This window comes from Flavobacterium sp. GL_143 (genome assembly GCF_057834355.1).
Genome location: NZ_CM174401.1, coordinates 5,190,435 through 5,305,777, shown reverse-complemented (window position 1 = coordinate 5,305,777; position 115,343 = coordinate 5,190,435). Strand labels below are relative to the sequence as shown.

The following is a 115,343-nucleotide window of genomic DNA, read 5'->3' as shown; positions in this document are numbered from 1 at the left end:
TATTGAGCATTAAAGAATTTAGGATCAGTTTTACTGATTTTTTCATACTCCTTAATTGCTTCGTCATACTTTTTTGCATCGTGAAGAGAGATTCCTTTTTTAAGTATGGAATCATTATTATAAACGAATGCGTAATTTGTTTGAGAATAAGTTTTAGCAAATGAAACTAAAATAATTGCGAGTAAAATTTTTTTCATTGATTAGGTTTAATTTTGTCAAATATAAAAATTTTATTAACGTTTGTAAGAAATTAAGTGTTTTAATTTGAGTTTTTTTACTTGTATTAATTTGTTGTTTTTGAAGCTAAACAAAACTGATTTTTAGCTTTTATCGCAATAATTAGTAACTAAAAAAACAAACCCGATAAGTTATAAAACTTGTCGGGTTTGTTTGTTCCTTTTTATAAAATTATATTGCCACAATTCATAGAACCTTTGTTTCTTTGAACCTTTAGACGCACTGCTGTGCATCTCTACAGGAAAACCTTCGAAACTCTGAATCTACTCAATATCCTTAATAAACTCATCATACTCTAGATAAAACATTTCCAGTGCATTCATTTTCTCGTAATAGAAATCAAAAATAGCATCCCAATAATTGCGATTGCTAAAACCAACTCCAAGTTTTTCAACCCAAATTCGGCTAATAGTTTTTCCGCTTTCCAGTGTGTATTCTTTTTCGAAAATTAGATCTTTAATAAATTCTTCTTCCAGAATATTTTTTAAGGCTTCTAGTTTTTCATAGTAAGCATTTCGTTTTTCATCACTGCGATGTTCGATATCTATTAAGACTTGTGCTTTTTTATTATCGACATAAAATTTAAATGAAAAATCTTTTATTTTGGTATCATAAAGCACCCATTTTCGAGGATATTTTTCTGCGAAAGAAACCCAGAATTCTCGTTTTAATTTTTGTGATTCTTCTTTACTATACATTTTTATTGGCTTAAGATCTAGAAAATTTGTGAGACACCATTTTCTAAAGTATATTTATATATTATTTGAGACTACAAAAATAGACTTTGATTATGGATTTTCAAGACTTTTTACATTTTGTTCCCAATTTTGCCCATGCAAAACTTCCAGCTATTGATGCTCACTTAAAAATGGCACCTTTGGAAAGAGTAGAGTCCTTGATAAATCAGGATATGAATACTAAGAACCCAAGAATTGCTGCAGTTATGATGTTGTTTTATCCCAAAAACGGAAAAACACATTTGGTATTAATTGTTCGTAATGCCTATAATGGAGTTCACTCGTCGCAAATAGCTTTTCCTGGTGGGAAATATGAACTCGAAGATGAAAATTATGAACAAACAGCTTTAAGAGAAACTCATGAAGAAGTAGGAGTTTCACCTGAAAAAATTAAGGTATTAAAGGCTTTTACACCTATGTATATTCCGCCTAGTAATTTTATGGTACATCCTTTTCTTGGAGTTTGTAATGAGGAAATTCATTTTTATCCAGATTCTAGAGAGGTTGCTGATATTATTGAGTTGCCACTTTCAGTTTTTTTAGATGATGAAATAGTTATTGATACCATTTTATCAACTTCGTATGCGGCTAATATTTCGGTTCCGGCTTTTAAGATAGAAAAGCATATTGTTTGGGGAGCTACTGCTATGATATTAAGTGAATTGAAAGATTTTTTAAAAGAGAATTTTGTAACCAAATAGTTTTAGCACGGTATTTAAAAGCTCACACCTTAGATAAAAGTAATAGAAAGTATTATTTTTTTTAAGATACAATTATTTAACATAAAGGGACGTTTATTTTAAATAATTGACAGTATTAATGCTGATATTAAATAAGTTGCAATTTGCATTCATAGACTAGTTTCTACTTGGGACGACAAAAATAAATTTCGTAAGTTTGTCCTTCTAATTTTTCAAAATAACACATAAATTTATGGGATTGTTTAAAAGAAATCCTTTTGGTCATATATTATTCATTAAAAAATGGTTAATTCGAGTTTTTGGAGCAGTTACGCACAGACGCTATCGTGGTTTTAATGAATTACAAATTGATGGCTCAGAAATTATAAGAAGCTTACCCGATACAAATGTTCTTTTTATATCCAATCATCAGACATATTTTGCCGATGTTGTGGCTATGTTTCATGTTTTTAACGCAAGTTTAAGTGGGAGAGAGGATAATATAAAAAATGTAGGCTATCTATGGCAACCTAAAATGAATATTTATTACGTTGCTGCCAAAGAAACAATGAGAGCAGGGTTGCTGCCAAGAATTTTATCTTATGTAGGAGCAATAACAGTAGAGCGTACTTGGCGTGCTAAAGGCGTAGATGTTACCGAAAAAAGAGAAGTAAACCCAAATGATACTGAAAATATTAAAATGGCACTTAATGATGGTTGGGTAATTACGTTTCCGCAAGGAACAACCAAGTCATTTAAGCCAGTTCGTAAAGGTACAGCACATATTATTAAAGAACACCGACCAATAGTAGTTCCGATTGTGATAGATGGTTTCCGTCGTTCTTTTGACAAAAAAGGATTACGATTGAAAAAGAAAGGAATTCTGCAATCATTTATTATCAAAGAGCCACTTGTTATTGACTATGATAATGAAACTATAGAAGAAATTGTTGAAAAAGTAGAGTTTGCTATCGAACAACATCCTTCATTTTTAAAAGTTATTCCATCTGAAGAGCTAAAAGTTCAGGAAGAACTAAATCAAATGCGTAGATGGGATTATTAGTTTTCCAGATAAATGATTTTCATAAAAAAGGGAGATGTAAAATATTTTACATCTCCCTTTTTAGTTTTTATTGTATCCCTATTAATCTCTAAGCTTTATCTCTCTGAACCTTTGCCTCTTTGAACCTTTCTTTACCTATAAATCAATCTTTTTAAGTTCTTTATAATTAGAGTACAATCTTCGTAGTAACGTACCATATATAAGTCTGTAAAAACACCAGAAGAGCCCTAGGAATCCAAGAGTCACTAATAGTAAAATCCCTATTACCATTAACATTACCGTTGCATTGGTAGCAATCTTTTCTTTAAGATAATTCATTTCTGGGCTTGAAAAAGCAATAAAGAAACTTATAACAGAACTTAAAACAGCCATTGCCAAGTTGTACCAAACGTAGTATTGAACCGTTTTTCGGGTTTTTAAAATACTACTCATTAGTAATTTTGTAGATTTTGTTGTAGAAATTGTTGTGTAGTTTTTATAGAAAAAATACACAAAAATTAATACTACTACATAATTAAAGTAAGTTATTACTTCAAGATATAGTATGTATTCAGGATGATTGATTTGTTTTAAAAAATCATCAATGCTAAATACAAAATTTGATATTGTCCAAAATAATATTTCTAGAAGACTTATAACTAAAATCCATTTCACAATCGAAGACGATTTTTTATGAATCATGTTATAAATTTCAACTTCAGATACTTGATGAAAAGTGTCTGCCGTTTTGTTCCAATCTTTTTTTAGTAAATCCAGTTCTTTCATAATTTTTTTAAGGATTTAATATTTTTTTAAGTTTCCCTTTAATTCTATTCATTTTCACTCGTGCATTCACTTCACTAATACCCAACGTTTCGGCAATTTCCTGATAATCTTTATCTTCAAGATACATAAAAACCAATGCCTTTTCGATATCGTTTAGTTGGTAAACGGCTTTGTACATTAACTTAATTTGTTCTTCTTCCTCACAGTTGTAATCAACTTCTTTTATAAAATGTTGGTGATTTTCAAACTCTACAGTTGCTATCGAGCGTTTCGTTTTTCGATATAAAGTAATAGCGGTATTTAACGCGACACGATAGGTCCAGGTAGAGAATTTGCTGTCGCCCCTAAATTTTGGATATGCTTTCCATAGCTGAATCGTAATTTCCTGAAACAAATCTTTGTGAGCATCTTGGTTGGCAGTATATAATCTACAAATCTTGTGGATTATATTCTGGTTTGCCTGCAATTGCACAACAAATGAATGTTCTAAATTATCGCTCATAAATATATTAGTGTTAGGAACACTGATTTTGTTACAAAGTACATCTTTTTATTTTATATTTTTTTGATATTAATACTTCATAATAGAATTATTGCTGCACAGTTTATATCATGAGAAGAATATTTCCATAATAAGATTATTACTAGCTTATAAATTCAAGGTTCTTATTTTTATTTTAACAAAAGAAAAAGAATGTAAGGCAAAATTAACAATTTATGTCTTCGTATATCTTTATAAATTGTAAGAATAGTTATAATTTCGCGTTTCAGAAACTTAGTAATTCAATAATCTAAAATGAACACTCAGTCTGTATCAAATATAAAAGCATCATTATATTGGTGTAAATTAAAAACTTTGAAAAATATTTAGCGAAACAACTAATAGTTTCTTTTTGACTGTCAAGTACATTTGATTATCTGAATATAAACATAAAATATGCTGTATTAGTAAGCAACGTAATTTGAATCTTAATTTTATAATAAATGCTAACTAGAATATCTAATACTCATCCTGAGCTGGGTGATATTATTGCTAATTACAAAGAATTTTGGTCAGAAATAAATTTGCCATCTAAGCGAACCGTTTTAAAAGAAGGAGATGTTTCTAATACGCTATACTTTGTAGTAAAAGGAAGTATGCGACTTTCTAATAACAATAACGGTAATGAAATAACGATACAGTTTTTCTTTGAAAATGATTTTGTTGCTTCCTTTGAGAGTTTTTTAAAAGATACTCCCAGTTTTTTTAGCTTAGATACTATAGAAAATACGACAGTTTTGGTAATTAGAAAGGAACATTGGAAAATTATCATGGATGAAAACCCTTCGTTAAAAGAATTATTTTTTGATTTTACTTCGGATAGATTTATTAATTATATACATCATTTTTTATCTTATATAAAAGAGAAACCCGAAGAACGATATCAAAATTTGTTAAAAAACAAATCACATATATTGCAACGTGTCCCTTTGCAATATATCGCTTCCTATTTAGGAATTACTACGGTATCTTTAAGCCGGATTCGAGCGAGGAAAAGTAAAAAATAAGGTTTCCAATGTAATTGAGATATTTTAAGGGTGGGTTTTTTGTACATTTTTAATTAACAATTGTTAATTTTTAAAAAACAAATTTGACTGAAATTTGTTTAAAACTAACCCCCCAAAAAAAATGAACAAAAAAATTATTCTATTTAATTTCCAACCTATCCTTGTCGGGAAATTAATTGACCAAAGGAAACTTAATGAATACACTAAATTTCTTTACCATCATTTTCAAAACCAATCTGTTTTATCGCTTGCTGGAGAAGACGAGGTATCAACCAGCTTTGAGTTTGTCTCCGATCAAGTTGATAAGTATTCTATTTCTCCCGAAAACATTAGTCAAAGGCAGATTTTAATTTTTGAAGAAGTAGCCCAGTTTATTGAAAACGAAATGGATGATGTTTCGTATTTAGATTATCAATACCCTAATAGTCTTACGAACGAGTCTGGCGATTTGTGTATCCCTAAAATAGGGAACCGTATGCAATGGTTTAAAGAAAAAATGAGTTATGTTTTTGACGAATTTTATTCTAAAACAGTAACTGCTCCAGAAAATCTCGTGCATGTTACATGTTCTGGTTATGCCTCACCTAGTGTAGCTCAAGAAGCCGTTATAAAAAGAGAATGGGAAACAGCCCAAGTAACACATTCTTATCAAATGGGATGTTATGGAGCTTTTCCGGCGATTCGTACCGCAAGCAGTTTAATCAGCGCTAGTCCTGGTAACGGAAGGGTTGATGTTATTCATACAGAACTATTGTCTGCCCATCTTAATTTAACTGAATTTTCTATCTCTAATACTATGATTTGCTCTCTTTTTGCAGATGGATTTATTGGATATTCTTTACTCGAAGAAGAGGCTTTCATGAGTGATGATAGTATAGAGGAGAAAAAAGGATTGCGTGTTTTGGCTTCGCATGAAGTTATTATACCCGATTCTTTAGAAGATATGTCATGGGATTTAGGAGAGTTTAATTTTATAATGACACTCTCTAAGCGAGTTCCTGTTTTTATTCGTAAAAATATCAAATCATTTTTGTCAGTACTTTGTGAAAAAGCAGGTATAAATCTTGAAGAAGAAAAATACAATATGCATTTTGCAATTCATCCCGGTGGTCCTAAAATAATTGATTATGTAGTTGACGAAATAGGAGTTTTTAAAGAACAAGCCCGCTGGTCTTACGAAATATTACGTCGCCAAGGTAATATGTCATCAGCAACAGTACCTCATATTTTTAATGAAATTATAAATGATCCAACAATAAAACAAGGGACAAAAATTGTAGCAATGGCATTTGGGCCAGGACTTACAGCAACAGCTTTGTTAGTCGAAAAATTATAATTTAAATATCATATGGAAGAAGTATATGATGTAATAATAGCAGGATGTGGCCCCACAGGAGCCACATTTGCTAATTATTTTGGCAAGCAAAATTTAAAGGTTTTACTCTTTGATAGGGGAGCGGATATTATCGAATATCCTAGAGCTGTACACATTGATGAAGACGTAATTAGAATTTTTCAGGAATTAGGACTTTATGAAGGAATGAAAAAAGATGCGATAAAGCCTTTTGTAAATTATTCATTAGTTTCAAAAAAAGATAAGCTACTTTTTCAGTTTCAACCCAATTCAAGTATTTCCGAAGACATTCCTGATTGTAGTTGGATTTTGCAGCCTGAAATCGAGAAACATTTGCGAAACGGGTTTTTGCAGTATCCAAATGTCGAATTTTTAAAAGAAACAACTTGGAGTGATTTAGATAAAAAAGTAGATACAGTTTCTTTGGTATTAACCAATAATAGAAAGGAATCTATAAATGTAAAAGGTAAATTTCTTATTGCCTGCGACGGAGGTAGAAGTGCCATTCGAAAAAAGATGAATATAGCTGTTCATGATTTTGGATTTAAAAAAGAATGGTTTGTTGTTGATACAAATTATATAGGAAAAAAGATTTTCTCCGAAGATCATAAACAATATTGTGATCCAAACCAACCTATGACCTATGTAAATGGGGTTAAAGATCATTTTAGGTGGGAATTTATGATTTCTAAAAAACATGCTAAATTTTCAGATGAAATGCTGGCAGATACGATGATTCCAAGATTGGCATCTCATTTTCCTATTCATGATTTTGAAATTATTAGAAAGAAAAAATATGTATTCCATACTTTAGTAGCTAAGGAATGGCGTTCAGACACTGTTTTTCTTGCAGGAGATGCAGCACATCAAATGCCGCCTTTTTTAGGACAAGGTATGTGTTCTGGTATAAAAGATGCTAAAAATTTATCTTGGAAGATTGTTAGCGCTTGTACTAATTTTAATGTAGCAACAAATGAATTATTAGATTCTTATTATAAGGAAAGAGCACCACAGGTAGAAAAAATAATAAAAGTGGCTTCTGTTTTAGGTGGATTTATTCAGTATTCTAATCCTATTTTGGCATCTTTTAGGAATGGATTCTTACGATTGCTGAATGTTTTGCCCAGCAAACCTATTGATGCACTTATAGAAAAATATCTTTATGGTTTAGAGGTCAAAAATTTTTCAAAATTAAAGCATCCTTTGGTAGGCAAACGAATCCCTCAACCCCTTGTTATTTTAAAAAATCAAAGAAAAGTATATTTTGATGAATTATGTGGTTTTCATTGGGTTGTGCTATTTCGTTCAGATTGTAAAATAATCCCTTTTAACCCTTCAGGTTTTTTAAAATACATTTCGCTCGTAGAAGATTTTTCGGATTCCTCGATCGAGATTAAATCTGTTTTTTTTAATAAATGGATGATTAAAAATAAAGTAGATTTTGTTGTAATCAGACCTGATAAATTCATTTTCGATATCGGAAAAGTTAAGGATTATGATGAGATTATCAGAAACATTGATTCTTATATTAATAAAATTAGTTCAAATTAAATAAAAAGCTATGAATTATTTAATCATCTTTAATCACCCATTTAAAGGAAGTTATTGTAATGCTTTACTCGATGCGGTACAAGAAGGCCTTAAAACTGCACAACATTCTATGGATTTAATTCATCTGGATAATGAGCAATTTAATCCAGTAATGACAGCCGAAGATTTAAAATCGTTTAGAGATAAAAAACCTAGCGACAGGCAAGTTATAGCTTATCAGCAACGACTGGAAAAAGCGGATTATCTCATTTTTATATTCCCTATCTGGTGGGAATTGATGCCAGCTTTAATGAAAGGTTTTATCGATAAAGTAATTTTTCCTGGGCTGGCTTATGATTATGCAAATGACAAGAATACAAGAATGAAGCCTTTATTAAATAATATAAAAGGGGTTACAGTAATTACAACAATGAATACGCCAAGATATATTTATCGTTGGATTTTTGGCAATGCAATTCAAAAAGCATTTATGAGAGGCATATTTTGGAAATTAGGCTATAAAAATAGAAAATGGATCAGTTATAATAGAGTAAAAATGGTGAGCCAAAGCAAACGTGAAAATTGGTTGGATGAGTTAGAAAAAAAGTTCTCCAAGTTATAGTTCTTTTCCTTTATAGTAATTAACCATTAAATCAACAAACTTGCTGTAGCTTTCCATGCCGTCTTTTTGCTGATTTATTTTTAAGAAATTATCATAGAAAATATGGAAACCAGTTTCGATAAAAGTCTCATATTGTTTCCAGAAATCCTGACTTTCTTTATAGTTTTTTATAATTCCGGGATGAACGGTTTTTACTAACTGTTTAGATAATTTTTCATCTTTTGCTTGAATAATCCCTAAGCAATAACGCAACGCCAAGCTATAACCCGAATATTGAATATAGATATTGTCATTTTTTATCGATGCCAGAAAGCCTATAAAATTACATTCATTTTCGCTGGCATATCCCATCTGGTGCGCCATTTCGTGATTTGTAGTCATTGGAAAACTATACATGGGACCAAGACTATTTACTTGAGCCTCATTAGTAAATGGGTTTAAATAACCACCAAAACCCATATAAGTGAGCGGTAAACTAAATAATGATTTCTTGACGCTTAAATGCGAATAGGTAAAATAAGGATGTTCGGCAGCAAGATTATTATATCCGTTTAAGTTCATGTTAAAAACCTGTTCTTGCGAATAAGGAAACACAACTTTAAGGCTATCATTCTTGGTTATTTGTAATTGAATGGTGTTGGTTTTCGTAATTAGTTTTTTGGTAAAAGTCAATAAATCGGCATCAGTATAATCCTTTTGAATTCCCATTTTTTCAAATAAAGGCTCTCGGTAATAATTAAACGCCCATAGAAAATGAAATAAAAAATAAAATACCGACAGATAACTTAAAACAGTCAGGAGATTATCTTTCCATAATAATTTCCATGATTTTCGTTTTATCCAAAGCCATCTTAAAAACAATACAATCAAGATAAAATAAATACAATCTCCTATCGAAAAAGGAATTCCGCCAAGTGTAATTCTAGAAAAGGAAGCAATTTTTAAATACAATCCGTTACTATAATTTTTTTCGATGAACTCTGGAAAGAATGGAATAATCTTTAAGATGATGATTTGTAGGAGTAAAAAAAGAGGAAGGATATATTTTCGTTTCACAGTGTAAATTTTGGATACGTAAATATAAATACAATATCAATTAGTATCGAAAAAGAATTTAAACTTTGTAACTTTGAAGTTGGAAAATGTTAAACTTCAAACAAAACATAAATGAGTCAAGAAATAAGAAATTTAGAACCAAAAGCACTTTGGAATAAGTTTGCCGATTTGAATGCTGTACCTCGTCCGTCTAAAAAAGAAGAGCGTGTTATTGAGTTCATGAAAAACTTCGGTACTAGTTTAGGATTAGAAACTTTTGAGGATGAAATTCGCAATGTAATTATCCGTAAACCAGCCACTCCAGGAATGGAAAACCGTAAAGCAATTGTTTTACAAGGACACTTGGATATGGTACATCAAAAAAATGCCGATACGGTTTTTGATTTTGATACACAAGGAATTGATATGTATGTTGATGGGGATTTGGTTCGTGCTCGAGGAACTACACTTGGTGCAGATAATGGACTTGGAGTTGCAACAATAATGGCAATTTTAGAAAGTAAAGACATTCCGCATCCTGCAATCGAAGCATTGTTTACAATCGATGAAGAAACAGGAATGACTGGTGCATTAAATTTAAAAGGAGGAATTCTTCAAGGTCAGATTTTATTAAATTTAGATACTGAAGAAGATGACGAAATTGATATTGGTTGTGCAGGAGGAATTGATGTAACAGCTACAAGAACCTATAGCGAAGAAGAAGTTCCAGAAGGTTCTGTTGGGCATATTATTACTGTAAAAGGTTTAAATGGTGGTCATTCAGGAATGGATATCAATAAAGGTTTAGGGAATGCAAATAAAATAATGAACCGTTTATTATTTGATGCTTTCGAAAACTTCGGATTACAAGTTGTTGAAATCAATGGAGGAAGCTTACGTAATGCAATTCCGAGAGAAAGTGTTGCAAAAGTGATTATTTCAGAAATGTTTGATGAAGCTTACATTTTTGATATGCAAGAAATCATCAACGATATTAAAACTGAATATAAAACAACTGAACCAAACCTTACAATAGAAATCGTAAAATGCGATTTACCTAAAAAAGTTATGGATTTAGGTGTTCAGGAAGGAATTATTCGTGCTATTTATGCAGCTCACAATGGAGTTTACAGAATGAGTGCTGATATGGACGATTTAGTAGAAACATCTAATAATATTGCTCGTGTAATTGTAAAAGACGGGGAGATTTCTATAGGATGTTTAACACGTTCTTCTGTTGAAACTTCTAAATTTGATTTAGCAAATTCATTGCGTTCTGCTTTTGAACTAGTAGGGTGCGAAGTAGAGCTTTCAGGAAGTTATCCTGGTTGGACTCCAAATGTAAACTCTGAGATATTAGATGTTTTAGTTGGAATTTACGAGAAACAGAATAATGAGAAACCAAAAGTTGTAGCTTGTCACGCTGGTTTAGAGTGTGGGATTCTAGGAACAAATTATCCAGATATGGATATGATTTCTTTCGGTCCAACAATTCATGGAGCACATTCGCCAGACGAAAGAGCAAGTATTTCATCTGCTCAAAAATATTGGAAATTTGTATTAGAAATTCTATCAAATATTCCTGTTAAGTAATAAAGTTCACAGTCGCAGTTTTCGGTTTTCAGTTAAAAAAACTGTATACTAAAAACTGCGACTGATTCCTAAAAATTAGTCTCTTTTAGGACTATTTTTCTTTTCTCTCTTTTCCTCTTTTTTTTCTTTTGCAGTTTTAAGAGGTTCTTTTTTTGCTGTTTTTTTAGCGTCTTGACTCTTTGCCATGATATTTAAGTTTAGTTAATTTCTTTTTATATATAAGTAAATATAGTGACTATTTTTCAGATGTTTATACTTGTAAAGAGTAAAACCTTTTTTGTTAAAATAATTTCAGGTACTATTTCTTATTTAGATACCTGTTTATACACTTCTATCGAATCTTTTGCTAGTCGAATTTTGAGCCAGGATTTTAATTTCTTATCCATTTCATGATCTAATTCTTTCTTGCTTTGGTATAAAACTATTGGAATTATTTTAGTAGTTTGTCCATCTTTATAAGAGTAATTTCCAATGGCTAATGCCGATATATAAGGGAATAATGCTTTTGATTCGTTTGTAATTTGCTCATTATTAAATTGGTATTCGGATAGTTGTTCTCGTAAACTATTAATGAGAATATCTTTTTTATCTACTAAATCCTTACTAGAGTTTATCCTTTTAAGAACATCATTACTTAGATTAAAAGTATCTTGCTGAATTATCAGTTGCGTATTAAGTAGGTTGTATTCGACCAATTTTTTATTCAAATCAACAATTTCCTGATGATTGAATTTTTTAGATAAAAAGGCAAGTTTTATTTTCTTAGGTTTCGAATTATATTCTATTTTCTCATATATTATTGGGTAATCATGGTCGGTGAATTCCTTTTGTATGAAAGTTTCGGTTCTTTGAGTGTAACTTTTTTCAACAAAAAGCTGATAAGCAAAATAAATACTAGGCAAAATCATAAGCATTATAAGAATTGAAATTCCGTATTTTACTTGTCTTTCGCGTTTTAAATCCAGTTGTTCTGCAACAGGATATTCTAGAAATTTTACAATCACAAAAGTGGCAATACAAATAAACACACAGTTTATAGTGTATAAGTACATAGCACCAAAAAAATAGCTAATGTTTCCTAATGCCAAGCCATATCCAGCAGTACATAAAGGAGGCATTAATGCTGTGGCAATAGCTACACCAGGAATAGGATTTCCTTTTTCGACTCTGGTTACTGCAATTACACCAACTAATCCCCCAAAAAAGGCAATTAGGATATCATATATGTTTGGTGATGTTCGTGCTAAAAGCTCAGATTGAGCTTCTTTAAAGGGACTTACATAAAAATAGATAGTCGATATAGCTAAGCTTACAAATGTAGCGATAAGAAGGTTCTTAATGGATTTTTTGACCAATTCGAAGTCGTACATGCCTAAACCAAAACCAGCTCCAACAATCGGCCCCATTAAAGGCGATATTAGCATGGCACCTATAATTACAGCAGTAGAATTTACGTTCAGACCAACAGATGCAATAAGTATCGCACATGCTAATATCCATAAATTGGAACCTCTAAAAGAAATGGCACCAGTAATATTTTCGATTACCTTCTTTTTGTCTTCTTCTCCTTTGTGAAGGTCTATAAAATCCAAGACTTTGTTTATTCTTCGTTTCATTGTAATAGAGGTTTTATTTACAGTTAAAGTACGGATTTTATCTTGAAATAGCTATGATGCATAATGCTGACGCAAAAAAAATCCTCAACTACTTTTGGTAGAGAGGATTTGCTTTTTATTATTTAAAGTAATTTTAATTACGTTTAAGTATTTTATATTGCTCGTAGCAACCGCTTATGGCATCCATTATTTGTAAGTCATTTGCCGATTGTATAAAAGAATCAGAGTAGTTGCAACGTTTTAAAATCTCAGGAATTTCATCTTTGCTTACTCCAAGAAGTACAGCTACGGTTTCTCTGTCAAATTTAGATTCTAATAAGTTACGCACTGTATCGTCTTTTTTCATTTCCTTGAGTTTCTTGAGCTCCTTGGGGTTTTTTCCGAAAAAATTATAAAGTACATCTGTCGGATTAAAGATGGATCCTAATACTTTACCAAAGGCATTTGGCGAATATTCTCCAGCTTCATATCCTTGGGTTAAACCTGAAATACTATATCGATAATTTTCTTTTGCAGGAATCAGTTTAGAGTCAACTTCCAGATAACCAGTTAGGTTAAAAGGGCGTATAATTACCTCTTCAAGGGCAATTGCTTTTTCAGTAAGCTGAATTTTTGTGACTTTGTTTTTTATCCAGTCATTCGTAACACGAATCCTTAAGGACTGGAATCCTAAAATAGAGAAGTGTAAGGTATCATTTGGCTGTACATCAATTTCAAAATATCCTTTAGCATCAGATGTAGCACCTCTTACCTTATTAAGGTTAATGATGTTTACGCTAGATAGAGGAAGTTTTGTGTTGTCGTTAACAATGTAACCAGATACTCGTTGAGAATGCTCAATGTCTTGAGAAAACGCGGTCGTGGAAAGTACTAAAAATAAGAAAACTACAAAATATTTCATAAACTGATTTAAAACTTTAAAAGTAGTAAATCAGGATTAAATATTTTGTAGTCTTCAAGTATAATTATAAGAAAATTAACAAAGAGTATTAATCTCTTCTTGGTCTTCTTGGTCTTGATGAATCACCAAAGCTTTCAGAACGTCTTGGAGCTCTATCAGAACCACCTTCGCTTCTTGGAGCCGAGCTTCTGAAACCACCTTCTCTTGGAGCTGAGTTTCTGTCGCTTCTAAAACCACCTTCTCTTGGAGCAGAATTTCTGTCGCTTCTAAATCCGCCACCAGAACCTTCTCTTCTTGGAGCAGAACTTCTTCCGCCTCCAAAACCACCACCAGAACTTCTTCCGTTATGGTCACGTCTTCCACCACCGTCATTTTTAGAAATTTCAACATTAATACGACGTCCTTCTAATTGTACGTTGTTTAATACTTCCATAACTTTGTCAGTGTGCTCAGGATCTGTGTTAAAGAAAGAGAAACCTTCTTTTACATCTACCTTGAAAACGTCATCACGACCTAAGTCTAATGTTTCTTTCAAGTAATCTTTTAATGACATCCAATCAAAATTATCTCTTGATCCAATGTTTACGAAATATCTTGTTGCACCACCATTGTTATTAGGTCTTGCAGCACCATCTCTATCATCACGTCTTTCAGAACCAGATGATTGATTAGAGATATCTCTGTTCTTTTTGTAATAAGCAATAAAACGGTTAAATTCAACAGAAACCATTTTCTTGATTAATTCTTCTTTAGATAATCCTTCTAAAACATTGTTAATAGCAGGAAGATAGTTGTCAATTTCGTGATCAACCTCAGTATCTTTAATCTTGTTTGCTAAGTGCAATAATTGGATTTCGCAAATTTCGATTCCAGAAGGAATAGTTTTTTCTTCAAACTTTTGTTTGATAATTCTTTCGATAGAAGAGATCTTACGTAATTCACTTTTAGTAACAATTACGATAGAAGTTCCTAATTTTCCAGCTCTACCAGTACGTCCAGAACGGTGATTGTAAGTTTCGATTTCGTCAGGTAATTGGTAGTTTACAACGTGAGTAATACTATCAACATCAATACCACGTGCAGCAACGTCAGTAGCTACAAGCATCTGAATTTGTCTTCCACGGAAAGATTTCATTACGCCATCACGTTGCGCCTGAGATAAATCTCCGTGCAATGCAGCAGCGCTGTATCCATCTTCGATTAATTTTTCGGCAACAGCCTGAGTGTCTCTTTTAGTACGACAGAAAACTACAGAGAAAATGTCTGGATTAGCATCAGCTAAACGTTTCAAAGCCTCGTAACGATCACGTGCATTTACTAAGTAAAATTCGTGAGATACAGTTGAAGAACCTGAGTTTTTAGCTCCAACAGTAATTTCTAATGGCTCGTGCATGAATTGTTTTGCAATTCTAGCAACTTCTTGTGGCATAGTTGCAGAGAACAACCATGTGCTTTTTTCGTCTGGAGATGTTGATAAGATGTTTACGATATCTTCGTAGAATCCCATGTTCAACATTTCGTCAGCCTCATCAAGAACACAATAGTTGATTTGAGAAATGTTTACCAATCCTCTGTTAATCATATCTTGCATTCTACCTGGAGTAGCCACAATAATTTGTGCTCCTCTTTTTATGTCTCTAGCTTGTTCTGTTATACTTGCACCACCGTAAACTGCTACTACATTAATACCTTTTTCGTATTTAGAGTAGTTTTTAATTTCGTTAGTAATCTGCAAACAAAGCTCGCGGGTTGGAGATAAAATTAATGCTTGTGTATTTCTGTTGTTGGCATCAATTTTTTGAATTAGCGGAAAACCAAAAGCTGCCGTTTTCCCTGTCCCTGTCTGAGCCAACGCAACCATATCTGTGTCTTTTTCCAATAATAGGGGAATCGCTTTCTCCTGTACTTCAGTCGGATTTTCAAATCCTAGATCTAAAATCGCCTTCAGTAACGATTCACTCAATCCTAATTGTTCAAATTTATTCATATGTATTTTTAAAATAGGGTGCAAAATTACTGTTAATTATTCAGATAAACTAATGCTATTTTAAGAATTGTATATTTATTATGATTTGATTATCAAACGGTTATGTTTTTGATTAAGTATTTTATCATCGTTTTTTATGAAATTGCAGCAAAAAAACGTCTAGAAATTTAAAATTTGGGATGTAAAATGTTGCATTCTAAACAATTATTGAACGAGGTTCAGAAAATCAATAAGTTGTTGGGTTGCTTTTCCGCGATGACTAATTTTATTTTTAACAGTTAAAGGTAATTCAGCAAAAGTTTCTTCATAGCCTTCAGGTTGAAAAATCGGGTCATAGCCAAAGCCTTGATCTCCTTTTTTATCCTGAGTAATACTTCCATCAGCAATACCTGTAAATAGGTGTTGCTTTCCGTTTAAATTTAATGCAATTACAGTTTTAAAATGAGCTTTTCGGTTAGAAACATTATTAAGCCCGTTTAAAACTTTATTCATATTATCATCAGAGTTGCGTTGTTCTCCTGCATATCTGGCTGAATATACTCCAGGTTCTCCATTTAGTGCACTAATCTCAAGACCAGTATCATCGGCAAAACAATCGTAGCCATACTTTTGGGTAACGTAATCGGCTTTAAGAATAGCGTTACCTTCAATAGTATCAGCAGTTTCTGGAATGTCTTCGTGACAACCAATGTCTTCTAAGCTTAATATTTTTATACTACCGTCGAGTATACTTTGTATTTCCAGAATTTTATTTTTATTGTTCGAAGCAAAAACGAGATCCATTATATATAGGTGTGTAATTAAAAAGATGTTCATACAAAGTTACAAAGTTTTGATGGAATTTCGACTTTGTAGTTTTTATGAAGCTTCCGGAGTTTGGGGACACTGTATGTTATATTTTATATGGCAATCCAGCGGAAAGTAGAATATGTTCGTTGCAGACCTTTGTCAAAGTTCCTTACAGCCTTGGTTCAAAACTTTGACAAAGGTGTATGAGTGATCCTGTTCAGTCCAATGATAGGTATTGCGTATGAAATATAATTAGATTATGTTTGAATTAATGATTTATTGATTCAACTCAAAAGAAAAAAATATGATTAAGAAAATTATCCAAATCTCATTTGCTATCGTTATTATATTGTCATTAGTAAGTTGTAAAAACACCAAACAAAAACTTCAGGAATACGTTATTACTTACAATACTAGTATAGCACCAAGTTTTAAAGGCGAAAATATTATTGGTACTACTGCCAGAGGATATTTAGAAGATAATAAAATTGAAATAAGAATAGAAACCGATTTAGAGCAAAACGAATCAAATAAACAAAAATATAGCAAGGCATTTCCTGATTTGTTGGCTGAAATGATTAAAAAAGAACAACTCCCTAAAGCGTTAATCGAAGAAGGAGTATCTTTTCATGTGTATTTTTTAGCTAAGGATAATACAGTTTTGTCTAAAGTAATAATTAATAAGGAAGAATTAAAAGAGCTGTTAAAAGAAAAGTAAGCTTGTAAAATATCCTAAAAACTTAAAAGCCTCTTTGTTTTATACGAGGGCACTGAAAAAGTCCTTTTCACGAATAAATTGTTAATTAAAAGGAGTAGAAGCTAAAAGTTTCTGCTCCTTTTTTTGTATCTTTTGAGTGTAATCATAAGGCTTTTTAGATGTTAATTCAACAGCAACAAATTCAGTTTAGTCCCTATTCCTCATTATATGATTTAATTGTTCCTCAGGATAATCTCCTTAGAAAAATCAACGAACTCATAGACTTCTCATTCATCTACGATGAGTTGCTAAATAAATATTGCATCACTAATGGTCGTACAGCAGAAAGCCCAGTGCGTATGTTTAAGTATTTACTTCTAAAAACAATTTATGATGTCTCGGATGTTGATGTAGTAGAACGTTCACGTTTTGATATGTCTTTTAAGTATTTCTTAGAAATGACACCAGAGGAGAGTGTTATTAATCCAAGTTCTTTAACGAAATTTCGTAAACTTCGCCTGAAGGATACGGACTTATTAAATCTACTCATTGGTAAAACAGTATCTATAGCCGTCGAAAAGGGAATCATCAGATCCAGGTCTATTATAGTTGATGCTACACACACTTTATCAAGATCAAATCCATTTGCAGCAATTGATGTATTAAGAGAGCGCTCTAAACTTCTACGAAGAACAGTATATTTATTTGATGACCAATTCAAAGAGCATATGCCCGAGAAGAACAATACCAATGAATTGGAAAAAGAATTAGCCTATTGTAAAGAACTGGAGCAGCGCATAGAAAAAGAAGAATCTTTGAGTTCTATACCTGCTGTAAAAGAAAAGCTAAATCTGCTTAAAGAAACTATAGAAGATACTCAGGAAAATTTTATCTTATCAAAAGATATAGATGCTAAAACAGGTCATAAATCCGCAGATAGCTCTTTCTTTGGATACAAGACTCATTTAGCGATGACCGAAGAGCGAATCATCACAGCGGCTGTAGTTACCTCAGGAGAGAAAGCAGATGGTCCAGAGTTACCAAAACTCTTAGAGATTAGTCAGCAAAACGGAATTGATGTAAATACCATTATTGGTGATGGAGCTTATTCAGGAACAGAAAATCTCAAGCGAGCAAATGGGAAAAATATTAGAGTTGTAGCTAAGTTAAATGTTTCAGTAGCAAATGGGACAAGAAAAGAGGAAGATAAATTTCAATATAATAAAGATGCCGATAGAATGGTTTGTCCTGCAGGACATATGGCTATACGAAAAGCTAGACAGGGCAAAAAAAATGTTGGAAAAAATCAAACATATACCTACTATTTCGATGTCGAAAAATGCAAATCTTGTTCTTTAAAACAGGGGTGTTATAAAGGGGCAAAAACAAAAACCTACTGTGTAAGGATAAAATCAGACTTACACCAAGAACAAATCGCCTTTCAAGAAACGGATTATTTCAAAGAAAAAGCAAAACATCGATACAAAATAGAGGCTAAAAATAGTGAGTTAAAAAACGTACATGGCTATGATAGAGCAATATCGTACGGCATTGCCAATATGCAAATGCAAGGAGCAATGGCTATTTTTACAGTCAACTTAAAAAGAATACTGAAATTAATGTAAGAAATTTATAAAATAAGTATGCCTACACAAAATGCCCCCTATAAATCAAAAATCGATTCATATAGCTGCAAATAAAAAACAGATATAAAACGAAAAACGCTTACAACGGATATTTTTAAATCCTGTTATAAGCGTTTTTTCATTGTCTAAAAACAATCCCAATCAAAATAAGGGATGTTTTTCAGTGCCCTCGTTTTATACAAAGAGGCTTTTTTTATTTAGCGTTTGGTAACGCTTGTTAGATTATCTGGGAAATATAGTTCGGATAAATTGGTAAATTCATCACCACGCATAAAGATATTAATGTCGACATCAGCAAAACGTGTTTTTCCTGCAGCAGCCAATAATTCATTTGCCGAATGCAAGGTGTTTTTATGGAAATGAAATACACGGTCGGATTTATCTGTAACTACTAAACCTTTCATCAGCATTTTATTTTGTGTTGCAACTCCCGTTGGGCATTCATTATTATGACAACGTAAAGCCTGGATGCAACCTAATGAGAACATAAAACCTCTGGCACTATTACACATATCCGCACCAAGTGCTACAGCATGAAGGATAGAGTATCCAGAGATAATTTTTCCGCTACCAATTACTCTCATTTTATCTCTAATATTTAGAGAAATCAATGTTTTATTTACAAAAATTAAAGCAGGCTCAAATGGCATACCCACACCATCTGCAAATTCTAGCGGAGCTGCACCTGTACCACCTTCGGCACCATCGATAGTTATGAAATCAGGAAAACAATCTTCGGAAATCATTTCATGACAAATGTCTTCAAATTCTTTAGTGCTACCGATACAAAGTTTAAAACCAATAGGTTTACCGTTAGATAATTCGCGTAAGCGAGCCACAAAATGAACTAATCCTTTAGCATCAGAGAATGCGCTGTGGCTAGGAGGAGATAAAATTGTAGTATGTGGTTGTACACCTCTTATTTTGGCTATTTGTTCTGTGTTTTTAGATGCAGGAAGTACACCACCATGTCCTGGTTTTGCTCCTTGTGATAGTTTAATTTCTATCATTTTTACATTTGGAAGTAATGCTTTTTCTTTAAACTTTTCTCCATCAAAGTTTCCATTTGCATCACGACAACCAAAATATCCAGTACCTATTTGCCAAGTTATATCGCCACCACCAGCAAGATGAAATTCTGTAAGTCCACCTTCACCAGTATTTTGATAGAATTTTCCTTTTTGTGCACCTATATTTAAGGCACGAACAGCATTTTCGCTTAGCGAACCAAAACTCATTGCCGATATATTTAGTAAAGAAGCTAAGTAAGGCTGCTTACAATCTTTACCACCTACAAGTACACGAGGTAATTCGTCATTTACTTTGGCAGGAAAAATTGAATGTTTGATTCCTTCGTAACTATCGTGATTAAGATTTAGTTGTGTTCCAAAAGGAGAACTAGAATCTATATTTTTGGCTCTTTGATAAACTAATGAACGTTGATTTCTTGAGAAAGGTTTACCGTCTGTAGATCTTTCGATGAAGTATTGCTGAATTTCAGGTGCAATCATTTCAAATAAATACCTGAAATAACCTAAAACAGGAAAGTTTCTTAAAATAGCATGTTTTGTTTGAATTGTATTATAAACACCAACAACTAATAATATAGGAATAATAATAAGGAGTAAGAAACCACGTCCTGACTCAGAATAATGATAAATTGCTGCAACAACTAGAAACAATAAGAATCCGTAGATAAAGAATTTTTTTCTCATGTTTTTTAATTTTTAATTTGAAAAGTATAAATGTAAATTGTAAAATATGTTAGCTGTATCTCAAGCGAACGTAATTATGTTTGATTCCTTTTTTATCCGAATCTCTTTCGTCGATTTCAAGAATATCTGTTAAGGATTTTAGCATTGGAGTTAATTTTGAAAAACCATAATTTCTTGGGTCAAATTCAGGTTTCTTCTTAACCAAAAGATTACCTATATCTCCTAAGAACGCCCATCCATCATCATCACCAATTGCATCAATTGTATCTTCGATAAGTTCAATAGTTTGAAGGTCGATTTTGTTTAGTGGCTTTTCGGTTTGTTTCTCAGGTTGCTTTCCAGTTGGTTTTTCAACAGGTTTTTTAGAGTCAGAAGTAGTAGGTTTTGGCTCTTTCTTTTTGATAGCGCCATCTAATACTTCAATATATATAAAACGATCGCAGGCTACAATAAATGCACTTGGTGTTTTCTTTTCGCCAATACCGATTACTTTCATACCAGATTCACGCAATCTAATAGCCAATCTGGTAAAATCACTATCGCTAGAAACGATACAAAAACCGTCTAGTTTACCCGAATACAATAAATCCATGGCATCGATAATTAATGCCGAATCGGAAGAGTTTTTACCTACGGTGTAACTATATTGTTGGATAGGGGTAATGGCATGTTCTAGTAATACGCTTTTCCAACCGTTTGCATTAGGTTTAGTCCAGTCGGCATATATACGTTTAGTTGTTGGAGTACCAAATTTAGTAATTTCCTCCATCATCCCTTTTACATTGCTATACGGTACATTATCGGCATCGATAAGTACAGCAAGTTTCAATTCTTTGGTGCTGTTTAAAGACATTTTTTGGTTTTACAAAATTATAATCTACCAAAGATAAAACTAAAATTAGTTTTTATAGGATCTTGCTTTATAATATGTGTTTCTGAATAATTAAATTATTCTGGTTATAAATAAGGTAAGATTTTTATTTTAGAAATCTATTAAAGATAAATTTGTCTTTTAATATGTTTTTAAATACATTTGTATAAAATTAAATCAACTAGTCTATGTTTTCAAAAGCCTGTGAGTATGGTATTCGCGCCTCGATATTTATTGCTACAAAATCATCACAAGGAATTAGGGTTGGGATAAAAGATGTGGCGAAAGAAATTGATTCTCCAGAACCTTTTACTGCCAAAATAATGCAGATTCTTACCAAAAACGGAATTATAGATTCGGCAAAAGGTGTAGGAGGTGGTTTTGAGGTTTCTACTGATAAAGTAAAATCTATTAAATTAATTCAGATTGTTGATGCTATTGATGGAGACAACATATATAAAGGATGTGGTATTGGCTTAAAAGAATGTTCAGAAGTGCATCCTTGCCCGGTACATAATCAATTTAAGCAAATACGTGAATTACTTTTAGATATGCTTACAAATACAACCCTGGAAGAACTCGCATTAGGTGTAAAATCAGGAGATTCTTTTCTTAAAGCATTAAACAAAAACAATTAATATTATATAATTTAAATACTCAAAAATGAATAAAAAAGTCAAAATTTCGATTGTAATGCTAATGGGATGTTTAGCAATAACTTCATGTGGTAAAAAAGAAACTGCACCAACTGATACGCCAACAGAGGTAAGTGAGCCAACAGAGGATTCTGAAGGGCAAACGGCAGCAGTTAGTAATGTTTTGGTTATTGAAGGAAATGATCAAATGCAATTTAATACCAAAGAGTTAAAAGCTGTAGCAGGAAAACCTATCACGCTAACATTAAAACACGTAGGTAAGATTCCTAAAGCTGCGATGGGACATAACGTAGTTATTTTGCAAGAAGGTACAGATGAAGCTGCTTTTGCGGGTAAAGCTGCTGCTGCTAAAGACACTGATTATATTCCTGCTTCTGAAAAAGCTTCGATTATCGCTCATACTAAATTAATTGGTGGAGGAGAAGAGGATACTATTGAGTTTACTGTAGATAAAAAAGGAACATACAATTTTTTATGTACTTTCCCAGGGCACGTTGCCATGATGAAAGGTGTTTTAATTGTTGAATAATTAAAGAACTCTAATCCATAAATTAGGGGGTTAGAGTTTTTTATTAAACTAATAAAGGATAAAAAAGTCTTTTATTGATGAAATTTAAAAAAATGAAAAGAGAAAAAAAATTATGGATAGCATTTGCTTTGGTAATGAGCATATCGTTTGCTGTTTTGGGGTATTATGGCTATGAAATTTACCAACAAGCGCCACCAATCCCTAAACAAATAGTTTCAGATAGCGGAAAACTTATTTTTTCTGAAGATGAGATTAAAGACGGGCAAAATGTTTGGCAAAGTATAGGAGGACAAGAGGTAGGATCTATTTGGGGACACGGTGCTTATGTAGCACCAGATTGGACTGCCGATTGGTTGCATAGAGAAGCCATGTTTATTCTGAACAAATATTCGAAAGAAGATTATGGTAAAGAATTTAATGACTTAGATAAGGAAAAACAAGCAGCATTAAAGATACGCTTACAAAAAGATGTGAGAACAAATCGTTATGATAAAAATTCACAAACACTTACAATTTCAGAAAATAGAGTAGCAGCAATTCAATATCTTAGTGAATATTATCAAGGACTTTTTACCAATGATCCTAAGTTTGATAAATTAAGAGAAGAATATGCAATTCCTAAAAACTCAATAAAAGACGAAGCAAGAATGCATAAAATGAATGCATTTTTCTTTTGGGCAACTTGGGCAACTGTAACCCAACGTCCCGATTCGGATATTTCATACACACACAACTGGCCATCAGACGAATTGGTTGGTAATAATGCCACAAAAGAATTGCTTGCCTGGTCGGGTGTCAGTATTATTTTACTGATTTTTAGTATCGGAATCCTAGTATTTTATCATGCAAAATCGGGTGAAGAAGAGGAGTTTCCGCTTCCTAGTAAAGATCCAATACTTAATCAGGGAATGACTCCATCGATGCATTTGATCAAAAAATATTTCTGGGTAGTAAGTTTATTGATGATTTTACAAATGGCTTTAGGGATAATTACAGCTCATTATGGTGTAGAAGGAAATGCTTTATATGGCATTCCTATAGATCAGATTTTACCATACGCAGTTACACGAACTTGGCATACCCAATTGGCTATTTTTTGGATAGCAACAGCTTGGTTAGCTACAGGATTATATATAGCTCCGGCAGTTTCGGGTAAAGACCCTAAATTTCAGTGTTTTGGAGTGAACTTCTTGTTTATTGCTTTATTAATCATTGTTTTGGGTTCAATGGTAGGACAATGGTTTGGGGTAATGCAAAAACTAGATTTGGTACAAAACTTTTGGTTTGGACATCAAGGTTACGAATATGTAGATCTGGGACGTTTCTGGCAAATATTCCTTCTAGTTGGATTATTCCTATGGTTGGCATTAATGATACGTCCGCTAATTCCTATTTTAAAGAAAAAGACAGAAGAAAAAAATCTAATCATTTTGTTCTTGATTTCTTGTACAGCAATTGCCATGTTTTATGGAGCAGGATTAATGTGGGGAAGACAAACAAATTTAGCCATTGCCGAATATTGGAGATGGTGGGTTGTACACCTATGGGTAGAAGGATTCTTTGAAGTATTTGCAACAGTTGTTATCGCATTTTTATTTGTTCGTTTGGGATTATTAAAAACTAAAACAGCTACTTTAAATGTATTATTTGCAACTATTATTTTTATGTCGGGAGGTATTCTTGGAACTTTCCATCACTTGTACTTTTCTGGAACACCAACAGCTATTATGGCATTAGGAGCTTCATTTAGTGCATTAGAAGTTGTACCGCTTACATTAATAGGTTTTGAAGCATACCAAAATTATAAATTATCAAAATCTACACAATGGATTATTGATTACAAATGGCCTATTTACTTTATGATAGCCGTTGCGTTTTGGAATTTCCTTGGAGCTGGAGTTTTCGGATTCATTATCAATCCGCCAATTGCATTGTATTATGTACAAGGTTTAAATACAACACCTCTTCACGCACACACAGCATTGTTTGGTGTTTACGGAATGTTAGGAATTGGTTTAATGCTTTTTGTTTTAAGAAGTTTATACAGAAATATTACCTGGAACGAGAAACTACTTAAAATTACGTTTTGGTCATTAAATATAGGGTTGTTTTTAATGGCTGTATTGAGTTTGTTGCCAATAGGAATTTGGCAAGCTATCGAAAGTATTGATCACGGAATGTGGTATGCACGTTCATCAGAGTTAATGCAACAACCTACAATGATTACTTTAAAATGGATGCGTGCCATAGGGGATTCTATCTTCGGAATAGGAATTATAACTACGGCTTGGTTTGTCTTTGATTTGACATTAAAAAACAGAAGAAAATAATAAAATAAAAATAATATCATGGAAAATTTACAAAATAAAACAATAGGAACATTTGTAGCAGAAGATTTTAGAACTGCAGCAGTATTTTCAAAATATAAAATCGATTTTTGTTGCAAAGGAAACAGAACCATCGACGAAGTTTGTGCAAAGCAAGAAATTGACTCTAAAGTTTTGCTTAAAAAGATTAAAGAAGCTTTATCAGCCGAAGATACTAATGCAATAGATTTTAACTCATGGCCATTGGATTTATTGGCTGATTATATCGAGAAAACACACCACCGTTATGTAGAGGATAAATCTATCATTATAATGCAATTTCTAAATAAACTTTGCAGTGTTCATGGAGGGAATCATCCAGAATTGTTTAAGATAAACCAATTGTTTACCGAATGTGCAGGCGAATTAGCTCAACACATGAAAAAAGAAGAATTGATGTTATTCCCTTTTATAAAAAAGATGGTTAAAGCAAAAGAAACAGACGAAGCTTTAGCACAACCTCCTTTTGGAACTGTATCTAATCCAATTGCAATGATGATGCATGAGCATGATGCCGAAGGAGAACGCTTTCGCGAAATTGCCAGCCTAACTAATGATTATCAGGCGCCAAGCGACGGATGTACTACTTACAAAGTAACGTATGCTATGCTAAAAGAATTTGAAGAGAATTTGCATACACATATTCATCTGGAAAATAATATCTTATTTCCTAAAGCAATGATTATGGAAAAAGAGTTTTCTTAAAAAATAAGAATGTATAATTAATAAAAGAATGCACCGATAAATTAATTAACATCGGTGCATTTTTATTTCTATAAATAGGAGATTAGGATTATTTTGAACTACTTTTAATTTAAATAAAGATGAAATTATTAACTAAAATGAGTTCGCAAAAAAGTTGGGTTGTATGTTGCTTCTTTAATTTTTTAATAGCTTCGCTTATGGGGTTGTTAATGCGTTATGTCTATCTATTTCCTTTAAATATAAATTATAGTTTCTTACTTCATGCACATTCACATGTAGCGATGTTAGGTTGGGCTTATTTGATGATTTATGTTTTAATTGTTCGTTTTTTTATCCCAAAAGAAAAAAGTCAGAAACCAATTTATAATCAGTTATTCTGGGTTACCGAATTTGCTGTTATTGGTATGATGGTAACTTTCCCGATTCAGGGATATGCCTTGTTTTCGATTATATTTTCTACAATGCATATTGTACTCAGTTATGTTTTTTGTTGGCTGGTTTGGAGAGATGGTTTTAAGGATAAAAGAAGCGATCATAAACTTTTATTGGCAGCGATTTTATTTATGGTTTTCTCGACTTTCGGAGTTTGGTGTTTAGGGTCAGCAGTAAGTATGTTGGGGAAACAAAGTGCTTTTTATCAAATTGCAATTCAGTTTTTCCTGCATTTTCAGTTTAATGGATGGTTTTTGTTTGCGGTTTTGGCTTTGTTTTTAAAGCAATTTGAAGATAAAATAGAAAAAAAGTCGTTCAAAATATTCTTCACTCTACTCATCATAGCTACATTTTTAACCATAGCATTTCCTGTAAGTTGGTATGTCGAGAACAATTTATTAAGTTGGATTAATACTATTGGAGTTGTTTTGCAATTGGTTGCTTTTGTCCATTTTTATAAAATGCTAAAGCCTCAAATAAACTCGTTTAAAGCTAATTTAGATTCAACGACTAAAATAGTATATGGTTTGGCGTTGTGTTCTTTATTCTTGAAAATAGGCATCCAATTATTGGTTTTAATACCTAATCTAGCCGAAATTTCACATCAAATTCGAAGTTTTATAGTTGGTTTTATTCATTTAACAACTTTAGGTATAATCACAGGATTTTTGCTTGGAGTATTAATTCAGAATAAGCTGCTTTCGCATCAATCTTATTTACTTCGTGCAGGAATAAAGTATTTTATTTTGGGATATATAGCAACAGAAATATTGCTATTTATTCAAGGGGGATTTCTTTATTTTGGTAAAGGATCACTTTGGGGTTATTACGAAGAAATTTTCAGCACAAGCGTTCTTATTGTTGTAGGGTTAAGTTTAATTACAGCTTCAATCATTAAGACAAAAAATGTTAGATTGTAATATTTTTTCGCCACAGATTATTATGATTAAAAGGATTCTAACACTTTGTCAATAAAGGAACGCGGATTAAACGGATTCGCTAAGGCGAAAACGCGATCCCGAAGCGTCGGGACGGATTTTCTTTTTATTGTTTTAAAATCTGTCCCGACGCTTCGGGATCGCGTCTTTACTTTTATAAATCAGCGCTAATCCGCGTTCTTTTTTGCTACAGATTAACTTTGCGTTCCTTGCGTAACCTTTGAGCTCCTTGCGGTTAATTCCTCAACATATTATAAAACAAAAAACAAGAGTCGATTAATCAAAATCTTCCCTTGTTCTTTACGAATTAATTAACCTATTTAATTTTTTCTGCTTCCAGATTTATTCTGTCTACTGTTTTATCATTGTTTACTCCTAAGCCTTCTTGTTGGTAAATTAATTCTCCATCAGGGTTAAAAACACTTATAATATTGGAGTGTGAAAAATCTATGGGAGATATTTTTTTATAATTAACAGCTAGAACAGCTGCAAATTCTCGAGTATTATCTTCTGTAGAACGTAAGAAAATCCACGGGTCATTTTCCATTTTATTAGCAATAGCAAATGCTTTTAGTTTTTCGGGAGTATCAGTTTCGGGATCAATACTTACGAGAATAAGTTTTACGTTTTTCTTTGTTTCTTTATTTAATCGAGATTCTATATTTCTCATATCGGCAACTAATCTTGGGCAAGCAGCTTTACAAGTTGTATAAATCATTACCATAACCAGAAGATTTCCTTTTAGACTTTTTAGTTCGATATCTTTTCCATCTTGGGTTGTCCATTGTGAGGGCAAATTATAAATGGATAAATCACTAATTGGTTTGTCTTCTGTGGCTAATGAACCGTCTTCTTTTTTAGATTCTTTGCAACTTTGCAAAGTAAAAAGAAGAATGAAAATTGCCATTATTGTTTTTTTCATTTTTAAATGATTTAAAATTATAGCTTTGTTGTACTAGCACATCTAAAACCTAGATTTCGCGTTGAATATTGCGCTTTAAGACTTCCTCTAAAGGCATATCGCATAAAAGCAGCATAATCCATCAAGTCGGATGCATTTACAGATGCGCCTCCACAAAAAAGATTTTTATCGTCGCTTTTATCTTTTCTGGATTCTCCAGACAAAAAGATACTATTAAAGTCTGAAGTCCATTCCCATACTAAACCATGCATGTCATAAACGCCCCAATAATTTTTGAACGTTTGTCCAATAGGATTTTCATACGTTTTTGATTTCTCGTACCAGGACAAAATGTATTTATTAAATTCCGTTTTAGTTCTGGCATCAATCCTTTTTTCATCTGCCATGGCAACATATTCCCATTCGTCCATTGTAGGCAATCGCTTTCCTTGGCATTCACAATATTTTTTGGCAGCAAACCAAGAAACGTTTGTTACAGGAGCTTTTGGATTTGAATTTCCGAAATCAAAATCCGATTTCCAATAAGACAGATAACTTTTGTCTGCAAAAAGTCCTTTTATTTTAGATTTACTATAACTTGGATTCTTTTTGAGGAAACTCAAAAACTCATTGTTTGTAACAGGATAAACATCTATAAAAAAAGGTTTTACAATGACAGGTGTTTTTGTTGTAGCCCCGTAAAGAGGGACAAAGGAGCCCTCTTTTATCGGAACCATTTTCGATTCTTGTGCCCTTACCATTCCCGTAATATGAGCCAAGAAAAGAATAATAATGAAAATGCTTTTTTGCATACTATTTGGTGTTGTTATCTTTGTGCTTTTACCATTTCGGGAGTAACATCTGTTTTATTATTTCCCCAACTGTTGTATATATAAGTCATAACATTTGCTATTTCATCATCAGATAAATTCTGGCTAGGCATAACATTGTTATATTTTTTACCATTTACAGTTATCTCTCCACTTAAACCATGCAGGATTGTTTTAATTGCTCTGTTAGCATCTGCATTAAGATAATCTGATTTTGCAAGAGGAGGGAACGTACTAGGAATTCCTTGCCCTTCGGATTGGTGACAAGCAAAACAGGTTGTACCAAAAATTTCTTTTCCAATTTTCACCTTTTCTGCTACAGTCCTTTTTGGAATTACTGTTTTAGCAGCTCCATTATCAGGCATTTTCTGAATTGTTCCTCCTTCTGGTAAATAGATACCTTCTTGGATAGTTCCAGAATATATGTTTTTGTGCTCAGCACCTTCTACTTTTAGTATTCCTAGTGCACCTTTATTAAATGCTCTAAAAATGGAGTGATCGACTATGACAAAACTCCCCGGAGTTTCTACTTTAAAATCAACTATAGATGCTCCACCAGCAGGAATTAGCGTAGTTTGAACATTTTTATTAATCATGCTTCCACCTTCTACATGTACATTATCAAATATTTCACCAATAACATGGAAAGAAGATACTAAGTTTGGACCGCCATTACCAACAAATAAACGAACCGTTTCACCAACTTTTGCAGTAAGTTCACCTCCATTTGTTAATGAACCAACTTTCCCGTTAAATACAACATAATCAGGTGTTTCTTTTACCGCTTTATTCATGTCAAAAGCCTGAAGTCCTTGAGCTCCATATTCACCTTGAGTGTAAAAATCACCTTGCATAACGTAGTATTCTTTGTCTACTGGAGGAAGACCACCTTCTGGTTCTACTAAAATTAAACCATACATTCCGTTTGCAATGTGCATTCCAACAGGAGCTGTAGCGCAATGGTAAACATATAGTCCAGGGTTTATTACTTTAAAGCTAAACACTTTTTCATGACCAGGTGCTACAAGTGATGATGATGCTCCACCACCAGGACCCGTAACGGCATGTAAATCGATATTGTGGGGAAGTTTATTATCCGGATGGTTTTTTAAGTGAAATTCGACTTCATCACCAACACGAGTTCTAATAAAACTTCCTGGAACTGAACCTCCAAATGTCCAATAGGTATATTTTACACCATCAGTCATAGTTCCTTCCTGCTCTTTGATTTCCATATTAACTTTTAGTTTCATGGCAGGTCTGTTACCAACTGGTTTTGGTACCATTGGTGGAGCTGTAAGTTCAGCTTCCATTTCTCCATCAGTTTTAATATCAGTGTAATTCATAGATTCTTCTCCTTTTTTACATGATGCTAATAATAACATTGCAAAAATTGCACAAAAAACAGCTCTCAATTTTAAGGGCATTTTATATTTCTTTTTCATAACAAGTTTGGTTTATTTTAGTTTTAAATCTTTAAACAAAAATAAAAGACTGTTTTGTCTTTTATTATGATAAAAGTCATGTAAGTCATATAAAATATAATTTAATTCAAAATTGTTCTTATTTAATTGCGTTTAATCTTGTTAAAGGTGTGAGTTAAAATTTAACTTAATTATTTGGATATTGATATTCAGAATATTTTTCAATAAAAATAATTGCCAAACTCTATTTTAGAATAATAATCATTATTTTTGCACGCTGTTTAAATTAAAATTATTACTTCAAAATATATTTATGGTAAAAGATTTATTCGAAAGAATTCAGAACAATAAAGGACCATTAGGAAAATGGGCTTCACAAGCTGAGGGCTATTTTGTGTTTCCTAAATTAGAAGGTGAACTTGGCCCAAGAATGCAGTTTGGTGGAAAAAATATTTTAAACTGGAGTTTGAATGACTATTTAGGTTTAGCAAATCATCCAGAAGTACGTAAGGCTGATATTGATGCTGCAACTCAGTTTGGTGCAGCTTACCCAATGGGAGCACGTATGATGTCTGGTCATACTAAATATCATGAGCAATTAGAAAATGAATTGGCTGATTTTGTAATGAAACCAGCAGCTTATTTGTTGAATTTTGGTTATCAGGGAATGGTATCTATTATTGATGCTTTGGTTACTAAAAATGACATTATCGTGTATGATGTAGATTCTCACGCTTGTATTATTGATGGTGTTCGTTTGCATATGGGTAAACGTTTTACTTACAAACACAATGATCTTGAGAGTATGGAGAAAAACCTGCAACGTGCTACAAAAATGGCAACTGAAACAGGTGGAGGGATTTTATTTATTACCGAAGGTGTGTTTGGAATGCGAGGACAACAAGGAAAATTAAAAGAAATCGTTGCTCTTAAGCAAAAATACAATTTCAGATTATTAGTAGATGATGCACACGGTTTTGGTACACTTGGTAAAACAGGAGCTGGAGCAGGTGAGGAGCAAGGAGTTCAGGATGATATTGATGTTTACTTCTCTACTTTTGCTAAATCTATGGCAAATATCGGAGCTTTCGTAGCTGCAGATAAAGACATTATCGATTATTTAAAATATAATTTACGTTCTCAAATGTTTGCAAAAGCATTGCCAATGATTCAAACAATTGGTTCATTAAAACGTTTAGAATTATTGCGTAATCACCCAGAATTGAAAGATAAACTTTGGGAAAATGTAAATGCATTGCAAAACGGTTTACGTTCTAGAAACTTTAATATTGGTGATACAAATACATGTGTAACTCCAGTTTATCTTCAAGGAAGTGTACCTGAAGCGATGGTAATGGTAAATGATTTAAGAGAAAACTACGGTATTTTCTTGTCAATTGTTATCTATCCAGTTATTCCAAAAGGAATTATTTTATTAAGAATGATACCTACTACATCTCATACTTTGGCAGATATTGATGAGACACTTACAGCTTTTGAAGCTATTCGTGAAAAATTAGAAAATGGAACTTATAAAGAAATTGCTAGTAGAACTACAGTTGATTTAGATGCATAGTTACAATCCAATATTCAATTGAATATATGGGAATTATATAAAAAAATCCATTCGTTATGCGAATGGATTTTTTTTGTTTAAGGCTATTATGTACTATATTTAACATTCAAACTTTTAAACGGAATAATTATGAAAAAAATAATAGCAATAATAGGAGCCGTTACATTAGTATTGGTTTCTTGTAAAAAAGAGAAACAAGAAGAGATAATCCCTAGTACGGTCGAATCTGCAAAAATCGAAGAATCTGTAGGCAAACAATGTTTTCAATCGGTAACTAATAAAGATACGGTTGTACTGATTTTAAACACAAATTCTCATAATGAAGTAGATGGGCAATTGACGTACAAGATTTATCAAAAAGATAAAAACGAAGGAACTATAATAGGGAACATAAAAGGAGATACACTTATTGCTGATTATACTTTTAAATCTGAAGGAGTTTCTTCTATAAGAGAAGTTGCTTTCCTGAAAAAAGCAGGAACTTTTATCGAAGGGTATGGAGACCTTATAGAAACAAACGGTAAGTTGGTATTTAAAGATAAAAAGCTTTTAAAATTTGATTCAAAAATGACTTTATCAAAGGTCGATTGCAAATAGTATTGAGAATGGACAATAAAAAAAATCCATTCGCCGCGGCGAATGGATTTTTTATTATAATTCTTTACGAAAAGTAGCTCTTCGCTTGTGTATTACAGGATCAAAATGTTTCCATAAATTATGAATAGCTACATTATCTGATAATTCAGGAGTTCTATAGCAATTAACAATTCCTTTTTCTTTAAAAGTATGGTAATATTCATTGAAGATAATAGCTGTTACAGCCTTGTTCTGATACTCAGGATGCACACCAATTAGGTAAAAAATCATATCCTTACTATGTTTTTTTGCTTTAAGCAAATGAAGAAATCCAAACGGGAATAATTTTCCTTTTGTTTTCTGTAAAGCTTCCGAAAAGGATGGCATTACAATACTAAAAGCGACAATGTTATGGTCTTTATCTTCTACAAATTTTATAAATTCGGGATTGATAAAACTGATGTATTTCTTTTTGAAGTATTCTTTCTGAACATCCGATATTGCTACAAATGAAGATAAAGAAGCGTAAGATTCATTAAATAAATCAAACATCTTATCTACGTGAGGCATAACTTCTTTAGTTGTCTTAAAGTTAAGCGGTTTTAATTGGTATCTTCTCTTAACCAACTCATTTGCCTTTTCAAAAAACTCAGGTTTTACGTTAGCAAAAGGGAATTTACTTTCGTCGTATTTTTTTTCTACCACATAACCTAATTGTTCAAAATGAGTCGCGTAATAGGGGTGATTGTACCAAGTAATCATCGTTCCTATCTCGTTAAAGCCCTCGGTTAAAACTCCAACTTTATCCAGATTAGAGAATCCCATTGGACCCTCAACATATTCCAGGTTGTTTTTTCGCCCTAATTCATATACTCTTTCAAGTAAAACTTTGGTAACTTCGATATCATCAATAACATCAAACCAACCAAAACGAACTTTCTTTTTTTGTTGTCCATTAACTTCATCCCAGTTAATTATGGCAGCAATTCGTCCTACAATTTCATTGTTTCTAGAGGCTACATAAAAAGTAGCTTCGGCATTTTCGAATGCAGGATTTTTGGTTTTATCAAAAGTCTCTAACTCATCAGCAATAATAGGTGGAACCCAATATTTATTGTCTTTATATAAAGAGAAAGGAAATTTTACAAATTCGGTTAATTCCTTTTTAGTTTTAGCTTCTTGTATTGTAATCATTAAGACGGTATTGTTTATTTAAAATTCTCCTTTTTAAGAGATAGTGTATTAGTAACTACAGTTTTTATTCAAAAGTAGCTTTACGCTTTTGTTCCATTAACTGATAATCTTCTTCTTTTTCTTTTTTCTTGCTTTTTTTAGGGTTTTTGTCTTTTTTACCTTTTTTATCAGTAAAATTCATCTGAACCTCTTTGTATTTTGCATCGTAACGCCAAGAAAAACCTACTCCACCATAAAAAATAGAAGGAGTGTCTTTAAAATTAGTACTTATAGAAGCGTCGATTTGCATGCTTTTGTTTAATAAATATGCAGCACCACCTCTAATAATACAATCGCTATAAAAGTCACTTTTGTACCCTTGATTTTCGACAAAACCAGACCATTTGTCATTAAAACCTCTTGTGAGTGTTAATACATATCCATAACTAGGATAGTCGGTGGTAATATAATCGGCAATGATATTGGTTACAAAAACCCATTTTCCATCACCTAAGTGGTTTTGAGTAATCAACATGATTTTAGGAGAAATGCTAGATTCATTCGAAAAAGCATACGGATTTCCTGCAAAAGTAAAATTAGCTCCTGCAAAAATAGAAACCGCAGGAATTAATTGATGCCAGTTAAATTTTTGATTAGCCTTCCAGCTATAAATATTAGGTTTCTTTTCGTAGTTTTTAAAAGGATCGTAGATTAAATATTTAGCTCCAAGTATAGTTTGCTTAAAATCATTTTTTTTGTAACTATTAAAAGGAGTGCTATAATCTTCCATTTGGTATTGCAAATCGGCGATAAGCTCTAGTTGCTCACGAAAAAGTCCCCAACGAAGCGTTAAATCAGTACCGAAACCACTTGCGTTATAATTTAATAAGTCATGTTTTTCATTAATTCCATAAACACCAACTTCAGCTTGTATTACAGATTTTCCTACAGCAAAAGCAGACATTGTTTCTCCTGGGCGGTTTGAATTAATTACATCGGTATGTTGTCCGAAAAAAAGATAAGGCGTTAAAAAAACGCTGGAAATAATCAAGTTTCTGATTTTAAACATATTATTTTTATTAGTTAAAAAGTAATAACGCATTTCAAATGTACTATATTTTATTATTAATTTAAGATTGATATTTTAATTTTGAAGAATGGATTTATTATTTTTGAAAAAAATTATATGATTATGCAAACAGCATCTTTTTCAGGTCTTATAAAAGCGATTTTTTATATGATTGCTTTTTATTACATTTTTAGATTCTTGGCAAAATTATTTCTGCCAGTTTTAGTTAAAAAAGTAGTAGATAAAGCAGGTGAAAACTTTCAGAGACAACAGCAACAACAATATAGACAACCACAAGATAATTCATGGCAAAAAACCAGAACAAATGATGAGGTTATAATTGACACGGCCAATGCGAAAAATCCTCGTGAAACCAAAAAAGTAGGCGATTACGTTGATTACGAAGAAATAGATTAAGTTTGTAGTCAAAATAATAGATTTTCATCCATAACCAAACCCACCAAAATTGAAAGTAATAAATAAGCTTTATCCGCATGCCCTTGTTATATTGGGATTTGTACTCGTTTCTTTAATTTATTTTTATCCTGTATTACAAGGAAAACAGATTTTTCAATCGGATATTGCACAATATACCGGAATGGCCAAGGAACAAAATGATTTCAGAGCAACTGAACATTCTGAACCATATTGGACAAATTCGGCTTTTGGCGGAATGCCAACTTATCAACTAGGAGCTAATTATCCGCATGATTATGTAGGTCAGATAGATGATGCTTTACGATTTTTGCCTCGTCCGGCAGATTATCTGTTTTTATATTTCTTAGGGTTTTATGGTTTGTTATTGGTTTTGAGAATCGACCCGCTTAAGGCTTTTATCGGAGCATTAGCTTTTGGATTCTCTACTTATTTAATTATTATTCTTGGAGTTGGACATAATGCCAAAGCGCATGCTATTGCGTATATGCCACTGGTTATCGCCGGATTTATACTCGTATTCCAGAAAAAATATATTCTCGGAGGTTTGCTCACCATGTTTGCGGTAGCGTTAGAAATTAATGCTAACCACTTCCAGATGACGTATTATTTATTGATATTCTTATTGATTCTTTCAGGATATTATACTTTCAATTTTATTAAAGAAAAAGAATATAAGCCACTTTTAATTTCATTTGGGGTTTTGGCAGTAGCCGGAATTTTCGCTTTAGGCGCAAATGCTACTAATTTAATGGCAACGACTGAATATGCAAAATTTAGTATTCGTGATAAAAGCGAACTGACATTTAACCCTGATGGATCTAAAAATCTAACAACAGCTTCAATGACTACAGACTATATTACAGAATATAGCTATGGAATTGCTGAAAGTTTTAATTTAATTGCACCAAGACTTTTTGGTGGTTCTAGTCACGAACCTGTAGGTACAGATAGTAGAATGTACGAGTTTATGATTAGCCAAGGTGTTCCAGAAGGACAGGCTCAAGATTTTGTTTCGGCAATGCCAACGTATTGGGGGGATCAACCGATAGTTTCTGCACCAGCTTATATAGGTGTTGTTGTTTTCTTTTTGGCAGTTTTGGCTTTGTTTATTGATGACCGAAAAATAAAATATGTATTCTTTTCGGGAGCAATGGTTGCTTTAGTACTTTCCTGGGGTAAAAACTTCTCGATATTAACTGACTTTTTTATCCATTACGTTCCTTTGTATGATAAATTTAGAGCAGTTTCTTCTATACAGGTTATTTTAGAATTATGTTTCCCAGTTCTTGCAATTATGGGATTACAATCTTTCTTTAAATTAAAAGACATTGACCCAAAACTACAGCAAAAAGGATTGGTACAAACAGGAGTGTTTAGTATTGGAGTTTTATTGATATTACTTTTTTGTAAAAGTATGTTCAATTTCTCAGGAGCAAGTGATAGTTATTTTTTAGAAAGTTACGGACCAGATTTCGTAGATGCGCTTAAAGATGATAGAAAAAGCTTATACTCAGCAGATTTGTTGCGTTCTGGGTTCTTTATAGTAGTTACTTTTGGAGTTTTATGGTTTTATATTAAAAACAAATTATCTCAAAATACAGCACTAATTATAGTAAGTATTTTTATGATTTTTGATTTGTTTTTTGTTGATAAAAAATATGTTTCAGCAAAAGATTTTGTTAGTCCAGTACAAATCGCAGCTCCTTTTCAAGAAACGCCAACAAATACTCAAATATTAAAAGATACTTCAGTTTACCGTGTATTCGATGTTCAAGGGCAATTACAAGGAAGAACTTCTTATTTTCATAAAGCAATAGGAGGATATAGTGCTGTAAGGCCAAGAAGAATGCAACAGTTGTTCGATTATCAGATTTCTAAGAATAATCTAGAAGTACTTAATATGCTTAATGTTAAGTATGTTATACAAGTAAATAAAGAAGGTCAGGAATTTCCAACAATAAATCCAGATGCCAACGGTAATGCTTGGTTTGTAAAAGATGTAAAATTGGTAAATACTGCTGATGCCGAAATGAAACTTTTAGACCATTTAGACACTAAGAATGTAGCAGTTTTTAATATTCATGACCATGGTTCTAAATTTAAAAGTGCTCGATTAAAGAAAAAATGGGATGCAAGCGGAACTATAAAATTAGACGTTTATAAACCAAATTATATTAAATATACATCGGATAACTTAAATGATGGTTTAGCGGTATTTTCTGAGATTTATTATGAAAAAGGATGGAATGCTTACATTGATGGTAAACTTACAGATCATTTTCCTGTAGATTACGTGTTAAGAGCACTTGAGGTTCCTGGAGGAAAACATACAATCGAATTTAAATTTGAGCCAGAAGTTGTTAAAACTGGTAGTATGATTACACTTGCTAGTTCAATAGGTATGCTAGTTCTTTTAATCGGAGGAATTTATTTTGAAAGAAAAAAATCGATTGGCGTTAAGTAATCAGATTTTGATTTTAGCTTGACAATAATGATTTTAAAAATTCTTAAAGTATTTCTTCTTGTATTCCTAGATGCAGCAATACTCATTTTCTGTGGTATTTATATGATGGGATATGATGACTTTTATGAAGAGAGTCAAGGAGAATATTTTAGTCTTTCAAGTATGGAAACTAAATATAAGATCGTTTGGATTTTTTATAATTTTTGGATTGTTTTAAATTGGCTTATTTTATTCTATATTTTATTTAGAATATTTAAGAAAACTATTTCGAAATAATTTTATGAAATTGTAATTTTTCTATTAACTGTTAAATTTGCAACTTTAAACATTAAACCACTTTTTTCTTGGAACAAAAGAAACTCCTAATTATAACATATTACTTTCCACCAGCTGGAGGGCCTGGCGTGCAACGTTGGTTGAAATTTGTAAAATATTTGCCCGAATTTGGTGTTCAGCCAATTGTATATGTACCAGAAAATCCAACATATCCTATTGTTGATGAAGGATTGATGAACGAAGTTTCGGATCAGGTAATTGTTATCAAGAATAAAATTATTGAGCCTTATCAATTAGCTTCATTTTTTTCGAAAAATAAAACAAAGAAAATAGCTTCTGGAATTATTCCGAATCAGAAAAAGCAATCTTTTTTGGATAAAACATTCCTTTGGATTCGTGGAAATTTATTTATTCCCGATGCTCGTGTTTTATGGGTAAAGCCATCGGTTTCTTTTTTAGAAAAATACATTGTAGAGAATAATATCGATACGATTGTAACTTCTGGTCCGCCACATAGTTTGCATCTTATTGGTTTAGAATTAAAACAGAAATTAAATGTAAAGTGGTTTGCCGATTTTCGTGATCCATGGACTACGATAGGTTATCATAAATCATTGCGTTTATCAAGTTATGCTGCTAAAAAACATAAGAAATTAGAACATCAGGTTTTAAATACTGCCGATACTATTCTTGTAACAAGCAAAACTACCAAAGCAGAATTTCAGGAAATAACAACAAAACCTATTGAAGTTATTACCAATGGTTATGATGTAGAAAATGTAGAGAAGCAAACATTAGATACCAAGTTTACTTTGGCGCATATTGGTTCTTTTTTATCCGAAAGAAACCCTCTTTTTTTATGGGAATGTTTGGTTGAGTTATTGCAGGAAATCCCTGAATTCAAACAACACTTGCAAGTAAAACTAATTGGTGCAGTTAGTCAGGAAGTATTAGAAACAATCGAGAAGTTCAAACTGAATGATTACCTGAATAATTTAGGTTATGTTTCGCATAACGAAGCTATTGCTCATCAAAGAAAATCTCAGGTTTTATTGTTAATCGAAATAAACTCAGAAGATACAAAGAGTATTATTCCTGGTAAGTTGTTTGAGTATATGGTTTCTAATAGACCAATAATTGCAATTGGACCTAAAGGTTCTGACTTCTCAGATATTATAACTCAGACAAATACGGGTGTGTTTTTTGACTATTCTGAAAAAATGAAATTAAAAAGTGTAATTTTGGATTTTTATAATCAATTTTTAGAAGGAAAACTACAATCAAACGGAGTTGGATTGCAGCAATATTCTAGAAAAAACCTAACAAAACAGTTAGCACAATTGATTAAATAGAATACTTTTTAAAATTTCAATAAAAAACATAAATACCTTCAATGGGCATAGTCTTAAATCAGTCTTTTAAAAATACTATTATAACATATATTGGTTTTGGTATTGGTGCAATAAACACGCTTTATTTATATCCGATTTATTTAGGCGAAACGTATTATGGTTTAACAAATTACGTTACTTCAGCGGCAAATGTTATCATGCCTTTGTTTGCTATCGGGATGCAAAATACATTAGTCAAGTTTTATTCTCAATATAAAACAGAAGAAGAAAGAGAGCAGTTTTTGTCCTTTACAGCACTATTTCCTGTTTTAATGTGTATTCCTTTGGGAATAATTGGACTTTTCTTTTTTGATGATATCACGGCTTTTGTATCAAAGAAAAATCCTGTTGTAAAAGAGTTTATCTTATTGATTCCTTTTATCGGAATTTGTATGGCTTATTTCGAGATTTTTTATGCTTGGGCAAGAGTACATATGCATTCCGTTTTTGGTAATTTTATCAAAGAAGTTGGTTTAAGATTATTTTCTACACTTGCTTTGGTAGGATTATATTTTGATTGGATAACCTTAATTCAATTTGTATATGTGACAGCTGCAATTTATTTTATAGCTTTTATCGTAACGATGTTTTATGCTTTTAGTATCAAAAAGCCTAAGTTTCAGATTACAATACCAGCAAATGTAAAAAGTGTAATGGAATATACGTTTTACATAATCCTTTCAGGAAGTGTAGCCAATTTGCTTTTGGATGGAGATAAGCTTATGCTTAATCAGTATATGAAAATTGAGAATATTGCTTATTATTCGGTAGCAACATATATAGCCTTGGTAATCTCTGTTCCAAGTCGTGCTATGCATCAAATTGTATATCCTATTACGGCAAAGTTAATGCACGATGATAAACACGATGAGTTGAATGATTTGTATAAAAAGACATCTATTAACTTACAGATCGTTGGTGGATTTGTGATGTTGTGTATTTTCGTAAATATTAATCAGTTATACGAAATCGTTCCTGAGGAATATAGAGGAGGAGTTCCTGTTGTTTTTATGATTGGATTGTCTAAATATTTTGATCTTATTTTAGGGAATAATAATGCTATTATTTTTAATACAAAATATTACCGAACGGTATTGTTCTTAGGATTAGGTTTAGTTGTTTTAACCTTTGTTTTAAATATAATTTTTATACCAATTTATGGTATTACAGGTTCTGCATTTGCAACGTTGTTATCTATTACAGCATACAGTTTGGCAAAATTACTTTTTGTAGTTAAGAAACTTCATTTGTATCCTTTTACTAAACAAAACTTGTATTCATTACTGGTTACAACGGTATTGTTTCTATTGTTTTACTTTTGGGAATTTCCAGTTTATCCGTTAATCGGAATTGCTTTAAAATCAGCTATCGTGACGGTTTTTTATGTGTATTTAAATTATAAATTTGCTATCTCTAAAGAGATAAATCAAGTGATAAATAAGTTTATAGGTAAGCTTGGAATTAAAATTTAGTAAGAAATAAGGTCATGAACTAAAAGTGATGCATTTTGTTTTTATATTTGTTATAGCCGCTTGTGGTTTTATTACATACAAATATGAAAAAGAGAGTAATTGTTTTTCTGTTTATTTCGTTGCTATTAGTTTCACAAGTTAGTTTTGCTCAAAAGGCAAAAAAACAACCTGAAAAAGAAATCGTTCAAAGTAATACTGTCGATACGATTGCTAAAATTAATTTAAAAGGATATCCTGTAACACCTTTTAAAGACACCCTTTTTTATGTTTATAATAAAGTAGGTTCATTCTCGGCAGAGAATAGAGCCAAAGCCATTTCGGACAAAATAAAAAAGATTTATGAAGATGCTTTTTTTGTAAGCGATTCTCTAAAAATTATTCCTTCGGATATAAGTTTGGATATTGTTTACGAAAGTGATTTTGTTATAATGTCGATTCTTGAAGCGGATGCAAAATCAGAGAATATGCCTGCTGCCAATGTTGCCAAGCGTAATTTTACGGCAATAAAAAGAGCTATTCTTTTCCAGAATGAAAACTATTCTTTATTACCAAAAAGACTCGGATTTACGGCTCTGCTAATATTAATTCTTGGTCTTGTATTGTTTTTTGTAGGCAAACTTTTTAATAAAGGAAGTCTTTATGTATCCAGAAATAAAAAAAAGTATTTTACAGGATATAAATACAATGAGATAACTATTCTTAGTCCGCAAAAGCAACATTTTTTGGCATTACGATTAATAGGAGCTATAAAGGTTTTCGTTTTGTTATTAATTGTGTATTTATCTTTACCAATACTCTTTAGTATTTTTCCTGCTACCGAAGGTTATACAACAACTTTATTACGATGGATTCTTACGCCTGCAAAATTGGCTGTAATGGGTTTTCTGGCATTTCTTCCTAATTTGTTTACAATACTTGTAATTGCATTTATTTTTAGATACACCTTAAAAGGGATTAAGTTTTTTGTAGATGAGATTAGCAAAGGAAACATAAAAATAGATGGTTTTTATAGTGATTGGGCAAAACCAACCTTTAATATCATCCGTTTTTTAATGTATGCCTTTATGTTGGTTATTATTTTTCCGTACTTACCAGGTTCAGATTCGCCTATATTTAAAGGAGTTTCGGTATTTGTGGGAATCTTATTTTCATTAGGATCGTCTAATGCAATTGCTAATATGGTTGCAGGACTTGTAATAACCTATATGCGCCCTTTTAAAATAGGAGATTTTATAAAAATAGGAGATGTAAGCGGAGAAGTAATCGAAAAAACGGCTTTGGTTACGCGTGTAAGAACACCAAAATTTGAGGATATTACAATACCAAATTCAACTGTTTTATCGAGTACATCGACTAATTATTCGGCAAACACAAAAGAGAATGCAAGAGGATTGGTTATGCATTCTACCGTTACAATTGGATACGATGTGCCTTGGAGAGATGTTCATAAAGCATTAATTAATGCAGCGACAAAAACAGATTTTATAGAAACTACTCCGGCTCCGTTTGTTTTGCAAACAAGTTTGGATGATTTTTATGTTGCCTATGAAATTAATGCTTATACCAAAGAGCCTCAGAAACAACCTCAAATTTATTCATCCTTACATCAAAATATTCAGGATAGCTTTAACGAAGCTGGTATCGAAATTATGTCGCCACATTATAAAGCGCTGCGTGATGGAAATAAAACGACAATACCCGAAGACTATTTAGGTAATAATTACGAAACTCCTACGTTTAATATAAATGGCAAGTTATAATTTGTTTAAAAGGAATTAGATAGCTAAAAAAAAAGAGAATTGCCTTATGTGTAATGAAACTTTTAATAAGAGACTCTATCTTGTGGAATTAATATTTTTTAGTGTTTTATGATGAAAAATTAATTGTAATATCACTAAAAGTGGGTATTGTGTAGTTTCTGATTGTGAGCTAATTTTGCTTTCTAAATTCCCCCAAATAAATTATTAAAGTAAATAGCTAAAATAATTTTAATTAACGATTATGAAAAGCCCACAGTTTACACAAGAAGAAAGTCTACAAGTATTTTCGAATATAATTTCAAATAAAATACATAACGGTTTTATCTTAGAAGAAAGAAACGATGAAATGCTTTTTGCAGTTTTATCAAAAGGGGAGAGAGTAGTTGATCATAGTTTTAATTTCCTGATTTGTTGCTTAACATTCGGATTATGGTCTATTGCGTGGTTATACTTAACCATAGAATCATCTAAAAACAAAAAGATATTAGTTGCCATCGATGAAGATGGAATTCCTTTTGAAGATAAATGTTATTACGAATAATTTAAGATTACAGTTTGTCTTTTAGATAAATACCTGTTATAGATTTTTTTACTTTAACGATTTCTTCCGGAGTTCCTTCGGCCAATAATTCTCCACCATTTTCTCCACCTTCTGGACCTAAATCTATTATCCAGTCGGCACATTTTATAAGGTCAAGATTGTGTTCAATAACAATTATAGAATGTCCTTTGTCTATCAATGCATCAAATGAAGCCAATAATTTCTTGATATCATGAAAATGAAGTCCGGTTGTAGGTTCATCGAAAACAAATAAAGCTTTATCTTTTGTAGCTCCTTTTACCAAGAAAGAGGCTAGTTTTATACGCTGTGCTTCACCACCAGAAAGAGTCGAAGAGGATTGTCCTAATTGTACATATCCTAAACCAACATCTTGTAGAGGTTGCAATTTTTGAGTAATCTTAGTTTGGCTGTTTTTAGAAAAGAAACTAATAGCATCATCAATTGTCATGGTTAAGATGTCATTGATGTTTTTGTCATCAAAAGTAATTTCTAAAACTTCTTTCTTGAAACGTTTTCCACCACAAGTTTCGCATGGCAACTGTACATCTGCCATAAAAACCATCTCGACGTTAATAGAGCCTTCACCTTTACAAGTTTCGCATCTTCCACCATCTACGTTAAAAGAAAAATGTTTGGCTTGGTAGCCTCTTATTTTTGATAGTTTTTCTTTGGCATATAATTCTCGTATATCATCATAAGCCTTAATGTAGGTTACAGGATTAGAACGCGAACTTCTTCCTATAGGATTTTGATCGACATATTCGATATGTTTTATTTGCGAGAATGAACCTTTTATTTCGGTAAATTGGCCTGCTTTTTCGGCTGCATTATCTAGTTTTTTCTGAATTGCAGGGAACAAAATCTTTTTAACAAGCGTACTTTTTCCGCTACCAGAAACTCCCGTAATTACAGTTAAAACATCTAATGGGAAAGTAACATCTATATTCTTAAGGTTGTTTTCGCGAGCACCAATAACCTGTACGAAGTTTTTAGATTTACGACGTTGTTTAGGAACAGTAATTTCTAAATCGCCATTTAAATATTTAGCTGTTAGAGAAGTTGATTTTAATATTTCGTCATACGTTCCCTGAGCCACTAATTCTCCTCCAAAAGTTCCTGCTTCAGGACCAATATCGATGATCATATCGGCAGCTTTCATGATGTCTTCATCATGTTCTACAACAATTACCGTATTACCTAAATCACGAAGAGAAAGCAATACTTTTATCAATCGTTCAGAATCCTTAGGGTGCAAACCAATACTAGGCTCATCTAGAATATACATAGATCCAACCAAACTACTTCCTAAAGAAGTTGCCAGATTGATACGCTGAGATTCTCCACCAGAAAGAGTCGAAGAATTTCGGTTTAAAGTAAGGTAAGATAATCCGACTTCCGTTAAAAAGGATAATCTATTATTAATTTCGACCAACAAACGTTTTGCAATTTGCTTCTCGTAAACGTTAAGATCTATTTCGTTAAAAAAAGTAACTAAATGCTGAATTGGTAAATCGACTAAATCTGAAACTGTTTTGCTATTTATTTTTACATAAGAAGCTTCTATTCGTAAACGTTTTCCTTTACAAACATGGCATTTTGTTTTTCCGCGGTAACGCGAAAGCATCACTCTGTTCTGAATTTTATAATTTTTCTCTTCTAGTTCTTTGAAGAAATCATTTAAACCTTCAAAATATTGATTTCCTTTCCAGATTAACTCTTTTTGTTCCTCGCTTAATTGAAAGTAAGGTTTGTGTATCGGGAAATCAAATTTATGTGAATTATTTACCAACTGATCACGAAACCAACTCATGCTTTCGCCACGCCATGGGAAAATAGCATTCTCGTAAATAGATAAAGAAGTATTAGGAACGACTAAATCGGCATCGATACCAATAATATTTCCATATCCTTCGCAAGCAGGACAAGCGCCGTATGGATTGTTGAAACTGAATAAATGCGGATTTGGTTCTAAGAATGTGATTCCGTCTAACTCAAAATTATTAGAGTAACTAAATCTTTTATTGGTGTTTAATTCCTGTAAAAAACAAATTCCTTTTCCTTCAAAAAATGCAGTTTGAACAGCATCTGATAGACGATTGAAAAACTCTTCTTCGTCTTTTACAACGATTCTATCAATAATCAATAATATATCCTGATCCTTTTTCGCGTCAAGCGAAGAAGCAAATTCATCAAGACGAACCATTTCGTTATCGATTAAGATACGTGCAAAACCTTGTTGTAATAAAACATTAAGTTTCTCTTCTAGTTTTCTTCCTTTTTCAAGATGAATAGGAGCAAGAAGCAACCATTTACTATCTAATTCGAAGCTTTTTACATCGGTAACAACATCGGTAACGGTATTTTTTTTGACTTCCTGACCAGAAATAGGAGAGTATGTGCGACCAATTCTTGCAAAAAGTAACTTTACATAATCGTAAATTTCTGTAGATGTTCCTACAGTCGAGCGCGCATTGGTAGTATTTACTTTTTGCTCAATAGCAATTGCAGGAGCAATTCCTTTTATGTATTCGACTTTTGGTTTATCTAATCGACCTAAAAACTGACGTGCATACGATGACAAACTCTCGACATAACGACGTTGTCCTTCGGCATACAAAGTATCAAAAGCCAAACTTGATTTTCCAGAACCCGAAAGTCCCGTGATAACAACAAGTTTGTTTCTTGGAATGGCAACATCTACATTTTTTAAATTATGTACCTGAGCACCTTTAATGATGATATTTTTCTTTGGGTCGAGTGTAGAAAGGTCAATTTGCATACAAAAAATCAATTTCCACAAAAGTAATCAATTTTCATTTGAGTTATGTTAAGGATAGGAACTCAATTTGTTTAAAATAATGTGATAATTATTGTTTTAGAGTTTAAATAAGTGTGATAAAATACTATTTGTATTTTTATTTCATTTTTTGCCAAAATAGTGTTTTATCAGTTAATAATGATTTATTTTAGTGCAGTTTTAATACTAAATTAATACCACAGATACCATTGAAATCGAAATTTTACCTTTTGTTCGTTTTTTTATATTGTAGTGTTTATTCTCAGGAATTACCGCCTATAATTAAGTATCCTCCCAGCGTTTACGGAGCAGGTAATCAGAGTTGGATGATTTCGCAAGATCAAAAACATTCTTTATTTTTTGCTAATAATGAAGGTCTTTTGGAATTTAATGGAACCAATTGGGAGTTATATCCATCTCCTAACGAAACGATTATTCGATCTGTAAAAGTTATCGATGATAAAGTTTATACGGGGTTTTATATGAATTTTGGTTTTTGGACAAGACAACCAAATGGAAAATTAAAATATACTTCGCTTAGTGATTCGATAAAAAATAAAATTCTTGATGACGAACAGTTTTGGAACATATTAAAATACGATCAATGGATTCTGTTTCAATCTTTAAACAGAATTTATATTTATGATGCTAAAACTAAAAAGTTTCAGATAATAGCGCCCAAAAATGGTATTGTTAAGTCATTTAGAACAAATACTTCGATTTACTTTCAGACAATGAAAGAAGGCCTTTTTGAAATAGAAAGTGGCAAAAAAGTCTTGATTTCGGATAATCCAATTTTAAAAAATAATACCATTGTAAATATTTTCTCTGTTGATGAAGGTTTGCTAATTCAGACCCAATTAAGCGGATTTTATAAGTTAATCGGGGATAGTTTAACCAAAGTTCATACAGAGATAGATAATGAATTAGAAGCTAGTTTTGTTTATAGTAGTCAGCTACTTTCGGATGGTAGTTTTGCGCTTGGAACGGTATCTGATGGGATTTTTATAATCTCGAAAGAAGGTAAACTCAAGTATCATATTTCTCAAAATAAAGGACTGAGTAATAATACCGCTTTATCATTGTTTGAGGATGATGATAAAAACCTTTGGGTAGGATTAGATAACGGTATAAACTGTATTAATCTTCAGTCGCCCATTCATAGTTTTACCGATGATACAGGGATTCTGGGAACGGTTTATGCCTCAGCTACCCACAACGGAATTTTATATATAGGAACAAATCAAGGGTTATTTTATAAAAAATACCAAAGCACCGAAGAATTTAAGTTTATAAGCGGAACCAAAGGTCAGGTTTGGTCTTTGTTTACCTATGACGGAACGTTGTTTTGTGGGCACGATTCGGGAACATTTGTTATAGAGAATAATATTGCTAAAAAGATATTCTCGGCGTCTGGAACTTGGAAATTTGAAACAATCGCGAGTCATAGTAATTTATTGATGCAAGGTAATTATTATGGCATTTCGGTTCTGGAAAAGGGTAATAATCAGTGGGAATTTAGAAATAAAATAACAGGATTTGATTATTCGTCACGCTATTTTGAAATTACTAAGAATCTGGAGATATATGTAAGTCATGAGTACAAAGGTATTTTTAGGTTACAACTAGATAATGAACTAACAAAAGTTAAAACATTTTTTGCGTATGCATCGCCCAAGAAAGGGAAAAATGCGAGTTTAATTAAGTTTAATAATTCTATTTATTATGCTTACAAAGGAGGGATTTTTAAGCTTAATAATGCAACAAAACAGTTTGAGAAAGACAAACTGCTAAGTTCTGTTTTTGAGAAAGACGAATATACTTCGGGGAAATTAATTGTAGATAATTCTAATAAAATATGGTTGTTTTCTAAAAACTACATTCATTATTTTTCGGCAAGTAAACTAGGAAGTGAGCTTAAGCAAAATGTTATTCCGATTCCTGCATCGTTAACCAACTCCATGTTAGGATTTGAGAATATTACACAGTTATCCAAATCAGATTACCTCATCGGTACAACAGATGGTTATTATACACTGAATATTGATGATTTGAGTTTTAAAAATTATGTAGTTTCTATTGCTGCCATTACTACAAATAAACTTAACGAACGAATTGCCAATGAATCTATTCTTGAAGAAGGAAGTTTTAAATCTGACGAGAATAATATAACTTTTAATTATACGGTTCCAGAATACAATAAATACATTAACTCAGAATACCAATATTTACTAGAAGGTTTTCAGGATGATTGGAGCGAATGGAGTGTAAAGCCAGCGGTGAATTTCAAGAACCTTCCGCCAGGAAATTATACATTTAAGGTAAGGGCGAAATTTGCCAATAAAGTATTAGAAAATACAGCAACATATTCATTTACGATATTAAAACCCTGGTATCTTACCAATGTGGCTTATTTTATTTATTTGTTATTAGCATTAATCGTAGCTTATTTTATAAATAAAGCTTACAGGAATTATTACCATAAACAGAAAGAAAAACTAATAGAAGAAAACAACTTGTTATTAGAGATTAAAGAGCTTGAAAATGAGCAACAATTAATGAAGTTGCGAAACGAGCAATTAACTCAGGATGTAGATAGTAAAAACAGAGAATTGGCAGTTTCTACAATGAGCTTAAATAGTAAAAACGAATTGCTGGCTTTTATAAAAGAAGATCTAAAGAAAACATCCGAAGACGGGGATAAAAATATAAAATCGGTAATTACAACCATCAATAAAAATATCACCGAAGATGATTCCTGGAACGTGTTTAAAGAAGCATTTGATAATGCCGATAAAGATTTTCTGAAAAGGATAAAACAACTTCACCCTTTATTAACTCCAAATGATTTACGACTTTGTGCATACCTGAGATTGAATCTGTCGTCAAAAGAAATTGCTCCATTATTAAATATCTCGGTAAGAAGCGTGGAGATAAAACGTTACCGTTTGCGTAAAAAAATGGATTTACAGCATGAACAAGGCTTAGTCGAGTATATTCTTGCTGTATAGGAAGCTACTAAACAGAAAAATTTACCTATACATCACCACAACATTAACGTTATTGTTGTGGTTTTTTTATGATTTACATTAATATTTTAACATAATTTAACATTGCTGATTTACTATTAATACTGGTAATTTTTTATGTTATATTAAAAATAAATAGTCTTTTTTGTGATTGTATGTTTTTTGTAAAGGTTGTTTTTGAATTATTATCAGTGAATCCGAATAAATTTATCTTTCAATAAAAACCAACTAATTATGAAATCTAGATTATTACTAATGGTATTGTTACTGTTTACATCTTTTGCGTTTTCGCAAGCTTTTGATGTAAAGGGAACTGTACTCGATGGCTCAGGTTTATCATTGCCTGGCGTAAATGTAAAAGTTAAAAGTTCGTCACAAAGTACAACCACCGATTTTGACGGATCTTTTAAGTTGTTAGGTATCCCAAAAGGAACTACAATTGTTTTAAGTTATATTGGTTTTAGAACACAAGAAGTTGTGGTTTCAAGCAGTATAATTACTGTAAAGATGAGCGATGATGCCAGATCGCTTGATGAAGTTGTTGTATTAGGATACAGCAGCAAAAAGAAAAGAGATGTAACAGGAGCAGTTTCTATTGTATCTAGTAAAACCATCGAAGATTTACATCCTATAAAAGTAGAGCAAGCCTTGCAAGGAACCGTTGCAGGTGTTAGCGTTACTGCGCAATCGGGTTCTCCGGGAGCAGCTATGGATATACATATTAGAGGTGTTGCCACCAATGGAAATAATGCTGCAACTGTATTTATAGATGGATATCAGGGAGATTTAAGTATTTTAAATCCTAGTGATATCGAATCGATTACGGTTCTTAAAGATGCGCAAGCAGCAATTTATGGAGTATTAGGAGCTAACGGAATTGTTTTGGTAACTACAAAAACGGGTAAAAAGAATTCTAAAACCAAAGTTTCTTTTAATTCCTCTTTTGGTACACAGGAAACAACCAAAAAAATGTCGGTATTAAATGCTACAGAATATGCATTACTACTAAATGAGAGTTATGCCAATGGCGGACAAACATTGCCTTATCCTAATGTTTCGGGTTTAGGAAAAGGAACAGATTGGCAAAATGAAATTTTTAATCCGGCTCCTATAATTAATAATGATATATCAATATCAGGAGGTTCGGATAAAATCACATATACATTTAGTGGATCTGATTTAAGCCAACAAGGTATTATTGGAGGTTCTAAATCTGACTTTAAAAGAAATACAGCAAGATTGTCTTTAGGAGTCGATTTATCTAGTAAAATAAAACTACAAACCAATATTATTTATACTTACCTAGATAGAGATTCATTAAATGAAAACGGATTGGGTTCTGTGCTTTTTAATGCTATAAATACACCTTCGACTTTACCAGTTCGTGACCAAAACGGGAATTATACATTAGTTCCTGCCACACCAGGTTATGGAGTCGAAATTATTAATCCGCTTGCACAAATAGAGAATACATACAATGACTATAAATTAAAAAAACTGAACGGAAGTGTTAGTCTTACTTATGATGTAACCAAAGAGTTTAAACTAACATCACGTATCGGGTTTAATACAGGAAATAGTATTAGGAAAAACTTCTCAAAACAAATAAGTTATGGAGGAAAAGTGTTTGATATTTCCCGAAGCAGTGTTACTCAAAACACAGTAAACGATAATGATTATACCTACGATTTTTTGGCAGAGTATAAAAAGACACTTTTTGACAGTCATAATATCAAAGCAATTTTTGTATCAACAAGTTATAAAACTTGGGGATCAGGACTTGGAGCAACAGGTTATGATGTACCTAATAATTCATGGCAATATGCCGATATAAATCTGGCTAAAGGAACAAGCCCTGCTGGAGGTCGTGATGTTTCGTCTTATAACTACGATGAAAGAAGAATCTCTTATGTTGGAATTTTAGAATATGATTTTAAAGGAAAATACCTTTTTAGCGGAGTTATCAGAAGAGATGCTTCGACCAAATTTGGACCAGATAACAGAGTAGCATTCTTTCCGTCATTTACTGGGGGATGGGTAGTCTCTGAAGAATCATTTTTAAAAGATAACAGTTTCATTAATTTCTTAAAACTAAGAGTAAGTTATGGAGTTTTAGGAAACGACTTAATCCCTAATAATGGTTATGCAGGATTGTTAGATGGAGAAGCGACTTATGTATATAATGGAGCTTTAGTAAACGGAACTGCAATTGGGGCGTTACCAAATTCAAAATTGCAATGGGAAGAAGCCAAAAAGTTTGATGTAGGATTAGATTTTCGATTATTTAATGAAAAAATAGACTTTACAGCAGATTATTTTATAGATACACGTGATAACTTATTAATCCCAAGAATTCCAGTATCGGCAATAACAGGAGTTTACGCTCCGGGAGCTTCTCCGCCTACTATGAATGCAGGTTCGGTAAGAAATAAAGGATTTGAGTTTGCGATTAATTACAAAGACAAAATATCTGATAGTTTTAATTTTAATATCGGATACAATATAACAACCATCAATAATGAAGTTTTAGAAGTAGCAAATAGTACAGGTTATACCGATGCAGGAAGTTTTGGAGTAGGGCAACCGCTACCTCCGTCAAGAATGGAAAAAGGACAGCCAATAGGGTATTTTTATGGATATAAAACTGATGGAATCTTCCAGAACCAAGCCGAGATTGCAGCGCATCCATCGCAAGCAGCTTTAGGTTCGGTTACAACAGCTCCAGGAGATATTCGCTATAAAGATTTAAATAATGATGGCGTGATAGATAGTAAAGACAGAACCAATATCGGGGATCCAATTGCGAGTGTAATCATGGGATTAAATTTAACCTTTAATTACAAAAACCTTGACTTTCTAGCTTATTCCTATGCATCTATAGGAAATGATATGGTGAGAAATTACGAACGTACACTTACAGATGTAAATAAATCTAATTATGTTTTAGGACGATGGACAGGTGAGGGAACAAGCAATACAGTTCCTAGAGTAACAACTGGAGCTACAAATAACACACTCTTTTCAGACTATTATGTAGAAGATGCTTCTTTTTTAAGAATCCAAAACGTGCAATTAGGCTATACATTAAACAAAGCATTCTCGGATAAAATCGGAATCTCAAAACTACGCTTGTATATGGGAGTAAACAATTTGTACACATTTACCAAGTACAGAGGTTTTGACCCAGCAGCTTTATCAGGACCATTAAATGCCGATAATGTTTCGCAATCGTCAGTGGGATCAGGAATCGATAACGGATTTTATCCAACACCAAGGATTTATACAATGGGATTAAATCTAAATTTTTAAAAGTAAGAAAATGAAAAAGTATATTATAAATATAGGACTAGGAATCGTGCTTTTGGGAGCAATAAGTATTTCTTGTACAGATAGTTTTGTCGAGCGTGACCCAGTATATTCAATAGATTCCGAAAATTATTTTAATTCAGAATCAGATTATTACAATGCCTTAATTGGAGCCTACGATTTATTGCAATCCTCTTATGTAAATGTTTTATTGGGCGAGATAGCCTCAGATAATACATTTTCGGGAGGAGAAAGTGCCAGTGATGTAATAGGATTCCAGCAAGTAGATGATATGACGCACACAGCTGTAAATAGTAATATAAAAGATGTTTGGAACTGGATGTTTGCGGGAGTTAATAGAGCAAGTTACATTTTAGAGTTTAAGGACAAAACAGACTTCCCAGGGAAAAATCAAATATTGGCCGAAGCTCATTTTTTAAGAGCATATTATCATTTTGAATTAGTAAAATGGTTCGGGGCTATTCCGCTAAACGGAGATAAGAGATTTAAATTAAATGATGAGAAAACAATTCCGCGTTCATCAGTTCCGGAAGTTTATGCTTCTATAGAAGCCGATTTGCTTTACGCAGTCGCTAATTTAAACCCGAATGCTCCAGATGTAGGAAGAGCGACTAAAGGTGCAGCACAAGCACTATTAGGAAAAGTGTACTTGTATCAAAACAAATATTTGGATGCATCCAAAGTCTTAGATAAAGTAATTGAATCAGGTAAATATTCATTAGTGACTGATTACAATACAATCTTTGAAAATGCTGGAGAAAACGGAAGAGAATCTGTGTTTGAAGTACAATATAGCGATGCCGAAGGAGCAAATTTTGGATGTTTACAATGTAGCGAAGGTAACGTAGCAGTAGGATTTAACGGAGTAAGAAACTATGTAGGACCATTTTTTGATTCAGGATATAGTTTTAATATACCAACTCCAAAAATTGCAGATGCATTTGAGGTAGGCGATAAACGTAAAGATGTTGCTATTTTGGATATTGTCGCTTGGGCTGCAGCCAATAATGCCACTTATGGAGTAGGATATAAGCACACAGGATATTTTAACCGTAAATATTTACCACGTCAAGGCGATGCTAATATTGGGGATCAAAACCTAACAAATCCTAATAATTATAGAGCAATACGTTATGCCGATGTTTTGTTAATGGCAGCCGAAGCTTATAACAGAGGAGGATTAGACGATGCCAAAGCAAGAACATACTTAAACGAAGTAAGAAGACGTGCATTTGGAGATACAAATCATGATATATCGGCTTCAGGACCAGCCTTAACAGATTTTATTTGGTCAGAAAGAAGATTTGAATTTGTTGGAGAAGGACTTCGCTTTTTCGATTTAGTGCGTACAGGAAAAGCAGCACAAGAAATTGTAGGTTTTAAGGCTGGAAAAAATGAAATATTTCCAGTTCCTATCGAAGAGATTCAATTCTCAAACGGAAACTGGCAGCAAAATCCTCAATATTAAAAAATAGTATCATGAAAAAATTACATTTTATTATAAGTCTGTTCGTTTTAGCAATCGCAATAGGTTGTTCTAATGATAGTAGTGGCAGCGATGTCGATATAGATTCGGTAGGAGCGCCAGTAAATATATCGGCACTTACAACAATTGCACAAGATAATTCGGGAAAAGTTACTTTTTTACCCAAAGGCGAAGGAGTTACACAATATGAAATTTATTTTGGGCACGGAGCCACACAGCCCGTTATTGTAAATCCAGGAGCTACAACTACACATACATATCCAGAAGGAATATATCAGGCAAAAATTGTGGCAATGGGAATTAATGGAAAAAAGACAGAAATAACACAAACACTTACAGTTTCGTTTTTGGCACCAACAAATTTACAGGTAACATTAGCGCATGTAGTTGGCGATAATTTATCGGCATCAGTAAGCGCAAAAGCCAATTTTGAAACCTTCTTTCAGGTTTATTTTGGCGAAGACCCAAATGAAATTCCTGTTGATTTTATGGAAGGAGAAACAATTAAGCACACTTATGCAAACGTAGGGACTTATGAAGTAAAAGTTGTCGCTTTAAGCGGAGGAGTAGCAACGACTACGCATACAGAATCTATTACAATTTCGAACCCGATTTTGCTACCAGTCGATTTTGAATCGGCTACATTAAATTATGCATTTAATAATTTTGGAGGAGCACTTACTGCTGTAGCCAATAATCCTAGTGTAGATGCCAGTAATGTAAGTGCAAAAGTGGCTAAACTAACCAAAACTGCGGGTGCAGAAGTTTGGGCAGGTTCTTTCTTAGAACTAGGAGAACCGATTGATTTCTCGACATTGAAAAAAATCAGAATTAAAGCTTGGTCTCCAAAAGCAGGAATAGTGGTTAAAATGAAATTAGAGAATTTAACTGATTCAAATATAAATGCCGAGGTAGATGTTACCAATACAGTTGCTAATGGTTGGGAAGAACTTACATTCGACTTTTCGGCTGTAGATAATGCCAATAAATACCAGCGAGTAGTTCTCTTCTTCGATTTTGGTAATGCAGGAACAGGAGCCGATTATTACTATGATGATATTCAGTTAAGCTCCGGAGGAGAATCTCTAGTGCTGCCATTAACATTCGAATCGGCTACGCTAAGTTATGTTTACGGAAATTTTGGAGGAGCAACCACAGCAGTAATTACAAATCCAGAGAAATCAGGAATAAATACATCATCAACCGTAAGTGCTTTAACAAAAGGAAACGGATCCGAAGTTTGGGCAGGTTCATCATTAGCATTAGATACTCCGATAAATTTCTCCACATTTAAAAAATTAAAAATGAAAGTTTGGTCACCACAGGCTGGAATTATTGTGAAATTTAAATTAGAGAATCTGGCAGACTCGAATATAAATAAAGAGATAGATGCTACCACGACAGTTGCAAATGGTTGGGAAGAACTCACATTTGATTTTGCAGGGATTGTAAATGCCAATAATTATCAGAGAGTTGTAGTATTCTTTGATTTTGGAAACAGTGGCACAGGCAAAACATACTATTTTGATGATATAAAACAATCCAACTAAAAATATAAGGAATCATGAGTAAAAAAATAATTATAAATATCGTGTGCATACTCACCATGCTTCTTATGGTAGGTTGTCAGGAAGATGATTTAAAATTTGGAGAATTACAAGCGCCAACAAACCTCGTAATTACTGCCGAAATTGTAGGTAAAACGGATGCAGATCCTAACGGAGACGGCTCGGGATTGGTAAAACTTGTCGCTACTGCAAATGATGCAATCTCATACAAGTACGCCTTTAGCGACGGTACATCGTTAAACTCGCCAACAGGTAAAACCGAAAAACGATTTACCAAAACAGGATTAAATACCTATACAGTAACTGTAATAGCAACAGGAACAGGAGGAATACAATCAAGCACCTCGATAGAGGTTACCGTACAAAGTGATTTTAGCGATCCCGATGCAGTAACGTTCTTAACAGGCGGAACTTCTAAAAAATGGTATTGGTCAGCTTCAGAACCAGGTCATCTGGGTGTTGGGCAAAATGATGGCGACGCAACCAAGAATTATTATGCCAACTATTATACAGCAGGACCATTTGAGAAAGCAGCTTCACCAGCAAGTAGTTGTTTATATGATAATGTACTGACTTTTTCGCTAGATGGAGAACAAATAAAATACCAGCTGGATAACGGAGGTGCAACATTCTTTAATGCAGCTTTTGCAAGCGTAGCAGGAGGAAGTTCGCCAGACGATGCTTGTTTAGCATACAACTCAAGCGGGACAAAAATAGTATCATTAAGTCCTTCAGAATCGGTTATTATGGGTAATCCAGACCATTTAACACAAACAAGAGGAACAACAATGAATTTCTCTGATGGAGGATTTATGGGGTATTATATAGGTCAGAACTCATACGAGATAATCTCCATAACAGCAAACAGAATGGTTGTAAGAGCAGTTATGGGAGGTAATCCGGCATTAGCATGGTATCATATATTTACCACAACAAAACCTACTCAGGCGCCTCCTACTGATTATACCACCTTAGTTTGGTCGGATGAATTTAATACCGATGGAGCACCAAATCCTGCAAATTGGGTAAATGAGTTAGGGACTGGCGACAGCGGTTGGGGAAATAATGAAAAACAAAATTATACCAACAGCCCAAACAATGTAATAGTGCAAGGCGGAAGTTTAAAGATTACTGCCAAAAAAGAAGCTTCAGGCGGAATGGCATATTCCTCGGCACGATTAAAAACAGATGGCAAGTTTAAATTCACTTATGGAAAAATTGAGGTAAAAGCCAAGTTGCCAATAGGAGGAGGGACTTGGCCAGCAATCTGGATGTTAGGACAAAATTATGCAACAAACTCATGGCCCGCTTGCGGAGAAATAGATATTATGGAGCATGTAGGCAATAGCCAAAATCTTATTCATAGTACATTGCATTATCCAGGACATTCTGGCGGAGATGGAAACACAGGTTCAACAACTATTGCAACAGCATCATCAGAGTTTCATGTTTACAAGGCAGTTTGGAGCCCGGAATCAATTAAGTTTTATGTAGATGATGCCTTGTTTCATTCTTTTGCCAATGATGCAACAACACCATTTAATAAAGATTTCTTTCTGATACTAAATTTTGCAATGGGAGGAAACTTTGGAGGAGTCATAGATCCAGCATTTACACAATCTACAATGGAGATAGATTATGTAAGAGTATATCAATAATATAAAAGTTAAAGTTAGTCGGAATAAGGAGGTTAGCGGCACATTTGTTGGCCTTCTTATTTTTAATGATAAATAAAAGAAATAAAATGAAGAGAATTTTAATCCTATTATTAATAGGTAATTTAAGTTTTGCACAACAAGCAAAAAGGAAACTGGTTTGGGAAGAAAATTTTAACGGAAAAACCTTAAACGAAACCGTTTGGAATTACGAACTCGGAGACGGTTGTCCTGATTTATGTGGTTGGGGTAATAACGAAAGACAAATTTATACCAAGACAAACCATCAATTAAAAGATGGAAATTTAATTATTAATGCAAGAAAAGACGGAAACGTATATACATCTACACGTATTACAACCAAAGGAAAAAAAGAGTTTAAATACGGACGCATCGAAGCCAGAGCTAAATTACCAGTTGGTCATGGCCTATGGCCAGCATTCTGGATGTTAGGAGCAAACAAAGATCAGGTAAACTGGCCAAAATGTGGCGAAATAGATATCTTAGAGTATATAGGCAGAGATCCACACATGGTTTATACCACATTACACACCCAAGATAGCCACGGGAATACAATTAATACCAAGAAAACTGCATTTCCAGATATCGAAAAAGGATTCCATGTATTCGCAATAGAGTGGACAAAAGACAAAATCGACTTTTTTGTCGACAAAGATTTAGTGTACACATTCGAACCAAAAGATAAAAATGAAGATGTTTGGCCATTTGATAAGCCATTTTATATATTAGTTAATCTGGCAATAGGAGGAAATTTTGGAGGACCTGAAGTAGATGATAAAGTTTTTCCACAAGATTTTATTGTCGATTATATTCGGGTATATCAGTAATTAAAGATTGCAAAAAAAAGAAGGTTAAATCGTAATTACTTTGTTTTGTGAGATTTAAGCTTCTTTTTTAACTGTTGTAACCAAAATGTTAATTTATTGTTTCTTGGTCTTTTTTTAGAAATCATTGACTTTATTTTAATGTTTCTCAGTTTTTTGTGTTAATTATTCTTAATTTAATTTGCTTTATAAAATATTTATTTGTTAAATTTGAACACTTAATTAACACTTTAAAAACCAGAAGCCTATACATTAAAATTACTTTTTAGAAAATTACTCCAATTCAAAACTAAAACTAAAAGGTAGTATTATGGCTAATCTGCAAATTCCTGACGCTCTATTGGTGAAGAACTATGTTGAAGGTAACGAAAGTGCCTTGTCAACATTAATAAAAAGACATGAATCTAAGATTTATGGATTCATATATTCAAAAATAGCAGACAGAGATATATCAAATGATATTTTCCAAGATACATTTATAAAAGTAATCAAGACATTAAAAAGCAATTCTTATAACGAAGAAGGTAAATTCCTTCCTTGGGTAATGCGTATATCACACAACTTAATTGTGGATCATTATCGAAAAAATAAGAAAATGCCAATGTATAGAGAAACCGAAGAGTTTTCGATATTCTCCATCATGTCCGATGATTCCTTAACGATAGAGAACAAAATGATTATGGATCAAGTTGAGGTCGATTTAAAAAAATTAATCGAAGAACTTCCAGATGATCAAAAAGAAGTACTCGTAATGCGTATGTATCAAGACATGAGCTTTAAAGAAATATCCGAAATAACGGGTGTAAGTATTAATACAGCATTAGGTAGAATGAGATATGCATTGATGAATATTCGAAAAATTATAGAAAAACATCAAATTATTTTAACTAATTAATATACTAAATTGAGCAATAGGTCGTTGTTATATAAAATAAACATTTATTAGCATGGCAAAAATTTACTCAAAAAAAGTGATGATTAGTAAAAATCTAAAACCAAACAAAGAAGTAGTTTCTTTTTTATTGAGCTATTCACAAGCCTTAACAGTAGTGAAAATCGAAGATAAAAGTTTTGAGATTATAGCTAATTAAACAGCCCACAGCAACTGTCGGATGTTTTGAAAGTAAATGAAATTAATCAAATTGGTCGTTTGATTAAAAAATCACTAAGGGCAATATGCAATTAGTGATTTTTTTGTTTTTTAGAAGATTGATTTTCGTAATACTCATCAATAACCGATTTTCTTCCAATAGTCTTTGTGATAATATCTTTATCAAGATCCCATCCTCGAGCAGGCGAATATTCACGACCGTACCAAATAATTTCAAGATGCAAATCATTCCAAACCTCCTCAGGAAAAAGACGTTTAGCATCCTTTTCGGTTTGAGTTACATTTTTTCCGTTAGATAAATTCCATCTATACATCAGCCTATGAATGTGAGTATCTACAGGAAATGCAGGAACACCAAAAGCTTGCGACATAACAACACTTGCTGTTTTATGCCCAACAGCAGGCAATTCCTCCAGATATTCATAACTCTGAGGAACCTCTCCGCCATGTTTATCAATCAGGATATGCGACAAACCATAAATACCTTTAGCCTTCATAGGCGATAAACCACAAGGACGAATAATATTCTGAATTTCTTCAACCGACATTTTAATCATATCATACGGATTATCAGCCTTTGCAAACAATATAGGCGTGATCTGGTTCACGCGAACGTCAGTACACTGAGCCGACAATAAAACAGCAATTAATAAAGTATAAGGGTCTTTATGATCTAGAGGGACAGGGATAGTAGGATATAATTCTTTTAACGTATTTATAACAAAAGTTACCCGTTCTTGTTTATTCATTTCCGTAAATTTAATCCCGTAAAAATAGTACAAATTTTATCATGAGCCTAATCCAGCTTTCCGTTACAACACCTCATCGAGGCAGTAACATTTTTAAGTATTCGCAAGAGCTTCCGCTGGTCGCTTTGCCAATACATAAAATGTAAACCACCACAATTCCGGGGTTTTCACTACAATCTGGGCTAACAAATCAAGAATTATGGCAGATGAGTTAGGAATTATAAGTCATGAATTATTTAAATTTGCTATCAAAATTCTAAGCGAGTCTAAAACTCTAAGAAGTCTAAAATTCTAAGTAGCCTAAGTCAGTCTAAGTCAGTCTAAAAAAAACAAAAATCTAAAATAAAATGACAACATTACAAATAGGAGATAAAGCACCAAATTTTTCAGGAACAGATCAGGACGGAAATACACATAAACTAGCGGATTATGCAGGCAAGAAATTAGTAGTATTCTTTTATCCAAAAGCAAATACACCAGGATGTACAGCCGAAGCTTGCGATTTAAGAGATAACTACGAACGTTTTCAAGCAAACAATTATGCTCTTTTGGGAGTTAGTGCCGATGCACAAAAAGCACAAGCCAAATTCAAAGAAAAATACGATTTCCCTTTCCCGTTATTGGCAGATGAAGATAAATCAGTAATTCAAGCCTTTGGAGTTTGGGGACCTAAAAAATTCATGGGCCGTGAATATGACGGAATCCACAGAACAACTTTTGTTATCAATGAAAAAGGGATTATTGAAGACATAATCTCAAAAGTAAAAACCAAAGAACACGCCGATCAAATCTTGAAGTAGAGATTACTATTTCGGTTTTTAAACTCAGTTTTTGGAAGATCTTTACCAGCCAATCTTGTCACCCCGAGGTACGAGGGGTCTCCGTAAGTAACTCCATAATCTAATACTATTTTGTGTTAGTTTCTCGTGGAGATTCTTCCTCCGTCAGAAAGACAATATTGTGGTTGTTTAATGTGTAAATTAAGCCTTGAACCTTTTTCGACCAATCTTGTCAGGTAGAGTCGAAGAACATAGTTCACGGTTTCAACCGTGTGATACCGATTGTAATAATGCATCGCGTTCCAACGGTTGAAACCGTTGGCAATGTTTATAATGTGAATCTCACTAACTATCCTCCCAAAACAAAAAAAGCACCAGTTATAAAACTGATGCTTTCCTATTTAAAACCTTTGAACCTTTGTTTCTCAGAACCTTAGTTCCTCAGAAAACTAATTAGACTCTTTTAAAACTTTATTCGGTTCATAACCAAATAAGTGATGTTCTTTTATAATTTCGGCAATACCTACAGGAAGCATTGGTTCCCATCCAGGTTTTCCTTGACTAATCATTTTTAGTACCTCTCTCGAGAATACTTCTAATGTATGAGGATCGAAATCGGCTACATCGACAACTTTACCATTGAATTTAAAGAATTTGTACAATTCTTTCATTCTAGGATGTACTTTTAAGTTAGTCGAATTCATGATAGTACCATCTTCATCAATCATAGGATATAAGAATACTTTCATATCGCGGTAGAATAATTTTCCGAAAGCTTCAAGAATTCCTCCACTTAAATGGCGATAGTATTTCTCATCAAAGATGTCGACTAAATTGTTAACACCCATTGCTAATCCCATTCGGGCTTTAGTATAATTTGCAAAATACTCAACAACTTTATAATATTCCTGGAAGTTCGAAATCATTACAGTTTGTCCTAACGAACAAAGTAATTCGGCTCTATCCATAAAATCGCGTTCATCGATTTCTCCATCAGAACGAAGATTAGATAAAGTGATTTCAAAAATTACCAGCGTATTGTCTTTTTCGACTTTATTTTCTTCGAGAAACATTTTTAATGATTTCTCATACATATCCATATTAACCTTCGTTACAGGACGAAAACTCCCACGTAAGGCAAGAATATTCTTTTTGTATAAAATGGCAGCAGGAAGGATGTTTTTACCTTCAGGATTGAACATAACGGCATCAGTCATTCCATTTTTTACCAATTGTAAGCTAATCAATCGATTATCTACATCGGCAAAACGTGGACCAGAAAAGTTAATAGTATCAATTTCTAGTTGATCTTTATCTAAGTGATCATATAAATAACGAAGTAATCTTTTAGGATCATTGTATTTATAAAATGCTCCATAAATTAAGTTTACCCCAAGAATACCTAATGTTTCTTGTTGTAATCGAGCATCAGTTTCTTTAAAACGAATGTGAAGTATAATTTCATTATAAGCTTCATCAGGTTCAATTTGGTATCTTATTCCAACCCAACCATGACCTTTAAATTGTTTTGCAAAATCTATTGTTGCAACAGTATTAGCGTAGCTAAAGAAAAGTTTTGTAGGGTGTTTTTCTCTGCTTAAACGTTCTTCAATTATTTGCCCTTCAAGAGTTAACATTTTCTTTAATCTCTCTTCAGTTACATAGCGGCCATCACTTTCAATTCCGTAAATGGCATCACTAAAATCTTTATCGTAAGCAGACATCGCCTTCGCAATTGTTCCAGACGAACCACCAGATCTAAAAAAATGCCTTACAGTTTCTTGCCCCGCACCAATCTCTGCAAAGGTTCCGTAAATATTTTCGTTTAGATTTATGCGTAGTGCTTTGTCTTTTATGGATGGTATCTGAGCGATGACTTTGTCACCTTTAAGTTTTATTTCTATACCCATTTTATTTTAAATATGGCTGATTTGTTACAAAGTTAGTAAATTAGGCTTCTAATGAAAGATAATTAATCCTATTTTTGTAAAAAAATAAAGTACAATTGAAGGTATATTTTTTAGGCACAGGCACATCACAAGGCATTCCGATAATAGGGGTAGATCATCCTGTATGCAAAAGTACTGACGCTAAGGATAAAAGGCTTCGAGTATCGATTTGGATTAGTTGGGATGACCATTCTTATGTTATAGATTGTGGTCCTGATTTCAGGCAACAAATGTTATCTTGTAACTGTCAGAAATTAGATGCAATTTTATTTACACATGAGCATGCAGATCACACTGCAGGTTTGGACGATATACGTCCGTACAATTTCAGACAAGGCGAAATGCCAATTTATGCACACGAGCGTGTTATTGGTAACTTAAAAAAACGTTTTGATTATGTTTTTGAAACCGTAAATAAATATCCAGGAGCACCATCTGTAAAAACAATCGAGGTCGTTAATGATAAGCCATTTGCTGTGGGTGATAAAATGGCAATTCCGGTAAATGTTATGCACGGAGATTTACAGGTTTTTGGGTATCGAATTGATGATTTTGCTTATTTAACAGATGTAAAAACTATTGAAGAAGTCGAAATCAAGAAACTAAAAAACTTAAAAGTATTAGTGATAAATGCATTACGTGTTGAGCCACACGATACACATTTTAATTTGCAGGAAGCCTTAGATTTTATAACTTTGGTTCAGCCAGAAAAGGCTTATTTAACACATATTAGTCATGTATTAGGATTTCATGAAGAGGTACAAAAAATGCTGCCTAAAAATGTTTTTCTAGCCTATGATAATTTAGAAATCACAATTTAATTACATTTAAAAATGAAAAAATCCCTATTGCTTTACCTTTTTATCATTGCGATACTTATGAATATATTTACCTATATGTTTTATAGTAAAGAAGTAAAGTTCGAACAGGAACGTTATGTTAAAACAACTAAAAAGCTTAGAGATAGCCTTAATTTAGTAGAAACTAAATTAAACGAAGCCAATTACTTTTCATTAGAGAATAATCAAAACGCCCAAAATTACTTTGATTCAGCAGATGCTTCTAAAACTATTCAGTACGAGAAACTAATTCCTATTGTTACTGAGAAATTAATGGATCTAAATGCGAATCCAAAAGGGAACCCATATACAGGACAAGACCAAATAGGCGCCAATAAATTTATCATCAATAAAGTTAAGGTTTTAAATCATAGATGGATTATTGCAGATTTTAGCGATGGAGAAATATGGGGAGAAGTCTTATTAAAATACTTTGTTAATAATGATGAAAGTATTACTTTTGAAGTAAATCAATCATTATTATACCAAAAATAGGATTCCTAACACAGTGTAATAATTGTAACAACTAATAAATAGAACATATGAAAAAAGTATTTTTATTTTCGATTATTATAGGTCTTACATTTTCTTGTGCTAAAAAAGTTTCTCAAGAAGAAACAAAACCTATCAAGGAAGAAGCTAAACCCGAGCGTATTGTAGGAGGAGATTCGGATGCACATGGATGTAAAGGATCTGCTGGTTATACTTGGTCGGTTGTTAAAAATGAATGTGTACGATTGTTTGAAGTAGCTACAAAGTTAGAGCATGCCAAAGACGGTAAAACGTATTCAACAGTTGCTTATGTTATTTTTGAAAAAGACGGAAACAAAGCCGAACTTTTTCTTGATACTGAAGATGGAACAATTATTTTAGAGCGTAAAGCCGAAGGAGAACCTTGGATCAATGGAGATTATGAGTTAATACCTTGGAAAGGTTACGTACTTAAAAAAGCTGGAAAGATTATTTATACAGGAGAGTAAAGTTTGCAGTATCTAGTTGCAGTTTACAGATTATAAAAAAGACAAAACAAGAAAGGCGAGAAGTAATTCTCGCCTTTCTTATTTTTATAGTAGTAATGATATTTTTTGACTTAATAGTTCATTTCACAACTTACATTTCTCATTTTACAAACCACATTTCACAATCTAAATATTCTGTTTTATAAAATCGGTTGTTACTACTTGAGCAAATTCTTCGTTTAAACTAGCAAGAGCAGTTTCGTGAATTGTCTCGGCACTAAATTCCTGTCCATTCAATCCCTTCTTATTAAAAGTGGCAGTTGCATCAGAAATTAGAAAGGTATTATAACCAAAATTCCCAGCCATTCTTGTAGTTGTCGAAACACAATGATCGGTTGTTAAACCTACAATAACAAGCGTATCGATTTTATCATCATCAAGTTGTTCTTTTAAATTGGTACCAATAAAAGCGCTATTTACATTCTTCTGAATTACGGTTTCTCCTAAATAAGGTTTTACAATATCTTTAAATGCATTTTCAGGATTGGTTTCATGAAGTAATGAATTTGGATTAGAGGAACAATGCTGAATATGGAAAATAGGTAATTTATTAGCTCGCCAGATTTCGAGAAGCTCACTTGCATTTTTTTCAGCATTTGGATTATTGCGTTCTCCGCCCCAATATTCTATATTATCAAAACCTTTCTGGATATCAATTAGAATTAATGCAGGATTGTCAAGTTTAGATATTTTCATTTTTATAGTTTAATTGATGTTGTAAAAAAGTGAAAAGGGAAAAGTGAAAAGGGAGATGAAAATCAAATTTTCACACAATAAAGCCAACACTGTTTTTATCATTTTTTTAGTTTAAAAGGAGACTTTTATGCGTTATTTTCCTTTTTGAAGTTCTTCCAGTTTTTGTTTCGTTTCGGCACTTTCCTTGTTGATGGATAACGCTTTTTTGTAATTGCTTATTGCATTAGTTTTATCATTCACTTGTTTATAATAATCTCCTAGAGAATCATATACATTAGCGCTTTCTGGATAGTTTTTTACATTTAGTTTGAAAAAATACTCGGCTTGAGCTAAGTTCTTTCTGCCTAGTGCCATATATCCACATTGATTAATAGGAGCTTCGGGAGGTGGTATTTTATACCCCATTTTTTCAGATACATTTAGATAATGTTTTTCAATTTTTGTAGGTAATGCCATCCCTGTTTCCATTAAATCAGTAATAGTCAAGTTCAGATTATAGAAATCAAAAATGAATCTAAGTGCGTCATATTCGGCAATAAACGGAACAGAACCATGACTGTCTTTATCATAATATTTGTATTCAAAGTGTAATTGGTTTTGTTTGTTCTTTTTTAAATCATTGGCTAAATCTAATATTGAACGAATGTGTCTTGTAACTTGAGTAGTATCTTTCTTTACTCTAAGAGTGTCCATTCCTGCTTCCATCGTGTTTGCAATACCTAAAAATAAACTAGTGTTTTTGAATTTTTTCTCAGCAAATGTTTTTTTGCTTTGCTCTAAAAATTTCTGTTTGTCCCACCACATACTTGGGTCGATAGCAACATAAGAATTAAATAAATTAGTATGATTTGCAAGTGTATTTATAACTGTTAAACCGCCAAAAGAATGACCAATTAGCATTTTGTATGGAGCAGTAGGATAGTTGGTTTCAACGTATGGTATTAATTCTTTTTCAATAAATGCAATAAAATTTTCATTTCCGCCACTAGTTTTACTCGCTTCACTAGTCATCATTGGCAAATCAGATTCGATATGAGTAGGAGTTAAATCACGGGCTCTGTCAGTATTGAGTATTCCCACTACAATCATTTTTGGACAAATTGTGTTACCGTTCATGGTACTTAATTGCTCCGTCATACCAACAATAGAAGTGAAATGTACGTTTCCATCTAATAAATAAAGAACGGGATAATTCTCAGTTTTGGGTGCGCCTTTGGTATAACCATCTGGGACATATATCCAAACTTTTCGATCTTCATTTAGTATCTTAGAATGAATGGTTTCAATCGTACCAATAGTAATTTTGTTATCCGATTGTGCTTTTGCGAAAAAAGAAGTGCCAATAAAAAGCAGTGAAAATAATAGTTGTTTCATGGTTAGTTAAATCAGGTTTATCGAGTTAGTCTTATACTTTGTTATTTGTTACAAAGTATAATAGTTTAAAGATAAGATGATTTATTATTATATGTAAAAAGTGAGAAGTAAAATGTAAAAAAAAGCGAGAAGGTGAAATGTGTGTTGTAAAAAGGAAATGTAAAAAGTGAGTTTAAATTCCTATTTCTATTCTTGAATTGCCTCCTGCTTTAGTTCGATGTCATTAAGTTAAGCTTTTTTGAACTGATCATGGTTAATTATTTTCTCGCAAAAGCGCAAAGATTTTAGGATTAAACTTGGCGGCTTGGCGAGAGATTTATTCAGTGCAGTATTAAAAGTTTTTTTCTTAACTTAATGACATTGTGCTTTAGTTGGAGGTTTAAGAATTGTTTATAAATGTGGCTTTAGTCAAAATAACGGGGCATTTTGACTAAAGTCAATATATTATTACTCCAGCTAAGGCTGGAGACAATTCAAAATATCAAAACTGATATTAAAGAAAAAATAGAAGATATAATTTCATTAATAAATTTAGAATCCCTAAAATGAATAATATCTTCCAATATTTTTTTGAAGTTTGGAAGTTCGGATTTTTAGTGTTTTTTATAAAAAGACCACCGGCAATTAATACTATTGGTAAAATAAAACCAATTAAACTTTCTATTCCCATAATTGTGTTTTTTGTTATTGTTTTAGAACTGAATTAAGTAAAAAATCTTATTTCGAGTTCAGCTAATTTTTAAAATTAAATAAATTTTTACAGTATTTGATAGAATTTAAAAATTACAACTGAAATATTTTCAAAAAAGAGATACAGTCATAAAAATGATTATATAAATCCAAAAGTTATATAGTATTGTAAAACTAAAACCATAAAAAAAACTTTTTGAATATGAATCTTTACATATGGATGATTTTTTAAAGATAAGCCTTAAAGCTCTAAAAAAAATCCAATAAAGCATTGCAATAAAAGTTAGAATAGAAATCCATATTATTGCTCCAAAAGCCCAAAATAAATAACTGATTATAATTGCCATAAAAAACCATAAAATCAGACCGATAAGAGCTTCTAAAATGCCTTCGCCAACATCAGGAGCAGAAGATAAACTTCCTTCTGCAGCTAAGTCTCTTAAAAAATCTAATTTTTTTGATTCAAAACGATCAGTTATTTTGCCTAAATTATCTTTTATTTTTACTCCTCTATACAATCCGATTGTAATAAAAAAGAAGAAAGCTAAGGATAAAATTGTTGTAGATAGTAATGAATTTTCAAAAACAGAATTATGATTTCCAAGGCCAAAAAGCCAAACAGATAGGATTGTTAAGCTTATGACAATAAGAGTAATTATAAAGATGTTCTTGGAATTAAGGATTTTATAATTACTCTTTGATTTATATTTGATTGTTTTTTTCAACTTAAAAAAGTGACTGAATACTGTAAACTATTGTGCTAGCCAATTTTTAAAATCGAAGAAATTTTGAGGTGCAACTCCATGTCCTACTGGATATTCTTTATAAGAAACTGGAATATTTAGATTTTCTAGAATTGCAGGTGTTTTTCTAGCCCAATCAATAGGGATTACCTGATCTACAGTTCCGTGAGAAGCAAATATTTTTAAGTTTTTGAAGTCGTTTTTCTCGTAACCATCTTTGATGATTTCATCATTAAAATAACCACTCATTGCAACTACTCTCTGGATTTTTTCAGGATAAGAAAGTGCTGTTGCATAACTTAAAATAGATCCTTGGCTAAAGCCAATTAAAGTTATATTGTTTGAGTCGATTGGGTAATTTGCAGTTAACTCATCAATGAAATTTGCAATTAAATCACGTGATGTTTTAGCTTGTTCGTTATCAGAGAATTTGTTTTGATCTGCATCAAAATTAATAGCATACCATGCATAACTACCATATTGTAAATCATAAGGAGCTCTAGCCGAAATAACATAATAATTATCAGGAAGTTCGCTGGCAAAAGAAAATAAATCTTCTTCGTTGCTGCCATATCCGTGAAGTAATAGTAATAGTGGATTTTTGTCTAAGATAACTTTTGGTTCTCTTATTTTATATTCTAAAGATAAATTCATTTTTTTAGTATTCAATTTTGAGATTCTATCTTTGTCAAAGTTTTAAACTTTGACAAAGATTATTAGGATTTATAGTGAAATTTCTGGATTAGAATTTGATTTTAACCGATGCTTTTAAACCATTTTTGAAAAAGAGCACCAACCAATGGTACTGGTTTAGTTTCGCCTTTTATGGCACTGAAAATCCCGTATGTCCATAAAATAGAGATACAAATCCACATTGGGAAAGTAATCATAAAGCTGTCAAAGTTGCTTATGATAAGTCCGAAGGAGATAAAAGTTAACGATAACCCTAACGCCTGACGTATATGAAAAGAAGCAAAGCTATTTTTATTTTCAGAGTTCATCGACATCGCGATTAAAACACCAATAATTAATATATAACTGGTAATAGCAGGAGTTTTTCCTTCTTCGATTGAGTTGTTCATTCTTGTGTTTTATAGTTGTTTTAACAATTTGTTTTAAACCATTAAGAGATTAAGAAAAATTAAGTTGACTTTTCTTAATTCTTTAATGATTATCTTTTTTTGCATCAAATTGTTTAGATTAAAAAGGTTTTTCGACCATTGAGAAATTAGGTGTATTAATTAAACTTAATTTTTCTTAATCTCTTAATGGTAAAATTTTAATTTTTTATTATTTTTCTAATACCAATTGATTCTGATTCACGATTCCGTAAACAGAACCTTTTAATTGAATTCCCAAAAAGGCAGAATTTTTAGATTTAGATAAGATATTGCTTTTTGCGAAAACACTTTCTCCATTAGGATTAAACAACGTGATATTTGCTTTAGAACCTTCGGTAATTGTGTCGTTTTTAATACCAAAAACTGACTTTCCTAATGTTAGTTTCTCGATTACAGTTTCTAGTGGCAATACAGTTAGTAAAGTACCAAAAGCACTTTCCAAACCAATAGTTCCGTTTTTCGCCATATCAAATTCCATTTTTTTGAATTCAATATCAATCGGGTTATGATCAGATGTAATCATATCGATAGTTCCGTCTAGAACACCTTTAAGCAACGCTTGTCTGTCAGTTTCAGTTCGTAATGGTGGCGTAACTTTAAAACGGGTATCAAAACCTTCTAATTTTTCATCGGTTAAAACCAAATGATGTACAGCAACACTAGTTGTTACGTTTAGTCCTTTTGCTTTAGCATCTTTAATTAATTGAACCGATTTAGCAGTCGAAATAGTTGGAATATGAAGTTTTCCTCCTGTATATTCTAATAAAAATAAGTTGCGAACGATTTGTAATTCTTCAGCAAGATCTGGGATTCCTTTTAATCCTAATTTTGTTGAAACGATTCCTTCATTGGCAACACCATTTCCTTTTATATTTTGATCTTGCGAGTAAGCAATTACCAAACCATCAAAATCTTGTACATATTGCAATGCAATCTTTAGTAAGTTGGCATTGTCAAGGCTTTTATTATAATCACCAAAAGCTACCGCTCCGGTTTTTTTCATGTCAAATAGTTCGGCCATATCTTTTCCTTCGCTAGCTTTGGTTAAAGCTCCTATTGGGAAAAGTTCTGTAGCAAAACCATTGGCTTTGTTTTTTACAAAATTAACTTGTGATTGGTTATCAATAATCGGGTAGGAGTTAGGTTGTAAAGCAATGGCGGTAAATCCACTTTTTGCAGCTACATTTAATCCGTTTGAGATTGTTTCGCGGTCTTCATAACCTGGTTCTCCAAGTGAAACGCTACTGTCAAACCATCCTTGCGAAATATGTAAATTGTCGAGTTTTATCTCTTCGGCATTTTCAGTATTAGTAAGTGAAGTTCCTATTTTTTCGATTAAACCATCTTTAATTAAAATATCTGCAGTCTTATTATGAAACGGACTTTTAGAATCTATAATTTTTGCTTCACGGATGATTATTTTCATATGTAGATAAATTTATTTTAATTGAAACAATTAAGTTTTAAAATAGTAAAGCTTAATTTATTTGAACCATTAAGGAATTAAGTTGATAAAGGAAAAACTTAATTTTCTTAATGTCTTAGTTGTAAAAAATTACTTCACAAACCTGATAATTGCCATTTCTAGTGCTAAAAATAACAATGCAAAGATAACAAACCATTTCCAAATTTGATTGTCAGTTCGTTCAGTTTGTAAGGTGTTAAAAATTGTCGAAATCGTATCGGCAGTTTTGTAATCAGAAACTAGATTTGAATTGATTTGACTTAAATCACTTTCGCTTCGTTTGTAATTAAAACTTACGTTCTCTAATGCTTCTTTTTTATTGTAAATGGTATAATTACCAGCTTGTTCAGGATAATCGTTGAAAACGATTTTTACTTTATTATTTAAAATCTGTTGAATCGGAATAAATTGTTCATCAGTTCCTCGTACTTCCAGAATTGCATCTTTAGATAATAAGGCTTCAACAAAATAAGGCTGATTATTGCCAATTGTTATTGCTACTATTCCAGATTTCTGATTGCTTTGTGCCATTTTATAAAAAACAGGAACAATTAAAGGTGATTGCTGAAAGTTAGAATTAATACTGTTTATAGGTGCTGAAAAAACGGAAACTGCTGAAACTTGATTTTGTATCGAAGTTAAAAATGCACTTTGATCTTCATAGGACAAAGCCGATGAATAAGAACTTGTAATAGGGAACGAACTCTTCGTTTTTGGATATTGGAAGTTCTTGATTTTATTTTCGAAAACACCTGAGAATATAGGATGATCGAAGTTGATTTTGGTAATCAGTTTTTCTTTGTTTTCAAGTGAACCCATTTGCACTTTACCAAAATTTGATAAAAACGAATTCATATTGGCTACAGCCATTTTTTCTGATGGAATAATAATAACGTTTCCACCTTTGGATACAAATGATTTTAAAGTGGTTTGTAATGCTTGCGGAATTTCTTCTAGCTCATTCAAGACAATTGCGTCTTGTTTATCCAGACTATTGTAATTAAGCGAACGTATATCAAAATTGTGGTAGTTGAATTCTTCCGAAGTATAAATGCGGGATAAGAAATTACTTTTTGCAGGATCTCCAATACTAATAACATTGGTTTTTTTAGGGTCAGAAATACTAAAATACAATCTATTGTCGTATTCTAAACCATTGTCTTCAATAGCTACATAGCCATGAAAAGCTTGTTTAGGAATGGTAAAATTAACTTTCTTCTTTTTAGTGTCAAAGTTTACAATGGTTTTAGCTATTAGTTTGCCATTGTTGAATAAAGACATAGAAATAGGTTTGAAATCATCACCATATCCAGATAAATTAATACCTATATCATAAAAGTTATCCAATGTCTGATTGATAAAAACACTATCAATCGCCACATTGTTTTTTTGCTCAGCTTTTGGAATTATAAAATAAGGAGCATCTTCGGAGTTAATATTTTTTAATTGTTTTTCGTCCAGTCCTACTGCATCTGTAATAATGATAATGTCTTTTTTAAAGGCCGATTTACGAGCTTTAACTTTTGCTATTATATTATCCAGTTCAAAAGGAGTTGCGCTATAATTTAGACTTTGCAATGAGTTACGAACTGATTTTATGTCGGTATTCCAATAATTATCAGTGTTAGTCAATAAAGAAAATTGAGCATTTTCGGGCGTATTCTCTAATAATTCCTGAACGGCACGTTTTAGTAGTTCGCCTTTTTTGCCTTTAGCTTGCATACTAAACGAGTTATCAAGAATGATATACATTTCGTTATTGGCATTTTTGCTGTCTTTTGCTGTAAAAAAAGGTTGAGCAAAGGCAAGAATAAGGCAAGTAAGTAATAATAAACGTGAAGCTAGTAATAGCCATTTCTTAATCTTGGAACTTTTTCGGGTTTGAATAGAGAGTTTTGCTAAAAGTCGAACATTGGTAAAATAGGACTTTTTAAAACGGCGTAATTGAAATAAATGAACCAAAATAGGAACAATCAATAAGAACAGAAAGTATAAAATTTCGGGATGTTTAAAATGCATTCTAAAGTTTAGTTTATTTCACTACGTTTTATTTTTCGCGAAGATGCTGGTCAAAAATACAAATTTGTTTAGAGTTAAAGGTTTTAAAGATTATTTTTTATTGAAAATAAGTATGTTGCTCAGTTTTTATCTAATCAAAAAAAGCAAAATCTCCCACATTTATATTACCTATTAGGTGGTTAGTAAATTCTTTTTTTGCAATATAAAAATATCCTTCAAGATGAGGCGTTTTATCTCCTTTTTTTATAATAGAATTATCTTTGTCAACTTCTATAACTATAGTATTACTTTCATTATTTAAAAAAGTGCAATATTTCAATAACTTATCATCATTTACCCAAGTATAAATAATTATATTTTTAGAAAATACTTTGCTTTTAGTTATAATTGGTTTGCCATAATCTGAGATTAATAGATGAATGAATTTGTTTGAATTTTCTAAGCTAATTTCATCAATTAATCCACTCACTAAGATTAGTTTATTGTCTAATGTAGTCAGTACGTTTATAGCTTGAAAAGGAAATTTTTCATACACTGCTACGGTATCTATAGAAGAGTAATTCTTTTTAGTATATACAATCCATTTTGAAGTTTTGTTTTTTGTAAAATTAGAATTATCAAGCGTACCATCATCGTTAATAAATAGTGTGTCTTTCTTAATTAATTGCGTATGTAAATCAATCCCTAAATTATTATTTATAGGGATTTCATAATATTCGGGATTATTTTTCAACTTATATTTTTCAGGAAAAAAAACGGGAATGTTTAAATCAAATATTTTATTTTTAAGATTTAAAGGCTTTTCTCCAAATATTTCTGGTTGTTGAGCATTGCAACTAGAAATAATCATAAGTAATAATAAAACTGAAAGTTGTTTCATTTGTAATGTTTTGATTTAAAATAAAAAAGAAGAATATTCTTAATTAAAAACAAAAGTACAATTTAATTTTTGAGATTCCATTTGTTATAAAAAAAACAACCTCTATTGATAATATTGAGTATTTTAGCATACTCAAAAAAACATTTTTATACTATGAAAAGAACATATATACTACTTTTAGTGGCTTTTGCTGTTACAAATTTAAAGGCGCAAAACAAAGTTAATTTATTAGTAGGAACTTACACTAATAGTTGTGATAGCAAAGGTATTTATGTGTATGAATTCGATACTAATTCGGGTGAATCTAAATTAAAAAACACGTCAGAAAGTACCGTAAGTCCAAGTTATTTATCGGTTTCTGCAGATAATAAATTTATTTATGCTGTTAACGAAAGTGGAGCTGAAAGTACAGTTAGTGCTTTTGGATATGTACCTGCATCAGGAAAGGTTACTTTTTTGAACAAGCAAAAAGCAATGGGGGCAGATCCTTGTTACTTAATTAATGATGGAGAAAATGTAATTACAGCTAATTATTCTGGAGGAAACATCTCAGTATTTAAAAAGACTGCCGAAGGAATTTCGGAAGCAAAACAAGTGATTCAACATACAGGAAAAGGAGTTAACCCACAAAGACAAGAAGGCGCTCACGTGCATATGGTTTATTTTTCGCCTGACAAAAAATATGTTTTATCGAATGATTTAGGTCTTGATAAAGTTTTTATCTACAATTACAATCCAACTTCAAAAGATAAAATTCTTACTTTAAAAGGAAGTGTTGATGTAAAAGTAGGAAGCGGTCCAAGACATTTAACGTTTAGCAAAGACGGGAAGTTTGTGTATTTAATTCAAGAATTAGATGCTACCTTAACTACGTTTAGTTATGATAAAAACGGAAGTTTGAAATTAATCGCTGAAACAAATATTCTACCTAAAGATTTTAAGGGAGGAACAGGAGCAGCAGCTATCAAAATTTCGCCTGACGGTAAATTTTTATACGTATCTGATCGTGTAGATGCTAATAATATTTCAGTTTATAAAATTCTTAAAAATGGAAAAATTGAATTAGTAGATCAGGTAAGTACATTAGGAAAAGGACCAAGAGATTTTTCTATAGATCCTACAGGGAAATTCCTTTTGGTAGGACATCAATACACCAATAATATTGTAGTATTTAAAAGAGATAGGGATACTGGAAAGCTTACAGATACAGGAAAGAGAATTGAGATGTGCGCGCCAGTTGGTTTAGTTTTTACGAAAATTTAGTTTATTAAAGGTTCAGAGTTATAAAGGCTTAAAGGTTTCTCTATCTTGTGCGTAAAATATAAAAAGAAAAAAATCCAATAAAAAAATTCCAAATTCCAGGCGTAACAGCATTGGAATTTGGAATTTTTAATTTTTGGAATTTAAGAAAATCTATTTATTCTTATCTTTTCTTTTCTTATCTCTTGTTTTTAGCATGTTTCTGTTAACAGATCCGTGCGTTTTCTTTTTAGTTTTAGAAGGGCCTCCCAAGTTGATTTTCTTGTTCTTTTTGGCTTTATCATGAAAAGCTCCGTCACCATCAAGTTTTTGTTTTTTCATCAAGAACTTAACGGGTTGTCTGTCTTTTTCAGGCTCAATTAGTTTTATCGAAACTTCTACTTCTTCAGGGAAATCGGCAATCTCAAGTTCTCTGTTCATTAAAACTTCTACTTCTACTTTAAACTCCTCTTCACGTGGCGTGATAAAGCTTATTGCAGTTCCTGTTGCATCGGCACGACCAGTTCTACCAATTCTGTGCATATACAATTCAGGGAATTCAGGAAGTTCAAAGTTTATAACGTGAGTAATATTAGAGATATCTAAACCTCTCGCCATAATATCGGTAGTTATAAGTCCGCGTAGGTTTCCTTCTTGGAAAGAAGCCATCGTACTCAAACGATAATTTTGTGATTTATTAGAGTGAATTACTCCAAACTGACCTTCAAAATCTTCTTCGATACGGTCATGAAGCATATCCGAAATCTTCTTATTGTTTACAAATACCAGGACACGACTCATGTCTTCGTTAGTTTGTAATAAGTGTTTCAGTAAGTTTACTTTGGTATTAAAGTTAGGAACGTTGTATGTAATTTGCTCAATGTTCTCTAATGGTGTTCCAGATGCTGCAAGTGTAACTTCTTCAGGAAAATCAAAAAAGTCATTTAAAACCGCATCAACTTCATCTGTCATCGTTGCAGAAAACAATATGTTCTGACGTTTGGTTTTCATCATTGCCAAAAGTGCTGTTAATTGCGTACGGAAACCAAGATTAAGCATTTCGTCAAACTCATCAATAACTAGTTTTTGAGTTTCATCAAAACGAACCACTGCATCTAAGGCTAAATCCATAGTTCGTCCTGGCGTTCCCACCAAAATATCGATTCCTTCGTAAACAGCTTTCTTTTGTGTATTGATATTTACACCACCAAAAATACCTAATGTTTTAACCGACATGTATTTGGTTAATTTCTCAACTTCTTCTACAACCTGAACTACTAATTCACGTGTTGGAACAAGGATTACAATTTTTGGCGTATTGGTTGGAGTAAACTTGTATAGTTTTAATAAAGGCAATAAATAGGCAAATGTTTTACCTGTACCGGTTTGTGCAATTCCCATCATATCACGACCGGACATAATTACAGAAAAAGATTTTTCCTGGATAGGAGTAGGCGTAACGAAGCCTAATTCATCGATTGCTTTTTGTACGGATTTAGGAAGATTGAATGTCTCGAAAGTGCTCATTTGCATTAAATTTTGTGCAAAGGTACATTAAAATCATGGTTAGTTCACTAGAATCTTGGAATCATCTGTTGATTTAGTGATATAACAATCTAATTATCAATCTTAAAAGCCTTCAAAAACGCCTAGTCCAAATAATGCAAAATCGTATTTTACGGGGTCAAGTGGATCCATTTTGCGGAGATTTAAATCTAGTTCTGCCAGTGCTTTACCATCGTTTTGCTTTCGCGAAAGCAGTTCTAGTTTACGAGCAACATTTCCAGAATGTACATCGAGCGGACAAGAAAGTTTTGCAGGCGAAATATTTTTCCATATTCCTAAATCTACTCCTTTTGTATCTTGGCGAACCATCCATCTTAGGTACATATTAATGCGTTTGGCTGCCGAATTGTTTAAAGGGTCTGAAATGTGTTTTTGAGTTCTTTGTAAATGATCGATTTCAAAGAATGCTTTTTTAAATTCGTGAATGCTTTTTTGCAAACTATCTTTTTCCTGATTTTTAGAGAAAATAGCTTCTAAACCTCCATGATTTTTATAAATGTGTTGCAATCCTTTTATAAAACTTCCAAAGTCTTTTCCGTTGAAGGTGCGGTGTACAAAATTTTCTAATCTTGCTATGTCTTCATCGTTGTGACTCATGATAAAATCGTAGGGCGTGTTACCCATTAATTCCATCATTTGGTGTGAGTTTTTAATAATCATTTTGCGATTTCCCCAAGCAATTGTTGCACTCAGGAAACCAGCAATCTCAATGTCTTCTTTTTGTGAAAATAAATGCGGAATCTGTACCGGATCACTTTCTATAAAATCCTGATTGTTATATTGAATGACTTTTTCGTCAAGGAAATCTTTAAGCTCAGTTTGATTCATTTGATATGTTTTTAGCGTAAAAGCCATCTTTTAAATTAGTTGTTCGCATTTGAGGTTTTATCTTGTAATAAGCCTCAAAATATTTAATCTGTTCTTTATTAACGCAAGGTATTGCACCATCTCCGGTTCCCCAGAAAAAAGAATTATCTACAGGAGAATTGTATCGTAAATTGCCATTGATGATGGGTTTGCATTCGGTATCAAATTTGGAGTTTTTATATGGATAAACGATGTTGCTTATAGAGAAGGTACTATTACTCGTTAAAAAAGTATTTGTTGTAAATACTTTTAAATTAATTGGAATGACTACAATAAATGCCAGTATTGATAATGATATATAAAGAACAAGAATAATCCTGTTTCGATTATTAAGAATAAGACTCGCTATTAGAAATGAAAATAGCAATATGAAATTCATGAAGAATCTATATTGTGGTGAGGATAATAAGAGCAATATTATTTGAAAAACAAAAACGCCATATAAAACCCAAAATGTTTTTTTATTGAAAAATTTAAAGATTAAAAAAGGCATGATTATAAGTAATAATACAATCAATTTATTAAATAAGCCATGTAATGCGGGCCTTGAAATCCATGTTTTAAAGATTTCGAATACACTCATAGTATCGAATTCATTTTGTGTAATCGAAAAAGCTGCCCGTTTAGTTTCATCATAATAAAAATGCGCCATTGATATAGGAATTTGAAAATCAAAATGGAATATATTTAGTGTTATAGGGAATAAGGGATATCCGCTAATAATGGTGTTTTTTATTAAAAATAAAGAGAAAACAAGCATCCCAATGCTTAAGGGTTTTGCTATTCTTGGAATTAAAATTTTGTAGTGTTTTATAAATAATAACAGCGGAATCAAGATAAGTGCAATTGCTGTTGTTTTAATATATATCGCAAAAACAACTAGAATAAAAACGGTGTTAAATGTCTCAATATTAAGATTTTTATAGCTGCTTAAGAAGCTGAAAAAGATAATTAACGATAAGATATAAACAGGTAAATCGGGGGAAGGAGAACTAATAAAAGAGAAAAAGAAAAGATTTGCCAAAGGCAGCAACCCAATTACTAGGTAATTGATTTCTTTATTTTTGAAATAAGAATTAAGATGTAAAATGGCATAAATATTCCCTAGCAAAAGACAAAATCCGCTTAAGTCATTAAACTTATCATACAAGAACGAAAAATTAAATGCACTTTGGGTAATATGCCAACCACTTGTTTGGGCAAGAAAAAGATGTAAATTGGCAAGACCTTTTACAAAACCATATTCATTAATCCATTTAATGGTTTGTATGTAATAAGATTCATTATCTATTATGTAAGGAATTGATGCGCATTGAGCTAAAATTAAAAGAGTTATACTAATTAAAGCTATTTTTAAGGATCTATCTAAAGATCGTAATTCTTTAAAAAATGAGGTGTAAATAACTTTAATTTCCTTTTTTAACTTTAGGCAGATTCCAATATTTGCTATTAAAAGAAAAAGATGGAACTCAATATTTATCCTGCCAAAAATAGCCCAAATACTCGCAAGAATAGTTACTGTAAAAAGACCTAGAATAGAGAGAATTACAAAGTTTGAATTCTTTAATCGTAGAATCTTATCAGTTTCTAAACCAAGATTTATGGTTGTGAAAAGAATATAAATCCAGCTTAAAAGAATTAAAATCATTTTAGGATATTATTTGCCCATCTACCATTACTAGTTTTCTATCGGCCATATTAGCAAGTTCTTCGTTGTGAGTTACGATAACAAAAGTTTGTCCAAATTCGTCACGAAGCTGGAAGAATAATTGATGTAAATTCTCTGCAGAATGAGTATCTAAATTCCCTGAAGGTTCATCGGCAAAAATAACATCGGGTTTGTTAATCAATGCTCTGGCAACTGCAACACGTTGTTGTTCTCCACCCGAAAGTTCATTTGGTTTATGGTGTATTCTGTGAGATAAACCTAGATATTCTAAAAGTTTTTTAGCTTCTTTTTCTATTTCGCTTTTAGATTTATTGGATATAAATGCGGGTATACAAACGTTTTCTAATGCTGTAAATTCAGGTAATAATTGGTGAAACTGAAAGATGAAACCTAAATTCAGATTTCTAAATTCAGACAATGTTTTGTCTTTTTTACTTTTCTCTTTAAAATATCTAAAGTAATAAATAAATAGAGATACTATTGGTAAAAATATTGATACTAAGGTAACTGTTCCAAGCAAATCATCTCCTATTTTTGATCTAAAAAATAATAAGTATATGGCTAAAACTACAGCGTAAATTCCTCCTATCCAAGTAACAATTCGAAGCCTTTTTTCTTGTTTCGAATTATCATTTTCTACATCCTGAAGTGCTAAAATATTCTCGCCATTTATAGTTAGAGAGGATTCTTTATTTCTTTCAGGTTTGTCTAATGTTCCTAAAATTTGTAAAAGTGTTGTTTTTCCTGCTCCAGAAGCTCCAACGATAGAAACAATTTCTCCTTTTTTTATATGCAAATCAACTCCTTTTAAAACTTCAAGTTGATCATAGAATTTATGTATATTTTTTGCCTTTATCATTACGAAACTGTTTTTACAAAGAAACAAAGATTCTACCGATATAAAAATGTGTTGTAACAGAATTTTAGGAACATTTTTTGGTAAAAGTAAATTGTAAAAAAAGGAAAGAGGATTCTAAAAAAAGAAATCTCTTTTTGATGAAGATTATTTTAGGAATGAAATTTGATTAATGGTTACAGAATGATAAGTTTATTCGAAAAAAATAAATAGACAATCTGTTCAAAATGAATTATATTTGAAGTAACTCAGGTTTTAATATATATTAAAATGGAAGAAAAAACACTTGTGAAAGACGAGAGAACAAAAAAACTTTTATTAGGATTGCTTTTTGATGCAATCGGAATGGTGAGTTTTACAATTCCTTTTTTAGGGGAATTTGCCGATGTTATTTGGGCGCCACTAGCTGGTTTCTTAATGACTTATATGTATAAAGGTCGAGTAGGGAAGGTGGCAGGAATCTTAACTTTTGTCGAAGAGATACTTCCGTTTACAGATATTATCCCTTCATTTACCCTAACATGGGTTTATACTTATTTTATTCAAAAGAAAGATAAGCATATTGATAACGATATTATTCTTTAAATAAGAAACCTAGCCCCATATTTTTAAGCATTTTTTTCTCGAAGTTCCAGAAAAAACGGAATTGCCCAAAAATAGCTCCTATTGCTACAAGTAATACTTGGTAGATAGGGAAAATAATTATTAAGCGGATAAGGGTAAACCAAAAGCCAAAATCTTCTTTTGTAATTCCTAACCAAACGCAAAAAGGTTTTGATAACCATGCCGAAGTAGAACCGGTTATAGCAAATACAATAAATATGATAGTGAGTTGAAAATTAGAAGTAATCCCCCAACGTTGTTTTAATTTATTCATTTCTATTTATAATGAATACAAATATAGTAACATTATCTTGATGGGACATATCCTGCTAGCTTTTGTTTGTAAGTATTTTGAAAATAAATCATGTAGTTGTAAATTAAGTAATTTACCTCGTATCCATAATTAATTGTAGGGTCGTAATCAATTCTCATTTCGTACAGATTCGGACTGAAACGTTGTGGTTGTGAAACCCTGTTATTCCATTCACGTACATATTGTTGGTTTTTATTTTCAAGATAAGCTTGTGAATAATAATTTCGAGGTAATGCTGTAGAAGCTAGCCAGGTACTAAAACCGTTGTCTATTATAATTACTTCATATTCTAAATCGTCGTTTGCAATACGAACTGTATCGTTTACCGATGTAGCAGGTTGTTTTGTAACAGCCATACTTGTTTTTTGAGTAGAACACGCAACGATAACAAATAGAATAAGCAATATGTAGATACTATTTTTCATGGCTTAAAAATGAGATATAAATTTACAAAAAAATCAGCGAAGGCTTTTCTTATTTAACAGTTTTTTCAAGGGAGGTTCTGAGGAGCCAAGGTTCAAAGGTTTTCTGTAGAGACGCACCGTAGTGGGACTAAAAGTTTCAAAGAGACAAAGGTTTTAATAGAGACGCACGGTAGTGCGTCTAAAACATTCAGATACAGAATGTTTTGGTAATAAAAACATCAAGAAACATACCCACAAAAAAAGCTGTTTACATTTATGGAGGGCACTGAAAAAGTCTTTTCACGAATAAATTGTTAATTAAAAGGAGTAGAAGCTAAAAGTTTCTGCTCCTTTTTTTGTATCTTTTGAGTGTAATCATAAGGCTTTTTAGATGTTAATTCAACAGCAACAAATTCAGTTTAGTCCCTATTCCTCATTATATGATTTAATTGTTCCTCAGGATAATCTCCTTAGAAAAATCAACGAACTCATCGACTTCTCATTCATCTACGATGAGTTGCTAAATAAATATTGCATCACTAATGGTCGCACAGCAGAAAGCCCAGTGCGTATGTTTAAGTATTTACTTCTAAAAACAATTTATGATGTCTCGGATGTTGATGTAGTAGAACGTTCACGTTTTGATATGTCTTTTAAGTATTTCTTAGAAATGACACCAGAGGAGAGTGTTATTAATCCAAGTTCTTTAACGAAATTTCGTAAACTTCGCCTGAAGGATACGGACTTATTAAATCTACTCATTGGTAAAACAGTATCTATAGCCGTCGAAAAGGGAATCATCAGATCCAGGTCTATTATAGTTGATGCTACACACACTTTATCAAGATCAAATCCATTTGCAGCAATTGATGTATTAAGAGAGCGCTCTAAACTTCTACGAAAAACAGTATATTTATTTGATGACCAATTCAAAGAGCATATGCCCGAGAAGAACAATACCAATGAATTAGAAAAAGAATTAGCCTATTGTAAAGAACTGGAGCAGCGCATAGAAAAAGAAGAATCTTTGAGTTCTATACCTGCTGTAAAAGAAAAGCTAAATCTGCTTAAAGAAACTATAGAAGATACTCAGGAAAATTTTATCTTATCAAAAGATATAGATGCTAAAACAGGTCATAAATCCGCAGATAGCTCTTTCTTTGGATACAAGACTCATTTAGCGATGACCGAAGAGCGAATCATCACAGCGGCTGTAGTTACCTCAGGAGAGAAAGCAGATGGTCCAGAGTTACCAAAACTCTTAGAGATTAGTCAGCAAAACGGAATTGATGTAAATACCATTATTGGTGATGGAGCTTATTCAGGAACAGAAAATCTCAAGCGAGCAAATGGGAAAAATATTAGAGTTGTAGCTAAGTTAAATGTTTCAGTAGCAAATGGGACAAGAAAAGAGGAAGATAAATTTCAATATAATAAAGATGCCGATAGAATGGTTTGTCCTGCAGGACATATGGCTATACGAAAAGCTAGACAGGGCAAAAAAAATGTTGGAAAAAATCAAACATATACCTACTATTTCGATGTCGAAAAATGCAAATCTTGTTCTTTAAAACAGGGGTGTTATAAAGGGGCAAAAACAAAAACCTACTGTGTAAGGATAAAATCAGACTTACACCAAGAACAAATCGCCTTTCAAGAAACGGATTATTTCAAAGAAAAAGCAAAACATCGATACAAAATAGAGGCTAAAAATAGTGAGTTAAAAAACGTACATGGCTATGATAGAGCAATATCGTACGGCATTGCCAATATGCAAATGCAAGGAGCAATGGCTATTTTTACAGTCAACTTAAAAAGAATACTGAAATTAATGTAAGAAATTTATAAAATAAGTATGCCTACACAAAATGCCCCTCTATAAATCAAAAATCGATACATATAGCTGGAAATCAAAAACAGATATAAAACGAAAAACGCTTACAACGGATATTTTTAAATCCTGTTATAAGCGTTTTTTCATTGTCTAAAAAATAAACCTGATTAAAATAAGGGATGTTTTTCAGTGCCCTCCTTTATTGGGACTAGCTTTTGATTATTTTTTTAACTTAGAATTTAGAAACTTTTAGTCTCACTACGGTGCGTCTCTACAAGAAACCTTTGTGCCTTTGAGCCTTAGCACCTCAGTACCTTCCTAAAAAGACCTATTTCCCGAATAATTTACCTAGTAAACCACCTATGCCACCGCTTTTGTTTCCTAGTGCCATAGCATCGCTAACATCTACTTTCCCATCACCATTTTGGTCTAAGCCAAATTGAGTTCCGTATTTAGAAATTGCATCCATAATACCCGAAGCTTGTCCTCCGTTACCAGAAATAGCAGTAATAATATCTGAAATTTGAAAGCTACTATCGTTTGAGTCTTTTGCTTTCCCTACAAGAGAACCTAAAATTTGCGGAATCATACCTGCAGCAACACCAGTTGATGCTTCACTACTTAATCCAAATTTTTCTCCAAGATTACCAGACAACTGTTGTGTTATTTGTTGTACAACAGGGTTCGAACTGTCAATAGGTGATTTTCCGCTAAATAAACTGGCGAGTTGTTCTGCGCCACCTTCCGAAGCAATTTTTTGCAATCCTGCAAAAATAGAATTACTTGTTTCACTTATTACAGCTTCATTGTGTTCATTAGGAACAGCGGGGTTGTTTACGACTGCACTGCCTCCGTATTGTTGCACTAATTGGGTTAATTGTTCAAACATGATGTTTACATTTAGATTAGACGACAAATTTAATAAAAAGAAAGGGATTTACTACAATGCGCAGTAAATCCCTTTAAAGTTAAACTATTTTTTAATTACTTAACTCAACAAAGTAATAATTTGTGAAGCTAGTTCAGTACCAATTCTGTCTTGTGCCTCTCCAGTTGCGGCTCCAATGTGTGGAGTCAAAGAGATTTTTGAGTGCATTAAAATAGCCATTTCTGGTTTTGGTTCGCTTTCAAAAACGTCTAAACCAGCAAACGATACTTTTCCGCTATCCAATGCTTTTACTAGTGCCACTTCGTCGATAACACCTCCGCGAGCACAATTTACGATTCCAACACCATCTTTCATGATTTCAAATTCTTTCTCTCCAATGATGTAACCATTTTGAGCAGGAACGTGTAAAGTGATGAAATCAGCTTCTTTAAATAAAGATTCTAATGATTGAGATTCTATTGTTGTCGTGATAGATTGACCGTCAAAGAATTCAACTTTAACGTCTACTTTAGGAATAAAACTATCAGCAGCGATAACTTTCATACCTAAACCAAGAGCCATTTTTGCAGTAGCTTGACCAATACGACCAATACCAACGATACCAAGAGTTTTACCTCTTAATTCAGTACCATTTGCATACGCTTTTTTCAAACCATCAAAGTTTGTATCACCTTCTAAGGGCATATTTCTGTTAGAATCGTGTAAAAAACGAACTCCATTAAATAAGTGTCCAAAAACTAATTCAGCCACAGATTCAGATGAAGAAGCTGGAGTATTAATTACATGAATTCCTTTGCTTTTTGCATAGTCAACATCAATGTTATCCATACCAACACCACCACGACCAATAATTTTTAATCCTGGGCAAGCATCAATAATATCTTTACGTACTTTGGTAGCACTACGTACCAAAACTACATCTACGTTGTTTTCGTTTACAAAATTAGCTACTTGTTCCTGAGCCACTTTTGTAGTTATAACTTCAAATCCACCTTTTTCTAAAGCTAGAATTCCACTTTTAGAAATTCCGTCATTTGCTAATACTTTCATTTTTTTGATATTTAAAGATTGAAAAATTTAATAATTAAAATATTCAATCTGAATTTTTAAATAAAGAAATAGAATGATTTAGTGTAGAAATAAATCTTTAAATCATTCAATATTTTAATTTTTAAATCTTTGTTTCTAAAGCTTTCATTACATCTACCAATACCTGAACGCTTTCTATAGGCATTGCATTGTATATAGATGCTCTGTAACCACCAACCGAACGGTGACCTGGTAAACCAGAAATGTTAGCTTCTTTCCACATAGCATCAAATGTTGCAGTATGGTCAGGATTGTTTAATAAGAAAGTAACGTTCATGTTAGAACGATCCTCTACAACTGCAGCACCTTTAAATAAAGGGTTTCTATCAATTTCTGCATAAAGTAGCGCCGCTTTTGCGTCGTTTAATTTCTCAACGGCTGCAACACCACCTTTTTCTTTAATCCATTGTAATGTTAATAATGAAACATAAACTGCAAAAACAGGAGGAGTATTATACATACTTTCTGCTTTAATATGTTTAGCATAATCTAACATGCTAGGAATTGTTCTACCGTTTTTCTCTAAGATTTCTTCTTTAATAACTACCAAAGTAGTTCCTGCAGGACCCATATTTTTTTGAGCTCCAGCATAAATTAAATCAAATTTTGAGTAATCTAAACTACGAGAAAATATATCCGAACTCATGTCGCAAACTACTGGTACACTCGTTGTAGGGAATTCTTTCATTTGAGTTCCAAAAATGGTATTGTTACTTGTACAGTGAAAATAATCTGCATCGGCAGGTATTTCGTAACCTTTTGGAATATGGTTGTAGTTTTCTTCTTTAGATGAAGCTACAGTAATAGTTTCTCCAAAAAGTTTTGCTTCTTTTATAGCGGCAGTTGCCCAAGTTCCAGAATCTAAATAAGCTGCTTTACCATTCTCTTTCATCAAGTTATAAGGAGCCATTAAGAATGCTGTACTTGCACCACCTTGTAAAAACAGGGCTTGATATCCTTTTCCTTGAAGTTCTAATAATTCTAAAGCAAGAGAACGAGCTTCTTCCATTACAGCAACGAAATCTTTACTTCGGTGCGAAATTTCTAAAATTGATAATCCTGAGTCATTAAAATTTAAAATAGCTTTTGATGCTTTCTCAAAAACTTCTTGAGGTAAGATACTTGGTCCTGCGCTGTAGTTGTGTTTTTTCATGGTGTAGTTAAATTCCAATATTTTTTAGAAACGCAAATTTCGGTAATAGCGCCCGAAAAATCGTTAAATTATTCGCAATAATTATCAGATTTTAACTTATGTTATTAACAAAAACGATATAGTATCTATATTGTCTGCATAATCCCACAAATCAGGAGTTTGCGTTTTTCCAAATAAAATGCTGTTTTCTATCAGGTTATCGCTTACAATGCATTGAATTTGCTCATTCTCAGCTTGTAATCTTTGTTTTAAATCTTCAATATTATTGTAGGTTTCATAAAAAACACTCGAAATAGGAGAGGCGTGGCTTGTATCTTCTTTTAAAGTTAAGAAGCCATTATCTAGTAATTTAAAATTACTCATTAAGAAAACTGCCTTATTGTAATCGTAATTGTTAGCGTATTTTTCATAATGAATAACATCCTGATATTCGAAAATTGCTTCAAAAAAAGCATCAAATTTATATCCTTCAGGAACAAATAGCTTAGAAACATTTCGACATCCTAAACCAAAATATCTAAATATATCTTCGCCCAAAGCAATAAGTTGTTCTTTAGTTTCTTTTCCGTTTAAAACGGCAATAGAGTTTCTGCTTTTTCGAATAATCGAAGGTTTATCTTTAAAATAGTATTCAAAATAACGTGCCGTATTATTACTTCCTGTAGCAATTACAGCATCAAAATTTTCTAGTTTTCCTTCCACGAAAGTGATTTTATTAGCAAAATCAGGATTGATAGCAATAAGATATTTCGCCAAGAAAGGAAGTAAATGTTGATCATTAGAAGATGTTTTTACCAAGACATTATGTCCAGTAATTAAAACAGATAGAAAATCATGAAAACCAACTAGCGGAATGTTTCCAGCTAGTATTAAGGCTACGTTTTTACCTTCTTTAACAGAGTCAAAAGAATAAGCAGAAAGCCATTTGTTAAGGTTCTCTTCTGTTAAAGCATTGGCCCATGATTGGATAGAAAAAAAAACTTGTTCAGGAGTGTACCAACCGTTATGTGATTGAGACAAGTGAATCAGTTTTATGAAATCATCAAAAAACAAGTCATTACTTAAAACATTATTGTGTTTTTTACAATCATTTTCTGAAAATTGGCTCAAAAATTTGCCCAGTTCTATAAAAGATTGTTTTTTTTCGTTTTGTAACATAAGTAATTTGTATATGAATAGTTTTGATTGTAATTTTGCACAAAAATAAGGATAAATAAGTCGAAAGTCAAAAGTCATTAAGTCAAAACGCTAAAATGCTCTTTTTTGTTTTTTTTGACTTTGATAACTTTAAGGCTTTTAACTTTAAGACTAAAAAACAATGGCAATAATTATAACCGACGAATGTATCAATTGTGGTGCTTGTGAACCAGAGTGCCCAAATACAGCAATCTATGAAGGTGCTGATGATTGGAGATACAAGGATGGAACAGCTTTAAAAGGAAAAGTAATTTTGCCAGACGGTACAGAAGTTGACGCAGATGATGCTCAGACTCCTATTTCTGACGAAGTTTATTATATCGTTCCTGGTAAATGTACTGAATGTAAAGGTTTTCATGATGAACCACAATGTGCGGCAGTATGTCCTGTAGATTGTTGTGTACCAGATGATAATCATGTAGAAGATGAAGAGACGCTATTAAACAGACAAGCGTTTTTACATAACGAATAAATACTTAAGTCTTTTTAGATTTTAAACATAAAGAAAATCCTGAGTTTACGCTCAGGATTTTTTTGTATATAACCTTTTTTTTGTATTGTATTGGTTTTTAATGTTTTATTTGTAGTTTTATAGCGGTTAATTTTTTTAACAAAGCCTATGAAGAGACTTATACTTTTATTTATTGTGTTTTTTAACGTGAGTATTTTTGCACAAAGCAAAGAATATTCTATAATCGTAAAAGATATAGAAACGCAGTTGCCGATAGAAAATGCAATGGTAGTTATAATGAAAACTAAGCAAGTTTTATTGAGTAACGAAGAAGGTAAGGTTACTTTTATGTTAACAGGAGCTTCAAATGTTCAGACTTCCGAGACAAATTATGAGAGCTTAACAACTCGTTGGATAGCTTTAAAAGAGAATGATTTTGTCGTTTATTTAAAGAACAAGAAGAATAAGTTAACTGAGATTGTTGTGTCTAAAGAATCTCCGCAAAAAATACTTCAAAAAATAGTCTCTAATTCGGTAGAAAAACTAACAATGCCATATCGATTAAAAGTATATGTACGAGAGTATTTTATGCTTGATGATAAATATTCGTATTATAATGACGGACTTGTAAATTTTCAGTTCTCAGGAAATCGCAAAAAAGCAACAACAACATTATTGGTAGAGCAAAATCGATCTTATGGTTTACTAGAAGCAGATGTAAGTGCTGATTTAAAAGGATATAATTTGAATAATATCATGGAGAATTATTCTAATTTGGATTATTTTGAGCCTATTTTAGATTCAAAAGCAAAAAAAGAATATGATTTTATAGTAAAAGGATTTCCTGGTAATAAAGACTATTATGTAATGAGTATTACTCCGCTGGATAAGTCTAAGAAGGAGATGGATAGTTTTGAAGTTATTTATGACCACAAAAAAAAGATAATTATTGAGTTTACGTGTGCTTTGATTCCTGCAAAGCCAGTTGAAACGGAAGAAAAACCAGATGTAGGTTCTAAAAATATTACGAGATCATTCATAAAAGTTAAATACAGAATAGATGGGTCGGATTATTATTTATTGAGTTCTAACGAAGAAATAGCTTATAATCTTATTTTAAAAGACAAAGTCAAGAATATTCAAGTTCGGAATAGTTTTATAACGACCAATTTCAATAAACAAAAATTCACTTATAACGAAAGCGATGTTTTTAAAGAAAAAACACTCTTTAATAAAAAGAATAAAATCCTAACCAATTACTGGGATGTTTCGGGATTTACCGCCACTGATAAAGAAAAAGAAATAATAAGTTCTTTAGATTATAAGATGTGAATTGTGAGATGTGAAATGTAATCTTTATATAAAAAAATCCTGAGTTTGACGCTCAGGATTTTTTTTGTTTTGTCAGGCTGAGTCCATTTGACTTCGCTCAGGCTAATAAAAGAAAGGCATTGTATTAAAACGTAAATCCAAGTCTTGCATAGTAATACGCTCCGCTGAAACCCATTTGTACAGCGTCCCAATATCCACCAGCCTCAGTATTTCCTTGTTCATCTTGTTTTGTTGGGTAAACATTAAATAAATTGTTACTACCAACACTTAATTTTAATGATTTTGTAAGCTGGTATCCTACAGTTAAATCTGTTACAATTCTTGGGTAATACGTATCATCTTCATCACCATAATCTACTAAAACTACTTTGCTGAAATGGGTAAAGGCTAAACCAGCATCAAATTTATGACGAGCATAATTTAAGTTCAATCCAAATTTATTTTTAGGAGCCGAAGCTAATAAAAATGCTCTATCACGTCTTCCGAAAAAAGTTTCTTCGGGTAAGCTGCCATTTTTTATATTGTCAATTTTCATGTTATTGATGTTTCCTACCAGTGTTGCACTAAATAGCGATTCTCCAAATTTTTTCTTCCATGCAAGAACCAAGTCCAATCCAGTTGTTTTAGTATCAACACCATTAACGAAAAATTGAGCTTCAGAGACACCAATGTTTAATGCGGTTGCATCAAAATAACCCGTAAGTACAATACGATTTTTTACTTTTATAAAATACCCATCCACAGTTGCTGTAAAATCACCAAAAGTTGCAGTGAAACCCAAAGAAGCGTTCAACGCTTTTTCTTCATCTAGTTTTTGGATACCAAAAGCGCGGGTAATTGGGCTGTTATTTGGCGCAAGCAATACTTCTGTTGCTCCACCAGCATTAAAGTTTGTAAAATGTAGATTATAATATATTTGTGCCAATGATGGAGCGCGGAATCCAGTACTCACAGATCCTCTAAAATTTATGTTTTTGCTCGCTTTTAATCGCATAGCAAGTTTACCATTTAAGGTGCTTCCAAAATCGCTATAATTTTCAAAACGAACAGCACCACTAATTAAGAAAGCATCTGTAATATCTAGTTCGGCATCAGTGTACAAAGATAAATTAGTACGACCTTTATCAACAGTGTTTAGAGGGCTATATCCAGGGAAACCTTGAGAACCTCCAGGTCTTGGATTGCCAGAAATAGGGTCTATTGGAGCACTTTGATTTGCGGGATCTCTTATCGGGATTCCGTTTGTGTCATAAGTAGCGTAAGAGCCTTCATCACCAGCAAAAATGGTGAAATTTTCAGTACGATATTCAGCTCCAAAAGCTAGGTTTAATCCATCAAGTACAGAATCGTAATTTTTAGAGAAATCAAAATTAGTAGTGTTTTGCGTCAGCGTATGACCTCCAGCATCAAACTCAGTTGGAGAAGCAGCTTCAAGAGAAGCATTTATGGTTCCTTTTATATAATAGTGAAAAAGGTTTTTCCCGTACGTATTACTAATATCTATTTTCCATCCACCAGTAGTTACAGTTCTAAATCCAGCCGATAATGAGTTGTCGATAATATTCGATGTAATTCTTGGTGTGTATCCGCCAGGATATATAGATTCTACGACTCTCTCGCCATCATTACGAGTAAAGGCATAAGCATCAGTATCTCTGTAATTTCTTCCTCCAAAGGCGTAGAACTCCGTTTTATCCGAAATTGGAATAGCAATATTTGCAAAAAGATTAAAACTCTGAATTGCAGCATCTCCAAAGCCTTTTCTAAAATCGTAAGCAGGGCGAAGTGTTTTGTTTTTGTTGATATATTCAGTAGTAAAATTAGCAAATCCACCTTTCTCTCCAATGGCAACACCATAATTGGCAGCAACTTTTACTGAGCCACCGTCAAAATCTTGATTTTTTCCATACGAGTTTCCATTTCCGTTTTTATCCAAACGATATCCCTTAGTGTTAGGAGTTCCAGGAAGAAAATCACCTTTGGCTTTAGTATTAAAAACTCCATAAGTAACCGAACCATTAAGTTCGTTTATATTATCGTTTAGTACGATATTAATAACTCCGGCAATAGCATCAGAACCATATTGAGCTGCTGCACCATCTCTTAAAATCTCAATTCTTTTTATAGATGAAGCAGGAATAGCATTTAAATCCGTTCCAGTATTTCCGCGTCCGCGAGTTCCAAATAAATTTACGAGCGAAGATTGATGTCTTCTTTTTCCATTTATCAAAACCAAAGTCTGATCAGGGCCTAAACCTCGTAAAGAAGCTGGGTCAACGTGATCTGCTCCGTCAGATCCAGATTGTTTGTTAGCATTAAAAGATGGGGCTATGTATTGCAGTAATTGGTTAATTTCTAGTTTTCCGCTTTGCGTAGTAACATCTTTTATGTTAATGATATCAATAGGTACAGCAGAGTTTACAACTGTCCTTTTGGTGTTTCTGGAACCAACAATTACAACGTCTTTTAAGGTTTGTCCGCCGTTTTCGTTCATAGTAATATCAATAATACCACTTGTAGCATTTTTTTCGGTATTTGTGTACCCAACATAACTAAAAACTAAGACCGCACCTTCTTTAACCTTAATAATGTAACCGCCTTGTATGTCGGTAGATACTCCGTTATTAGTTCCTTTTTCTATAATGTTTACCCCCGGAAGCGCTACGCCATTATGGTCTTTTACGACGCCACTAATTTCTTTTTGAGCAAAAAGAAATGTAATATTTAGTATAAATACTAATACTGTAAATTTTTTCATAATTAATTGAGTTTGGTTTTGTTGTTTGGTTAGATGTTTAGCTAAAAGTAATTCTTTTTAACAAAATATTAATATAATGTTTAATTTTTTTTAAGGGTTTGTTTAAAAGTGTATTAATACGCAGTTTTTGTTCGGCAACGAAGTATTAAATCTTATATTTGCAAACTTTTAAAAGCGAGAACATAAATTTCAGCAGAATTGAAGCGCTGCAAATAAAAATAAATAGAAACTACATATGAAAGCAGGAATTGTAGGATTGCCAAATGTTGGAAAATCAACATTATTTAATTGTTTATCAAATGCAAAGGCACAAAGTGCAAACTTTCCGTTTTGTACAATCGAGCCAAATATTGGTGTTGTAAACGTACCAGATCCAAGAATTGAAAAATTAGAAGAATTGGTAAAACCAGAACGTGTGCAAATGGCAACTGTAGATATCGTAGATATTGCAGGTTTGGTAAAAGGAGCAAGTAAAGGTGAAGGACTAGGGAATCAATTTTTAGGAAACATCAGAGAGTGTAATGCGATTATTCACGTTTTACGTTGTTTTGATAATGATAATATTGTTCACGTAGATGGGAATGTAAACCCAATTCGTGACAAAGAAACAATTGACATTGAGTTGCAATTGAAAGATTTAGAAACTGTTGAAAAACGTTTAGAGAAAGTAAATCGTGCAGCTAAAACTGGAAATAAAGAAGCTCAGACAGAAAAAGCACTTTTAGACAGAATTAGAGAATCATTATTACAAGCTAAATCAGCTCGTACTATTACGCTTCAAGGTAATGATGAAGAGGTTTTAATGGAATCTTTCCAGTTGATTACTGCAAAACCAGTATTGTACGTTTGTAATGTTGACGAAAGTTCTGCTGTAAACGGAAACAAATACGTAGATCAGGTTCGTGAGTTGGTAAAAGATGAAGATGCAGAAGTTATTATCCTTTCAGTAGGAGCAGAAGCAGATATTACCGAATTAGAAAGCTACGAAGAGCGTCAGGTTTTTCTAGAAGATATGGGCTTGAAAGAGCCAGGAGCATCAGTTTTAATTCGTGCTGCTTATAAATTATTAAAACAACAAACTTATTTTACAGCAGGAGTAAAAGAAGTTCGTGCCTGGACAATCAATATTGGAGCTACTGCGCCACAAGCTGCGGGAGTTATCCATACCGATTTCGAAAAAGGATTTATCCGTGCTGAAGTAATTTCATACGAAGATTTCGTTCATTACGGTTCAGAGGCAAAAGCTAAAGAAGCAGGGAAATTCAAAGTAGAAGGAAAAGAATATATCGTAAAAGATGGAGATGTAATGCACTTCCGTTTTAACGTATAATTTTTCTTTAGAAAAAAGAATCAAGATTAAAGAGAATAGACAAAGCTGCTGAAGAAATTCAGCAGTTTTTTTTTGTTTAAATTTTTATTTTTAAAGGTTATAAAGAGGTTAATCTGCTTTTATCTGTAAAATCTGTGTGAAAATATTTTTTGTGCTCATTTTGGTTTTTTTTAACATTTGGCTTGAATTTTGGTTAATCTAATTAAAAACAACTTATGAAAAAAATCGCTCTAATTTTAGGAATATTAATTGTTCTATCATCTTGTAGAAAAGCTGATGCGGCACCTGCCGATGCCTTTGCTTTGTATTTTGAAGCTCCACAACCAGTTAATGATTCCGAACTAGATCGATTTCCTACTAAGTTTAGGGGGGTGTATATGAATACAGATTCTACATTTTTAAGAATTAATGAAAATACTATACAGTACGAATGGCATTATAATCTTATGATTCACAAACGAGAATTAGATTCTTTAATAAGGAGGTATGATATTGTAGATGGAAAATTAATAATAAAAGATACAAATCAAAAATATGATATGATTTATAAAGGCGATTCGATACAATTGGAAGAGAAAAATATCGACACACTATTTAGATTTTCATATTATAATAAGGCAAAACGAATCGATGGTAAATTGGTTTTAAGCAAGCGCGATTCTATTTTTTGGACTGTAAGGATTTTATCAATAGAGAATAACGTATTAAGAATTAATAATGTTCTTTTAATGGATGATTTGAAAAAATTAGATTCCATTACAGCTATAAAATCACAAATGCTTGATTCTACTTCTTTTGTTGTTAAACCAACCCGCAGAGAATTCAAAAGCTTATTAAAATTAAAGAATTTCGGATATGAGCAACAATTCAAAAAAGTTTCAGAATAGCTTTTTTTTGTTTTACCATTAAGGAATCAATAAAAATTAAGTTTAGTCTTAATGAAGCTTAATGTCTTAATGGTTTCGAGTTTTATTTTCTACAAATTATTCAGTTGCTTTTTTTTACCATTAAGGAATTAAGAAAGATTAGGTTTAGTCTTAATCAAACTTAATGTCTTAATGGTTCAGAGTTTTATTTTCTATAAATTATTCAGTAGCTTTTTTTTACCATTAAGGAATTAAGAAAGATTAAGTTTAGTCTTAATGAAACTTAATGTCTTAATGATTCAGAGTTTTATTTTTTACAAATTATTCAGTAGCTTTTTTTTACCATTAAGGAATTAAGAAAGATTAAGTTTAGTCTTAATGAAGCTTAATGTCTTAATGGTTTCGAGTTTTATTTTCTACAAATTATTCAGTAGCTTTTTTTTACCATTAAGGAATTAAGATAGATTAAGTTTAGCCTTAATGAAACTTAATGTCTTAATGGTTTAAATTTTTATTTTTCAGAACCCATTTCCAGCTTTCCGTTTCAAGATTTTTCGGTAAAACCTTTTTTTGTAATACTATAAAAAGAGCTTCCGCTGGTCGCTTTTTTACAGCAACAAAAAATAGGTTTTCCTCTCAAAATGCTTTCCACTACAATCTGGGGTAGTCATGGACAAAGTATAACATTTACAGGAAATATGAGAATAACTTTATTTTTTTAATTGCTTATATTTGAGAGAAATAATTAATTAAAGTATTGTGAAAAGTCAAAATATAATATCCAAATCATGGTATTTGTTAAAAACTACAGTGTTAGAGTTTAACGATGATAATGCAATAAAGTTAAGTGCTGCATTGGCTTATTATACTATTTTTGCGTTACCACCTTTGTTAATTATAATTATTACCATTTGTGGTGTTTTCTTTGGAGAAGATGCTGTTGCAGGTGAGCTTTATGGTCAAATAAACGGATTAGTGGGAGATAGTGCAGCGATACAAATTCAGGAAACAATAAAAAATGTACAGCTATCAGGAAGCAATGTTTTTGCAACTGTTTTTGGAGTCGGGATGTTATTAATTGGAGCTTCAGGAGTTTTTGCCGAAATACAGAGTTCTATTAATTTTATTTGGGGATTACGCGCCAAACCAAACAAAGGACTTAAGAAGTTTATACAAAACCGATTAATGTCATTTTCTATGATAGTTTCAGTAGGATTCTTAATGCTTGTGAGTCTTTTTGTAAGTACAATTTTAGATTTAATGAGTGCACGCTTAAAGTTGTATTTTCCAGAGAGTACCGTTTATTTATTTAATATAATAAATCTGATCATTATCTTGATTAGCATCACGTTACTTTTTGCAATTATATTTAAAGCATTGCCAGATGGAATAATAAAATGGAAAGATGCTTTTATTGGAGCGTCTTGTACCGCAGTACTTTTTATGATAGGGAAATTTGCCATAGGATTTTATTTAGGAAGTTCTACAACAGCATCGGTTTATGGTGCGGCAGGTTCCGTAATAATAATTCTGGTTTGGGTCTATTATTCGGCAATTATTCTGTATTTTGGAGCTGAATTTACGAAGGTATATGCTAAGACATACGGAGGTAAAATTTACCCGAATGAATATTCGGTAGAAATAAAAAAAGAAATCTTAGAAATAGAGTAAACACTAAAAATAAAATCATGAAAATCATAGCATTTGGAGGAAGTAACAGTCAGCATTCCATCAATAAAAAACTGGCAACATATGCTGCAAATCAATTTAATGATGCCAATATAGAAGTGTTGGATTTAAATGATTTTGCAATGCCTTTATTTAGCGTTGATGTCGAAAAAGAGATAGGGCAGCACCCAAAAGCAAAAGCTTTTCTTGGAAAATTGGCAGAAGCAGATATTTTGGTAGTTTCTATGGCAGAAAATAATGGGAATTATTCAGTTGCTTTTAAGAATGTTTTCGATTGGTGTTCGCGTATCGAGAAAGATGTTTTTCAGCACAAACCAATGCTGTTATTAGCTACATCGCCAGGAGGGAGAGGAGGAGCTTCAGTTTTAGAAATTGCCACAAAATTGTTCCCACGTTATGGTACCGAGATTAAAGCAAGTTTTTCATTGCCGAGTTTTAATGCTAATTTTGATTTAGAAGAAAATAAAATATCAAATACAGAGTTAGATAAAGAATTAAAAGACATTATTAAGTCTAGTTTTTAATCGATGACAATAAAAAAGATTGCTTTTATATTTCTTTTTCTGAATTATATTTTTCTCTATTCGGCATATTCACAAAAGTACAATGCGATTGATGATATTGTGCGGAAATACCCAAAACATTTTAGTTCGACAGAAGATTTAGCGACAAGAATTCAAAAAGATTTTACTTCAGAATATGATAAGGCGAGAGCTATTTATAGCTGGATTGCTTTAAATATAAAATATGATTACAAAGCGTATTTAAATCCGCAGAAGCCCGTACAATTTAGCTATAGAACTGAAGCTGAAAAGCAAAAACAAATAAAGTTAATAAAGGAAAAAACGTGGCAAAAGGCATTCGATTCTCAAAAAGCAGTTTGCGAAGGTTTTACGCTTTTGTATCAGCGTTTAGCTTCTTTGGTAGATTTGAAATCTCAAGTAATTAGAGGTGATTCCAAGCAATCATTGATAGATATTGGTCGGAAAAATTTGTTGACTAATCATTCATGGAATACTGTTTGGGTTGATGGAAAATGGATTTTGGTTGACGTTACTTGGGGGCAAGGTTATTATGATAGTAATAGAAAAGTAATGGTAAATTATTTTAACTCAGTTTACTTTGATACGGATCCAAAATACTTTTTTGCGAAGCATTTTCCTGATTCAGGAATGTATTTGGATCGTAAATTAAATCAGGAAGATTTTTTAAATGGCCCTTTAATTTCTGATAAAGCTATTGAAGAAGATCTCGAAATTTTAAGACCTGAATCAGGAATAATTAAAGCCAATGATGGTGATAAAATATCTTTCAAAATAAAAAATATTTCAAAATCGGATACATTTTTTTATTTAAAAAGAGGACAGCCAGTCAAAGTAGAAAATCCAAAAGAAGTAAGAGGAACTTTGGAATTTCAGATCACTTATGATAAAAAAACAGGCTCGTTTATTACTTTTTTTCTCTATCAAAATAGTGTTGCTTCTTTTAAAATAATTCCAAAGTAGAGATAATTAAAGATGTTTGTTTAAACAATTTTCTTTTTTTGTTGAATTGCCGTATATTAGCAATCAAGGTTTTTTAAAATTAATAAAGCAATTTGGGTATGGGGACAATCTTCCTAAAATCAATATTAGATAACGATTTCTATAAATTTACGATGCAGCATGCTGTAATAAAGCTGTTTCCTAAAGCTAAAGTACGGTATAAATTTATAAACAGAGGAAAGCATGCTTTTCCTCCGGGTTTTGCTGTTTTATTGCGTCATTCTGTTGAAGCAATGACAAAACTACAATTGACTCAAGAAGAGAAGTTATATTTAAAGAAACATTGTCCTTATCTAGACCCAACTTATTTGGATTTCTTACAAGGATATACTTTTGACGCTTCAGAGGTCGAGATAGAACAAGTTGGTTCCGAATTAGATATTACAATCGAAGGATTCTGGTACCGTACCATTTTATGGGAAGTCCCATTGATGGCTTTAATTTCGGAACTTTTTTATGCATCTCAGGATTTAGTGAGAATAGATGATAAAGCAGTTCAGGATATTACCAAAGCCAAAATTGAAAGTTATAATGCATTAGGAGCTTCAGTTTTAGAATTTGGTACAAGACGACGTCATTCGTATAAAGTACATACTTTGGTTAATGAAACATTAGCTCTTTTTGGTCAGGAAAGTTTTCTAGGTACAAGTAATGTGCATTTAGCAATGCTTAACGGTAAACGACCTTTAGGAACTCATGCGCACGAATGGTTTATGTTTCATGCGGCGCAATATGGGTTTAAAGTTGCCAATATAGTTGCGCTGGAGAACTGGACACAAGTTTACGGAGGTGATTTAGGAATTGCCTTGACAGATACTTATACTACAGATGTGTTTTTTGAGCAATTTGATAAAAAGTATTCCAAGCTTTTTGATGGAGTTCGACATGATAGTGGAGATCCAATTGAATTTGCTAAAAAAATTATTGCACATTACACAAAACTCGGAATCGATCCTAAGTCTAAAATCATAGTTTTTTCTGATTCATTAAACTTAGAAAAGGTAAAAGTGATATCAGATTTCTGTAAAGGCAAGATAAAAATGTCATTCGGAATTGGTACAAATTTCACCAATGATGTAGGCTTGCCAGCAATGAATATGGTTATAAAATTAACCGAAACGAAGCCAGATTTTACACATTGGGAAGGAGTTGTAAAACTTTCGGACGAAAAAAATAAAAATACGGGAACTCCCGAAATGATTGCTTTGGCAAAACAAGTTTTAGGTATTAAATCCTAAAATATTGTTTAAAAAGCAGTTTTTTTATAAAAATAATGAGTTTCTGTTTTTAATTTAAATAAATGCGTTTAAAAGATACTTTTATTGATAACTTTCAAAAGATTGACTTTCATTTTTTAAGGAGATATAGTACATTAGCAAAAAATCCAAAATTCATTTATGCTAGAGCAAAATCAATATAACGAAGATAATATTCGATCACTCGACTGGAAAGAACATATTCGTATGCGTCCCGGAATGTATATCGGGAAATTGGGAGATGGATCTTCACCAGATGATGGTATTTATATTCTTTTAAAAGAGGTTTTAGATAACTGTATCGATGAGTTTGTCATGGGTGCAGGAAAAACTATTGAAGTGACTATCAGAGATAAAACCGTTTCGGTTCGTGATTACGGCCGTGGAATTCCTCTAGGAAAAGTTGTTGATGTAGTTTCAAAAATGAATACAGGAGGGAAATATGACTCCAAAGCTTTTCAGAAATCAGTAGGTTTAAATGGAGTAGGAACCAAGGCAGTAAATGCACTTTCTAACTATTTTCGCGTAGAATCTGTTCGTGATGACAAACAAAAAGCAGCCGAATTTTCAGCAGGAAATTTGGTTCTTGAAGAAGATGTAATTGATACTACAAAACGAAAAGGTACAAAAGTAACTTTTGTTCCAGACGAAGCTATTTTTAAAAATTATAAATTCCGATTAGAATATGTAATAAAAATGGTTAAAAACTATTGTTACTTAAACAATGGCCTAACTATTATATTTAACGGAGAAAAATACATTTCTGAGAATGGTCTTAGAGATTTATTAGAAGAAACAATTAGTGCTGAAGATTTAGAATATCCAATTATCCATTTAAAAGATACGGATATCGAGATTGCTTTAACGCACAGTAAAACACAATATAGCGAGGAATACCACTCTTTTGTAAACGGACAAAATACAACGCAAGGAGGAACGCACTTAGCTGCTTATAGAGAAGCAATTGTAAAAACTATCCGTGAGTTTTACAATAAGAATTTCGAAGCGTCAGATGTACGTAAATCGATTGTGAGTGCGATTAGCATCAAGGTGATGGAACCAGTATTTGAATCTCAGACCAAAACCAAATTAGGTTCTATGGATATGGGATCTGATGATGGAACGCCGCCAGTATCAGTTCGTACTTTTGTAAATGATTTTGTAAAAAATAAATTAGATAATTATTTACATAAAAACCCTCCAACAGCCGAAGCTTTACTTCGTAAAATTTTGCAGGCGGAAAGAGAGCGTAAAGAACTATCTGGAATTAGAAAACTAGCTACAGATCGTGCTAAAAAAGCCAATCTGCATAATAAAAAATTAAGAGATTGCCGTGCGCATCTTCCAGATACAAAGAATCCTAGAAACTTAGAAAGCACCCTTTTTATTACCGAGGGAGATTCGGCTTCGGGATCTATTACCAAGTCACGTGATGTAAATACACAAGCAGTTTTTAGTTTGCGTGGTAAGCCTTTGAATTCCTACGGAATGACAAAGAAAATTGTGTATGAGAATGAAGAATTCAATTTACTACAAGCAGCTTTAGATATTGAAGACGGATTAGAAAAATTACGATATAACAATATTGTAATCGCAACCGATGCCGATGTCGATGGTATGCACATTCGCTTGTTGTTGATTACTTTTTTCCTGCAATTTTTCCCGGAATTAATAAAAGAAGGACATTTATATATCTTGCAAACACCACTTTTTAGGGTTCGAAACAAGAAAGAAACAATTTATTGTTATTCAGAAGAAGAGCGAAAAGCAGCAATCGAAAAATTAAAACCAAAACCAGAAATCACTCGATTTAAAGGTTTGGGAGAGATTTCGCCAGATGAGTTCAAGAACTTCATTGGAGAGACGATTCGACTAGATCCTATTATGATGGATAAAAACACATCGATAGAACAATTGTTATCTTTCTATATGGGTAAAAATACACCAGACAGACAAGAGTTTATTATCAAGAATTTGAAAGTGGAACTAGATGCTATAGAGGAGGAAGTTTAGTTTTTTAAATAAAATATATTGTCAACCGATCTTCAAAATAAAGTCATATTTCAACAAGTAGTTGAGTTATTGCAAAATGCTCGACAACAAGTTTTACGTACTGTAAATTCAACGATGACAATTACCTATTTTGAGATAGGAAGAATGATTGTTGAAGAAGAACAAAACGGAAAAGATAAAGCCGAATATGGAAAACAATTATTGAAAGGACTTTCTCAGCAATTGATTAAGGAATTTGGAAAAGGATTTTCAGTTGATAACCTACAGAATATAAGAAAATTTTATTTAGTGTATTCAATTTCCGAGACAGTGTCTAGTATTTTGGAAATTAAGAATTCCGAGACAGTGTCGCGGAATTCTAATGATTCAATTTCGTCATCGCTGTCGACGAATTTCAGAAATGAAAAAATGCAGATATTATCTTCGTTTTTTAAATTGACTTGGTCTCATTATGTTTTTTTAATGCGAATTGATGATGAAAAAGAAAGACTTTTTTACGAAATAGAATCAGAGAAACACAATTGGAGTGTTCGAGAATTAAAGCGACAGTATGATTCGGCACTTTATAGCAGATTATCATTAAGTCGTGATAAAGAAGGAGTTTTAAAATTATCAGAAAAAGGTCAGATCATTGAGAAACCTAAAGATATTATTAAAGATCCTTACATACTTGAATTTTTGGGATTGCCAGAATTACATCAATATTCAGAATTGCAATTAGAAGAAGAAATTATTAATAAACTAGAACATTTTTTACTAGAGTTAGGTCATGGTTTTACTTTCGTCGCAAGACAAAAAAGAATTACATTTGATGATAAACACTTTCGAATTGATTTAGTTTTTTATAATAGAATTTTAAAATGTTTTGTACTTATTGATTTGAAAATAGGTGAATTAAAACATCAGGATTTAGGTCAGATGCAAATGTATGTTAACTATTATGATAGAGAAATGCGTTTGGAGGATGAAAACAAAACTATTGGAATTATACTTTGCCAAAATAAAAGTGAGGCAGTAGTAAGATATACTTTACCAGAAAATAACGAGCAAATTTTTGCTAGTAAATATAAAACAGTGTTACCGAGTGTTGAGGTTTTAAAAGAACTCATCGAAAACAAATAATATTAAAATTATAATTTCGAATATAATTAAATGAAAGACGAAGAAGACGATAACATAATTCCAGATAACGAAGAAAATAATTCGGAGGATACTAATTCTTTTGATGACAATCAAGACGAGGAAGAATCTGAGGAAATTATCGAAGTAGATGCCAAATCTTTTGAAGGAGGACATTTTTACGATAATAACGATGGCGAAGGTGGTGATACCATCACCAAAGTTACCGGAATGTATAAAGACTGGTTCTTGGATTATGCTTCGTACGTAATTCTGGAACGTGCTGTTCCTGCTATCGAAGACGGATTTAAGCCCGTACAACGTCGTATTATGCACTCTCTTAAAGAGTTGGATGATGGTCGTTATAATAAAGTTGCCAATGTTGTAGGTCACACCATGCAGTATCACCCTCACGGAGACGCGAGTATTGGTGATGCAATGGTACAAATAGGTCAAAAAGATTTATTGATAGATTGTCAGGGAAACTGGGGAAATATCTTAACAGGAGATGGAGCTGCAGCTTCGCGTTATATTGAGGCACGTTTATCTAAATTTGCTTTGGAGGTTTTATACTCTCCAAAAATTACCGATTGGGGTGTTTCTTATGATGGTCGTCGTGCAGAACCGAATAATCTACCAGTAAAATTTCCTTTGCTTTTGGCACAAGGAGCCGAAGGTATTGCGGTTGGACTTTCTACGAAAGTATTGCCACATAACTTTAATGAATTAATCGATGCTTCGATAAAAATTCTTAAAGGAAAACCGTTTACATTATATCCTGATTTTATGACTCAGGGTATTGCAGATATTTCTAATTATAATGATGGACTTCGTGGCGGACGTGTTCGTGTACGTGCCAAAATTGCACAATTAGACAAGAATACACTTGTAATTACGCAAATTCCGTTTTCGACCAATACGACTACTTTAATTGATAGTATTTTGAAAGCCAATGAAAAAGGCAAAATCAAAATCAAGAAAATTGAAGATAATACTGCGGCAGATGTAGAGATTTTGATACACCTTTTTCCAGGAGTTTCACCAGACAAAACAATTGATGCTTTGTTTGCGTTTACAGCCTGCGAAACTTCTGTAGCGCCTTTAGGTTGCGTTATTGAGGATAATAAACCATTGTTTATTGGTGTTTCAGCAATGTTGAAGATTTCTACGAATAGAACTGTCGATTTGCTTCGACAAGAGCTAGAAATTCAATTAGAGGAATTAAAAAATAAATGGCATTTCTCTACTTTAGAGAAAATCTTCATTCGAGAGGAAATGTACATTGATTTCAAATTATATTCAGATAGAGAATCGTTGTATAAATATTTATATGACCGATTTGAACCTTTCAAGAAATCATTCGTAAGAGAAATTCACGATGATGATTTACAGCGTTTGACTCAAATTCCGATGATACGTATTACCCGTTTTGATTCTGATAAAGCCGATGATTTTATCGCTAAGTTAGAAGATGAAATGAAGGAAGTAGAATACAATCTGGAAAACTTAACAGATTTTGCTATTGCTTATTTTACCAGATTAAAAGAGAAATATGGTAAAGGTCGTGAACGTCAGACCGAACTTCGTGTTTTTGATAATGTTGAGGCTACAAAAGTAGTTTTACGTAACACAAAGCTTTATGTAAACCGCGAAGAAGGTTTTGTTGGAACTAGCTTGAAAAAAGATGAGTATTTAACTGATTGTTCGGATATTGATGATGTGATTGTATTTTTACGAGATGGTAAAATGATAATTACAAAAGTTGATTCTAAGACATTTGTGGGTAAAGATATCATACATGTTGCTATTTTTGATAAAAGCGATAAACGTACAATTTACAATATGATGTATCGTGACGGAAAATCAGGACCTTCATATATAAAACGTTTTAATGTTTCGGGAGTTACACGTGATAAAGCGTATGATTTAACCAATGAAACTACAGGTTCGCAAGTAGTTTATTTTTCGCATAATCCAAACGGAGAAGCCGAAGTAATAACTATTTTACTGCGTCAGGTTGGAACGATTAAAAAATTGAAATTCGATATTGATTTTGCCAAATTAGCTATTAAAGGAAGAGCTTCAAAAGGAAATTTGGTAACCAAATATCCAATTAAGAAAATCGAACTTAAAGAGAAAGGAATCTCTACTTTATTACCAAGAAAAGTTTGGTTTGATGATACTGTAAAGCGTCTTAATGTAGATGCACGTGGAGAATTGTTAGGAGAATTTAAGCCAAGTGATAAAATATTAATCATTAGCCAGACAGGAAAGCTGAAGGTGATTATTCCAGAATTATCAACTCATTTTGATGAAGACATGATTGTTTTGGAAAAATGGAATCCTAAAAAGCCAATTTCAGCTATTTATTTTGATGGGGAAAAAGAACGTTACTATATTAAGCGTTTCTTGATTGAGACTGAAAATAAAGAAGAATGTTTTATTACTGAACACCCTAATTCTCAGCTAGAGATTGTTGCGACTGATTATCGCCCTGTAGTCGAATTAGTTTTCGCTAAGGTAAAAGGAGTTCAAAAAGATAATTTGTATGTAGATATCGAAGATTTTATTGCTGTAAAAGGCTTTAAAGCATTAGGGAATCAATTAACAAGTGATAAGATAAAACAAGTTAATCTGTTAGATCCATTACCATACGAAGAACCTAAAGAAGAAGTTCCTGAAAAACCAGAACTATCTGATGATGATTCAGTTGAAACAGAACTAGACGATGATGGACAAATCGGATTGGTTTTAGATTAAAATAAAAGTGAAAAACCGTTAAGAGATGCTTAACGGTTTTTTTGTTCTATTTTTTTTGTAATTGTTAGAAGAGGGTCAATAAAAGTTTTATTCTGCTATCATTGTGACTTATTAAGGAAAATTTATTGGCTTTTAATTGTATTATTTACATGAATAATTTAAAAGCTAAAACCAATGAAAAAAATAATATACTTATTAAGTACTGTTTTATTAGTGTTCACTTCTTGTTCTGGAAATGGAGATGATGAAATAGTTAAAGATCCTATAGGAGTTGTTGTTGAAAGTAAAGAGGTAACAATTGCTTCTGCAAGTCCTTTAAGTGCTAAGAAGAATACACTTATAACTATAAAAGGGACTAATTTAAGCACAAGTATTTCTGATATTAAGATCTTTTTTGGAAATAAAGAAGCATCAATACAATCTATTAAAGATGATGAAATAGTTGTATTAGTACCAAATAAAGTAACAGATGGAACTATTAAAATTGCTTTAAAACAAAAAGATTTTGTTTTAAAAGGTTTTGAATATATTCCAACAGCTACAGTAAGTTATGTTAGAAGACTGACAGATTATTCATTATATGCTAATCAGATAGCAATTGATAAAATCGGGAATATTTATATGACACTTGGCTATACGGAACAAATAGATAAATTATCTCCAAAAGGCGAGTATTTTAGTAATATCGCTGAATTTACGGGATATGCAGCCGCTATTACTACCGACAATAACAATAATGTTTATGTAAGTGATATAAATGGATATCTTTATATGATTACACCATCGGGAGAAAAGACTAATGTCTATACAAATACTGGAAATCGTGTCAGGTCTGGTAGTTCAACTGGTATGTGTTTTGATAGTAAAAATAATTTATTTATTGCAGAGTTTTCTAATAATAGGATTCTTAAATTTTCGTCATTAGGTGTACTAAGTATATTCACTGGAGATGGTTCTGGGTCTGTAGATGGTAATATAAATGTGGCAAAATTTGGCGGACCAAGCGGCATTGTTTTTGATAAAGATGATAATATGTATGTATCTGAATATAAGTATAATAAGATAAGAAAAATATCTTCAAATGGGATTGTTAGTACTTTAGCAGGATCTGCCGTTCGTGGACGTAAAGACGGGGTAGGTTCTGAAGCAACGTTTAATGGACCAAGAGGAATAACAATCGATAAGAGCAATAATTTGTTTATTACGGATAGTGATAATAATGCAATAAGAATGGTCACTTCGAAAGGAAAAGTTACAACAATTTCTGGTGGATCGTATGGCAATAAAAATGGAATAGATCTTGAGGCAGAATTTGCAAATCCTAGAGGAATTGCTATAAATCCTGAAGGAATATTATTCGTTGGAGATATTGGTAATGACGAATTAAGAAAAATTGTTATAGAATAATTATAAAGAATGTTTTTATTAAGGATTATTTTAAAAACGTAGATCAGAGTATTTTGAAGGATAGTAATTTCTGCGAAAATTAGGGAGAACAAGTTGAGAACGTTATTACTGAAGTAACCAGCATGTTCAAAGATTAGTTTCTGCTTCGTACTTAATTCGGGAGTGTATAAGATCCATTACCATACGAAGAACCAAAAGAAGAAGTTCCTGAAAAACCGGAACTATCCGATGATGATTCAGTTGAAACAGAACTAGATGATGATGGACAAATCGGATTGGTTTTAGATTAAAAGATTATTTTTAGAAATATAAACACAAAAAAAACGCTAAGTAAATCTTAGCGTTTTTCATTTATAATAAATGGGAATTAAATTAATTTTCAGAGTTAATTAATACTTCCTCTTTAATCCATTTTACCTCGTCATTTTCGATAACGACAATCATTTTATCGCCATCTTTTACTTCACCAGAAATTATTTTCTTGGCCAATGGTCTTCTTAAATGACTACGAATAATACTTTTAATAGGTCTTGCACCGTATTTGGCATTATATCCATTTTCTGCTAGATATAGTTTGGCTTCCATAGGAATTTCAACAGTTATATTGATGTTTTTAAGTAAATCCATGAACTCTTTTTTGAGGTGGATTTCAAATATCTTCAATGCGTTTTCTTTGCTAATAGGAGCAAAAGGAACAATTTCGGTTAATCGTCCTAAAAATTCAGGTCTAAAATAATTCCCCATAATTTCCATTAAGGAAGTTGAAGTTGGAATTTTACCACTATTAAAAGTTTCTACAATATGATCTGCACCAATATTTGAGGTAAAAAGGATAATAGCATTTGAGAAATCGCCTTCTTTACCTAATCGATCATGAAGTTTTCCTTCGTCCATAATTTGCAAAAACACATCATATACAGAAGTATGTGCTTTCTCGATTTCATCAAATAATACGATTGAATATGGTTTTTGTCTTATTTTGTTCACCAATAATCCACCTTCTTCATAACCCACATATCCCGGAGGTGCTCCATAAAGTAATGCTGCGGAGTGCTCTTCTTTAAATTCGGACATATCAAAACGGATAATAGCATTTTCATCCTGAAAAAGGAACTCGGCCAAACTCTTTGCAAGTTCTGTTTTTCCTGTTCCTGTAGGTCCTAAAAAGAAAAATGATGCAATAGGTTGTCCAGCTTTACTTAAGCCTGATCTTGACTCTAAGATAGATCCTGCAACTGTAGCAATACAATGGTCCTGACCAATAACTCTTCGGCCTAAAACTTCTTCGATATTGTTTAATTTTTGCTTTTCTTCCTCTTTTAGTTTTCCAGCAGGAATACCAGTTTTTTGAGCAATAATAAGCGATAAATCAAAAGCTTCGATATGTACACGTTTGTCTAAAGCTCTTTCTTCAAGTGTACTTATTAGGCTTTCGATATGGTTGATGATAGACTCAGATGTTTCAAATACTTTGTTGTCATTTTGTTCATCAACAACCATCAAAAATGTTGTCTTATTGATTAAATCGGTAAGGAACCAGTTTGATTCTTTTATTAATTGTTCTTCAGATAAACCAGCATCATTTTGCTTTAAAAGCTCTAATTTATCAAGAATTGATTGTTTTTCTTTAAGAAAAGTTTCGCCAGACGTTTTTAAAACCGACATCGTATGGTCGATAAGATTAATAGCCGATTCTGGTAGACTTTTTTCTTTTAAATATCTTTTGGATAATCGAATGGACTCTGTAATAGTCTCATCATCGATTTGTATTTTATGATGTTCCTGATATGTTTTAATGGACTCGCGAATCATTCGAAATAAAGTGTCATCATCAGATTCTTCTAGTTTTACAATCTCAAACATACCAGATAAACCTTGTTCTTTTTCAATTCTTTTGGTGTATTCATCGATTGTCGATGTAGCAATAATGTTTAATCCTTTAGCTAATTCGCCTTTTAAAACATTAGAAACGCCTGAATCGCCACCATTTTTATCTAGTAGTATATGAATTTCTTCGATGATAAGAATCGCTTTAGGAAACTGTCTTAGTTCCTGAATACAATTCTTTAATCTATCCTCGATTTCGCCTTTATAAGAAGCTCCAGCGATTAGGGATGATAAATCTAGTTCAAAGAGTTGTACTTTATTTAAAACATCTGGAACTTGATTTGAGATTACATTTTGAACAAGTGTATCTATTAAAATTGATTTTCCAATACCTCGATCACCAATTAACAATACATTGGGTTTAGAGAATCGACAAAGAATTTCTTTAATCGTGTTTAATTCTGTTTCACGACCAATAGCAACTATCCTTTTTTTCTTTTTTTCGAGGTTTTTATGAATGCAATATTTGCCTAAAAAGCCTTTTTTAACTTCTTGTTTGGCAATGTTTTGGTCTTGAGGTATATTAGTTTGGTCTTCTAGTAATTCGTTTCGGGAAATAGGATAAGTTTTCATCTGGTCGAAATTAAAACCTACTCCAGGTGAACTTAAGGCAACTATAATGGCATAAAGAGTAATTTCATCTTCATTTAATATAGCTCTTACCGATTCTGCTTCTTTGATGATTTCATCAATTACATCGCTCGGCTCTGCATTAAGAACTTGACTTGTTTTAGGTTCATCTTCCATTCGAACTTCTGCCCATTCGTCAAGATAATAAACATCTTTCCCCATTGTTTCAAGTTGTTTTAAAAGAGATAAATCTCTGTTTAAAATAGCTTTTAATAAATGGGCTGCCGAATAATATTTGTTTGAATTGGTTTTAGCAATTTTTCTTGCTATTTCAAATGCACTTAGTAATTCTACGCTGAAAATGTTTTTTTCTTCTTCCATACTATTTTAATCTTTAGACCAGATCAAGTATTTTTTTACTTTATAGCTAATATTTAGTCCCTTAATGCAATTATTTTGTTTGTCTTTGTTTAATCGTATTGATTCTATTTTTATTTTTTTCCCTTTAATAGCAGCACATAATTGTGAAAAAGTCAACAATTCTTTATCATTTTTTACAATCGGAATATCAAGATCATCACATAAATATTCAGAGAAATCATCTTTGACTTTGCTACCTTCAGCAACTTTAGTTAATAAAATTTCAAACTGATCTTCGGATACTTTTGGAGCCTTTTTTATTGCGCTAATACTATCTTTTTGAGTTTTAGTTTTTGGGGCAACAGGTACATATTGTAACATGTCTTCCAGAGGGTCTTTTTTAACAGAACCCCTTGGTAATGAAAAAGCTTCTGCCTTTTTTTCATATTCATACGAGGTAACATCCAGCGGATTTGTTTTCTTAATTACTCTGGTATGCACATAAATTGTTTTTTTGGCAACGGTGCTAAAATCTCCATTTATGATAAGTGTAATTGTTTTTTCGCCCGGAGTTGAAAAAGTGTATACTGGATTTGCCGAAGTTTCGTCGATTCCTCTTCTATTTTCTCCAAATGACCACTCCCATGTTCTAGCATCATCAGACTCGGATCTAAAATAAGTAGGTTGCCCTGCGGTGATTATTTTTGGGACAATAATTTGTGGAGTTCCAAATTTATCTGTGGCATATTTATCCTTAATTATGAGTTCTCGTGTGTGGACACAATTGCCATTTATGGTTAGTGTCACCTTATATTTTCCTGGTTTTTTATAGACATGAAAGGTATGTCTTCTTACATCTAGTAAAGACCCATCTCCAAAATCCCATTCCCATGTTTTTGCATTATGGGTTCGGTCATAAAACTCAATGGATTCCTCGCTTTGCGAGTGATCTGAGAAAATGTAAAGCTTAACATCTTCGCAGTCTACATGGTTGAAAAACTGGACTATAAACGCAACTATTCCTATCAATAATAAAACTGCAAAGAAGAATATAACCCTAATGTCGATGTTTTTTTTATTCATTTTTTATTTTTAAGAATTCACAAAAGTCAGAATATATTTTATAAAGTTACTCGCAAAAATAGTTTTTATTATTTTAAGATTCCAAGAATTATTACTATAAAATTTACAAAAAATAATTTGTATTCTTACAGAATAATTTATTACGTTTGTAACCTTGTGATTGTGGATGTGATAAATTCATAATAAAAGAACCAGGCTAACAAATACCACAACAGTTAGTTTTTGGAAACTGAAAAATGATGTTTTATTTCATTTTTTAGAAGCAATAGATTTATTTAAAAAAATATAAAAATGCCTTAAAGTAGTATTTTTATGACTTATTGAAATTGATTTTAATTTTATTGCAATCTATATTGCAGTATTAAAATTTGAGAATAAATTTAAAAACCATAAAATCTGAAGATGTCGCATTGTTTGAAATAAGATGGACATTTTAAGAAAATTATAATAAAAATAATTCAAGTTAACAAATACCACAACAGTTAGCTTTTTACGATTGATAGATTTCAATAATTGAAAATCTATAGCCACTGATTTCTTTGAATCAGGGTAAAATAATATTTTATATTTTTTTTAATGAAGCAAGTAATTTTATTAATACTAGCAATATTGCTACATACAGAATGCAGGAGTCAGAGTTATATTTCTCAGATTCCCTTTAAATATGATTATTCCTTGGATTTGCTAAAAAAGCAATCTCATATGGAAGAAGCAGGATTAAAGAATAAAACTGTTGTAAATGATAATTCAGAAAATTTAAGTGATGCTACTTTAGCCTTAAAGGAGAAGTATTCGATAGTTCTTGCTGTAACTCCTAATAAAATAACGAATTACAATTTGTATGGGTATATCGATACTTGGATTAATACGCCGTACAAAGAAAAAAGCTTTTCGAAAAAAGGAATCGATTGTTCTTATTTCCTGCAATCCCTGTATAGTGATGTTTATAAAGTAACACTTCCTAAAGATCCTGCTGGAATGTGGAAATCTAAAGCAATTCAGATTTTTACAGGACGAAGTTTTTTGGCAGAAGGGGATTTAGTTTTTTTTCGATACGATAAAGATCATCCTATCTCGGATGTTGGTTTATACCTTCATAACGATAGGATTTTGGCATGTACAGATAAAGGATTGGCGATTTATAATTTCAATGACGAATATTTTCAATTGCGCTATATAGGAGCAGGAAGAATCAATGAAGATGCAAAGAAGAAATAAACAGTCTCTTGAAACTTTGGTAAAAGAAATAGAGAGTATTTCTTATGATATCAGAGCCGAAATTATAGCCAATGAGCTTATTGAGAGCAATAATGTTGTCTCTGAAGAAATTATAATTTCTAACAGAGGACAATTCTCAAGAGCGTATAGGAGTGATGTTTTAGGCGCAACGATCCAGGATGATAACTACGATAAACAGGAATATCTTAACATATTCTTGTCTAGAGATAGTATTTATGATGCGCTACCAGAGGGTTATGTTCATAGTTTGAGTGAGAACAATACTGATAAGTCTGTTCGGCAAATGATAAAAGAGCATAAGCATCAGAAAAAACAAGAAGCCGAAGCTCGTAATTTTTTTATTCCTTTTGAAAATGAAATTTTTCATTATAGGACTAAGATAGAAAGTGTTGAGAGAGATTTTTTATACAAATTAAACGGAAGCAAACCACTAGATTTTTTTTATGATTTCTGGGGTTTGCCACATATTTACCCAGCAGTTTTGGTGTCTAAGTTTATTCAGCTTTTGCCATACGCTTATAAGATTGTTGGTGATATTGATTTAGCATGCCGATGTTTAGGCAGTATTATAGAAGAAAAAGTACAATATAAAATAACAAGTTCTAAAGAATATAGTGATGAGAGTCAGCAAATTAATTTAGGAGAAAATAGATTGGGTGTCGATTTTATTTGCGGTAACAAGTATATGGATTACTCCATGAATGTAACCGTCGAGATAGGACCTATAATCAATAAGCCTTTTCAAGATTATATCCATGAAGGCGGGGTTAAAAAATTTATAGATTGTTTTTATGAGCATTTTTTTCCAATGGAAGTTGAACTTAAAACAATCTTATTAATGAATGAAGAAACAGAAGCATTTAATTTTAGTAAACAGCCTGTGTTGGGATATTCAACACGAATTTAGAAATGATAAAAAAACATTTAACAGCGCTTATAGATATTAGGCTCATTGTATTTCTGGTTGTAATTATAGCAGTAAGTGTTATTCTTACAATGGTATTTAGTGATAAAATAAAAGAATTTGCAGTAAAATATAAGAAGAAATTCTATATCTATATATTTTCATTTGTGCTTATTTACGCATTAGTAGCCTTCTTGGGTTATAATAAGTTATTTACAGAATTATCTGATGAATTTCTGTTTTATCAAATAGCTTCTTTATTGTTTGGATGTCTTCATGTTTATTTATATAGATGGTATTTTGAAGAATTTAATGTCAAATCTGTTGGTATTGAATTGTTGTTTTCTTTATTAATTATTCTGTATTCAAGTGTTCTGTTTATAATTATTTATACAGCACTTAATGGTATTGGGCTTACTTTCTTAATGTGTTCACACTTCTTAGTGTTTATTGTTCCTACTGGAATTTATGCAGTATTTAATTATATGATGCAAATACCACCCAAAGAATATGTTACCTGGAAAATACGTGAGGGAAATAATCCATATCCTGAGATTGATGGGGTAGAAATGAAAGATTTATTACTTATAACCTTATTGATTCAAAAAAATGAAGATAGCCTTGTATATACATCTCTTAGATCTAAGGGTCCTGTAAGAATCGATTTTGGTAATTTATTTTATCATACTGTTTCGGGGTATAATGACCATAATAGCGAAAGTAAAATTGATTTACATGATAGTGATGGAGGGAATTCTAATTGGGTATTTTTTCTGCAGCCCAAATGGTATCAAAGTGCTAAGTATGTTGATGCTAAATATACTTTGGGAATGAACGGTATTACTGAGAATTCGGTAATTATTTGTAAAAGACAAAAAGAAAAAATAGTAGGGACCTCTGGTAAAAAGAATGAAGATGATCAAGCGGTATATGGTGTAGGTAGTGATAACGGAAAATCCGCATCAGGAAAATCTGCCAAAAGTGAAAATAAGGCGACACAACTCAATTAAAAAATTATGATAGAAAAATTAAATCATTTTCCTGTTAACTGGATTGATGGGATGAAGATAAATAAAAGTCATTTCTTATCGATGCAGGATAATGTTTCTGAATTAGTAAGTGATGCAATAGGTATTCATACAACACCTATGAGTTATGGACTACTTGATTTGGGGAATCAGAATAGAGAATCAACAAAAATTACATTAGGAATAGATAATCATAAACTACTTCGTGTACGTGTAGAAGAATGTCATGCGATTACCCCAAATGGATCCAGAATTGAAATAAGTAAGAGTCATACAGATACATTGGATTTGCAAGTTCCATACCCAGAAGATACTTATCAGATAAAAGATGGAGAACAATTGGTATTACTTGCTTGTATATCTGTTAATTCTATGAAAAGGATTCCTTTTGGAGAACCTGATCCAGAAGAAGTACCACCTAGATATCCATATTCACAGCCAGAATATAAACTTCATTTAATTAAAGCAGAAGATTTTCGTTCAGGAATAGGGTATGGAGGTTTTTATCTGGCTATTGGTAAGGTTTTAGTTGGAGATACTACAATTCTTGATGATGCTTATATTCCGCCATCTATGACTGTAGCTTGTCATCCAAAATTAGTTGACATGCAAGCACAAATTGCGCGGTCATTTGGACAGATTGAAGTTTATTCGGTACAGATTGCTCAAAAAATAAACCGAATTCAGCAAACAGGTCTTCTTGCTAATGCAATGTTGCAGTTGGCAGATAATACTGCCTATTTTTTAGGAAATTGTCTTACGCAGTTTCATTGGGTTTCATTGTATCAACATCCGTCATCGATGTTAAGTACAGTGGTATCTTTCGCCAGAGTGATGAAAAATTTCATTGATTCAAAATCTGGAGCAGGGAAAGAAGAGTTGTTAAATTATTTTGCTGAGTGGTGTGATCTTTCACAAGGTGATTTAGAGACATTATTTACGTCACTTATCAATACAGGCTATAATCATGTATATATAGATAAAACAGCTACACCTACGATGAATTTCTTAGTCAAAATAGAGAAATTGTTCGAGACTTTAAGTAAGCTGGATTATATAGGTAAGAAAAAAGAAAATATTGAATTATTTGTTGCCGAAACAGATAAAAAAGATATTGTTCATAACCCAAAACGTCATGGTTTTTTTATAAAAGATTAAAAATAAATAGAAATAATAAATAATGGAAGTATTAAACAAATCAGAACGCCAGAAAGCATTTATAGCTTTTCTAGTAGCCTTTATTCTAACTTTTGCAGTGATGTTAATTGCAGTATCATTTAATTTTTATATGCCTATGGCTGAAAATAAAATGCTTAAAGCAGAGAATGAAATGATGAAAAGAGAATACGATTATCAAACTAATTTTTCGGTAAAAATTGATAGTATCAGGATGACTGTAGATTCTATTAATTCGCCAAAAGTAGATAATGATTTTCAGCAACGTTTGGCAAATGTAATGATAGCCAATATTTACCAGAAAATCCCAAGGGATACTACAGAGAATAAAAAACTATATAATAATGTTATTCTAGCTTATAAAAATATTATTGATTATAAAAAACAAATCAGGAGTCTTACACATAATTCTCATTTAATAGATAGTTTGAACCAATCGGCCAAAACATATAAAGAAGAGTTGGAAAAAGTTAGCAGAGATTTAGATGTTTGTCGTCAAATTTATCAAAATCAATAGGCTAAGAGTTTAAAAAAAAACGCGAATTAATAAACTAATCATTTAAAATTTAAAATTATGTTATCAAATTATGGAATTGGAGGTAATGAAGTAAAATTAGATGCAGATGAAGCAATCATTGCAATCCCTCAAAACAGAACACTTGTTGCTCAAAAATTAACAGTTGATGCACCTGTAAAACCAGAATTAGTAGAAGGAATTACAAGCATAGAAAAAGCATTTGAGCATTTTAAACCAGAGGTAAAAGTAAATTTTGAAACTGTAGATGGTGCTACTAAAGTAGAAGCTTTAAAATTTAAAAATTTAGGTGATTTTGGTATAAAAGGTATTACAGGACAAAGTAGCTTTTTATCTGATTTGGAAACAGAGAAAGATCAATATCAAAAAATTATTCGTCAGTTAAAATCGAATAAAATTTTGAAGGCAGCATTAGAAGATGCTGATGCTAAAAAAGCATTATTAGAAAGTCTTGGAACTCTGATTAATGAATTGAAAGAGAATAAATAAGAAATTTTAAAAAAATAGAAAGCATGTCAAATAAAGAAGCATATAAAAGTAATGACGTTGATACAGCAGTATTAGAACGTAAAGTAACAGGAGGTTCTTCTATTGAAAAAAACATTGAAAAACTAGCTAAATACGGTGGGTTTGATTTGTTGGAAATGTCTATTGAAGGAATTCAAAATCTTAATCCGGAAAGAAAAGCAAGAAGAAAAATTTTTCTTGGAGAAGTAAACAAAGCCAAAGAAAGAGAAACACTTAAAAAGACATTAGAGCTTTGGACTTCGGTTTTAAGCAATAATGAAGCTTTGACTGATATGGTGGCTCAAAGTGAAGATAAAGCTAAAGAATCTGAAGCGTTATTAAAAAAGAACTTGATTAAAGCTGTTGAAGATACAAGAGAAATTGAAGCAGCATATAGAACGGTTGCTTTATTTTTCAAAAATACCGAAACAGATAAAGTAAAGAATGTTACTATCGTAAATGCTGATTTAGAGCAATTAAAAGACCTAGATAATACTCGTTTTATTGATGCAATTCACTCAGAGTTAGTAGATAATTATGATCGTTTAGATCTTAAAAATAACTATGGTATTCTTGTTATTCCTGGTTATTTAGGATCAAATAAAGTAATTGAAAAATGGGCAAAAATTGCACATGAGAACAAAGTAATGTTGGTTACAGATTTTGAGCATTTAGATGAACCGGATGATGTAATGGAAATGTTTGATGCTGCTTCTTTAACAGGAGGAGATGTGTACCGCTCAAATGTAATTATGACATGTAACTGGTTGGTAGGACGCGGAAGA

95 protein-coding genes and 2 pseudogenes (2 of these 97 cut by a window edge) are annotated in these 115,343 nt (G+C 32.2%); 56 read left to right on the top strand and 41 right to left on the bottom strand.

All coding sequences use genetic code 11. From position 1 onward, the window contains the following. On the bottom strand, nt 1-197 hold the 5' portion of the coding sequence (locus AC3IPI_RS22435; RefSeq protein WP_489155866.1) for a tetratricopeptide repeat protein. 3,058 nt of this gene lie to the left of the window's left edge; the window shows 197 of its 3,255 coding nt (coding positions 1-197); the start codon lies at nt 195-197; its stop codon lies off the left edge, out of view. 303 nt (nt 198-500) lie between these two features. Continuing rightward, nucleotides 501-935 (bottom strand): DUF4268 domain-containing protein, encoded by a 435-nt coding sequence (locus AC3IPI_RS22430; protein WP_039112587.1) that lies wholly within the window; start codon nt 933-935, stop codon nt 501-503. Between the two features lie 92 nt (nt 936-1,027). Here AC3IPI_RS22430 and AC3IPI_RS22425 point away from each other — a divergent pair, with 92 nt between their 5' ends. Next, the gene (locus AC3IPI_RS22425) at nt 1,028-1,675 is read left to right on the top strand and encodes an NUDIX hydrolase (protein ID WP_489155864.1); all 648 of its coding nucleotides are present in this window, start codon (nt 1,028-1,030) and stop codon (nt 1,673-1,675) included. 232 nt (nt 1,676-1,907) lie between these two features. Next, nucleotides 1,908-2,717: a lysophospholipid acyltransferase family protein gene (locus AC3IPI_RS22420; RefSeq protein WP_039112589.1), complete on the top strand. Its 810-nt coding sequence runs from the start codon at nt 1,908-1,910 to the stop codon at nt 2,715-2,717. Between the two features lie 135 nt (nt 2,718-2,852). Here AC3IPI_RS22420 and AC3IPI_RS22415 read toward each other — a convergent pair whose 3' ends face one another. Both AC3IPI_RS22415 and AC3IPI_RS22410 read right to left on the bottom strand, forming a co-directional pair. Continuing rightward, nucleotides 2,853-3,482: a DUF8845 family protein gene (locus AC3IPI_RS22415; protein WP_039112590.1), complete on the bottom strand. Its 630-nt coding sequence runs from the start codon at nt 3,480-3,482 to the stop codon at nt 2,853-2,855. A 7-nt stretch (nt 3,483-3,489) separates the two neighbouring features. Beyond that, nucleotides 3,490-3,984, bottom strand: a complete 495-nt coding sequence (locus AC3IPI_RS22410) for an RNA polymerase sigma factor (protein WP_489155861.1) — start codon at nt 3,982-3,984, stop codon at nt 3,490-3,492. 482 nt (nt 3,985-4,466) lie between these two features. Here AC3IPI_RS22410 and AC3IPI_RS22405 point away from each other — a divergent pair, with 482 nt between their 5' ends. The 4 genes from AC3IPI_RS22405 (at nt 4,467) to AC3IPI_RS22390 (ending at nt 8,536) form a co-directional block, all read left to right on the top strand. Beyond that, nucleotides 4,467-5,030 carry a Crp/Fnr family transcriptional regulator gene (locus AC3IPI_RS22405; RefSeq protein WP_039112591.1) on the top strand — a complete coding sequence of 188 codons (564 nt, stop codon included), beginning with the start codon at nt 4,467-4,469 and terminating at the stop codon, nt 5,028-5,030. A 121-nt stretch (nt 5,031-5,151) separates the two neighbouring features. Then, the gene (locus AC3IPI_RS22400; RefSeq protein ID WP_489155859.1) at nt 5,152-6,366 is read left to right on the top strand and encodes a 3-oxoacyl-[acyl-carrier-protein] synthase III C-terminal domain-containing protein; all 1,215 of its coding nucleotides are present in this window, start codon (nt 5,152-5,154) and stop codon (nt 6,364-6,366) included. Nucleotides 6,367-6,378: 12 nt separating this feature from the next. Further along, nucleotides 6,379-7,935, top strand: coding sequence for an FAD-dependent monooxygenase (locus tag AC3IPI_RS22395; protein ID WP_489155857.1), 1,557 nt, complete (start codon nt 6,379-6,381; stop codon nt 7,933-7,935). A 10-nt stretch (nt 7,936-7,945) separates the two neighbouring features. Next, complete coding sequence (locus AC3IPI_RS22390; RefSeq protein WP_489155855.1) at nt 7,946-8,536, top strand: NAD(P)H-dependent oxidoreductase; 591 nt, start codon at nt 7,946-7,948, stop codon at nt 8,534-8,536. Here AC3IPI_RS22390 and AC3IPI_RS22385 read toward each other — a convergent pair. Beyond that, on the bottom strand, nt 8,531-9,592 hold the full coding sequence (locus AC3IPI_RS22385; RefSeq protein WP_489155853.1) for a DUF3810 domain-containing protein: 1,062 nt from the start codon (nt 9,590-9,592) through the stop codon (nt 8,531-8,533). The genes AC3IPI_RS22390 and AC3IPI_RS22385 overlap by 6 nt on opposite strands. A gap of 111 nt (nt 9,593-9,703) precedes the next feature. Between AC3IPI_RS22385 and AC3IPI_RS22380 the strand changes: the two genes are divergently transcribed. After that, nucleotides 9,704-11,164 carry an aminoacyl-histidine dipeptidase gene (locus tag AC3IPI_RS22380; protein WP_489155851.1) on the top strand — a complete coding sequence of 487 codons (1,461 nt, stop codon included), beginning with the start codon at nt 9,704-9,706 and terminating at the stop codon, nt 11,162-11,164. 305 nt (nt 11,165-11,469) lie between these two features. On the opposite strand, the gene AC3IPI_RS22375 is transcribed toward AC3IPI_RS22380, so the two are convergent. The 4 genes from AC3IPI_RS22375 to AC3IPI_RS22360 all read right to left on the bottom strand — a co-directional run bounded on the left by AC3IPI_RS22375 (nt 11,470) and on the right by AC3IPI_RS22360 (nt 16,451). Further along, complete coding sequence (locus AC3IPI_RS22375; RefSeq protein WP_489155849.1) at nt 11,470-12,780, bottom strand: TIGR00341 family protein; 1,311 nt, start codon at nt 12,778-12,780, stop codon at nt 11,470-11,472. 133 nt (nt 12,781-12,913) lie between these two features. Next, on the bottom strand, nt 12,914-13,681 hold the full coding sequence (locus AC3IPI_RS22370; RefSeq protein WP_039112597.1) for a carboxypeptidase-like regulatory domain-containing protein: 768 nt from the start codon (nt 13,679-13,681) through the stop codon (nt 12,914-12,916). An 88-nt stretch (nt 13,682-13,769) separates the two neighbouring features. Then, nucleotides 13,770-15,668, bottom strand: coding sequence for a DEAD/DEAH box helicase (locus AC3IPI_RS22365; RefSeq protein WP_039112599.1), 1,899 nt, complete (start codon nt 15,666-15,668; stop codon nt 13,770-13,772). A 204-nt stretch (nt 15,669-15,872) separates the two neighbouring features. Beyond that, a complete protein-coding gene (locus AC3IPI_RS22360; protein ID WP_489159250.1) occupies nt 15,873-16,451 on the bottom strand; it encodes a non-canonical purine NTP diphosphatase in 579 nt (192 codons plus the stop codon). Between the two features lie 310 nt (nt 16,452-16,761). On the opposite strand from AC3IPI_RS22360, the gene AC3IPI_RS22355 reads away from it, so the two are divergent. Both AC3IPI_RS22355 and AC3IPI_RS22350 read left to right on the top strand, forming a co-directional pair. Then, nucleotides 16,762-17,175: a hypothetical protein gene (locus AC3IPI_RS22355; protein WP_489155846.1), complete on the top strand. Its 414-nt coding sequence runs from the start codon at nt 16,762-16,764 to the stop codon at nt 17,173-17,175. A 158-nt stretch (nt 17,176-17,333) separates the two neighbouring features. Beyond that, on the top strand, nt 17,334-18,779 hold the full coding sequence (locus AC3IPI_RS22350; protein ID WP_489153512.1) for an IS1182 family transposase: 1,446 nt from the start codon (nt 17,334-17,336) through the stop codon (nt 18,777-18,779). 218 nt (nt 18,780-18,997) lie between these two features. Here the strand turns inward: AC3IPI_RS22350 and AC3IPI_RS22345 are convergent, their stop codons facing one another. Both AC3IPI_RS22345 and AC3IPI_RS22340 read right to left on the bottom strand, forming a co-directional pair. Continuing rightward, nucleotides 18,998-20,515, bottom strand: a complete 1,518-nt coding sequence (locus AC3IPI_RS22345; RefSeq protein WP_489155844.1) for an FMN-binding glutamate synthase family protein — start codon at nt 20,513-20,515, stop codon at nt 18,998-19,000. 49 nt (nt 20,516-20,564) lie between these two features. After that, complete coding sequence (locus tag AC3IPI_RS22340; RefSeq protein WP_039112604.1) at nt 20,565-21,368, bottom strand: NYN domain-containing protein; 804 nt, start codon at nt 21,366-21,368, stop codon at nt 20,565-20,567. Between the two features lie 206 nt (nt 21,369-21,574). Here AC3IPI_RS22340 and AC3IPI_RS22335 point away from each other — a divergent pair, with 206 nt between their 5' ends. The 5 genes from AC3IPI_RS22335 (at nt 21,575) to AC3IPI_RS22315 (ending at nt 26,994) form a co-directional block, all read left to right on the top strand. Next, nucleotides 21,575-22,024 (top strand): RrF2 family transcriptional regulator, encoded by a 450-nt coding sequence (locus AC3IPI_RS22335; RefSeq protein ID WP_039112605.1) that lies wholly within the window; start codon nt 21,575-21,577, stop codon nt 22,022-22,024. A 25-nt stretch (nt 22,025-22,049) separates the two neighbouring features. Further along, nucleotides 22,050-22,571 carry an azurin gene (azu, locus tag AC3IPI_RS22330; protein ID WP_039112606.1) on the top strand — a complete coding sequence of 174 codons (522 nt, stop codon included), beginning with the start codon at nt 22,050-22,052 and terminating at the stop codon, nt 22,569-22,571. Between the two features lie 92 nt (nt 22,572-22,663). Further along, nucleotides 22,664-24,901 (top strand): nitric-oxide reductase large subunit, encoded by a 2,238-nt coding sequence (locus tag AC3IPI_RS22325; RefSeq protein WP_489155841.1) that lies wholly within the window; start codon nt 22,664-22,666, stop codon nt 24,899-24,901. Between the two features lie 18 nt (nt 24,902-24,919). After that, nucleotides 24,920-25,642, top strand: a complete 723-nt coding sequence (gene ric / locus AC3IPI_RS22320) for an iron-sulfur cluster repair di-iron protein (protein WP_409417059.1) — start codon at nt 24,920-24,922, stop codon at nt 25,640-25,642. Nucleotides 25,643-25,761: 119 nt separating this feature from the next. Then, nucleotides 25,762-26,994, top strand: a complete 1,233-nt coding sequence (locus AC3IPI_RS22315) for a hypothetical protein (RefSeq protein WP_489155839.1) — start codon at nt 25,762-25,764, stop codon at nt 26,992-26,994. Nucleotides 26,995-27,328: 334 nt separating this feature from the next. On the opposite strand, the gene AC3IPI_RS22310 is transcribed toward AC3IPI_RS22315, so the two are convergent. Genes AC3IPI_RS22310 through nirK form a run of 3 tightly spaced genes read right to left on the bottom strand, consistent with a single transcriptional unit; the run spans nt 27,329 to nt 30,128 of the window. Next, nucleotides 27,329-27,934 carry an SCO family protein gene (locus AC3IPI_RS22310; protein WP_489155837.1) on the bottom strand — a complete coding sequence of 202 codons (606 nt, stop codon included), beginning with the start codon at nt 27,932-27,934 and terminating at the stop codon, nt 27,329-27,331. Nucleotides 27,935-27,951: 17 nt separating this feature from the next. Next, nucleotides 27,952-28,725: a formylglycine-generating enzyme family protein gene (locus AC3IPI_RS22305; protein WP_489155835.1), complete on the bottom strand. Its 774-nt coding sequence runs from the start codon at nt 28,723-28,725 to the stop codon at nt 27,952-27,954. A gap of 14 nt (nt 28,726-28,739) precedes the next feature. After that, on the bottom strand, nt 28,740-30,128 hold the full coding sequence (nirK, locus tag AC3IPI_RS22300) for a copper-containing nitrite reductase (RefSeq protein ID WP_489159249.1): 1,389 nt from the start codon (nt 30,126-30,128) through the stop codon (nt 28,740-28,742). A 352-nt stretch (nt 30,129-30,480) separates the two neighbouring features. On the opposite strand from nirK, the gene capB reads away from it, so the two are divergent. Further along, nucleotides 30,481-31,743, top strand: a complete 1,263-nt coding sequence (gene capB, locus AC3IPI_RS22295; RefSeq protein ID WP_039117131.1) for a cysteate-C-fatty acyltransferase — start codon at nt 30,481-30,483, stop codon at nt 31,741-31,743. Nucleotides 31,744-31,872: 129 nt separating this feature from the next. Then, nucleotides 31,873-32,340 (top strand): hypothetical protein, encoded by a 468-nt coding sequence (locus AC3IPI_RS22290; RefSeq protein WP_039117132.1) that lies wholly within the window; start codon nt 31,873-31,875, stop codon nt 32,338-32,340. 54 nt (nt 32,341-32,394) lie between these two features. Here the strand turns inward: AC3IPI_RS22290 and AC3IPI_RS22285 are convergent, their stop codons facing one another. Together AC3IPI_RS22285 and AC3IPI_RS22280 are read right to left on the bottom strand one after the other, a co-directional pair. Further along, complete coding sequence (locus AC3IPI_RS22285; protein WP_039112617.1) at nt 32,395-33,513, bottom strand: hypothetical protein; 1,119 nt, start codon at nt 33,511-33,513, stop codon at nt 32,395-32,397. 64 nt (nt 33,514-33,577) lie between these two features. Then, entirely contained in the window at nt 33,578-34,561 is a 984-nt protein-coding gene (locus AC3IPI_RS22280) for a transporter (RefSeq protein WP_039112620.1), read from the bottom strand. A 123-nt stretch (nt 34,562-34,684) separates the two neighbouring features. Between AC3IPI_RS22280 and AC3IPI_RS22275 the strand changes: the two genes are divergently transcribed. From AC3IPI_RS22275 to AC3IPI_RS22250, 6 genes are all read left to right on the top strand, one after another. Beyond that, nucleotides 34,685-34,978: a DUF4834 family protein gene (locus AC3IPI_RS22275; RefSeq protein ID WP_039117189.1), complete on the top strand. Its 294-nt coding sequence runs from the start codon at nt 34,685-34,687 to the stop codon at nt 34,976-34,978. A 49-nt stretch (nt 34,979-35,027) separates the two neighbouring features. Next, nucleotides 35,028-37,463 (top strand): YfhO family protein, encoded by a 2,436-nt coding sequence (locus AC3IPI_RS22270; RefSeq protein WP_489155831.1) that lies wholly within the window; start codon nt 35,028-35,030, stop codon nt 37,461-37,463. Nucleotides 37,464-37,807: 344 nt separating this feature from the next. Continuing rightward, nucleotides 37,808-39,091 carry a glycosyltransferase family 4 protein gene (locus tag AC3IPI_RS22265; RefSeq protein WP_039112623.1) on the top strand — a complete coding sequence of 428 codons (1,284 nt, stop codon included), beginning with the start codon at nt 37,808-37,810 and terminating at the stop codon, nt 39,089-39,091. Between the two features lie 41 nt (nt 39,092-39,132). Further along, on the top strand, nt 39,133-40,602 hold the full coding sequence (locus tag AC3IPI_RS22260) for a lipopolysaccharide biosynthesis protein (RefSeq protein WP_039112624.1): 1,470 nt from the start codon (nt 39,133-39,135) through the stop codon (nt 40,600-40,602). Nucleotides 40,603-40,685: 83 nt separating this feature from the next. Continuing rightward, on the top strand, nt 40,686-42,362 hold the full coding sequence (locus AC3IPI_RS22255) for a mechanosensitive ion channel family protein (RefSeq protein WP_489155828.1): 1,677 nt from the start codon (nt 40,686-40,688) through the stop codon (nt 42,360-42,362). Between the two features lie 241 nt (nt 42,363-42,603). Further along, complete coding sequence (locus AC3IPI_RS22250) at nt 42,604-42,903, top strand: hypothetical protein (protein WP_035623094.1); 300 nt, start codon at nt 42,604-42,606, stop codon at nt 42,901-42,903. A gap of 7 nt (nt 42,904-42,910) precedes the next feature. Here AC3IPI_RS22250 and uvrA read toward each other — a convergent pair whose 3' ends face one another. Then, entirely contained in the window at nt 42,911-45,703 is a 2,793-nt protein-coding gene (gene uvrA, locus AC3IPI_RS22245; protein ID WP_489155825.1) for an excinuclease ABC subunit UvrA, read from the bottom strand. A gap of 344 nt (nt 45,704-46,047) precedes the next feature. On the opposite strand from uvrA, the gene AC3IPI_RS22240 reads away from it, so the two are divergent. The 8 genes from AC3IPI_RS22240 to AC3IPI_RS22205 all read left to right on the top strand — a co-directional run bounded on the left by AC3IPI_RS22240 (nt 46,048) and on the right by AC3IPI_RS22205 (nt 58,722). Continuing rightward, on the top strand, nt 46,048-48,732 hold the full coding sequence (locus AC3IPI_RS22240; protein ID WP_489159248.1) for a triple tyrosine motif-containing protein: 2,685 nt from the start codon (nt 46,048-46,050) through the stop codon (nt 48,730-48,732). A gap of 252 nt (nt 48,733-48,984) precedes the next feature. Beyond that, entirely contained in the window at nt 48,985-52,059 is a 3,075-nt protein-coding gene (locus tag AC3IPI_RS22235) for a SusC/RagA family TonB-linked outer membrane protein (protein ID WP_489155823.1), read from the top strand. A 10-nt stretch (nt 52,060-52,069) separates the two neighbouring features. After that, nucleotides 52,070-53,545, top strand: coding sequence for a RagB/SusD family nutrient uptake outer membrane protein (locus AC3IPI_RS22230; protein ID WP_489155821.1), 1,476 nt, complete (start codon nt 52,070-52,072; stop codon nt 53,543-53,545). Between the two features lie 11 nt (nt 53,546-53,556). Next, nucleotides 53,557-55,113 (top strand): hypothetical protein, encoded by a 1,557-nt coding sequence (locus AC3IPI_RS22225; protein WP_489155819.1) that lies wholly within the window; start codon nt 53,557-53,559, stop codon nt 55,111-55,113. Between the two features lie 14 nt (nt 55,114-55,127). Continuing rightward, entirely contained in the window at nt 55,128-56,789 is a 1,662-nt protein-coding gene (locus tag AC3IPI_RS22220) for a family 16 glycosylhydrolase (RefSeq protein ID WP_489155817.1), read from the top strand. Nucleotides 56,790-56,875: 86 nt separating this feature from the next. Then, complete coding sequence (locus tag AC3IPI_RS22215) at nt 56,876-57,634, top strand: glycoside hydrolase family 16 protein (RefSeq protein WP_489155815.1); 759 nt, start codon at nt 56,876-56,878, stop codon at nt 57,632-57,634. A gap of 307 nt (nt 57,635-57,941) precedes the next feature. Next, nucleotides 57,942-58,526, top strand: coding sequence for an RNA polymerase sigma factor (locus AC3IPI_RS22210; protein WP_039112632.1), 585 nt, complete (start codon nt 57,942-57,944; stop codon nt 58,524-58,526). Nucleotides 58,527-58,578: 52 nt separating this feature from the next. Further along, complete coding sequence (locus AC3IPI_RS22205; RefSeq protein ID WP_165572092.1) at nt 58,579-58,722, top strand: hypothetical protein; 144 nt, start codon at nt 58,579-58,581, stop codon at nt 58,720-58,722. Between the two features lie 91 nt (nt 58,723-58,813). On the opposite strand, the gene AC3IPI_RS22200 is transcribed toward AC3IPI_RS22205, so the two are convergent. Then, complete coding sequence (locus AC3IPI_RS22200; protein ID WP_039112633.1) at nt 58,814-59,491, bottom strand: endonuclease III domain-containing protein; 678 nt, start codon at nt 59,489-59,491, stop codon at nt 58,814-58,816. A gap of 347 nt (nt 59,492-59,838) precedes the next feature. Here AC3IPI_RS22200 and bcp point away from each other — a divergent pair, with 347 nt between their 5' ends. Beyond that, nucleotides 59,839-60,291 (top strand): thioredoxin-dependent thiol peroxidase, encoded by a 453-nt coding sequence (gene bcp / locus AC3IPI_RS22195; protein ID WP_035624919.1) that lies wholly within the window; start codon nt 59,839-59,841, stop codon nt 60,289-60,291. A 428-nt stretch (nt 60,292-60,719) separates the two neighbouring features. Here bcp and AC3IPI_RS22190 read toward each other — a convergent pair whose 3' ends face one another. Beyond that, on the bottom strand, nt 60,720-62,180 hold the full coding sequence (locus AC3IPI_RS22190) for a TonB-dependent receptor (protein ID WP_039112636.1): 1,461 nt from the start codon (nt 62,178-62,180) through the stop codon (nt 60,720-60,722). 95 nt (nt 62,181-62,275) lie between these two features. Here AC3IPI_RS22190 and AC3IPI_RS22185 point away from each other — a divergent pair, with 95 nt between their 5' ends. Genes AC3IPI_RS22185 through AC3IPI_RS22175 form a run of 3 tightly spaced genes read left to right on the top strand, consistent with a single transcriptional unit; the run spans nt 62,276 to nt 64,038 of the window. Beyond that, nucleotides 62,276-63,040, top strand: coding sequence for an MBL fold metallo-hydrolase (locus AC3IPI_RS22185; protein WP_489155811.1), 765 nt, complete (start codon nt 62,276-62,278; stop codon nt 63,038-63,040). A 12-nt stretch (nt 63,041-63,052) separates the two neighbouring features. Continuing rightward, on the top strand, nt 63,053-63,553 hold the full coding sequence (locus AC3IPI_RS22180) for a hypothetical protein (protein ID WP_039117146.1): 501 nt from the start codon (nt 63,053-63,055) through the stop codon (nt 63,551-63,553). Nucleotides 63,554-63,600: 47 nt separating this feature from the next. After that, nucleotides 63,601-64,038, top strand: a complete 438-nt coding sequence (locus tag AC3IPI_RS22175) for a hypothetical protein (RefSeq protein ID WP_489155809.1) — start codon at nt 63,601-63,603, stop codon at nt 64,036-64,038. 165 nt (nt 64,039-64,203) lie between these two features. Here the strand turns inward: AC3IPI_RS22175 and AC3IPI_RS22170 are convergent, their stop codons facing one another. The 8 genes from AC3IPI_RS22170 to AC3IPI_RS22135 all read right to left on the bottom strand — a co-directional run bounded on the left by AC3IPI_RS22170 (nt 64,204) and on the right by AC3IPI_RS22135 (nt 73,065). Then, on the bottom strand, nt 64,204-64,773 hold the full coding sequence (locus tag AC3IPI_RS22170; RefSeq protein WP_489155807.1) for a cysteine hydrolase family protein: 570 nt from the start codon (nt 64,771-64,773) through the stop codon (nt 64,204-64,206). 132 nt (nt 64,774-64,905) lie between these two features. Next, entirely contained in the window at nt 64,906-66,147 is a 1,242-nt protein-coding gene (locus AC3IPI_RS22165; RefSeq protein WP_489155805.1) for an alpha/beta hydrolase-fold protein, read from the bottom strand. A gap of 800 nt (nt 66,148-66,947) precedes the next feature. After that, the gene (locus AC3IPI_RS22160) at nt 66,948-67,562 is read right to left on the bottom strand and encodes a hypothetical protein (RefSeq protein WP_489155803.1); all 615 of its coding nucleotides are present in this window, start codon (nt 67,560-67,562) and stop codon (nt 66,948-66,950) included. A gap of 27 nt (nt 67,563-67,589) precedes the next feature. Next, nucleotides 67,590-68,234 (bottom strand): alpha/beta hydrolase, encoded by a 645-nt coding sequence (locus AC3IPI_RS22155; protein ID WP_039112644.1) that lies wholly within the window; start codon nt 68,232-68,234, stop codon nt 67,590-67,592. Nucleotides 68,235-68,335: 101 nt separating this feature from the next. Continuing rightward, nucleotides 68,336-68,662: a hypothetical protein gene (locus AC3IPI_RS22150; protein ID WP_195735211.1), complete on the bottom strand. Its 327-nt coding sequence runs from the start codon at nt 68,660-68,662 to the stop codon at nt 68,336-68,338. Nucleotides 68,663-68,870: 208 nt separating this feature from the next. Beyond that, a complete protein-coding gene (locus tag AC3IPI_RS22145; protein WP_489155800.1) occupies nt 68,871-70,127 on the bottom strand; it encodes a dihydroorotase in 1,257 nt (418 codons plus the stop codon). A gap of 129 nt (nt 70,128-70,256) precedes the next feature. Beyond that, nucleotides 70,257-72,185 (bottom strand): BatA domain-containing protein, encoded by a 1,929-nt coding sequence (locus AC3IPI_RS22140; protein WP_489155798.1) that lies wholly within the window; start codon nt 72,183-72,185, stop codon nt 70,257-70,259. 130 nt (nt 72,186-72,315) lie between these two features. After that, complete coding sequence (locus AC3IPI_RS22135) at nt 72,316-73,065, bottom strand: hypothetical protein (protein WP_039112649.1); 750 nt, start codon at nt 73,063-73,065, stop codon at nt 72,316-72,318. Between the two features lie 153 nt (nt 73,066-73,218). Here AC3IPI_RS22135 and AC3IPI_RS22130 point away from each other — a divergent pair, with 153 nt between their 5' ends. Next, nucleotides 73,219-74,328, top strand: a complete 1,110-nt coding sequence (locus AC3IPI_RS22130; protein WP_489155796.1) for a lactonase family protein — start codon at nt 73,219-73,221, stop codon at nt 74,326-74,328. 150 nt (nt 74,329-74,478) lie between these two features. Here AC3IPI_RS22130 and AC3IPI_RS22125 read toward each other — a convergent pair whose 3' ends face one another. The 5 genes and pseudogenes from AC3IPI_RS22125 to AC3IPI_RS22105 form a co-directional block, all read right to left on the bottom strand. Beyond that, a complete protein-coding gene (locus AC3IPI_RS22125) occupies nt 74,479-75,831 on the bottom strand; it encodes a DEAD/DEAH box helicase (protein ID WP_409417037.1) in 1,353 nt (450 codons plus the stop codon). A 102-nt stretch (nt 75,832-75,933) separates the two neighbouring features. Then, nucleotides 75,934-76,698, bottom strand: coding sequence for a TIGR02757 family protein (locus tag AC3IPI_RS22120; protein ID WP_035625023.1), 765 nt, complete (start codon nt 76,696-76,698; stop codon nt 75,934-75,936). Beyond that, the gene (locus tag AC3IPI_RS22115) at nt 76,685-78,385 is read right to left on the bottom strand and encodes an LIC_10190 family membrane protein (RefSeq protein WP_489155794.1); all 1,701 of its coding nucleotides are present in this window, start codon (nt 78,383-78,385) and stop codon (nt 76,685-76,687) included. Before AC3IPI_RS22115 ends, AC3IPI_RS22120 begins: the two co-directional genes overlap by 14 nt. Nucleotide 78,386: 1 nt before the next feature. After that, a pseudogene (locus AC3IPI_RS22110) lies at nt 78,387-78,836 on the bottom strand (ABC transporter ATP-binding protein); the annotation flags it as partial. 213 nt (nt 78,837-79,049) lie between these two features. Beyond that, nucleotides 79,050-79,265: pseudogene (locus tag AC3IPI_RS22105) on the bottom strand (ATP-binding cassette domain-containing protein); the annotation flags it as partial. A gap of 267 nt (nt 79,266-79,532) precedes the next feature. Here AC3IPI_RS22105 and AC3IPI_RS22100 point away from each other — a divergent pair. Then, nucleotides 79,533-79,847, top strand: coding sequence for a hypothetical protein (locus AC3IPI_RS22100; protein ID WP_039112656.1), 315 nt, complete (start codon nt 79,533-79,535; stop codon nt 79,845-79,847). Here AC3IPI_RS22100 and AC3IPI_RS22095 read toward each other — a convergent pair. Together AC3IPI_RS22095 and AC3IPI_RS22090 are read right to left on the bottom strand one after the other, a co-directional pair. Beyond that, the gene (locus AC3IPI_RS22095; protein ID WP_039112657.1) at nt 79,837-80,139 is read right to left on the bottom strand and encodes a DUF6787 family protein; all 303 of its coding nucleotides are present in this window, start codon (nt 80,137-80,139) and stop codon (nt 79,837-79,839) included. The genes AC3IPI_RS22100 and AC3IPI_RS22095 overlap by 11 nt on opposite strands. A 32-nt stretch (nt 80,140-80,171) precedes the next feature. Continuing rightward, a complete protein-coding gene (locus tag AC3IPI_RS22090) occupies nt 80,172-80,603 on the bottom strand; it encodes a DUF6146 family protein (protein ID WP_489155791.1) in 432 nt (143 codons plus the stop codon). Between the two features lie 370 nt (nt 80,604-80,973). Here AC3IPI_RS22090 and AC3IPI_RS22085 point away from each other — a divergent pair, with 370 nt between their 5' ends. Continuing rightward, nucleotides 80,974-82,419 (top strand): IS1182 family transposase, encoded by a 1,446-nt coding sequence (locus AC3IPI_RS22085; protein WP_489155789.1) that lies wholly within the window; start codon nt 80,974-80,976, stop codon nt 82,417-82,419. A gap of 325 nt (nt 82,420-82,744) precedes the next feature. Here AC3IPI_RS22085 and AC3IPI_RS22080 read toward each other — a convergent pair whose 3' ends face one another. From AC3IPI_RS22080 to AC3IPI_RS22065, 4 genes are all read right to left on the bottom strand, one after another. Continuing rightward, nucleotides 82,745-83,305, bottom strand: coding sequence for a hypothetical protein (locus AC3IPI_RS22080; RefSeq protein WP_489155787.1), 561 nt, complete (start codon nt 83,303-83,305; stop codon nt 82,745-82,747). Nucleotides 83,306-83,404: 99 nt separating this feature from the next. Beyond that, the gene (locus tag AC3IPI_RS22075; protein ID WP_039112660.1) at nt 83,405-84,355 is read right to left on the bottom strand and encodes a D-2-hydroxyacid dehydrogenase; all 951 of its coding nucleotides are present in this window, start codon (nt 84,353-84,355) and stop codon (nt 83,405-83,407) included. Nucleotides 84,356-84,476: 121 nt separating this feature from the next. Further along, on the bottom strand, nt 84,477-85,547 hold the full coding sequence (serC, locus tag AC3IPI_RS22070) for a 3-phosphoserine/phosphohydroxythreonine transaminase (protein WP_489155785.1): 1,071 nt from the start codon (nt 85,545-85,547) through the stop codon (nt 84,477-84,479). Between the two features lie 96 nt (nt 85,548-85,643). Continuing rightward, nucleotides 85,644-86,705, bottom strand: a complete 1,062-nt coding sequence (locus AC3IPI_RS22065; protein ID WP_489155783.1) for an acyl-CoA reductase — start codon at nt 86,703-86,705, stop codon at nt 85,644-85,646. Between the two features lie 160 nt (nt 86,706-86,865). On the opposite strand from AC3IPI_RS22065, the gene AC3IPI_RS22060 reads away from it, so the two are divergent. Both AC3IPI_RS22060 and AC3IPI_RS22055 read left to right on the top strand, forming a co-directional pair. After that, nucleotides 86,866-87,216: a 4Fe-4S dicluster domain-containing protein gene (locus tag AC3IPI_RS22060; protein ID WP_035624858.1), complete on the top strand. Its 351-nt coding sequence runs from the start codon at nt 86,866-86,868 to the stop codon at nt 87,214-87,216. Nucleotides 87,217-87,363: 147 nt separating this feature from the next. Continuing rightward, on the top strand, nt 87,364-88,527 hold the full coding sequence (locus tag AC3IPI_RS22055) for a hypothetical protein (RefSeq protein ID WP_489155780.1): 1,164 nt from the start codon (nt 87,364-87,366) through the stop codon (nt 88,525-88,527). 124 nt (nt 88,528-88,651) lie between these two features. Here AC3IPI_RS22055 and AC3IPI_RS22050 read toward each other — a convergent pair whose 3' ends face one another. Next, nucleotides 88,652-91,285, bottom strand: a complete 2,634-nt coding sequence (locus AC3IPI_RS22050) for a TonB-dependent receptor (RefSeq protein WP_489155778.1) — start codon at nt 91,283-91,285, stop codon at nt 88,652-88,654. A 235-nt stretch (nt 91,286-91,520) separates the two neighbouring features. On the opposite strand from AC3IPI_RS22050, the gene ychF reads away from it, so the two are divergent. The 10 genes from ychF (at nt 91,521) to AC3IPI_RS22000 (ending at nt 105,269) form a co-directional block, all read left to right on the top strand. Further along, the gene (ychF, locus tag AC3IPI_RS22045; protein ID WP_489155776.1) at nt 91,521-92,615 is read left to right on the top strand and encodes a redox-regulated ATPase YchF; all 1,095 of its coding nucleotides are present in this window, start codon (nt 91,521-91,523) and stop codon (nt 92,613-92,615) included. A 215-nt stretch (nt 92,616-92,830) separates the two neighbouring features. Then, on the top strand, nt 92,831-93,502 hold the full coding sequence (locus tag AC3IPI_RS22040; protein WP_489155774.1) for a hypothetical protein: 672 nt from the start codon (nt 92,831-92,833) through the stop codon (nt 93,500-93,502). 738 nt (nt 93,503-94,240) lie between these two features. Next, nucleotides 94,241-95,152 carry a YihY/virulence factor BrkB family protein gene (locus AC3IPI_RS22035; protein WP_489155772.1) on the top strand — a complete coding sequence of 304 codons (912 nt, stop codon included), beginning with the start codon at nt 94,241-94,243 and terminating at the stop codon, nt 95,150-95,152. Between the two features lie 17 nt (nt 95,153-95,169). Then, on the top strand, nt 95,170-95,694 hold the full coding sequence (locus tag AC3IPI_RS22030) for an NADPH-dependent FMN reductase (RefSeq protein WP_489155770.1): 525 nt from the start codon (nt 95,170-95,172) through the stop codon (nt 95,692-95,694). A 3-nt stretch (nt 95,695-95,697) separates the two neighbouring features. Then, nucleotides 95,698-96,675 carry a transglutaminase domain-containing protein gene (locus AC3IPI_RS22025; RefSeq protein WP_489155768.1) on the top strand — a complete coding sequence of 326 codons (978 nt, stop codon included), beginning with the start codon at nt 95,698-95,700 and terminating at the stop codon, nt 96,673-96,675. 98 nt (nt 96,676-96,773) lie between these two features. Next, on the top strand, nt 96,774-97,952 hold the full coding sequence (pncB, locus tag AC3IPI_RS22020) for a nicotinate phosphoribosyltransferase (protein WP_039117163.1): 1,179 nt from the start codon (nt 96,774-96,776) through the stop codon (nt 97,950-97,952). Between the two features lie 159 nt (nt 97,953-98,111). Beyond that, nucleotides 98,112-99,983: a DNA topoisomerase IV subunit B gene (locus tag AC3IPI_RS22015; protein WP_039112671.1), complete on the top strand. Its 1,872-nt coding sequence runs from the start codon at nt 98,112-98,114 to the stop codon at nt 99,981-99,983. Nucleotides 99,984-100,001: 18 nt separating this feature from the next. Next, on the top strand, nt 100,002-101,105 hold the full coding sequence (locus tag AC3IPI_RS22010; RefSeq protein ID WP_489155765.1) for a PDDEXK nuclease domain-containing protein: 1,104 nt from the start codon (nt 100,002-100,004) through the stop codon (nt 101,103-101,105). A gap of 30 nt (nt 101,106-101,135) precedes the next feature. After that, a complete protein-coding gene (locus AC3IPI_RS22005) occupies nt 101,136-103,862 on the top strand; it encodes a DNA gyrase/topoisomerase IV subunit A (protein ID WP_489155763.1) in 2,727 nt (908 codons plus the stop codon). A gap of 174 nt (nt 103,863-104,036) precedes the next feature. Continuing rightward, on the top strand, nt 104,037-105,269 hold the full coding sequence (locus AC3IPI_RS22000; protein ID WP_489155761.1) for an IPT/TIG domain-containing protein: 1,233 nt from the start codon (nt 104,037-104,039) through the stop codon (nt 105,267-105,269). A gap of 372 nt (nt 105,270-105,641) precedes the next feature. Here AC3IPI_RS22000 and AC3IPI_RS21995 read toward each other — a convergent pair whose 3' ends face one another. Together AC3IPI_RS21995 and AC3IPI_RS21990 are read right to left on the bottom strand one after the other, a co-directional pair. Continuing rightward, nucleotides 105,642-108,107 (bottom strand): AAA family ATPase, encoded by a 2,466-nt coding sequence (locus AC3IPI_RS21995; protein ID WP_489155759.1) that lies wholly within the window; start codon nt 108,105-108,107, stop codon nt 105,642-105,644. A 6-nt stretch (nt 108,108-108,113) separates the two neighbouring features. Further along, on the bottom strand, nt 108,114-109,169 hold the full coding sequence (locus AC3IPI_RS21990; protein ID WP_489155757.1) for a PKD domain-containing protein: 1,056 nt from the start codon (nt 109,167-109,169) through the stop codon (nt 108,114-108,116). Between the two features lie 576 nt (nt 109,170-109,745). Between AC3IPI_RS21990 and AC3IPI_RS21985 the strand changes: the two genes are divergently transcribed. The 7 genes in view from AC3IPI_RS21985 to AC3IPI_RS21955 are tightly spaced (at most 57 nt apart) and all read left to right on the top strand, a layout consistent with a single transcriptional unit that may run on beyond the window. Beyond that, complete coding sequence (locus AC3IPI_RS21985) at nt 109,746-110,387, top strand: C40 family peptidase (RefSeq protein ID WP_086895174.1); 642 nt, start codon at nt 109,746-109,748, stop codon at nt 110,385-110,387. Continuing rightward, nucleotides 110,371-111,315, top strand: coding sequence for a hypothetical protein (locus AC3IPI_RS21980; protein ID WP_242667475.1), 945 nt, complete (start codon nt 110,371-110,373; stop codon nt 111,313-111,315). Before AC3IPI_RS21985 ends, AC3IPI_RS21980 begins: the two co-directional genes overlap by 17 nt. A 2-nt stretch (nt 111,316-111,317) precedes the next feature. Further along, entirely contained in the window at nt 111,318-112,322 is a 1,005-nt protein-coding gene (locus tag AC3IPI_RS21975) for a TssN family type VI secretion system protein (protein WP_489155754.1), read from the top strand. A 6-nt stretch (nt 112,323-112,328) separates the two neighbouring features. Beyond that, nucleotides 112,329-113,498 carry a hypothetical protein gene (locus AC3IPI_RS21970; protein WP_086895172.1) on the top strand — a complete coding sequence of 390 codons (1,170 nt, stop codon included), beginning with the start codon at nt 112,329-112,331 and terminating at the stop codon, nt 113,496-113,498. A 22-nt stretch (nt 113,499-113,520) separates the two neighbouring features. After that, entirely contained in the window at nt 113,521-114,033 is a 513-nt protein-coding gene (gene tssO, locus AC3IPI_RS21965; protein WP_086895171.1) for a type VI secretion system TssO, read from the top strand. 57 nt (nt 114,034-114,090) lie between these two features. Next, nucleotides 114,091-114,540, top strand: a complete 450-nt coding sequence (locus AC3IPI_RS21960) for a hypothetical protein (RefSeq protein ID WP_086895170.1) — start codon at nt 114,091-114,093, stop codon at nt 114,538-114,540. 23 nt (nt 114,541-114,563) lie between these two features. Continuing rightward, nucleotides 114,564-115,343, top strand: the 5' portion of a protein-coding gene (locus AC3IPI_RS21955; protein ID WP_086895169.1) for a DUF5458 family protein. It continues 594 nt past the right edge of the window; only the first 780 of its 1,374 coding nucleotides appear in the window; it begins with the start codon at nt 114,564-114,566; its stop codon lies off the right edge, out of view.

Bases quoted from the DNA above. Each gene is read 5' to 3' on its own strand.
- AC3IPI_RS22430 (WP_039112587.1), bottom strand. From the start codon at position 935: ATGTATAGTAAAGAAGAATCACAAAAATTAAAACGAGAATTCTGGGTT.
- AC3IPI_RS22425 (WP_489155864.1), top strand. From the start codon at position 1,028: ATGGATTTTCAAGACTTTTTACATTTTGTTCCCAATTTTGCCCATGCA.
- AC3IPI_RS22420 (WP_039112589.1), top strand. From the start codon at position 1,908: ATGGGATTGTTTAAAAGAAATCCTTTTGGTCATATATTATTCATTAAA.
- AC3IPI_RS22415 (WP_039112590.1), bottom strand. From the start codon at position 3,482: ATGAAAGAACTGGATTTACTAAAAAAAGATTGGAACAAAACGGCAGAC.
- AC3IPI_RS22410 (WP_489155861.1), bottom strand. From the start codon at position 3,984: ATGAGCGATAATTTAGAACATTCATTTGTTGTGCAATTGCAGGCAAAC.
- AC3IPI_RS22405 (WP_039112591.1), top strand. From the start codon at position 4,467: ATGCTAACTAGAATATCTAATACTCATCCTGAGCTGGGTGATATTATT.
- AC3IPI_RS22400 (WP_489155859.1), top strand. From the start codon at position 5,152: ATGAACAAAAAAATTATTCTATTTAATTTCCAACCTATCCTTGTCGGG.
- AC3IPI_RS22395 (WP_489155857.1), top strand. From the start codon at position 6,379: ATGGAAGAAGTATATGATGTAATAATAGCAGGATGTGGCCCCACAGGA.
- AC3IPI_RS22390 (WP_489155855.1), top strand. From the start codon at position 7,946: ATGAATTATTTAATCATCTTTAATCACCCATTTAAAGGAAGTTATTGT.
- AC3IPI_RS22380 (WP_489155851.1), top strand. From the start codon at position 9,704: ATGAGTCAAGAAATAAGAAATTTAGAACCAAAAGCACTTTGGAATAAG.
- AC3IPI_RS22375 (WP_489155849.1), bottom strand. From the start codon at position 12,780: ATGAAACGAAGAATAAACAAAGTCTTGGATTTTATAGACCTTCACAAA.
- AC3IPI_RS22370 (WP_039112597.1), bottom strand. From the start codon at position 13,681: ATGAAATATTTTGTAGTTTTCTTATTTTTAGTACTTTCCACGACCGCG.
- AC3IPI_RS22365 (WP_039112599.1), bottom strand. From the start codon at position 15,668: ATGAATAAATTTGAACAATTAGGATTGAGTGAATCGTTACTGAAGGCG.
- AC3IPI_RS22360 (WP_489159250.1), bottom strand. From the start codon at position 16,451: ATGGATCTCGTTTTTGCTTCGAACAATAAAAATAAAATTCTGGAAATA.
- AC3IPI_RS22355 (WP_489155846.1), top strand. From the start codon at position 16,762: ATGATTAAGAAAATTATCCAAATCTCATTTGCTATCGTTATTATATTG.
- AC3IPI_RS22350 (WP_489153512.1), top strand. From the start codon at position 17,334: ATGTTAATTCAACAGCAACAAATTCAGTTTAGTCCCTATTCCTCATTA.
- AC3IPI_RS22345 (WP_489155844.1), bottom strand. From the start codon at position 20,515: ATGAGAAAAAAATTCTTTATCTACGGATTCTTATTGTTTCTAGTTGTT.
- AC3IPI_RS22340 (WP_039112604.1), bottom strand. From the start codon at position 21,368: ATGTCTTTAAACAGCACCAAAGAATTGAAACTTGCTGTACTTATCGAT.
- AC3IPI_RS22335 (WP_039112605.1), top strand. From the start codon at position 21,575: ATGTTTTCAAAAGCCTGTGAGTATGGTATTCGCGCCTCGATATTTATT.
- azu (WP_039112606.1), top strand. From the start codon at position 22,050: ATGAATAAAAAAGTCAAAATTTCGATTGTAATGCTAATGGGATGTTTA.
- AC3IPI_RS22325 (WP_489155841.1), top strand. From the start codon at position 22,664: ATGAAAAGAGAAAAAAAATTATGGATAGCATTTGCTTTGGTAATGAGC.
- ric (WP_409417059.1), top strand. From the start codon at position 24,920: ATGGAAAATTTACAAAATAAAACAATAGGAACATTTGTAGCAGAAGAT.
- AC3IPI_RS22315 (WP_489155839.1), top strand. From the start codon at position 25,762: ATGAAATTATTAACTAAAATGAGTTCGCAAAAAAGTTGGGTTGTATGT.
- AC3IPI_RS22310 (WP_489155837.1), bottom strand. From the start codon at position 27,934: ATGAAAAAAACAATAATGGCAATTTTCATTCTTCTTTTTACTTTGCAA.
- AC3IPI_RS22305 (WP_489155835.1), bottom strand. From the start codon at position 28,725: ATGCAAAAAAGCATTTTCATTATTATTCTTTTCTTGGCTCATATTACG.
- nirK (WP_489159249.1), bottom strand. From the start codon at position 30,128: ATGTTATTATTAGCATCATGTAAAAAAGGAGAAGAATCTATGAATTAC.
- capB (WP_039117131.1), top strand. From the start codon at position 30,481: ATGGTAAAAGATTTATTCGAAAGAATTCAGAACAATAAAGGACCATTA.
- AC3IPI_RS22290 (WP_039117132.1), top strand. From the start codon at position 31,873: ATGAAAAAAATAATAGCAATAATAGGAGCCGTTACATTAGTATTGGTT.
- AC3IPI_RS22285 (WP_039112617.1), bottom strand. From the start codon at position 33,513: ATGATTACAATACAAGAAGCTAAAACTAAAAAGGAATTAACCGAATTT.
- AC3IPI_RS22280 (WP_039112620.1), bottom strand. From the start codon at position 34,561: ATGTTTAAAATCAGAAACTTGATTATTTCCAGCGTTTTTTTAACGCCT.
- AC3IPI_RS22275 (WP_039117189.1), top strand. From the start codon at position 34,685: ATGCAAACAGCATCTTTTTCAGGTCTTATAAAAGCGATTTTTTATATG.
- AC3IPI_RS22260 (WP_039112624.1), top strand. From the start codon at position 39,133: ATGGGCATAGTCTTAAATCAGTCTTTTAAAAATACTATTATAACATAT.
- AC3IPI_RS22255 (WP_489155828.1), top strand. From the start codon at position 40,686: ATGAAAAAGAGAGTAATTGTTTTTCTGTTTATTTCGTTGCTATTAGTT.
- AC3IPI_RS22250 (WP_035623094.1), top strand. From the start codon at position 42,604: ATGAAAAGCCCACAGTTTACACAAGAAGAAAGTCTACAAGTATTTTCG.
- uvrA (WP_489155825.1), bottom strand. From the start codon at position 45,703: ATGCAAATTGACCTTTCTACACTCGACCCAAAGAAAAATATCATCATT.
- AC3IPI_RS22240 (WP_489159248.1), top strand. From the start codon at position 46,048: ATGATTTCGCAAGATCAAAAACATTCTTTATTTTTTGCTAATAATGAA.
- AC3IPI_RS22235 (WP_489155823.1), top strand. From the start codon at position 48,985: ATGAAATCTAGATTATTACTAATGGTATTGTTACTGTTTACATCTTTT.
- AC3IPI_RS22230 (WP_489155821.1), top strand. From the start codon at position 52,070: ATGAAAAAGTATATTATAAATATAGGACTAGGAATCGTGCTTTTGGGA.
- AC3IPI_RS22225 (WP_489155819.1), top strand. From the start codon at position 53,557: ATGAAAAAATTACATTTTATTATAAGTCTGTTCGTTTTAGCAATCGCA.
- AC3IPI_RS22220 (WP_489155817.1), top strand. From the start codon at position 55,128: ATGAGTAAAAAAATAATTATAAATATCGTGTGCATACTCACCATGCTT.
- AC3IPI_RS22215 (WP_489155815.1), top strand. From the start codon at position 56,876: ATGAAGAGAATTTTAATCCTATTATTAATAGGTAATTTAAGTTTTGCA.
- AC3IPI_RS22210 (WP_039112632.1), top strand. From the start codon at position 57,942: ATGGCTAATCTGCAAATTCCTGACGCTCTATTGGTGAAGAACTATGTT.
- AC3IPI_RS22205 (WP_165572092.1), top strand. From the start codon at position 58,579: ATGGCAAAAATTTACTCAAAAAAAGTGATGATTAGTAAAAATCTAAAA.
- AC3IPI_RS22200 (WP_039112633.1), bottom strand. From the start codon at position 59,491: ATGAATAAACAAGAACGGGTAACTTTTGTTATAAATACGTTAAAAGAA.
- bcp (WP_035624919.1), top strand. From the start codon at position 59,839: ATGACAACATTACAAATAGGAGATAAAGCACCAAATTTTTCAGGAACA.
- AC3IPI_RS22190 (WP_039112636.1), bottom strand. From the start codon at position 62,180: ATGGGTATAGAAATAAAACTTAAAGGTGACAAAGTCATCGCTCAGATA.
- AC3IPI_RS22180 (WP_039117146.1), top strand. From the start codon at position 63,053: ATGAAAAAATCCCTATTGCTTTACCTTTTTATCATTGCGATACTTATG.
- AC3IPI_RS22175 (WP_489155809.1), top strand. From the start codon at position 63,601: ATGAAAAAAGTATTTTTATTTTCGATTATTATAGGTCTTACATTTTCT.
- AC3IPI_RS22170 (WP_489155807.1), bottom strand. From the start codon at position 64,773: ATGAAAATATCTAAACTTGACAATCCTGCATTAATTCTAATTGATATC.
- AC3IPI_RS22165 (WP_489155805.1), bottom strand. From the start codon at position 66,147: ATGAAACAACTATTATTTTCACTGCTTTTTATTGGCACTTCTTTTTTC.
- AC3IPI_RS22155 (WP_039112644.1), bottom strand. From the start codon at position 68,234: ATGAATTTATCTTTAGAATATAAAATAAGAGAACCAAAAGTTATCTTA.
- AC3IPI_RS22150 (WP_195735211.1), bottom strand. From the start codon at position 68,662: ATGAACAACTCAATCGAAGAAGGAAAAACTCCTGCTATTACCAGTTAT.
- AC3IPI_RS22145 (WP_489155800.1), bottom strand. From the start codon at position 70,127: ATGAAAATAATCATCCGTGAAGCAAAAATTATAGATTCTAAAAGTCCG.
- AC3IPI_RS22140 (WP_489155798.1), bottom strand. From the start codon at position 72,185: ATGCATTTTAAACATCCCGAAATTTTATACTTTCTGTTCTTATTGATT.
- AC3IPI_RS22135 (WP_039112649.1), bottom strand. From the start codon at position 73,065: ATGAAACAACTTTCAGTTTTATTATTACTTATGATTATTTCTAGTTGC.
- AC3IPI_RS22130 (WP_489155796.1), top strand. From the start codon at position 73,219: ATGAAAAGAACATATATACTACTTTTAGTGGCTTTTGCTGTTACAAAT.
- AC3IPI_RS22125 (WP_409417037.1), bottom strand. From the start codon at position 75,831: ATGAGCACTTTCGAGACATTCAATCTTCCTAAATCCGTACAAAAAGCA.
- AC3IPI_RS22120 (WP_035625023.1), bottom strand. From the start codon at position 76,698: ATGAATCAAACTGAGCTTAAAGATTTCCTTGACGAAAAAGTCATTCAA.
- AC3IPI_RS22115 (WP_489155794.1), bottom strand. From the start codon at position 78,385: ATGATTTTAATTCTTTTAAGCTGGATTTATATTCTTTTCACAACCATA.
- AC3IPI_RS22100 (WP_039112656.1), top strand. From the start codon at position 79,533: ATGGAAGAAAAAACACTTGTGAAAGACGAGAGAACAAAAAAACTTTTA.
- AC3IPI_RS22095 (WP_039112657.1), bottom strand. From the start codon at position 80,139: ATGAATAAATTAAAACAACGTTGGGGGATTACTTCTAATTTTCAACTC.
- AC3IPI_RS22090 (WP_489155791.1), bottom strand. From the start codon at position 80,603: ATGAAAAATAGTATCTACATATTGCTTATTCTATTTGTTATCGTTGCG.
- AC3IPI_RS22085 (WP_489155789.1), top strand. From the start codon at position 80,974: ATGTTAATTCAACAGCAACAAATTCAGTTTAGTCCCTATTCCTCATTA.
- AC3IPI_RS22080 (WP_489155787.1), bottom strand. From the start codon at position 83,305: ATGTTTGAACAATTAACCCAATTAGTGCAACAATACGGAGGCAGTGCA.
- AC3IPI_RS22075 (WP_039112660.1), bottom strand. From the start codon at position 84,355: ATGAAAGTATTAGCAAATGACGGAATTTCTAAAAGTGGAATTCTAGCT.
- serC (WP_489155785.1), bottom strand. From the start codon at position 85,547: ATGAAAAAACACAACTACAGCGCAGGACCAAGTATCTTACCTCAAGAA.
- AC3IPI_RS22065 (WP_489155783.1), bottom strand. From the start codon at position 86,705: ATGTTACAAAACGAAAAAAAACAATCTTTTATAGAACTGGGCAAATTT.
- AC3IPI_RS22060 (WP_035624858.1), top strand. From the start codon at position 86,866: ATGGCAATAATTATAACCGACGAATGTATCAATTGTGGTGCTTGTGAA.
- AC3IPI_RS22055 (WP_489155780.1), top strand. From the start codon at position 87,364: ATGAAGAGACTTATACTTTTATTTATTGTGTTTTTTAACGTGAGTATT.
- AC3IPI_RS22050 (WP_489155778.1), bottom strand. From the start codon at position 91,285: ATGAAAAAATTTACAGTATTAGTATTTATACTAAATATTACATTTCTT.
- ychF (WP_489155776.1), top strand. From the start codon at position 91,521: ATGAAAGCAGGAATTGTAGGATTGCCAAATGTTGGAAAATCAACATTA.
- AC3IPI_RS22040 (WP_489155774.1), top strand. From the start codon at position 92,831: ATGAAAAAAATCGCTCTAATTTTAGGAATATTAATTGTTCTATCATCT.
- AC3IPI_RS22030 (WP_489155770.1), top strand. From the start codon at position 95,170: ATGAAAATCATAGCATTTGGAGGAAGTAACAGTCAGCATTCCATCAAT.
- AC3IPI_RS22025 (WP_489155768.1), top strand. From the start codon at position 95,698: ATGACAATAAAAAAGATTGCTTTTATATTTCTTTTTCTGAATTATATT.
- pncB (WP_039117163.1), top strand. From the start codon at position 96,774: ATGGGGACAATCTTCCTAAAATCAATATTAGATAACGATTTCTATAAA.
- AC3IPI_RS22015 (WP_039112671.1), top strand. From the start codon at position 98,112: ATGCTAGAGCAAAATCAATATAACGAAGATAATATTCGATCACTCGAC.
- AC3IPI_RS22005 (WP_489155763.1), top strand. From the start codon at position 101,136: ATGAAAGACGAAGAAGACGATAACATAATTCCAGATAACGAAGAAAAT.
- AC3IPI_RS22000 (WP_489155761.1), top strand. From the start codon at position 104,037: ATGAAAAAAATAATATACTTATTAAGTACTGTTTTATTAGTGTTCACT.
- AC3IPI_RS21995 (WP_489155759.1), bottom strand. From the start codon at position 108,107: ATGGAAGAAGAAAAAAACATTTTCAGCGTAGAATTACTAAGTGCATTT.
- AC3IPI_RS21990 (WP_489155757.1), bottom strand. From the start codon at position 109,169: ATGAATAAAAAAAACATCGACATTAGGGTTATATTCTTCTTTGCAGTT.
- AC3IPI_RS21985 (WP_086895174.1), top strand. From the start codon at position 109,746: ATGAAGCAAGTAATTTTATTAATACTAGCAATATTGCTACATACAGAA.
- AC3IPI_RS21980 (WP_242667475.1), top strand. From the start codon at position 110,371: ATGCAAAGAAGAAATAAACAGTCTCTTGAAACTTTGGTAAAAGAAATA.
- AC3IPI_RS21975 (WP_489155754.1), top strand. From the start codon at position 111,318: ATGATAAAAAAACATTTAACAGCGCTTATAGATATTAGGCTCATTGTA.
- AC3IPI_RS21970 (WP_086895172.1), top strand. From the start codon at position 112,329: ATGATAGAAAAATTAAATCATTTTCCTGTTAACTGGATTGATGGGATG.
- tssO (WP_086895171.1), top strand. From the start codon at position 113,521: ATGGAAGTATTAAACAAATCAGAACGCCAGAAAGCATTTATAGCTTTT.
- AC3IPI_RS21960 (WP_086895170.1), top strand. From the start codon at position 114,091: ATGTTATCAAATTATGGAATTGGAGGTAATGAAGTAAAATTAGATGCA.